The sequence below is a fragment of the Halalkalibacter oceani genome (assembly GCF_023715705.1).
Classification (GTDB): domain Bacteria; phylum Bacillota; class Bacilli; order Bacillales; family Bacillaceae_D; genus Halalkalibacter; species Halalkalibacter oceani_A.
Genome location: NZ_JAMBOS010000016.1, coordinates 1 through 87,507 on the forward strand (window position 1 = coordinate 1; position 87,507 = coordinate 87,507).

Genomic DNA, 87,507 nt, shown 5'->3' on the forward strand with positions numbered 1-87,507 from the left:
CCTTTGAGGTCTGGCCAGTAGAAGAAGTACAAATGGCGAACCGTTCAGTGGCCCTTTAGGGTCTGGTCAGCAACAAAGGCTTCCAGCCGTAGAACAAACCACCCGTTCTCACGGGTGGTTTTGATTTCCCCCAATTCAGGAGCTGGTTTTGCGGTCTTTAAGACTTTAAGAAGAAGAGCAGGGACTTTTTATCAACTGGAGCAATTGTTTTTCGGTAGAAATAAGGTGAACATGGTTTCTTCTTGTGGCTGACTCGTTATACGTACATACCCGTTATGAGCATTTGCCACTTCTTGAACGATCGCCAAGCCCAGTCCGAATCCTTCCCCGCCACGTCCTTTCGCGCCCCGATAAAACCGTTCAAAAATCAGCTTCTGCTTTTCCGCGTCAATTCCGGGACCATGATCAGCCACTGTGATGGTGACATGTTCTTCCTCCTGCCTGAGAAAGATGCCCAAATACCGGCCATCACCGCCGTATTGAATCGCGTTTTCGATCAGGTTGCGCGCCGCTCTTTCCAGCAAGGAGGCGTCATATGCCAGGTAGAGGGGTTCCTCCGGAATGTGAATATCCACCTCGATCCCTTTTGCTTCGACGATCGGGATGTATGAGGCGGCAATCAGCCTGATCGTCTCTCCTAAATCCTGCCGTACAAACCGGATATGCTGTTTGTACTTGTCGATCTGGGCGATTTCAAGCAATTTCTGTAGTAAGTCGTCCATGTATTGCGCCCGTCGGAGCAGGTTAGTCATATACTTTTGCTGTTCTGCCGGATTTTTCAGAAGGTGCTTGTCCAGACTCTCAGCATAGCCGATGATCATCGTCAGCGGTGTGCGCAAATCGTGAGAGATGTCAGCAATGAGCGACTTGCGCTTGGCGTCCAGCTCGTTGATCCGGGCGACGTTGGCGCGAATGCGGTTGGCCATTTCATTGAAGCTGCGGGTCAGCTGTCCGATTTCATCGCTGGACTCAGTTTCAATGAGCAGGGAGGTGTCATTTGCATCGAATGTTTTCATAGCATGGTTCAGTGCTGTCAGCCGCCGGTTCAACCTGAGGAAGAAGATCAGGGCGAATACATAAGGTGTCAAAATGAAGAGAGCCAGGGGCAAAAGCAGTTGACCGAACTGGGCGTAATCTTGGATGTATACGAAAATCTGACTGCCCTGCATGGCGTCATTGGGCAAGGACATTATCAGAAACTGTTGCTCTTCTCCTGTCTGCCAATCAAAGAGCAAAGTGATCTGCTCTCCTTCCTCCCACAAATATTGCGGCATATTCAAAAAGAGGTTCATCACTTCATTTATGTCGTAGTCGAAGGTGCGACCGTTCGTGGCGTAGCGCAATTGTCCATCTGCTCCGAGCCAGGCCAGTTCAATCACCGGGTGGTCGCGCTGGAAGTCCTCAAGCAGGTCTGCTGTCTGTCCGGATTCAGCCTCACTCTGCTGTGCTTGACGGGCCAGTTCCTGACCAAGCGTATTCAGGTTTTGGTGGGTATAGCCCTGGTTGAAAAGCCAGCCAATCACAGCAGCAATACCAATTAGCAGCAGGAGAGAGGTCAATGAACTGGAAAGAAGCAGCAGCCATAGTTTGCCCCTGAGGTTCATGATGACCCTTCCATGAAGCGGTAGCCGAGACCGCGAACGGTTTGAATGTACTTCGGTTCTGATGGATTATCTTCTACCTTTTTTCTTAAATAATTCACATAGACTTTGACCGGGTTGTTGTCCCCATGGTCGAGCTTCCAGACCTGGCGGAGAATTTCCCGGTGTGTGAAGACCTTGCCCGGATTTTGCAGAAAAAGTTCCAGGAGTGCTCCTTCTATCGGAGAAAGATAGATTTTCTCCTCGCGCTTCTGAATGAACGAACCTTCCACATCAAAGACCGCTTCCCCAAGCTTGAACCGCTTGATTCGTAAGGCCGGGTTGCTTCTGCGCAAAATAGCCTGGATACGTGCGATCAATTCGCCAGGACTAAACGGCTTCGTGACGTAATCATCCGCACCGAGACCGAGGGTTTCGATCTTATCCTCCTCCAGCTGCCTGGCACTTAGCACGATCACCGGCGTTTTCAGACCGTTCTGCGTCAGATGGTTAAGGACCTCCCAGCCATCCATATGTTCCATCATCAGATCCAACACGATCAGGTCCATGGATGAGCGCTCCAGAACGGACAGGGCCTGTTGACCTGATTCTGCCTCAACGACCTGCATACCGGCATTCTCCAGATGAAGCTTTAGAATATCCCTGATTTCCTCTTCGTTATCGACTACCAATATGTTTTGAGATGTCACGGGCGTCCCTCCATTCTGCTATCCTTTTTTTCATTATACTTATTTCAGAACGTTTGCTACATGCGTGCTTCATCCTTTAACCAAGCTTTAACCATTGAGCACCGGCAGGAGTGGAATGAAAAAGGGCAAATCAGGGAAGAACCATCTGTGTGAAAGCGAGGAAGAGGAGCAGTATTGTATTCCTGATGGGTCGCATGAATAAAAGGCGACCGCTGCCGAAGAAACTTTACAGGGTGAGAAAGGGAGTGTTCGAACGGTATACGGACCGCATAAATTGTGATTTTCCTCATTATGCGGTCTTTTTTCAATGATAGGCACCCTTGAACATCGAATTAGCGCCGGGCCGACTCTCTGTATGCTTGCAGCCATTCAGGGTGTCCGGGTATTAATTTCGTGAAGGAATGCAGCAATGCAAAGCCTTCCTTGATCCTGTTTTGAGCGAAATGATCTTTCATCTTTTCATAGTCTTCCGGTTTAAACATTTTCATCATTTCATTGATGTCGTCCTTCGGGGTTGAGGGAATCGAGACTTTCACCGCATCCCGCATGATCACATCAAGCTGTCGTCCCACGGGGCTAATTTCCAGCAGATCGTGGGACACTCTCGAAACGGCTAATGTTTTCCCGGTGTGCAAGGCCGTCTGCTTCTGTTGTCCGCGGTGATCAAATAGAGTCGGGTAAGGTGTAGGCTGGCTGCTCACTTTCATTTCTGTGACCTCCTTGTGATTTGGTTACTAACTGCGTTTTGCCTGTACTTTTCCAGGCAGAGGGGTTTCTGCGTGTCATTTCAAAGAAAAGCTGCTTTTGTCGTTTTTCTTAATATCGGCATTTGAAACCGTTTGCTTTAAAGGTATTTTCTTGGTCAGAAAAGGATCACAGCTTGATTAAAAATGTGAGTAGCCGGCAATGAACAATTATATCCACTGTGGCTATAAACGAGTAGTGAGAGCATCTGCTCTTTCCTTCGTTGCTTCTACTCAGCGCCTATCACTGGTTTCAGGAGCGGGATGTATTGTAAACTGGACGAAAAAGCATGATGTCTTGTCCTAAAGGAGTACTTGTCATGTCGCGTATGATTTATGTCCTGATTGTTGTTGTCTTTATTGATACATTTATTCAGCTTCCGATCATCTCCCCTTATGCCGTCAGCCTGGGAGCAGGAGATGTGCTTGTTGGAGCGGTTGTTGCTGTGTATTCATTGGCGAATATGGTTGGCAATGTGATCGGCGGTCACTGGATTGACCGGCTCGGCTATAAGAAAATGCTGGTCTTCGGGATGGTCAGTGTCGCTCTTGTGCTGCTGCTCTATCCTTTGGCGCAAAACGGTGAGCAGCTGTTTGTCATCCGCTTTGTCCATGGGCTGGCCGGCGGTGTCCTGATTCCTGCGGCATTCGCATTGATTGGGGAGCGCTCTGATAAGCGGAGAAAAGGGAAGGCGATGGCGTTTGCCGGCGCGGCGATCGGCATTGCGGCGATTACCGGACCGGCGATTGGCGGTGGGCTCGCCTCCCGTGGAGAATATAGCGCAGTTTTCCTTTTTACAGCGGCTTTGTTTCTTGTTGCATTGCTTGTCAGTTACTCACATATTCCGCGACAAAGAGCGATGTCTGTCCGAAGCATGGTGCAGTGGCAGGATGTCTGGCTGCTGATGAGACAGCTTCCTTTGCTGCAGGCGTCTTTAGCGGCGTTCGCCCTGATGGTCAGCAATGGGACGCTGGCCTATGCACTGCCATTAAAAGTCGGGGATATCGATTTTACGACGGCGACAACCGGAATGCTGCTCAGTCTTTATGGAATTACGGCGCTCATTGTTTTTGTTACGCCGCTTAACAGGATCTATGAGCGATTTCGCTCCTGGAAGCTTGTGGTGACAGGTCTGATTCTGATTGCGCTCTCACTGGTCATCATTCATTACGTGCTGGAGATCGAGTGGCTCGTGCTCGCCATGCTTATTTATGGGACGGGCTTTGCGCTCATCTTTCCATCAATGAATCAAATGGTGGCTGACGCTTCGACAACGGTTAATCGCGGGAAAGCATACGGGATCTTTTATGCCTTCTTTTCGCTCGGTGTCGTTGCCGGTTCGTTTCTTTCCGGTTTTGCGCGGGAACAGTTCGGTGCGCCATTTTTATTCAGCGCGCTGCTGATGCTTTCCTGCACGGCGCTACTCGTTCTGTTTTCGTATCATGAAAAGTCCGGGCATTAAAGGGAAAGAAGAGCGATCCCGTTCCAAGGAGGGAAGGCCCGTTTGTTGATGGGGCTGATGCAGCCGGCTAGTTGTCTCTTTGCCGATACAAGGCAATCGACTTGTATTTCTGTGAGAGAATCGTAATCATTTCCTGCTGGCGCTTGTCCCTCGTTTTTTGCTGTCTAGCGGAAAAGATATGACGTGCCCAGTCTTTTTGGTAGCCCGGAGTTAAACTTTGATAAAAGGCAAGCTCCTCTGGATGTTCGGCTAATAAGATCTCCACATTTTTCACATACTGCTCATAATCGGCGACTTGCTGGCTGGGCGCCGCTGTTTTCTTAGCCTTCTTTTTCTCGCGCTTTAAGCCGATGACGGTGAAGGTCTGGTCCATGCTGACCATCCGCGAAAACTTCAAGTCGCTCCCGGCGACATACCCGTCTTGATTAACGTTCATCGCCGGGAAAATCTCATCCCGGTGGATCGAAGTATCGTAGCGCTTGTTTCCCTTTTTCGGATAAGCGAAAAACAGATAGCCTTTTTCAACTAACGCTTGACTGGCAATAACTTGCTTCGTAAAAGAAATCATTTCATTCAGCGTTTCGATAAAAATGAAAATCGCATCATGATTTTCAGTTAATGTGGTCGGCTGATCGTGAAACAGCTCGTAATCCTCTGGCTCGTTGATCACAACTAAATGTTTATATTTATGTAAGCTCTGCTTTTCTATAATGGACATTTTCACAGCCTCCTTCAGGCAATGGATACGCTCTTTGCCTCATTATAGCGGGAAGAAAAGGGGCTGTCATCTCAGCTTTATTTCGAATGGATGCTTGCACCTGCCGTTACGTGAGCCTTTAAGATTAAAGGAGTCAGGATGAAAGGATGAAGAAAATGAACGATGAGACATATACGATCAGCGAATTTGCCCGGCGGACGGGGTTGACGGTCAGGACGCTGCGCTTTTACGAGGAAATGGAACTGTTGGTGCCGAATAAGTACAATCAGGCCGGCTATCGGCTTTACGGTATGGATGATCTAACAACGCTTCAGCATATTCAGACGTTAAAGTTCATTGGCTATTCGCTCCAGGAGATTCAGCAGCTCCTGAAGGCAGAGGCTCCGGTGCCGAAGTCCTTTGAAAGCTCGTTGTCACTCCAGCACCGGCTGTTAACGGAAAAGCGGATAGAACTGGAGAGGGCGATTGAGGCGATCGAAAGGGTGCAGCATTTAGTAAAGCAGGGCTATAAGCTGGATTGGTCGATGATCAGCTCTTTTTTGCTCAGTATTAAGCATGAGGAAGAGCATAAGGCATGGATAAAGGAGCACTTTTCCGAGGAAATGGCCGCTCAGATGTACGATTTGACAAAGGAGGAATGGCTTCAGCTCGACAAAGAATGGATGAAGCTATTATCGAAAATTAAAGCGCTTGTTCAGCAAAAGGTCTCACCGGAGTCGAAAGAAGCGAAAGCAGTGCTGACCGAGATAATGGAGCTCGCCTTCAAGTATGTTGATGAGGAAGAGTTTTCCAAGCAGTTGCTTGAGCAGCAGGACAGTATTCTTAAGAACATGGATGATTTCCGCTTTCCGAATGTCTTTACAAAAGAGGAGGAGGCCTTTTTGAAAGAGACTGTAAAGGCGATCGAGGAAGAATAGGAGAGTGATGACAGGCTGGACGGACTGCTTGCTGTCTGCTCCACCTGGTTATGCTATAGTAAGAGTAAAAAGAAGGACAGGAAGGCGATAGATGATGAAGAGGACATGCTCGTGGCCGAACGGTCATCCGTTGATGGAGGCTTACCATGACGAGGAGTGGTGCGTCCCTTCCTTCGACGACCGCTATATTTTTGAGCTTTTGACCCTTGAAGGGGCGCAGGCCGGATTGTCGTGGCAGATTGTGCTTTCAAAGCGTGCTGGCTATCAGGAAGCCTTTCAGCACTTTGATCTTAATTATTGTGCGGAGCTGACGGACGCCGATTTGCAGACGATTAAAGAGCAATATCAGGTGATTAAGCATCCGACCAAACTCGAGTCGGTCCGAACGAATGCCCAGGCCATTTTGAACATACAGGCGGAGTTTGGGAGCTTTTCTGATTTTTTATGGCGTTATGTTGACGGGAAGCCGATCATCAATCAGTGGGAGAGCGAAGGTGAGATCCCTGCCCAAACCGCTTTATCAAAGCAGATTAGCAAGGACTTAAAAAAGCGGAATTTCAAATTCGTCGGCCCTGTTACGATTTACTCGTTTATGCAGGCGATTGGCCTCGTCGATGATCATATTCGGACTTGTGCGTTTCATACGGCTCACCGACATAAGGTGACATGACTTTCTCAAGAGCTGGAGACAATACCGGCTTTTCCCTGCTGCAATCGTATTACGCTCACTTGCAACGGGCCTTGGCGTGGATAAAAGGATGTTTTTTTACCTTTTATCCACGTCTTTTTAAATCGAAGATAACATTTTCGGGTACCGGCTTCGTAAGTTAAAGAGGGCTGAAGAAAGCCTGTGATTGTAACGGCTCTGTATACCTGTGCGGTTTTCTTAGTTTGTCTTCTTCTGTAAGGCGTCTCTGATTTCACGCAGGAGGACGACCTGCTCATCTTCTTTTTCAATCACTTCCTCGGCGGCTTTTTTCACAAAGCGGTCTCTTGTGATTTTGTTAAAAGCTTTAACGAAAATAAATAAGGCCGCTGCGATAATGAGGAAATCGATAATAGCTTGAATGAAAACGCCGTAAGTAATCCCGTTATAAGCCCATTCTGAAGTGAAATCCGTATTGCCGAAAATCAGGGCGATCGATGGCATAATGATGTTTTCCACCAGGGCGTTGACGATGCTTGTAAACGCTCCTGCTATTACGACCGCGACTGCCAGATCCAGCACATTTCCCCTCATGATGAATTCCTTAAATTCTTTCCACATAGGTCTTCTCCTTTACTGCTGCTCATTTAGATTTTTCATTGTAAAAAAACTTCTTAACTTAAAAATGATTTCTTTTTCCCAGATTGTCAACTCTGTTTGTCGAAAACAGATCTTTATTACGAAGTTTTGGTCGACTGATATAGAATCTTTTGTTGCGAGCATTGCTGAGCAGACGAATTTACTCGCCTTGAATGCTTCGATTGAAGCGGCCCGGGCCGGAGAAAATGGCAAAGGATTTCGGTCGTCGCGGATGAAATCAGAAAGCTGGCGGAACAGTCCAGCCGCTTTAACAGTGAGATAGCGGAGGTCATTACCGCTTTAACGAAGCAGGCTTCTGAAGCCGTCAGCGCAGTGGAGCGTGTCCAAACGGTAACGGCTGAGCAGCAAGGCAGCTTGGCCGAAACGAAACACCAGTTTGAAACGTTATTCCAATCGCTCGTTGTGATTGAGGACGTCATTTCGCAAGTGGTCGAGACAGGTGAGCAAATGAAGCATAAGGCAGATGAACTTTATGCAGTCGCTCTCGGCAATTTCAGAAGAAAATGCCACGACGACAGAGGAGGTTATGGGTTCCCATCGAGCAGCAAACCGCAGCGATTGAAAAAATGTCAGATGAAATTAACAGCATTACTGAAGTCGCACAGCAATAGAGCGCGCCGTCCGTTAAGAATACAAGATTAAGGAGCTTGCTGGAGAAGAATAATGAAGGAATGAAAAAACTGGTGTGGCTACTCAGCACCAGTTTTTTTGGTAGAAAAGGAGAAAGCAAACGATAGATTCGTGAGTTTTTAAAATAATTAATGAATGTAGGTTGACGGCACCTGCCAACTAAAAATAAGAACTTGCGCCTGATGGCAAGTTCTTGTTTTTTTTGATATATGAGTTGATCTAAAAAATAGTCGGTACCATTCCGCCATCCATACGGATAGGAGAGCCTTTAAATGCGGAGGCATAAGGGCTGCATAGAAAGGTAGCCAGTCGACCGATTTCAACTGGTCTAATAAAACGCTGTATCTCAGATTGAGGAAGGTTTGCCAGCATAAATGCTTCCTCCTTTTCTGAGAACGTCATCTTATTTGGATACAAGCTCTCAATGATCTGTTGTACGTTTTCCGAGAGGGTTGGTCCCGGCATAATCGTATTGACTGTAACTTCTGTCCCTTTTGTTAATTTAGACAGGCTCTTGGCTAAGGATAATAGCATTGATTTGGTCATACAATACTGAGGCATTTGCCCTGATGGCATTACTGCCTCCTCACTTGCAATAAAGAGGATGCGACCATAACCGCGCTGCGCCATGGTAGGTAAATAAAATTTGGATAATCCATTTGCGGCCAGGACATTGGTGCGAAAGTATGTTTCCCATATTTGATCGTCAATGTCCTCATATTGCATGATTTCGTAAATTCCCATATTGTTAACGAGAATATCAATATTCGGATACTTTTCAAATAAGGCTTCTCTCTGTTTAGGATTGACCAGATCAGCTGCAGCATTTTGCGGAGAGGTCTGAGGGAATTCTGCCTTTATTTGATTGACTGTTCGTTCCACTTCGTCCTCCTTTCGGCCATTGATCAATACATTCACACCTTCTTTGGCAAGTTCAAAAGCAATTGCTTTCCCGATCCCTTTTGTTGACCCTGTAACTAAAGCTGTTTTAGTGTGTAGGTTCATTTCCATTTATATCCCTCTTTCCTTGTTTTACTTATCACGCTTCAGAAAGCGCTCTTTTGCATGGATATTTAAATGCTGTATGCGCCATTGGGAAGGTGTGTCGCCTTCCCAATGGCGGAAAGCCCGGTAGAATGAACTCTCGTCTTCATAGCCAATTAAAAAAGCTATTTCCTTAATGTCGAGTGTAGGGTTTGCCAGGTATTCTCTTGCCTGTTCATGCCGGGTTTGTATCAACAGTTGTTTGAAACTTGTTCCCTCAGCTATAAGCCGGCGTTGCAATGTGCGGTCGCTTATCCCTAATTCGCCCGCAACAGAATGAATAGAAGGACGCCCCCTTGTCAGGCTGCGTTTCATAATCCACTTGACCTTCCTGGTAATTGGAAAGCTGTCGTATGGCTCGTCAAACGACTGGTCCAAAATCGGAGTAAGAATTTCCAGTAATTCTGCGTTGTAGGAGACAAAAGGGAGGTCTAACTCGCTTCGCTCCAAGGTCAGACGGTTGCAGGCTGCATTGGTCTGGATCTGACAGCCAAAGTATGCTTCAAGTGTTTCACTGTCTCCCATTGGATGGGAAAATTCAACTGCCCTCGCTTTCAATGGTTGTCCCGTACCACGGCGGCCTAGTTCGAGAAGAAAGGCCAGGGTGATCCCAATAAGCATTGGCGGTCCAGCTTGCGCAGGGCAGAGCCATTTCAGTTCGATCGTACAGTGTCCATCTTCCTCAGTAATGTGTAAAGATTCGGGGGGACACAGCTGCTTGTAGCGGGCCATTCGATATAAGGCGTCCCGATAGTCGCGCGCATGGTAAGTCGCTAAGACCGGCGGTGGGTATTTCGATGTTTCAAAGGAGGTCGCCAGCTGGATGATTCCTTTAGCTATATCGCCGATGAGATCTGAATAACTTTGCCAAATCGCAAAATATTGAGCTGTGTTGACAGCCGGTTCTGAAATAATCGTAAGGGGCAGTTGCGCTTTTCGAATGATGTCCTGAGGAGCAATTCCCAATTGTTGTAGTCCCACCCAAAATCCTTCTGGGATTTTAATACGTGTATGAGAAGTCATCCATATCGTTCCTCCTTTGTATAGAAAGAAAAGCCGCTGTGTGGTTGTCTTAATCTGCACAGTCCTTTATTATTCTACCGATCCCTTGTTACTCTGTAACTAACAAATAACGACATTCCAATTGCCGATGACGCCAAATTAATTCGAGAGACAAATAATAGAAAGAAGGGGTATCGCCGTATACAAGCCTATTAAGAGGGTTAGTTAATGAAACGTTTGTTTAAGCCATATTCTTTGTATAGAGAAAGCACCTTCGCTTATAATAAGCTGGTAAATATTCACACTCTTAGAAAAAGAGGTGGGGAGTTTTACAGGTGGGTACTAATTGAGGTAGAAAACAAGGAGGAAGAAGCAGTGGCAACAGAGAAGCTGAATATCGGGATTATTCTTGGTAGTACACGTGATGGTCGAGTGAGTCCGCAGGTCGGGGAATGGGTCAAAGGTATCGCCGAGCAGCGTGGTGATGCCAACTACGAAATTGTTGATATTGCGGAGTTTCAATTGCCGTTCTTAGGAACGACGGATGGAACTGAGCCGGGGATTGCAGCGTGGAACGAAAAGCTTGCCGGTTTAGATGGATTTGTCTTCATCGTTCAGGAGTACAATCATAGTATTACGGGTGCATTGAAAAATGCGGTTGATTTTGCCCGTGAAGCATGGTTTAACAAGGCGGCCGGGATTGTCAGCTACGGGTCAACAGGTGGAGCTCGTGCGGCGGAGCATTTACGCGGGATTTTGGGCGAGCTGCTCGTTGCTGATGTGAGAACTCATCCAACGTTGTCGCTGTTTACTGATTTTGAGAACTTTACAACACTTAAGCCTGCTGAATTGCATCAAAAAAATGTGAATGAAATGCTTGATCAAGTCATTGCCTGGAGCGGGGCGTTAAAGACGTTGCGTCCCTCATAAATAAAACGAAAATCACCTATTGGAGATATCGATCTTCTGTAGGTGATTTTTGCTCTGCTTAAAAAAACAAAAATTACTTTGTACGTCCGATAGACAAACTAAGTTAATGGTGATATAATGCAATTGCTGAAAGCGTTTTCTAAAATGGATAAGGGGAGATGGGAAGATGAGCTACTTTGGCAATGTGAAGCAAATTAAGTTTGAAGGGGCAAGTTCAGACAATCCATTTGCGTATAAATATTATAATCCGGATGAGCAGATTAACGGGCAATCGATGGAGGAGTTTCTCCGCTTTGCTGTGTCCTATTGGCATACGTTTACAGGGGAAGGAAATGACCCGTTCGGGGCGGGGACCGCTGTACGTCCATACGATCATTTGTCAGGAATGGAGTTGGCGAAAGCGCGCGTTGAGGCATCATTTGAGTTTTTTGAAAAGCTTGGCGTGCCGTATTTCTGCTTCCATGACTTTGATATTGCGCCGGAAGCGGATTCTTTGAGCGAAACTTTGAAAAATATCGATGTGATCGTGGACAGAATCGAAGAATACTTGAAAACGAGCAAAGTGAAATTGCTTTGGAACACTGCGAATATGTTTACTCATCCGCGCTGGTTACATGGAGCGGCCACATCGCCGAATGCGGATGTATTTGCTTATGCCGCCGCGAAAGTAAAGAAGGGACTGGAAATCGGCAAGCGTTTAGGAGCTGAAAATTTTGTGTTCTGGGGTGGGCGTGAAGGCTATGAAACACTGCTTAACACCGATATGGGGCTGGAGCTTGATAATCTGGCGCGCTTCTTCCATATGGCGAAAGACTATGCAAAGGAAATTGGCTTTGACGGCCAGTTTTTAATTGAGCCGAAGCCGAAGGAGCCGACAAAGCATCAATATGATTTTGATGTTGCGACGGGTCTCGCCTTTTTGCAAAAATACGACCTGCAGGATATTTTTAAATTCAATGTGGAAGCGAACCATGCGACATTGGCGGGGCATACGTTTGAGCATGAGCTGCGGACGGCGCGTATTAACGGGATGCTCGGCTCAGTCGATGCGAATCAGGGAGATCCGTTGCTCGGCTGGGACACAGATGAATTTCCGACGGATTTGTATTCAACGACATTAGGAATGTATGAAATTATTAAAAACGGCGGCCTTGGGTCGGGCGGACTGAACTTTGATGCGAAGGTCAGACGCGGCTCGTTTGATGTCGACGATCTGTTTCATTCTCATATTGCCGGAATGGACGCTTTTGCGATCGGGGCCAAGGTAGCGCAACGATTAATTGATGACCGTGTACTGGACGATTTCATCTCGGAACGTTACCGCAGCTACACGACGGGAATCGGCCGTGAGATCGTCGAAGGGAAAACAGACTTTCATAAGCTGGAGCAGCATGCGTTACGGATCGAAAGCATCGACAATAATCAGTCCGGCAGACAGGAGCAGCTGAAGGCAACTGTAAACAAGTACTTATTAGAAACATTTGCGAGTGTTCATTCATCATAGTTTCACAGATAAAATGTACTGGCGCTTACTGGCGCTCAGTACATTTTTACATAAGCGGGGGAAGGGGAGGTAAGAATGAAAGTTAGTGAACGCACATTCGGCACAATCAACGGGCAGACAGTCAAAGCTTTTATGCTGAAAAACAACAATGGAATGGAAGTCGGCTGTATCAGCTATGGCTGTACGATAACAAAGATCGTCGTTCCAGATAAGCACGGCAGGCTCGAGAATGTCGTCTTAGGCTATGAAACGCTGGAGGAATATCTCGATCAGGCTGCTTTTTTGGGCTGCGTCATCGGCCGGGTGGCAGGTCGAATTGGCAATGCCGAGTTTGAATTGGACGGCAAGGTGCACCGCCTGGCGAAAAATGAAGGGGATCACCATCTTCATGGCGGGAAGTACGGCTTTGATAAAGTCGTGTGGGAGACCGAGACGGAAGAAAGCGCTGATGAACTGAAAGTGATCTTTACCCATGAAAGCCATAATCAGACAGAAGGCTACCCGGGTCATTTGCGCGTAAAGGTGAGCTATCAGTTAAACAATAATAACGAGCTGACGATCTCTTATCGGGCGGTGACGGATCAGAAGACGATTGTTAATTTGACGAACCATTCTTATTTTAACTTGAGCGGCAATGGACAAAGGGATGTGCTTCAACATAAGCTTACGTTAAAAAGCGACCGCTTTTTGCCACTGAATGAGAGTTTGCTGCCGACAGGGGAAAAGCTTGACGTGGCGAATACCCCATTTGATCTCCGGAGAGGAAGACGTCTGGAGGACGGGGTCACGTCGCATCATCCGCAGAATCAGTTGGCCGGGGACGGCTACGATCATCCATTCATTTTAAGCGCGAACCATCAGGAAGAAATCCGTTTAGTTGATGAGGAAAGTGGGAGGGAGCTAATCGTCGAAACGGATGAACCTTGCGTTGTCGTTTATACAGCCAATACGATTGGCGAAGACCGTTGGAAAAAGCATATGGGAGTTTGCCTGGAGACACAGCATCATCCTGACGCTGTCCATCACGCTGATTTTCCGTCTATTGTTTTGGAAAAAGATGAGGAGTATCGGACGGCGACGACGTACCGCTTTGCGTTTAAATAAAAATGGCCCTGCCGGGAGACTGATTCCTGGCAGGGCGTCGGCTTCGCGCGTTACGCGGATGGCTGAAAAAAGCCCGTTTTCAGCCATCCTTAAACGATTGTAACGGCTCCGCACGCCGCTTCTAAGAAAAGCCGCTACGCGGTTTTCTTAATGATGCCGCTCTTTATAGATAAAGTAATCGAAATCGGCGTGTAAACGTTGGCCGGACGTGTCCTGACATTGCATCCCGACAAAGGCACCGGTGAAGAAACCGCCTCCCTGGATATAGTCATCCGACAGTTTATAGGAGTGAAAGTCGATCGGGATTTCTGTCCACTCCTTGCCGGTAAAGGAGTAGGAATAACGATAAAGACCGGTGTTTACGTCAACGCGCAAATAAACGTAGTTGATATTCTCAGGGATGACAATCGGGCGGTCCTGTAACGGCTGATCAAATGTAAAATTATCGCATGTCGTCAGTTCAAGCACTCTGCCTTTTTCTTCATTCCATGTTAACTGGAGCGCAGTCCAGTTTTGCGTATTGTAATAGTTTACTAGTCCGGCCGCCTGCTGGAATGTCTCAGGGTGGAAGGCAACCTTTGTTTCGGCGGTGAAGGTGAAATGCTGCCAGCGCCTTGCCACATAGGCCTGGGTAAACTTCGATGTCAGTGACTCCCTTCCGTAGAGCCGCAGATGGCCTGGGCGGTCCTTAAGTGAAGCAATGCTCTCATCAAGCGGAATCCGTAGCGTCTGGAAATGGAGGCTCAATGTATCCTGGTCAAAATCATCCTTTTCGGCAACGTCGTCCCATTTTACTTCGTCGATGGCCGGTCCTTCGATTTCGAGTGCCGGCTCGTTGCCACCGACGACATAGGGCCAGTCGTCTTTCCATTCAAGCCGCTGAATCGCCGTTTCTCTTCCGAGCGGGCAGAAGCCACGCGGGTCGAGCAATGGCTGATTTTCTCTTGGCAACGGTCTGCCTGTTAAATGAACGAGAAACCATTCATCGGTATGCGTCTGGACGATTGAAGCGTGGCCGGCCTTTTGCAGCGGGTTTCTTGGATAAGGAAACGATGTAATAAGCGGGTTTTCCGGATGAACTTCATAAGGTCCCCATATATTTTTCGAACGTGCGATGGTCGCCTGATGGTCATATTTTGTACCGCCTTCAGCCGTCAGCAAATAATAATAGCCATTTGCCTTATATACATGCGGGGCCTCAGTCAGCTTAATATCAGTTCCTTTAAAAATGATTTCTTTTTTGCCGACCAGCTTTTTCTGTTCGGCGTCAAACTCTTGTAGAACGATACCGTAAAAATTATGATGAGAGACGCGGTGATCCCAAACCATGTTTACGAAATACTTTCTCCCGTCATTATTATGAAATAAGGAAGGGTCGAAGCCTGAGCTGTTGATATGAATCGGCTCTGACCATTCACCGTCAATCGTCTCACATGTGACGAGATAGTTGTGACAGTCCTTCCATTGTCCCTCGGTCACTTTTACGTCCGTATAGATGAGCCAGAACAGCCCGTCATGATAGGAGAGGGCCGGCGCCCATACTCCACCGGAGTCCGGATTTCCGATCATCTGCAGCTGACTGAGACGGTTTAACGGCCTGGAAACGAGCCGCCAGTTTTTTAAGTCCTTTGAATGGTAGATGCCTACACCAGGAAACCATTCGAAGGTCGAAACGGCAATGTAATAATCTTCACCGGCTCGGCAAATGGACGGGTCCGGGTTAAAGCCTGGCAAGATCGGGTTTCGAATGATCGACATGTTTATCACCTCTACATGAATTTAGTAAAGCGCTTACAGATTACTGTGGCAAAAGGCTGGACTTTCAGCCTTTTTAGTTTTCTTCTAAATTAATTGCCAGGAAATGCTCGGCAGAGGAGGCGGCAACCCCCAGGGCGGCTGAACGCTTTTCCAATTTAGAAAAATCGATTTGCAGGTTCTTCTGGTGCGTGGCTAAGGCATGCTTTTTCAAGTTGTCCTTCAGCGCCTCTTCAAGCCATGCTTGCAGGGCGGCGAGCCGGTTGCCGATAATAATTTGTTCAGGATTAAACGTATTAATAATGTTGTTAATTCCGATGGCCAGGTTTTCACCGAGTTCCCGGATTAGCTGCAAAGTCTTTTCATCCCCGGAGCTTGCCAGCTGAACAACGGCTTCCAAGGTTGCTTCTTCATTACTTGAAAAAATTCCCTGACGTTCGGCCATTTGCAGCAGCGCTTTTTCAGAGGCGTAGAGCTCCCAGCAGCCTTTGTTGCCGCAATTGCAGAGCGGTCCATCAAGCTTGATCGTCATATGACCGAGCTCACCGGATAAGCCATTATGCCCTTTATAAAGCTCGCCGTTCAAAATAAGCCCGACCCCAATTCCGATTCCGCCACTAATATAAATGATGTCATTGCATTTCTGGCCGATGCCGAATTTCTTTTCCCCGTAAGCCCCGGCATTTGCTTCGTTTTCCACCTTGACCGGCACGCGATATTTTTCTTCGAGGAGGCTTTTCAGATCGACATTTCTCCAGTTCAGGTTAGGGGCGAGCAAAATTTCTTCGGCTGTGCTTACTGTACCTGGAACACCAATCCCGATTCCGACGGCCCCGTACGGGCTGTCAGGCATATTGGCCATTAATTCGTCGATTACCTCATAAAGAATGTCTCTAATCTCGATGAAGGTCGGGCGGTTTACTTTAATCTGTTTTTCATAGCAAATCACACCCTGAAGGTCGGTAAGAACGGCGAGAACATAGTTGACGCCAAGATCAATCCCGATTGAATAGCCGGCCGCTTGATTAAACAGCAGCATGACCGGCCTTCTTCCGCCGCTTGAGACGCCCGGTCCGGATTCAAGAATTAGTTTTTCCTCCAGCAGCTCATTAACGAGCGAGGAGACGGTTCCTTTATTGAGACCGGTTTTGTTGGCAAGGGCTGCTCTGGAAACGGGAGAAAATTGTTTAATCGCATGAAGGATCAAGGACTTATTTCTTTTTTTGACGACATGCTGGTTGAACGTTTGAGTCATTTTCATGATTGATCCACGCTTTCTTGATTTTTTTTAGAATCAGGCTAAGTTCTCATTAAAGTGCGTTGGTCGTCAGATGTAATGCAACCGCTTCCCTGGGGTTTATTATAACATGATTTATTCAATTTATCACTTAGTTTATCCACTAGACAAACGATGTTTTTCATGCTATTCTAGCGTTGAGTTAGAGAATACTAACTTCTTCCAACAATAATTAAGGGGGGTTCCGCAATGTTGAAAAGGAAAGCGGTTACATCGTTTTTTATGTTACTGGCAGCGGTGCTTATTGTTTCAGGATGTTCAAACACAAATGAGGATGCGGCAGGAGACGATAGTGGCGCAGAGGGAGGAGCGACGGTAGAGTTCATGCATTTATGGCCACAGGGCAGCTCGGCAGAACATTACCGGATTGTCAATGAGATCATTGCCGATTTTGAGGAGGAGCACGGGATTTCGATTGACCTTCAAGTGTTAAGCAATGAGCAGTATAAGGATCAAATTACGGTTTTATCCGCGGCGAACGAGCTACCGGATGTCGGGATGACATGGGCGGCCGGTTACTTGGATCCTTTCGTTGACGGGAACAAGTTCAGTCCGTTGGATGATATGCTGGAGGGCGGACTGCGTGATAACTTTGTAGCGGGAACGCTCGAAGCGTATGAAAAAGATGGGCAGACGTATGGATTGCCTTTAGAATTAAATACGGTCTATGTCTACTATAATAAAGCGATCTTTAACGAGTATAATCTGGAAGCGCCAACGACGTATGAGGAATTTGAGCAGGTGATCGCCACCTTGAATGAAAATAATGTGCAGCCGATCGCACTCGGCAACAGAGACCGTTGGACAGGTTCAATGTGGTTCATGTACTTTGCTGACCGGATTGGCGGAACCGATGTGCTGACAAATGCGATTAACCGCTCAGGTTCATTTGAGGATCCGGCTTTAGTCGAAGCGGCGGCAAAGGTACAGGAGATGGTCGATAACGACTCGTTTGTAAGCGGATTCAACGGACTGGCCGATGAAGAAGCAAAAAGCATGTTTATGAATGAGCAGGCGGCGATGTACATGATCGCGACATGGGATTTGCCAAACTATACAACGAATGAGGATGTTCCGCAGGAATTCAGGGACAACGTAGGCTACTTCAAGTTCCCGACCGTGAACGGAGCAGGTGATGTTAACAGCTTTGTCGGTGGACCGGGAGTCGGATTGTTCGTCGCTGAAGATTCTGATGTGAAAGAGGAAGCGAAGCAGTTTGCCGCTTATTTTGTGGAGGAATGGGGCTCAAGAGCCGTAGCAGAAGCGGGCGTGATTCCGGCAACGATTGTCGACGGAGAGGGTCTTGATTTACCTGAGATGTATGTCGAGGTATTGGAAGATTTGAATGATGCTACGAATCTGACTCTTTATGCTGATGTTCAAATGACGGCTGCCGTAGCGCAAACACATTTAGATTTAATTCAATCTTTATTTGGCGGGGGAATCACCCCTGAGGATTTTGCCAGACAGCATGAAGAGGCTCTTTCAGCGCAGTAATCTGGTAAATAAATGATGGCATTATGAAAAACAGCGGCGTGCCCCGCTGCCCCGCTTTGCCGTTCGTGAAGAAAGCTGCTTCCGTAACGGACGTGTAAAACCAGGCGCAGACGTCGCGCGCTGCTTTAAGCCTGGAAAAGGTGAAAACAACCTTTTGATCCAGGCTCTTTTCTATTTCGTAAATAAGGGGGTATCGATATGAACAGAGTGATGTCCAATAAATGGTTTATCTCTTTATATATTCTCCCTGCATTGTTACTCGTAGGTCTATTAATCTTCATTCCTTTACTATTAACTGGTTATTATGGGTTGATGAATTGGGACGGAATTGGCGCAATGCAGTTTATTGGTCTGGAAAACTATTTAAACGTCCTCCAGGATGCAAACTTCTGGCAAAGTGCTGGACACTCGTTTTTATTAGCTCTTTTTTCGACTGTCAGCCTTGTTATTTATTTAGCTGTGTCCATGATCCTGGCTTCTAAAATCAAAGGGGCCGACCTTTTGAGAAAGATTTACTTAATTCCGATGCTGCTGTCGTCAGTCGCCATCGCCCAGCTGTGGATTAAAATCTATAATCCTTCAAATGGCATGCTGAATACGATACTCATGGCAATCGGCGTGCAAAATCCGCCGCTGTGGCTCGCTGATCCAAATATTGTCCTCTATTCGATCTTCATTCCGATTTTGTGGCAATATGCCGGCTTTTATATTCTGATTTATTATGCGGCGCTGAAAAGTATCCCTGAATCAATCATTGAAGCGGCGAAGATTGATGGCGCGACGCCATTTCAGATAGCGACCCGGATTAAGCTGCCTTTAATCATGGGCGTGATCAAAGTAACGATTGTGCTGGCGATTGTCGGCTCACTGAAATACTTTGATTTGATTTATGTTATGACCGGTGGCGGTCCGAATGGCGCGAGTGAAGTAATGGCCTCTTATATGTACAAACTTGCTTTCGGCAACTATAACTTCGGTTATGGAAGCGCCGTCGGGTTTATGCTGCTTCTGATCACCCTGATCGTGACGATCATTATCCGCAAGCTGACCGCTGACAAAGAAGAGATCCAATATTAAGGGAGGTTTAGGCGATGGGGCGTATTGGTTATTTTTTTCTGTATCTCTGTTTAACTGCTGTAGCTGTTTTTCAAATCTTTCCGATTATCTGGCTGTTTCTCTTTTCCTTAAAGAGCAATCGTGAAATTTTCGCTGGTTCACCATTTGCACTTCCGCAGGAAATCAGATGGGAAAACTATTTAGCTGTCTGGGAAGGCGGGATCGGCACTTACTTTTGGAACAGCATTTGGATTACCGGAGTTTCGATTATTTTGACGCTGTTAATTGCGAGTATGGCTGTGTTTGTGATTACAAGAATGAGATGGAAGCTGAGTAAGCTCGTATTAGGGCTGTTTATGGTAGGGTTGATGATTCCGATTCATTCTGCGTTAATTCCGCTTTTTAGTATGTTTTTAAGTGTGAATTTAATTAATAATCCGCTGTCGATTGTGTTAACCTACACGGCTTACAACTTGCCGATTACGATCATGATTTTGCTTAGCTTTTATTATACGATTCCTAAAGAAATTGAAGAAGCGGCAATCATTGACGGAGCGTCCCTGCACCGCCTGTTCTTTACGATTATTTTACCGATTTCCAGTCCGGTATTGGCGACGACGGCGATTATTAATATGATTTATAACTGGAATGAGTTTGTTTTTGTAAATACGTTTATCAGTTCAGACGCCTACAAAACATTGACCGTCGGCATTCAAAACTTCGTCGGCCAATATATGACAGACTGGGGCGCGATCGGAGCGACGCTTGTTATTAGCGTGCTGCCGATTTTGATTGCCTTTTTGTTCTTCAGCAACAAAATCGTCGAAGGGATTTCATCGAGCGCGGTAAAAGGGTAGTGATAAAAAAAGCCCCTACGCGCTTTTCTTAAAAAGAATAAAAATTTTGGAGGGCGGGGCGCCGGCTTCGCGCGTTACGAGGATGACTATAAAAAGCTCGTTTTCAGCCATCCTTAAAGAGTATAACGGCTCCACACTGCTTCTAAGAAAGGTCGCTACGCGTTTTTCTTATGTATTCGGTGAAATGCGTCAAGGGAGACCCACATCGTAATGAAGCTGTAGAAGCTGGCACCGAATACGACAGCCAATGCCGGAATGACGGTGGCGAGCAAATAAAAGCCGCCGAGGCCGAGGATGATACACAATGTATGAAGAGGGCTGACGAGCATCGTTAAGAAGGCATGCCTGAACAGCTGAAAAACAGGTAGGTCGAAATGCGCATAGGTCGGGAAAAGATAAAATAGTATAAGAACAAAGAACAGCATCCCGCCAAGCAACGGAGCGGATGTCCAGAGCAGCAGCTCACCGATATTAGCCTGAAGAAAAAAGAGATTGAAGATGAAGATAAATGAAATGAGATAGATGATGAGACCCAGCCGGTTGCTCTTCCAAAATTCCTGCTTGTAAAGCCGCCAAAATGCAGGAAAGACAGGCTGGTCGCTCTTCCCTTTCAGCCATTGGCGCATAACGGAAAACATCACTACGGTCGCTGGGAATAATCCTAGTACGATCCCGCCCGTTATTGTAAAGAAAATCCATAGCCCATTTAAATAGGCAAAACGTGTGATCCATTCAAGGATACTGTATAATGCACGCCCCATAATTGGCCTCCCTGCAATAAAGATACAGGATCTATTATATAATGCTTTATTCGTTTAATAAACAAACAAAGAGGGAGGGAATGCGATGAACTTTGTAATCGGAATTGATTTAGGAACGAGCGCCGTCAAGCTGCTGCTTGTCAATCAGCACGGGGAAGTAGCGGCAGAGGTTTCCAAAGCCTATCCTTTAATCCAGCAGAAAGCAGGCTTCAGTGAACAGGAGCCGGACATATGGGTGAAGCAGACGATTGCCGGATTGAGCGAGCTGCTGGAACAGTTTGCCGGAGACCGCTCACAGATTGAGGGGCTCAGCTTCTCCGGTCAGATGCACGGCCTCGTGCTTTTGGATGAGAAGCAGAAGCCTGTTCGCAATGCGATTCTCTGGAATGATACGCGGACTACAGCAGAATGCCGAGAAATTTACGAGACGGCCGGCAAGGAACGGCTTCTTCAGGTGACGAAGAATCCGGCGTTAGAAGGGTTTACTTTGCCGAAAATTTTATGGGTGAAAAAGCATGAGCCTGCGCTTTTTCAAAGAGCACGCACATTTGTATTGCCAAAGGATTATGTCCGGCTGAAGCTGACCGGGCAGCTTCATATCGATTATTCGGATGCGGCCGGGACGCTATTGCTCGATATCGCTAGAAAAGAATGGAGTGCAGAGCTATGTCGCCTATTCGGACTGGAGCCTGATTTTTGTCCGCCGCTGATCGGTTCGCATGAAGAGGTGGGCACCGTTTTGCCAGAGATTGCTGAACGTACCGGATTGCCTGGACAAACGCGTGTATTTGCCGGAGGGGCCGATAATGCGTGCGGAGCGATTGGTTCAGGCATTCTTGAGGAGGGGAGGACGCTGGCGAGCATCGGAACGTCCGGCGTTGTGCTTTCCTATGAATCAAGCGGGGATAAAGATTTTCAGGGAACCGTTCACTATTTTAATCATGGCGCCCCTGACTGCTTTTATACGATGGGTGTGACGCTGGCTGCCGGGTTCAGCCTCAGCTGGTTTAAAGAGGAATTTGCGAAGGGTGAAAGCTATGCCGAACTGCTCGAAGGAGTCGACACGGTTCCGCCTGGCGCCAATGGATTGCTGTTTACCCCGTATTTGGCCGGGGAGCGAACGCCGCATGCCGATTCGGTGATCCGGGGCAGCTTTATCGGCATTGACAGCTCGCATAAACGGAAAGATTTTGTTCGCGCCATCCTGGAGGGAATTACATGTTCTTTGCATGAGTCGGTGCAAATTTTCCGTGAGCAGGGCAAGAAGATTGAAACGGTTGTCTCCATCGGCGGGGGCGCGCAGAACGAAACATGGCTGCAAATGCAGGCCGATATTTTTGAAGCGACCATCGTTAAGCTCTCAAGCGAGCAAGGACCGGGAATGGGGGCGGCAATGCTGGCCGCTGTCGGCTGCGGCTGGTTTACGAGCCTGCGCCAATGTGCAGATGCATTTTTGAAGGTCGAAAAGGAATTTCAGCCGATAAAAGACAACGTTGCACAGTACAAGGAGCTATTCCGGCTTTATCAGGCTGTCTATTTGAATACGAAGGAATTGAACAAGAGCTTAGTCAAATTCCGGAAATAGGATGCTTATTTGAGGAAGACTGAAACAAAACCGGTTAGCCATACTAGGGGCTGTGCAAGAGGCTGTTTTCACCTTTTGCATGGCCCTTTTCATATGCCTTCTACATGAATCAATAGGCAGAGATAATAAGTTGTTTTCAGAATTCTTATAGCATGAATGGCGTGGAATAATTGAGGAAAAATGTTACTTTTATGTTAAAGTTAATGGTATGAATTTATAGAGTATAAAATGGAAGTAGAGGGTTTACTAAGGGGTCCTTTACAATAATCGAAGGGGCTATTATGAAAACACATCATGTATTGATTATTATGTTAATGTTGTTAGTTGGATGCAGTCAAAGCCAGGCTCAGTATAATAAGGAATTAGAGCAAACAATATACTCTCTTGTAGAAGAAATATTGCTTGAATTATCAAGTAAACTAGAATAACTCCTTGCTGTCCTAACGTTGTGAAAGAATGTACTTAAGGTAATGGGTAGCTTTAGTTTAGGAGTTGGCAGACCTACTATTAGTGACGAAAGAGGTACTTCATCAATGTTTTCTAAAGAACAATTACAAGCCTTAATCGAGGGGGAAATTCTTGGAGAAACGTACCCTTATGATACAAAGAATGAACAAGAAATTGAAGCACATATTAGAGGGCTATTTTATAGAATTAACCGTATACCTCATTTAGTATGTGAGGCAGAGTGGAATCATTTTGGCAGTGGATACGCCTCTTTTGTTGAATTTTTTTGCTATCGAAAAGAAGATAGTACAGTCGTTGAAGAGAAATACGGGGTTCAAGAGGTTAAGACAAATGGAATGATTATAGATATTTGCCGCTTAGCACCTGTAGCAATCATCGGTGAAGATGACAGGTATAAAAAAATTAAGGTTGAAACAAATGAAGAAGTGGGTGGAGCATATGGCACGTTACTTGACGGGACTAATAGATTCGTTTGTAGTGAGAAATTTCAAAGAACTGAAGAACAATTGAAACAATCATTAAAAGAGTTTCAGTATGAATTATTAGAGACTGAAGAATTGACTCAACCTCTGTCCGTTCAAACGAAAATACCAACAATCTATCGAAAACCTAATCAATATTTAGTGATGGACGCCATTTTTTATTGGGAGGATTAGGACTGTACTGATTAAATAAATCTAGAAAATAGGACCTGTTTTTTTCAACAAAAGGGTGGAAGTAAAGGTAAGCTGTGACAACGGCTGTTGGTTTTGTATGCACTAAAAAAGAAAGGCTGATTTAATGAAGGCAATCAAACAAGGAGGATTCCTTTTATTTGCGATAGGTTCCTTCTATCTCATGTTGATGTTGGTTTCAGGTTGTAGCCCTATCGTTGAGGAGGATACAAACACTCAATTTAAAACGGTACAGGAAGCGGCATTAGAAAGTGAGCTTGCAGCAGCTGATGTTTTTCATACTGAAGAATTAAGTGAAACGGCATTTGCTTTTTACCAGTCTCAGGAGAGATATGGAATACTGCACTTTTCATTAAAAGAAGATGGTTGGGATTATCAAGGGAGTTCAGGTCACGCTACGGAGGGGGATAGAAAGCCTTTTTCTTTTAGTCAATCAACGTGGCATAAAGGGGATGCTTCTACGGATCACGAAGGCTCCTATACAACTGTATTTTTCGGAGAAATGAGTGACCCTGAAATTAAAAAAATGACGATTGATTATCGCGATGGCAAACGTGATGCAAATCTAATACGAACTAACGGGAGAGCCTATTGGTATCTTGTTTCAGAACAAGATGACGGTACTGAGGGAGTCGACACGGTTTCTGCTTATTCCGCTGAGGGAGAATTGCTTTATCGGAGAGGGGAGTAACCGATATACCGCTTCGTAATTAGACTTCACTACGTTGGTGCTGTATGTAGTCCTGCTTTTAAGCTTGAGGGAAAGGAAACGAGCCTTTTTTGCCCCAGGCTTATTTTTTGTGGCAGCAGCTGAAACATCTTCTTCTAAAAGGAAGGATAGTTATTCCACTATAAGGAGACACTTATAACTTGAGAAACGATAGTCTTGTCATAAACAGGGCGACAAAGTTAGTTTTCATTGTCATTGAATCCCGCTTTAAGGCTGCTCTATGATTGAGTTAGCAGTTATGATTATTTTTTGAAAGGAAGAATGAAATGGCACAATCAAATATGAAAGTGAAAGTGCAGAAGTTTGGTAACTTCCTCAGTTCAATGGTATTGCCGAATATTGGTGCTTTTATTGCATGGGGTTTGATTACAGCTTTATTTATACCAACTGGCTTCTTTCCAAATGAAAGCCTTTCCAGTTTGGTAGATCCAATGGTTTCCTACCTGCTGCCGCTTTTAATCGGTTACACGGGAGGAAAGCTGATTCACGATCATCGAGGAGGGGTTGTCGGGGCGGTTGCGACGATGGGTGTGATCGTCGGCGCGCCGGATACACCGATGTTCTTAGGAGCCATGGTGATGGGACCGCTCGCCAGTTATGTCATTAAGAAATTTGATCAGGCGATTGATGGAAAGGTCCGGGCAGGCTTTGAAATGCTCGTCAATAATTTCTCTGCCGGTATTCTCGGTGGGATTTTGGCGATTCTCGCCTTCCTTGGGGTAGGTCCTGCCGTAAACGGCTTTACGCAAATTCTGGTGGCTGGTGTTGACTGGCTGATCGATGCCGGGCTCTTGCCATTAACAAGTATTCTGATTGAACCGGCGAAAATTTTATTCTTAAACAACGCGATCAACCACGGTGTGCTGTCTCCGATCGGGCTGGAGCAGGTGCGGGAAGCGGGCCGCTCGGTGATGTTCCTTCTCGAAGCGAACCCAGGACCTGGTTTAGGGGTGCTGCTCGCGTTCATGCTGTTTGGCAAAGGGATGGCAAGACAATCTGCACCGGGTGCGGCGCTGATTCACTTTGTCGGCGGGATTCATGAAATTTACTTCCCTTATGTATTAATGAAGCCAATGTTATTAGTATCGGTCATTCTTGGTGGTATGAGTGGGGTTTTCACCCTCGTCCTATTAGGTGGGGGACTTGTTTCACCGGCTTCTCCTGGTAGTATTATTGCGATTACTCTTGTAACGGCTCCGGAAGGGATGGTTTATATCGCAAACTATGCCGCCATCCTCGTTTCAACTGTTGTGTCGTTCGTCATTTCGGCGATCGTACTGAAGTCAGGCAAGCAGACAGAAGAGGATCTGGACGAAGCAACAAAGAAAATGGAGCAAATGAAGGGTAAGAAGAGCTCGGTTGCCGAACAGGTGACAGGTGGAGCAGGAAATAACAAAACTTTGCCGAAAGAGGTCAGTAAGATTGTTTTTGCCTGCGATGCCGGAATGGGATCAAGCGCGATGGGCGCCTCGCTGCTCAAGAAGAAAGTAAAAGAAGCAGAGCTTGATGTGACGGTTACGAATACAGCGATCAGCAATATTCCGGCTGACGCCGAGGTCGTGATCACGCAGGAAGAGCTGACGCCGCGTGCGCGTAATAAGGCACCTGACGCTTACCACATTTCAGTCGATAACTTCTTATCAAGTCCGGAGTACGATAAGCTGATTGCCGGCCTGCAAAATGGCATTACCGGAGAACAGGCAGAGCTAATCGAACAGGCTGAGAAAGACGCTGCGGACGTCGAGCCGAATCTCGATCAAGATGATGATCTGTTGCTTGAAGAGAACATTTTCATCGGCCAGAAGTTCGCGACGAAGGAAGAAGCGATTCGCTTTGCTGGTGAAGCGCTGGTGAAGGCCGGATATGTGGAAGACAACTATGTAGAAGCGATGTTGGAACGAGAGGAGATTACCTCGACGTACATGGGTAACAATGTCGCGATCCCGCACGGAACGGAAGAGGCAAAGAAGGCGGTCATTAAATCCGGTTTCACAGTTGTCCAAGTGCCGGACGGCGTTGATTTTAATGGTGAGCAGGCCAAGCTGATTTTCGGGATTGCCGGAAAAGACGGGACGCATTTAGAAATCCTTTCAGGCATTGCTGTTATTTGTTCGGAGCAGGGAAATGTCGATCAAATGGTTGAAGCGAAATCAGCTAAAGAATTAATGGAGATTATTAACCGCAAATAAATGCGCTTGTGCGCCGGGGCCGGCCGGAAGGAGGGAGGCAACGGCGCGCTTAAGCACGCAAATTCCACTTCTCTGTTGCTTTTTTCTCTTGGAAGAAACACCTAATAAGTGAAATGAGTGAGAAGAATGTTTATAACCTCAAGGGAAAAATCTATTATTGATCTCATCGTCAAAACATCTGGAAAGCATACCGTTCATTCTCTGGCGACCTATTTAAATGTCAGTGTCCGAACGATTCAAAGGGATCTGAAATCGATCGAGAAAATGTTGCAGCAATTTGAATTAGGAGTAGACCGCACCGGAAATGAAGGGTTGTTTATTAAGGGGAAAAATGAACAGATTTACAGATTGATCCAGCATTTGGCGAGCGTTGATCCAACTGATGAGACACCTGAGGAACGCAAGCTGAAACTGCTCGTGACACTGCTGCATGAAGGCCCCTCTTTTAAAAAGCAGGTTCTCGCCCAACAGCTTGGGGTCAGCGGGGCGACATTAACCTCCTACCTCGATGATATAGCAGACTGGTTAAGTAAATTTTCAATTACGTTAACGAGAAAAAGAGGGGTTGGAATTGAACTGGTGGCGCATGAAGAGAACAAGCGCCATGCTTTAGCCAGCTATGTGCTCATTTATTTTTATGAGGATTTGCTGGAAAGTTTATATTTGCTGCAGCAAGGGAAGAAAACAGATCACATTCTCGGCTATTTTGTGCCTGAGTATTTTGGCGCGATTGACGAACTGCTCCAGCGGGAAGCTAAGAAAGCGCAAATCAGTCTGGCAGACAGTGATTATATCGGTTTAATTGTTCATATTTGCCTGTCAATGCAACGGACGGAGCATCATTTTCTGTTGGAGCTGGATTATCCAATTGAAAATGATCAGACAGCCGAGTTTCAATGGATGGCAAAAATTTGCCGGGAGCTGAAGGAGAGTCTCTCGATTCCGATTACGGAGAACGACATTTACTTTTTAACAGTCATTTTAAGAGGCTCGAAAGTTCAGACGGATGAGTCCGTCTATTATGACAGCATCGTGCTGGGAAAGCTGTTAAAGGACGTCATTAACGAGGTTTCGGCCAAGCTGCATGTTAATTTGGCCGATGACTTCTCCCTTTACCGCGGCTTGCTTGCCCACATGGCTCCTGCGATCTACCGGCTGAAGCAGCAGTTCGACTTATTTAATCCGCTGACGGAGGATATCAAAAGAAAATACCCCGTTCTCTTTATCGTTGTAAAACAAAGCCTTGAGAGACACTTTAAAGATATCACCTTTCCTGAAGATGAAGTTGCTTTTATCGTCCTCCACTTTGGCTCGGCGTTATTGATGAGAGAAGAAAAGGTTAGCATCAAAGCGGTCGTTGTCTGTCCGACAGGGATCGGTACATCGAAAATGCTGGCAAGCCGGATCAAAAACGAAGTAGCTGAAATTAAGACGGTCGATATAGTGTCGATTAAGGATTTTCAAACGGAAGATCTTGAGGAATATGACCTTGTTATTTCCACAGTGCGGCTCCCTTTTACGAATATAGATTACATTTTGGTGGGTCCGCTGCTTGATGATCACGATATTGAAATCATTCAGCAGCATTTGCAGCGAAATGTAGAGCGGGTAACTAGAAACAAGCACTATTTAGCCCCTGACAATCAGCCTGCCCGTCTTCCTGCGATCCGGATTCTTTTGCAGGAGATCAAGGATGTCTATTCCAGTATGGAGGCGATTCTCGATCATTTTAATGTATTTCATCATTCCGGCGATGATTATTGGCATGTGTTAGAGGAGATGGTGGAACAGGCGGAGCATGGCGGACTTCTCGCGAATCCAGCTGAAGTTATCGAGCGACTGAAGGAGCGGGAGCACACGGGAGGTCTTGGTATCCCGCAGACGACGATGGCTCTTTACCATTGCCGGGCAGAAGGGGTGCATGAGCTGATTTTTCAGGTAGCTCATTTTGAGCAGCCGTGCCGGGTGAAAGGAATGGATGGGGAAGTGATGCCGGTCAAAAACCTGTTGTTAATGCTTGCCCCAGAGAATATGAGCAACAGGGAGCAGGAAATACTGAGTATGATTAGTACAAGCTTAATCGAGAGTGATCGGGCGATGATGGTCTTCTCATCGGCGAATGAAACGATGATCCGCCAAAAGCTGGAGGAATTATTTTTAGATTATTTACAAAATCAATTGATAAAGGACTGATTTAGTTTGAAGCAAGCTGTCCATTTTGGAGCAGGGAACATCGGTAGAGGGTTTATCGGGTCCTTATTTTCCCAGTCCGGCTACCATGTCACCTTTGTCGATATTGCGGAGCAAATTATTAACCAGCTAAATGAAAAACAGCGTTACGACGTCATACTGGCGACAGAGCAGAAAGAAGCGGTAACGATAGACAATGTGTCCGGGTTAAATAACTTAAGCCAGGAGAACGAAGTCATCGAAGCGATTGGGAACGCCACCTATTTGACTACCGCGATCGGTCCGGCTATTTTACCAAGGATCGCGCCGTTAATCGCCCGCGGAATTGCTAAGAGAATCGCTGACACAGATGAAAAGTTATATGTAATCGCCTGCGAAAACCAAATCGGGGCGACAGATATGTTAAAGCAGCATATTATCGATCAGCTTGATGGGAAAGAAAAGAGCAGGCTCGAAGGAAGGGTGTTTTTCTTCAATTCCGCTGTTGACCGGATCGTCCCGATTCAGGTGCAGGATTCTCTCAATGTGCTCGTTGAACCTTACTTTGAATGGGTCGTCGAAACGAACGAGCAAATTCCTGAAGTTGATGGAATGAAAATCGTCGAAGCGCTTGCCCCTTTTATTGAGCGCAAGTTATTTACGGTTAACACGGGTCATGCGGTGATCGCCTATTTCGGCTATCTCGAAGGAAAAGCGACGATTGATCAGACATTGGCAGATGAGAAGATTGCAACTCAGGTTGAGGAGACATTGAAGGAGACGGGGGCTTATCTTGTCAAAGAGTATGGTCTGGATGAAACCGATCATTTGTCTTATATTCAAAAAATTATTAACCGGTTTAAAAACCCGTATTTGAACGATGGCGTGACGCGGGTGGGAAGAGCGCCAATCCGCAAGCTGGGTCCTGAAGATAGACTGATTCGCCCGGCAACACAGGCGCAAAAAGCCGGCTTGCCTTATCACAATCTTGCTAAGGCGATCGCCGCCGCGTTGCTGTTTGATGATCCGGCCGATCAGGAAGCGCAGGATCTTCAGAAAATGATTCAGGAGAACGGACCCGCCTATGTGTTGAAAACAGTCAGCGGGCTGGAGGAAAACAGTGAAGTGGCGCAAGAGGTGCTTCGCCAGTATCATATACTGAAAAGCAGATAACTGCTTCCTTTGTTAATCGGCTTCGTGTTATGGCAAAGAATATCAATATCCCCGGAGAGGCAAATCCAGCCTTTTCGGGGATATTCACGCTATTGCTGTTTTTCCAGTGCTAATTTAATTCCGAACCCGATTAAAATGCCCCCTGTTGCCTTATCCATCATCCGCTGAACGTTGGCCGACATCAGCCAATTGCGTAAATAGTTGATAAAACAGACATAGAGTAGAAACCACGTGATCGATAAGACGGTGTGGATGATCCCCATCATCATGAGCTGGGCAGTTACCGGAATCGCACTGCTGCTGCTGACAAACTGCGGGAGGAAAGTAAGATAAAACAGGGCGACTTTCGGATTGAGAACATTGGACATCAACCCTTGTTTATACGCTGATGTGCGGCGCCTCGTTTGATCATCCTGCTTTGTCATGTGAGCCATCTTCCCCTGCTTGTTTGCCTGAAAAAATGAAGAAGCCCCGAGATAAATTAAATAAATCGCCCCGATGTATTTCACAATTTCAAAGGCCAGTGCTGACTGCATTAAAACAACAGAAAGGCCAAAAGCCGCGGCACACGTATGAACTAAAGTGCCTGTCGTTATTCCTAACGCCATTTTGTAGCCATGTTGCCGGCCGTCGGCAATGGTCCTTTTCGTGATAAGCGCGGTATCAATGCCGGGGCTCAAGACGATAAATAAGGTCAGCAGTAAAAACGGAAAGAAATCATTCATATTCTCACTCCTCGGCAGTGTTGGTGGAAAGTGTAATTTACCATTTGTTAAATATAAGTTAACAAAAATGACTAAAAAAAGGAAATGATTTTTTATCAATGCTATCTTCTTTTTGTTTCTGCCGCTATAATGTGTTTTCAGAAAATAACCATGAAATGAACAATATGAATAGTAAGAAAGTTTTCTATTCTACTCCACTCATTTTTTCACGAAGCTGTAAAATTTATCGTACTTGCTGTCCGGTGCGCGGTTTCCTCACCGAGCAGTTTTTTGACAACGTGCAAAGCCATATTGATTCCCGCTGAGACGCCAGCTGAGGTGACCACCGTCCCTTCGTCAACGAATTTTCCTTCTCTGACGACGTCGATGTCCGGATGACGTGTTTCCAGTAATCTTAATGCCGAGTGGTGAGTTGTTGCGCGCTTCCCTGCCAGCGCACCGGATTGCGCCACGAACAGTGCGCCGGTACAGACGGAGGCGATCAGTTTATCATGATAGGAGGCAATCCAGTCAATGATTGCTTTGTTTTGCGAAACAGCGGTAATCGCTTTTAGCGGTCCGCCGGGTACAATGATGACATCAAAGCTCGGACAATTCGCCAAACTATAGTCGGGAGAGACGATTAATCCGTGATTGACGTGAACGTCCTGGCCGTTCTCCGAAACTGTATGAACGAGAAAAGGCTTCTTTTCTCGCGGTAAGTCACCTTTAAGCAGGTGGTTTACATCTTCCCTCTCATACGTCGTCATATTAAAAACTTCATACGGCCCAGCGAAGTCGAGCGCATCAACATGATCAAACAGCAAAATTCCAACGTTATACTGGTTAGGCATTAAATTCCCCCTTTTTGTCATAATACCCTATATGGGTATATGGAGCAAGTGGAGAGAAAGTGAAATTTTTTTAGGATTCGCTCTTTACATTGACGCTGCGTAAACGTTTATAGTGAAGGAGTCAGGAGGTGAAGTGATGGAATATACGGTGCAAAAACTGGCGCAAATGGCGGGAGTGACGAGCCGAACAATTCGTTATTATGATGAAATCGGGATTCTGAAGCCGGCAAGAATCAATTCATCCGGGTATCGGATCTATGGACAGGCGGAGGTCGATAAGCTGCAGCAAATTTTGTTTTACCGCGAGCTGGAAGTAGATCTTGAACGGATCAAGGAGATCGTCACCTCTCCGACCTTCAATGAAGTAAAGACATTGAAAGAGCATCGCGATAAGCTTCTGACAAAGCAAAAGCAGCTGGATGCGTTGATTGCCACTGTGGAAAAGACGTTGGCTGCAAAGGAAGGGAGAATAACGATGAGTGACAGCGAAAAGTTTGAAGCGTTTAAACAGACGTTAGTAGATGAGAACGAGCGAAAGTATGGCGCGGAAATAAGAGAGAAATACGGGGAGAAGACTGTTGAGCATTCAAATGCTGCATTGAAAAGCATGACGAAGGAGCAGTATGCCGAGATGGAAAGGCTCGGCGAGGAAGTTCTGGATGTGTTGCATGAGGCGTTTTTAACAGGCGATCCGGCGGGGGAGCTGGCGCAAAAGGCGGCCGATCTGCATCGCCAATGGCTCGGCTTTACGTGGGCGAGCTATTCCAAGGAGGCGCACGCCGGTCTGGCGCAAATGTATGTCGATGATGAACGGTTCACGGCATTTTATGATAAGAAGCAGCCCGGGATGGCCGCTTTTCTGCGCGATGCGATTCATATTTATACCGGATTGGAAAACGGTAATTAATCGAGAAAGGCGGCGGATTTTCCGTCCGGCCGCCTTTCTATATGAGGACCCCCTCATCCGTGCTTTTGACATTGGGTGGACGAGAAACTATAATAAATAATATAGCAGGTTATGGAGGATTATTAAAAAATGGTACATTATATTAGACTGCGTTTCCCAGCTTTGAACCGGTAATTAAATACGTTCAAAGGCTCTGTTTTGTGTTTGCAGAGTAAACGGGATCAGTCTGCCCTTTTTTAATAATCTTCATTTCATATTGGAAAGGCCGCTTAAGGATAATCCTTTAAGCCGGTCTTTCTGCGATGAATATGTCATGAAAGAAAGGTGGATCGTGCTGCCTTTCTTTCTTTATGTCCATTATTCCTTCTTTTGCGAAACGGGAGAAGGTGTATGTGAGACGGCTTCCTCACTCTTAACCTGACTTGGGTGTGGACGTTTCCCTTTACTCTCAATCACAGGCAGTCTGCCTGTGATTTTTTTCGTTCAGGCAGCCGCTGGCTCCTGATAAAGCAGAAGGGAAGAGTGAGCAGGAATGAATAAACAAAAAAAGATGGAGAGCGTTCAACAGCATATTGCGGCGATTTGCTGCCCATATTGCCGGCGCTCCTTACAAGTGAAGAATGGCAGCTTGATTTGCGCGGACGGCCACACGTTTGACCTGGCGAGACAAGGCTACGTCAACATGCTGAACCGCCCGGGAAATCAGCAATATGATAAAAGATTGTTCATGGCAAGACAGGAGATTATTACGGCCAGCGGACTATATGACGTGTTACATCAGAAGATCGCCAAAGTGGTTAAGGAATACTTCGCCGCCGGGCGTTCCTCTCTTTTCATGTTAGATGCCGGGTGTGGCGAAGGGTCGCATTTGCAACGGATAATCGAGCGGAGCCAACAGCCGGTTATAACCGGGGTTGGTCTTGATCTTTCAAAGGAAGGCATTAAGCTGGCTGCCCAGTCCTATAAGGAGCCGCTTTGGTTCGTCGGGGATTTAGCAAAATCACCATTCACTGACGGGGTGTTCGATGCGATTTTGAATATCCTGTCACCAGCCAATTACAAGGAGTTTCAGCGGCTGCTCGCTCCAGACGGGATCGTGATAAAGGTCGTTCCGCGCCAGAACTATTTAAAAGAGCTGCGAGAGGCGTTATTTATGGAGACGGAGAAAAAGGTTTACCGAAAACAGAGTCCGGCCCACCGGTTTAAAGAGCACTTTGAGCTCGTTGACGTGATGGATGTCAGCCATGTAACAAGCTTGAATCAAGCTCACCTGTCCCAGCTCGCGTTAATGTCTCCGCTGTCCTGGACCGCGGAAAGGGAGAGGATTGTGCGTTTTTCGGAGCGGGTAACAGCCGGAATTACAATTGATTTAGAAATTATAGTCGGACGGCTGAAAGGATAGTCGGCACATTTTTGCTTTTCACCGTGGCGGGTATTAAGATAAGGGGGATAAGGAGCGTGAAGAGATGAAAACGGAACAGCAGTACTTTGAAGAAGGAAAATCAATTCAGACGTACATGGAAGAAATGAGCAAGCTGAAAGAAGAAAGCACCGGCGTGTATAAAGCATTTGAACTGCCTGAGGACGGCTTTGTGGACACGTTGAAGCGGCATCGTCTTCACTTCCTGATAATCACCGAAGACTGGTGCGGGGATGCGATGATGATTAATCCGGTCATTCGTAAAGTAGCAGAGGCCGCTGGTGTCGAAATGCGTGTCGCGTTGCGTGATGCAGATACTGATTTGATCGACCGTCACTTAACAAATGGCGGGCGGGCGATTCCGATTGTTTTGATTTTAGATGAACAAGGGCAGCTTGTTGGGAAATGGGGCCCGCGTTCTCCTGAAGGACAGAAATTGGTTGACGGGCTGCGGGCTGGCTTACCACCGAAGGAGGACCCCGGCTTTGAGGAAAAGCAAAAAGCGATGTACGCCGCGCTGAAATCAACATATGCAGAGGATTCCCAGCTCTGGCTTTCTGTCTATGAAAGCTTTAAAAAGACCGTGCGGAGTCTGATAGGGTAAAAAAGTGCGGGGCTGGTTCAAAAAAGGTTGTTTTGGACCGGTCCCGGTTTTTAAAGACTATTATTGACAATAAGGAAGTACTCCATTTACAATTATGACTGACAGTCAGTCATAATTTGTCTTGAAGAAGGGAGCCAGAAAGATGCCAGCAAAAACGATGCCGACCGGACCGAAGGGAAATCCTGTTTTAGGAAATACGGTTGAGTTTGGGAGAGATCCGCTCCGCTTTATTACAAAATGCAGTCAGCAGTATGGAGAGATTGTCCGCTTGAAATTTGAGAAGGACAGGGAGTCATTTCTCCTTAACGATCCCGAGCATATTCAATACGTTTTCATGAACAAAGGCGGCGAGTTTTCGAAAGGGTATCAGCAGGACCCAATTATGGGGCTCGTATTCGGCAATGGTTTACTGACAAGTGAAGGATCGTTCTGGCTCAGACAACGCCGTTTATCCCAGCCTGCCTTTCATCCGGGGCGGATTGCTGATTATGCCGGGACGATGGTGCGTTACAGCGAGCGGATGGTAGCGCAGTGGAACGATGGGGACAAACGGGATATCAATGACGAAATGATGCAGCTGACGATGGCGATCGCGACGAAGACTCTGTTTGACCTCGACCTTCATCAAGGCGACTCCCGTGATGCGAGCCGCGCGCTCGATACGGTGATGACCGCCTTCAACACGCAAATGACAAATGTATTCCGCCATATTTTGCATCTAATCGGACTTGGTAAGCTCGTCCCGCCAGTTAATCGTCAGCTAAAGGAGGCGGTGGCTGACTTGGATAACATGATCTATGCCATCATAGAAGAAAGACGGAATCACCCTGGTGACCGGGGCGACCTTCTTTCCATGCTGATTTCCACTTATGATGAAGACGATGGCAGCACGATGACCGATCAGCAGCTGCGCGACGAGGTCATTGCCCTATTTTTAGCAGGGCATGAAACAACGGCCAATACGCTCAGCTGGGCCTTTTACTTGCTTTCCCAGCACCCGGATATCGAGGAGAAATTGTATCAGGAAGTGTCTCGGGTAGTAGGTGATCGTCCCGCCACGCTGGCTGACTTATCGAAGCTGTCTTATACCGAGAATGTAATTAAAGAAACGCTGCGCATTCAGCCGACAGTATGGTTGATTTCAAGATACGCAGAGCAGGACGTCACACTCGGAGGCTACGAGATTCCGGCCGGCTCGGAGGTGATGATCAGTCAGTGGGCGATGCACCGGAATCTGCGCTATTTCAATGATCCTTTGACTTTTTCTCCGGAAAGGTGGGATAATATCGATAACAAGCCTTCTAAATATGTTTATTTCCCTTTCGGCGGCGGCCCTCGAATTTGTATCGGGGAACGGTTTGCGATGATGGAGGCGATGCTTCTACTCGCAACGATTGTCAGAGAGTTCCGCTTTGAACTCGTCGATCAGCTGCCAATTAAAATGGAGCCGTCGATTACACTGCGGCCGAAGCACGGGATCAACATGAGGCTGCATAAACGATAAGAATAGATGCTCCAAAAGGGTCTGGAACGATCTTTTTGGAGCCATTTTAACGAGCGGGTGATTGGTGATGAAACAGCAGAATGCAGAGCGGCGGGCGGAGATTCTTTCTGTGGCGCGCGAGGTGCTCGCGGAAAAAGGACTGGAAGCGACAAAGGTATCGGAGATTGTCAAACGGGCAGGGATAGCCCAAGGGACGTTTTATTTATATTTTGATTCGAAGAACGCGCTGATTCAAGCATTGACGAAGGAAATGATGGACAAGGTATTTGACGTGGTGAGTGAAAGTCTCAACGAAAGTGCTACGTTTGAGCAGGGACTCCGCGAAGGGCTCCGGGTGGCCTTTCACAGCATGAGTGACTATTTGGACATTTTTAATATCCTGATGAATGGCTGTGCCGTGCTTTCCTCAGACCCGCAGGAATGGAGAGAGCTGTTTGCGCCATTTTATGAGCTGCTGGAAGCGTATATTAGAAAGTGGCAGGAAGAGGGAAGCGTCGATTCTCAGTTCGATCCGAAGGTGATCTCAAGGCTGATCGTGTCATTGACCGATCAGGCGGTTGATGATTATTACGTGCACCGTTCGTCTGCCTCTGTCGAGTTGTATATCGAAAACCTGACGAGATTTGTGCAAAAAGCGTTGCAGGCATAGCTTCACGAAGCGAGCGCCTACGGTTTTAGAGATATGGAAAAAGGATGAACTCCCTTTCCCGTATCTTTTTTGTTTTTTCTGAACAGCGGTTACAGACAGAATCCCTTTAAAATCAGTTGCATCAGAAAGGTAACAAAAATATACTATGGACAAGAGTCAGAGCCAGAATGTACGGCTTTCAAAAAGCAGGTGAAGTATGGATGAGAAGAGAAATGGTGCAGGAGCTGTGCTTGAATTATACGAATTTAAGCGCAGAAGATATAGAGGTTATTCAAGGAGTCGCCGCCAATTTACAGCTTATTGCTGATCTGAATAAAGCGAATATTTTTATTGACTGTCTGACGAAGGAGGGCCAGCATGCGATTGTGGTGGCGGAAGCCTCACCTGCGACAGCCTTACCGGTGTACGAGAACCCGGTAGTTGGAAAGTTTGCGTATGAAGCGTTCGAGCCGGCGGTATTTAATACGTTACGGACAGGCAAGCCGATGTTTCAAAATCGCGCGTTAACGCAGGAGGGCAGGACAGTGGAGCAAAGTGTTGTTCCACTCTTGGGGCCGCGGGGGCGGGTTATCGGCACGGTCATTATGGAGAAAGCAAGTGAAGAGCTGCATTATCAGCAAAAGGTGAAGGCTTTGTCGGAGGCGAATGAGACATTGAGCGAAATGCTGATCGGGATCACGGAGCAACAGCCGATATTGCCTGAAGTGATGGAGGATTCGATCTTCTTTATTAATGATCAGGGCGAGTTGTTCTATACGAATCGCCCGGCGATTAATTTGATTCACGAAATAGGCGGGGAAGGAAAGGTAGGGAATCGGCTTACCGATTATTTCCCGGAGGTCGCTGCGATTTTGGAGGATGAGGAGGAGGTGCTTGTAAGCGAAATTCCTATTCTTGACCAGATATTTCAAGTGAAGAAAATCCCGCTCACACAGCTCGATCATGACAAAAGCGCAATTGTCATTTTGAAAAACATCACAGAATTGCGCGAGAAGGAACGGGAGCTGCTCGTCAAAACTGTTACGCTGCGCGAGGTTCACCATCGGGTGAAAAACAATTTGCAGACGGTGGCCAGCCTGCTGCGTCTGCAAATGAAAAGAGGATTACCGGAAGAAAGCAAGGTTTACTTTGCTGAAAGCTTGAACCGGATTACGAGCATCGCCGCTGTGTATGAAATCATCCTTGCCAATTCAAATGTTGATGTCGTCGATCTCTATCAGCTCGTTGAGAAAATCGGCAACGCTCTTGTCGGTGAAGCAGAGCGCGAGGAAAAGAAAATTGAGCTCTCCTATTCAGGAATACCGGTTCAGATTGAGTCAAGCAAGGCTGTGACGATTGCGTTAATTATCAATGAATTAATCCAAAATTGTGTGAAGCATGCATTTGACGGGATGGATAAAGGTCAGGTCGACGTTACGTTTACGCGGGAAGGGGATCGTTTTTTGATTCGTGTCACGGACGATGGAAAAGGATTTGCCCCGGAGGCGAGGTCTTCGTTAGGGCTCGATATCGTGACGATGCTGATTGAGCATGATTTGGCGGGTGAGTTTTCGATCAGGCAAATGGAAGCAGGGACTGTCGCTACGGTTGATATCCCGCTGAACAGGGAGTTGGTGTTGCGGTGAAAAAACGGATCTTGCTCGTTGAAGATGAATCGATTGTCCGGCTTGATGTTTCCATGATGCTTGAGGAAGCGGGCTATGAGGTCATCGCTCAGGCGGGGGATGGAGAGAAAGCGATTGAGCACGCGTTTCAATTGAAGCCGGACTTAATTATCATGGATATTAAAATGCCGAAATTAAACGGACTGAAGGCAAGCGAAATCATCTCGAAAAGACTGGATCTGCCGATTTTGCTGTTGACCGCCTACAGCCAGCGGGAATACATCGATAAAGCGAAGAGGGCGAATATCGTCGGTTATTTAGTTAAGCCGGTTTCCGAAGCGAGCCTTATTCCAGCGGTGGAAATTGCCTTGCAGCAGGCGGAAAATGCCCGGCTCTACCGGCGGCAGGTCGAGGAAATGGATCAGAAGCTGAAGGATCGAAAGCTGATTGAGAAGGCGAAGGGAATGCTAATGAACAAATATAGCCTGTCCGAGGAGGAAGCGTATCGGAAGCTGAGACGAATGAGCATGGATAAACAGGTCGGCATGGAGGCAATCGCCCGTGAGATCGTAAAGAGGGAGTCGTAAGCTGTGCCTTAAAAAACACAACCTTTCTACAGCGGAGTTGGGGGCTTGTGGCAATGTCCCTACGCTCATTACGAAAAAGCTGTTGAAAAAGTGGGCATCGTACTTTTCAGCAGCTTCCGTACAAGGAGCTTTAATCGATCATGGCGATGCCGCTCTTTGCTTAAAAGAGGATTGTAAGATAATCTGACAGAATTTTTTGAATGAAGCGGTGTACAACAAGAATCAGTTCGTCTATAATACGTTCTATAGCAAATGAATCTAATCGGCAAAGGCGCCTTATACAAACTTTCATCGCAGTGGATGAGGTTTTTGTAAGGCGCCTTTTTGATTGCGTCAAAATGAGGAGGTGACTTCGTTATTCACTCATTTGTCCCTGGAAGCGAGGAGATCTACAGTGCCGGAATTGATATTGGAACGAGCACGACGAAGCTCGTTTTAAGCAAATTTTTCATTCGAAACATGGCGGGTGGGATGCATATGCCGCGCATCGAAATTGTCAACAAAGAGATCATTCATCGGAGTCCGATTTATCGAACACCGCTAAAGTCCGCGACGGCAATTGACATGAAAAAGGTAAAAGACCTCGTTATGCTGGAATATGCAAAGGCAGGGATAGCGCCGGCTGATATTAAAACGGGCGCCGTGATGATTACAGGGGAGACGGCAACAAAGCACAATGCTAGAGAGGTCGTCGATCATTTATCTGACTATGCCGGCGATTTTCTAGTGGCGACAGCCGGGCCGGATTTAGAAGGAATCATTGCCGCAAAAGGATCGGGAGCTTACGAATATTCCAAAAAGACGGGAAAGGTGGTCGCCAATATCGACATCGGCGGAGGGACGGCAAATGTAGCTGTTTATCAGGCCGGGAAGCTTTGTGGAACATGTACGTTGCACATAGGTGGACGACTGATTGAATTGTCCGATGGCCATATTCAGCGCTTGTCGCCGCCAATCAAACAGCTGCTGCCGCAGCTTGGAGTAACGCTTGTAGAAGGTCGCGGCTATACGCGGCCGGAGCTGAAACAAATAACCGATTATATGGCCGCGGTTATTGAACGAATGCTTCGGTGCAGGCTTATCGGCGAAGATGATGTGCTGCTTCTTGGGCATCCTCCCGACTGGGAGGAAGAAATAGAAGCGATCATGTTTTCAGGAGGAGTCAGTGAATGTCTGTACCGTTATGAAAGAGCGACCGAAGAGACGGTATACGAAGATATCGGCGAGCTTTTGGCGACCTCACTTCAAGAGAACAGCGGCTTAGCATCGTGGAGGTGGATTCCTCCGAGTGAAACGGTGCGCGCTACGGTGCTGGGGGCAGGCATGCAAACGACGGACATTAGCGGCGCGACGATTCAGGTTGATCCGGCTGATTTGCCGATCAAAAATTTGCCCGTCTTTCGCGTCAGCCTCAATCATGATCTCAAAACCGGGAAAGCGGTTATTCATCAGGCGGTGAAGCAGGCAATTGAGCTCTATGATCCGCAGCGTGAAGGGCAAAATTTTGCTCTGTATGTGAGTGACATCCCTTATTTAAGCTTTAAGGATGTGCAGTTTTTAGCGGGAGTACTGCTGGAGGCAATTCAGGCAAAGCCGTTCAGCGCTCAGCCTTTGGTCATTGTGCTTGAAGCGGATTATGCGAAAGTGCTTGGACAGACGCTGACGTTTCAGGCCAGGCAGCAAAGCGTCATCTCGATTGACCAGATTCATGTCGGCCATGGTGACTATATTGATATCGGTCACCTTCTCAAGACAGGTGTCGTGCCATTCGTCGTCAAAACGTTGACATTTCAACATTAAGAGAGAGGAGGGCTTATGTATGAAGCTGCAAACAACCTATCTTGGAACCGTGTATCAATTTTCCTCATTAAAGGAGTTGTTCGCGAAAGCAAATGAAGAGAAATCAGGGGATCGTCTGGCGGGGATTGCGGCGGAAACCGTCCAAGAGCGAATTGCCGCCAAGGAAGTAGTCAGTCAGCTGACGCTCGGTGAAATACGGGAGAATCCATTGTTGACGCCGGAAGAGGATGAGGTGTCAAGAATTATTGAAGAACAGATCAATGAACCGATTTATCAATCAATGAAAAACTGGTCGGTCGCCGAGCTGCGTGAATATATTTTAAGCGATGAGGTGACAGGGGAGGAGCTGCTGCGGGTCAGCCGGGGGTTAAACAGTGAGATGATCGCCGCTGTCGCCAAGTTGATGTCGAACCTTGACCTTGTTTATGGAGCGAATAAAATCGAGGTTATTACGAAATGCAACAGCGCGATTGGTCATAAAGGAACGCTGGCCTCACGTCTCCAGCCGAACCATCCGACCGATCATGTGGAAGGGATGCTCGCCTCGTTAAAGGAAGGGCTCTCCTATGGCGTCGGCGATGCGGTCATCGGCATTAATCCGGTTGATGATTCTGTTGAGAGCGTGAAGCGCCTGCTGCATGCGACTCATCAATTCATACAGGAGTGGGAAATTCCAACGCAAAATTGTGTGCTTGCGCATGTGACGACACAAATGAAGGCCGTCGAGCAGGGAGCGCCAGCCGATATGATTTTTCAAAGCATCGCCGGTACCGAGGCAGCCAATAAATCATTTGGCATTTCCGCTGCGCTGCTGGAGGAAGCGAATCAGCTCGTGAAAACATACGGTACGGGAACAGGTCCGCAGCGGCTCTATTTTGAGACGGGGCAAGGCTCGGAACTGTCGTCCGAAGCACATTACGGAATCGATCAAATGACGCTTGAATCACGTAATTATGGCTTTGCCCGCCATTATGATCCATATATCGTCAACACGGTTGTCGGCTTCATTGGACCAGAATATTTATATAACAGCAAGCAGGTGATCAGAGCGGGGCTTGAGGATCATTTTATGGCTAAGCTTCACGGCATCCCGATGGGGGTCGACATTTGCTATACCAATCATATTAAGGCCGACCAGAATGATATTGAAGACTTGGGCGTCTTGCTGACAGCTGCCGGAGTGAATTTTATTATCGCGACACCGATGGGTGATGATTGCATGTTGAACTATCAATCCATGAGCTATCACGATATTGCCACGCTGCGGCAAACATTAGGACGACCGCCTTCACCACGCTTCGCGGAGTGGTTGGAACAAATGGGGATATTCGAAAATGGAAAGCTAAGCAAGCTCGCTGGAGATCCGACGATCTTTTCATGATAGGAGTTGAGGATAGTGAATTCAGAGTTTATTGAAAGGCGGCAAGATGAGAAGAACAGCAGCCAAAATAAAGTCACGAATATTCGGGAGAGATCAACTGAGACGAGTACGAGCAAGACACAATCCCTTTTCATAGAATCGCCGACGGAGGAGGCTTCTCCCGCTGTCCGGATCAAGCACGCCGCGTTGAGGGAACCGGAGCATAAAGCCGAGAAGCTGCGGGAGCTGATGAACAAGACGCCTGCCCGGATTGGAGTTGGCAGAGCCGGAGTACGGCCGAAAACGAAGGAGTGGCTCAAATTCCGCTATGACCATGCCGCGGCGGTGGATGCTGTCTATGGCCAGGTCAGTGATGCACTGCTGGAGGAGCTGAATTTGTTTAAGGTGAACACGCAGGTAGCGGACAAAGAAACGTATATGATCCGCCCCGATTATGGCAGGAAGCTGGCCGAAGAGGCGAAGCAGGTCATTCGCAGGAACTGTGAAGCGTCCCCGACTGTGCAAATAATCCTATCAAATGGACTGAGCGCCAGTGCTGTCGAGGAAAATGCCGCAGATGTCTATTTATCGTTGCAGCAGGCGTTAATCAGTGCCGGCCACAAGCTCGGAACGCCCTTTTACATTGAAAATGGAAGAGTAGCCGTAATGGATGATGTCGGCGAGATTTTACGTCCCGAGGTGATCGTTCTCCTCATTGGCGAGCGTCCGGGCCTGGGAAGCGCGGAATCGTTAAGCGCCTATCTTTGCTATCGCCCGAGAAGCGGTACAATCGAAGCGGAACGAATGGTTGTTTCCAATATTCATAAAGGCGGAATTCCACCGGTTGAAGCAGGAGCGTATATTAGCACCGTCGTTGAAAAAGTAGTAACGCACCGGGCAAGCGGGGTGTCGTTGGCCAGGATGGAGAGCTGACAGTGGCCGATCTTCATTGTTAAATAGGAAACTGGAAGGTGCCGGAGAAAGCCGGCTTTTTATAGCTCGTGCGGTGCGGTCCGCTTATTCGGAAGAGGCTGGGCAAAAGGTAAAACACAACCTTTTGACCCGGCCTCTTCCTTTTCCCTGCTCCAAAGGAAAAAGCGCGTTCCCTATTTATAAAGAAACGATAAAATAGACAGAGATGAAAAATGCGCATGATACATTGTAGTCAGGAGGAATAAGCATGGATGCACGATTATTGTTAGTAGAGGATGATCCGGAAATTGCCCGTGTCATTCGAGATGCGTTTTCCCGGGAAGGGTATGAGGTGACATGGGCTACGACTGGACTGGAAGGCTGGGAGGATTTTTTGCGTGACACGTTTGATCTTGTGCTGGTTGATTTAATGCTGCCTGAAATGGATGGCTTTACTCTTTGCCGGAATATCCGCTGGAAAAGCGATATTCCGTTATTGATTATTAGTGCTCGGACGGAAGATGAGGATAAGGTGAAAGGGCTCGTTGATATTGGCGCGGACGATTATGTGCAAAAGCCGTTTAGCATTACCGAACTGAAAGCGCGGGTAGAATCGGCAATCAAACGCTGGCACCGCTATAAAGGGACCGCAGATTTCAGCGACACGACCGCCTATGATAACGGGTTAATGATTGACTGGGACCAGCAAAAGGTGTTCATCGATGGAAAAGAAAAAGAGTTGACAGTGAAGGAGTTTGAACTGCTGAAGCTTCTGACTCAGCATCCAAACCGGATCTTTTCCAAAAGCGAACTCTATCAGCATGTATGGCTGCAGGTCGATGCAAATGGGCTGCATACCGTCACTGTTCATGTGAAGTCACTTAGGGAAAAACTTGGCGATCCAGTGAAAAGTCCCCGCTTTGTTCAGACCGTATGGGGCAAAGGCTACTGCTTTATCGGGGAGCCAACATGAAGCTGAAGACATGGCTGCTGCTCTCCTACTTTATCGTGATGGTTCTTCCGCTGGCGGGGGCTTATTTCCTTGTCGCTTCAATTCAGGCCTATCATCATGAGCAAAATGTTGAGGAGTATTTTCAAACATGGTCTGAACTCCAGACGATTATTGCTGTACTCGATGATCCGGCGCTGTACCAGCCGTCCTCCGACTGGACGAGGGTGGAAGATTTGACCGATTCTCAACTGTTCATTTTGCTCTATAATCGTGACGGCTTTACTTTATACAGTTCCGCTCCATGGAACACCTCCTCCTTTGCTACTCCGCTTGACAGATTGTACCAGGATTTATACAAGCTGGAGCAGGGACATCGGGCATACAGTTACAGACAACCCGTTTTGGAAAGCAATGAAGTGATTGGTTTTTTTGAAGTACAAGTTGGTCGAAGTGAATGGCTTGCTGCTGTCGAAGAAAGAAGCTGGCTGACGTTTGTCGGATTGGCGCTCCTGTTTCTGATCATCTATATTAGCGTTATTTTTCTGCTTAATCGGAAATTAAACCGGCGGTTAAAGCTGCTGATGGAACAGATGACGGCATTTGCCAAGCGTCAAGAGATCGAGGAAGTCAGAACCAACGACGATGAAATCGGTCTGCTGACAGAGCATTTTTACCGGATGAAAAGGCAAATCGAAGACGCGCAGAAAGCGGTCGAGAAAGAGCAAAAGGAAAAGGAATATATGATTGCCACGCTTTCACATGACTTGAAAACGCCTTTAACGTCGATTCGCGCCTATACCGAAGAAATTCTCCATTCAGGGGACAGGCTGGCGGAGGAGGAACGGAAGGAATACCATATGATCGTGCTTGATAAAGCCAATTATATGAAACAGATGCTCGATGACCTGCTGATGTTCACGCTGATGCAATCATCCAATTATGAGATGACGTTCGTCAAGGTCGAAGGTCAGGAGTTCTTCGAAATGCTCGTTGCCGATTATGAGCCGCTCTGCCGCGAAAAAGGGATCACCATTCATGTGAGCTGTGAAGTGAGCGGAGCGTACTTCGTTAATCCGCAACAGCTGATGCGGGTGGCGGACAATTTGATGAGCAATGCTATCCAGCATACCGCGCCGGGGAAAACCATTTGGCTGGCGGCGTTTTCGGACACATGCAGGCAGCCGGAGTGGATTTTTCCGTTTGCAGCAGAACAGCTGCGGTTTGCAGAGGAAGCGCTCTATCTGGTCGTGCAAAATGAAGGAAAGGGCGTCCAGAAGGAACACGGACCGTATGTGTTTGATCCGCTTTATCAGGCCGATCAGGCGAGAACGAAAAAGGAATCTCGCGGTACGGGACTTGGGTTGAGCATTACAAAGCAAATTATTGAAAAGCATGGCGGCGAGGTTTGGTTTTTCTCAGAAGAGGAGGCCGGTACATGTGTCGTTTGCCAATTGCCAAAATATGAAGGGGAAGGTGAAGAAGATGAACAAAAGGAATCTCGGTAAAGCAACTGGTCTCGCAGGATTCTCCCTGCTGTTATTTGGATGTGCTGCTGGCGGTAGTCAGTATTCACCAGAGCAGGTGCTGAGTCAGGCGTTAGAGGAGCAGGAAGGTGTTCAGGCTTACTATGGTGAGGCGCAAATGACGACCAGCGAGGGTGATCAGGTGATTGATCAGTATCGTTTGAAGGAGTGGGTTAGCGCGGATGGAAAGCGGCGGGTCGACATTGTGAACAGTGAGGGCGATTCAACAGAAATCTCTGTCAATACAGGAACGGCATTGATCAGCTACCAGCCGTTGGCGAACAAGGCCATGCACTTTGCCAGCTCGGAGGATGAGCTTTCCACGCTTACGCCGATGTCTCCTAAGCAGCAGGCTGAGCAAATATTAAGCCTCATTCGAGATACGCACACGATTTCAGCCGGACAGGAAGCGGAAATTGCCGGCCGGGCGGCTCATCATTTGATTGCGACGGCGAATGAAGAAGGCAAACTGGTCGGCGATCAGGAGATTTGGGTCGACAAAGAGAATTGGATGATCTTAAAAAATGTCTCCAGCTCAGGCAACTTGACGATCGATTGGACATACACGGTGGTTGATTTTGAGGCTGAGATCACGGATGATCTTTTTGAACTGGAGCTTCCTGAGGACGTGGAATGGCAGGATCTGAGCTATATGGAACCGAAGGAGTTGACATTGGATGAAGCGATTGAATATGTCGGCAAGCCGTTTTCCTACATTCCTGAAACCGAAGAGCTTACGATTGGACGAATTGAAGTGATGGAGCTGCAAGGGGAGTGGGACCGCGCGGAAGTGACAATCGAATATGTGAAAGAAGGAGTCACGCATTTTTCTGTAACGGTATTTGAAGCATCGGAGCAGGCAGAAGAGGAGCTTGCTTCCCTGGGTGAAGAAAAAATAACAATTCGCGGGCAAGAAGGATCTTACTTAGAGGTAAATGAATTCCGCTCGCTAGTATGGCAGGAAGAGGGACTTTCCTATTCGGTTATTCTGGCTCATTCAGAGCTAACTGTCGACGAGTTTATCGACTTGAGCGAGCAGATGATCGTTGCTGAATAACGAAAAGGGAGCGGGACAATGATTTCGTTAGCAGTCGGCATCGCAGCTGCCGGTTATTTTATCGGCGAAGGGTTGAGGAACTTTCATCATCCTCAGGCGGAGGGCTTGCTCGACTCGGCTGAAGATGAACACGAGTTGATCCGGGATAAAAATGTTCACGATTTCCTGAATATCTCCAAAGAGGATGCCAAAAGCTTAACGGCAGAGCACCCAGATATTCCCCATCTCGTCTTAAACGGCACGATCTATTATCCGAAGCACAAGCTCCGCGAATGGGTGATGAAGCTTGGTGAGTCGTAATCCGGAGGCTTAGCGGAAGAGGTCTCGAAGCTCGCTTGACGCTTTTATAAAAATAGAAGATGGAGGCTGGGATAAAAGGAGTCAACCTTTTGCCTGGCCTCTTAGCCATGAGCGGAACAATTGCTACTGTCTCCCCTCGCTTTACCCGGGTATTAATTGGAGGAATATGTTAATCTATTCATAATGTAAGAGAGCTTACCGAGTCTGAAAGGAGTTATGTGAAATGGAATATGTCGTTCCAGAAGTTACTCTTCATGATGGCGTGACACTTCCCGTGATTGGATTGGGGACGTACCGGTTGAAAGGGGCACAAGGTGTCGAAGCGATCCGGGGGGCGATTGATGAAAGAGGCTATCGCCTGATTGATTCGGCTTATAATTATGAAAATGAGGGAACGGTAGGGGAAGCGATTAGGCAAAGCTCGGTTCCGAGGGAAGAAATACTCGTTACCTCTAAGCTTCCGGGGCGTTATCAGGAATATGAAAAAGCTCAAACTGCGCTTCAGGAATCGTTATTTCGGGCGAATCTGGACTATTATGACCTGTATCTCATTCATTGGCCGAACCCTAAACAGGATCACTATGTGGAAGCGTGGCAGGCCTTACTTGATGCGAAAAAGCAAGGGCTGATTCGTTCGATCGGGGTTTGCAATTTTTTACCGGAGCATCTTGAGCGTCTGGAGCGGGAGACGGGGATCAAGCCAAGCATCAATCAAATTGAGCTGCATCCTTTCTTTAATCAGGCCGAACAAAGAGCGTGGCATGAAAGCAATCAGATCAAGACCCAATCATGGAGCCCGCTGGCGAGAGCAAATCAGCTCTTTCAAAACAAGACACTTCAGCAGCTTGCCGACAACTATCATAAATCGGTTTCACAGATAGTGTTAAGGTGGCATTATCAGCTCGGCGCGATCTCTATTCCGAAATCTGCTTCTCCAGAAAGGCAGGTCGAGAATATTTCCATATTTGATTTTTCATTAGACGAAGCAGATATGAAGGCCATTTCGGAATTAACGCGTCCTGATGGAAGGTTGAAGAACCAGGATCCGGCGATCTATGAGGAATTTTAAAAATAGAAGGTGAGAAAACAGGTTGGTTCTAAGTGAATGGCCGGACGGAGCGAGGTTCCGTGTTCCATTTGCTTAGAGCCTTTTTCAGGTTGACGAACATTCGGATTATCAGTATGATGAATATAAAATACAAACGAATTTATATTTTGTTTGCATTTTAACAAACTTAAAATGGATGTGTTTGATATGGATGTATCTGAGCAGTTTTGGGAGGCATCGCTTGATCAACTAAAACAAGGCTTTGTCGAAGAGCAGCATTCGTACAGCTGTCTGCTATGCGGGGAAAAAGTCGAAAAGGGAGTAATTTATCCCTATGAGAATGTCTCATATGAGGCAGAGAGGTTTATGCGGATTCATATTGAAAAAACGCACAACTCGGTGTTTGACTATCTTTTAGGAATGGATAAGAAGCTGACCGGGTTAACCAATCATCAGAAAAAGCTGCTTCGCCTTTTTTATCAAGGGAAGAGTGATAAGGAGATTCAAGCGGAGCTTGAGATTGGCAGTCCGTCGACAATCCGGCATCACCGGTTTGCGTTGAAGGAAAAAGAAAGACAGGCGAAAACCTTTTTAGCGATGATGGAATTGCTGAAGGAAAAGGATCAGCACGCTCCGTCTTTTATTCCGGTTCACAAGACGGCGACAATGGTCGATGACCGGTACAATATTACAGAAGAAGAGGAGAAGGCGATCATCGACAAGTATTTTCCGGACGGAGCCGATAAGTCGCTAAAGAAATTTCCGCCAAAGGAAAAGCAGCGCCTTGTCGTCTTGAGAGAGATCGTCAAGCAGCTCGACCCTGCTTACGTTTATGACGAAAAAGAACTAAATCAAGTGCTGAAGTGGATTTACGACGATTATGTGATGATCAGAAGATATTTAATCGAATACGGCTTTCTCGATCGAAAGGCGGATGGCAGCGCCTATTGGTTGAGAGGTTAAGAAAGCAGGAGATAGAGATGGAACGAAAAAAAGAATTGAAACACCTTTATAAAGAGCAGCCGATTGAAGCAGGCGTCTATCAAATTAAAAATAACATCAATCAAAAAATATTAATCGGTAGCACAAAGAACATTAAAACAATAAATGGAATCCGGTTCATGCTTGAGACTGGAGCATATACGCCGAATAAAGAGCTGCAAAATGAATGGAATGAATATGGAAAAGATGCGTTTCGCTTTGACATTATAGAAATTTTGAAAAAGAAGGATGAGCCGTTTTTTAATGAGAAGCAAGCTTTAGAAGAGATGGAAAAGAAATGGTTGGACCGGCTGCGACCTTTTGGAGAGCGGGGCTATAACCAATTTGTCGAACAGGGAAATTGAAGAATGCCTGGAGGGTTGCAGGAATAGAAGGATAGAGCGCTCGAACGGGAAGGCCCTGGAGCACACTATTTAATGAAACGTTTGTTTAAATTAAGGCATTGAGAATTCCTCTTTTCATCAGGTTGCTTCAGCTCTAGGTTACTACGTCACTTCCACAAAAAATTATGCTAAAATGGAACATAATCATTCCCGGAAGCGATGAGTCGGATTGAAGGCGGGCGGGAGCAGGTTTTCCTGTCTGCCATCAGTCTTAAAGGAGGGCAAGTGATGGAGCAGCAGCTACATGAGTTTGCGTTTAGGACAGCTGAACCAGATGCCTGCGGGTACTGGGCAGAGCCGGTAACATTTGTTGTTTATCGTCAGCAGTCGCTTCAAGAATGGGCGCGGCTAATTCGCAAAGCGGTTCATCCTCTTATTGTGATTGATGAGCAGAACGATGTGCGGGGGACGATCGAAGCGAATACGATGCTGCGGTTAATGACAGAGGTTGATTCCCTGGAAAGTGTTCTTCCACTGGAGGCGCTTGAAGAGGTAACCTTTGTCGACAGCGGCTCCTCGATCCATGACCTTCGCTTTAACGATTTGCCGCTTGTCCTGGTCAAGCATGAAAGCGGACTGGAGGGGGCAATTACAAAGGAGCGGTGGCGTCAAGCGAATGAGCATTTTTTTCGGGCGGATCATCAGCAGAAGGCAATTTTGGAAACGATTCTTGAAAGCGCTTACGAGGGGATTGTCATTGTAGATAGGCAAGGGAAAATAGTCAACATGAACAAAGCTTATTTAAGCTTTCTCGGGAAACAGACGGAGCAGGAAGTGATTGGTAAGTTTGTTGGTGACGTGATTGATAATACCGAGCTTCATCATGTGGTGAAATCCGGTATGCCGCAAAGAGGCAAGGTTCAGATGATTCAAGGTCAGAAAATGGTAGTCCACCGCATCCCGATTTGGCAGAAGCAGCATGTTATTGGCGCGATTGGCATGCTGATCTTTGAAGGAGTATCAGAGCTGTATCAGATTTTGCAGCAGGCGGGTCCGGCAATTATCAGGGAGGACCGCACAGAAGTACGGGCAGACAGCGTCTATTCATTTGAGCAGATGATCGGAAAAAGCAGGGCATTACAAACCTGTAAAAGCTTTGCGAGGAAAGCGGCACGAACGAAGGCGACCGTTTTAATAACGGGGGAGAGCGGAACGGGGAAGGAGTTATTTGCCCGCTCGATCCACCATCTCAGTTCTCAGCGGGAGGGACCGTTTGTGGCGGTCAATTGTGCGGCCGTTCCTGAATCATTGCTGGAAGCTGAACTGTTCGGCTACGAGGAAGGAGCTTTTACCGGAGCGAAGCGCGGCGGAGCCAGCGGCAAGTTCGAGCAGGCGTCCGGCGGGACATTGTTTTTAGATGAAGTTGCTGATATGTCGCCGGCGATGCAGGCAAAGCTCCTCAGAGTGCTGGAGACGAAAGAGATTACGAGAGTCGGCGGCAGCCGTTCGATGCTCGTAAATGTCCGGCTGATTGCCGCAACGAATACCGGTTTGGAAGGTTTAGTAGAGACAGGGGCATTTCGCCAGGATCTCTATTACCGTTTGAATGTGATTCCGCTTCAGCTGCCGCCGCTACGGGAGAGAGTAGAAGACATTCCCCTTCTACTTAGTCATTATATGGAAAGATGTGCCGCCGACTATCAAATGAAGAAAAAGCAGTTTGGGGAAGAGGCTTTACGCCTGCTGCTCTCTTATGATTGGCCCGGGAATGTGCGTGAACTGGTGAATACGGTTAATTATGTGATGACCATGACTGACGGGACCGAGGTCAGCCAGGCAGATCTACCGCACGTATTTCAAAATCCGGTCATCCCCGCAGCGTCATTAAAGGAAGCGGCGGACGCCGGTGAAAAACATAAAATTAGAGAGGTGCTGCTAGAGGTCGGAGGAAATAAGACGGAAGCGGCAAAGCGTCTAGGTATTCACCGCGCAACGTTATATCGTAAGTTAAAGGAGTTTCAGTTAGAGGAGTAAAAGGATCACTCCTCTTTTTTTATTGGCCAATCAACGCTTGATCATTTTTTATTGTTGAATTTATGTGACGTTGATCGCTCCGTTTGTCGCATTTAAGCAACAAATAAAACGAAAGCGCTTGCGAATCCTGATCTTGTAAGTTGGCACGTTAGTTGCAATGTAAGAGGCTGGGAGGGATCGAGCATGCAACTAATAACGAACCAATTGCCGAAAACAATCGTGTATGGAATAGGCAGTTTTCAGCAGGTGGGAGTTGAAGCAAGGAAGGTTGGCACCAAGGCTTTACTGATTAGTGATCAGATAATGAAAAGCCTTGGCAATGTTGACAGGGCGGGCGAGCTGCTGGAGGAGAGCAGCGTGTATTGGCATGAGTATTTGGGCGTGGAAACGGAGCCAAAAGACATCTATGTGGATCAGGCATTAACGTTATTGCAGCAAAATGGCTGCGATCACATTATTGCCCTTGGGGGAGGGAGCTGCATTGATACGGCTAAAGCCGTGGCGGTATTGGCAACGAATGGTGGGACGATCAGTGACTATATGAACGGCGGGAGGATCGCGGAGAAACATCCGCTCCCGCTAATAGCGATCCCGACAACAGGGGGAACCGGTTCGGAGGCGACGGATGTGACAGTCGTTACAAATACAGCAAACGCCGTCAAAATGATGATCAAGCAGGAAGCTTTTATCCCGCAAAAGGCCATCGTCGACCCGGTATTGACGGTTTCATCACCGCCTCATATTACCGCGGCGACGGGAATCGACGCCTTGACGCATGCCCTTGAGGCATATATCAGCAAAAAGGCGCATCCGTTTACGGATATGCTGGCATTATCAGCGTTGGAACGTATCTATCATCATATCGAGATCGCCTATCATGATGGGGAAAACCTTCAGGCGCGGCATGAATTGATTTATGGTTCAATGCTGGCTGGAATGGCCTTTTCAAATGCTTCTGTTTGCCTTGTTCATGGCATGTCGCGGCCAATCGGTGCGCTTTTTGACGTGCCGCACGGTGTATCCAACGCGATGCTGCTACCGGTTGTGCTTGAGTATACGAAGGAGAGCTGCCGCGATCGACTCGCTGAAATCGCACGGGTCCTGATGCCGGAACGTCGCGAGGACAGCGAGATGGAGCTGTCGGATGCCTTAGTCGAAAGCTTTATCTCTCTTTGTGCGAGGCTGGACATTCCCACACTCCGGCAATGGGGGATCGACGAGGAGCTGTATGCGAGTCAGCTGGAAAAGATGGCCGTCGACGCGCTTGAAAGCGGGAGTCCGCAGAACAATCCGAGGGTGCCTGCAAAAGCAGAAATCATGCACCTGTACGAAGAACTGTTCAGCTATGAACAGCGACCTGTCTCAAAAGGAAAATAAAAAGAAGTGGAGGAAGCAACATGACAAAAAAATTAAAAAATTATATCGGCGGCGAATGGGTTGACGCTGACACCTCTCATTACGAGGCTGTTCCGAATCCGGCCACGGGAGAAGAAATTGCGCAAGTCCCACTGTCAACGAAAGAAGATGTTGATAAAGCAGTGGAGGTGGCAAAGGAAGCCTTTCATTCATGGAAGAAGGTACCTGTGCCAAAGAGGGCCCGTCATTTGTTTAAGTACCAGCAGCTCTTGGTCGAGCAGCATAGTGAGCTGGCGAAACTGATTACGCAGGAAAATGGAAAAACCTATGACGACGCCTATGGCGAAGTGCAACGCGGAATTGAATGCGTGGAGTTTGCGGCGGGAGCCCCGTCGCTGTTGATGGGAGATGTGCTTCCGGATATCGCGACCGGTATTGAATCAGGGATGTACCGTTATCCGGTCGGTGTCGTTGGCGGCATTACGCCATTCAACTTTCCGATGATGGTCCCTTGCTGGATGTTCCCGCTTGCTTTAGCATGCGGCAATACATTTGTCCTGAAGCCGTCCGAGCGCACACCGCTTTTAGCGGAGCGGCTTGTCAGTCTGGCGAGCGAAGCGGGCTTTCCAAAGGGGGTAGTAAACCTCGTCCATGGAGCTCATGATGTCGTAAACCGCCTGCTTGAGCATCCGGACGTTCCGGCGATTTCATTTGTCGGCTCACAGCCGGTTGCCGAATATGTGTATAAGACCGGCACGAGCCACGGCAAGCGGGTTCAGGCTCTTGCCGGTGCCAAAAACCATTCGATCGTTCTCGGGGATTGTGATCTTGATAAGACGGTGCAGGGAATTATGAGCGGAGCCTTTGGCAGTGCAGGTCAGCGTTGTATGGCGACCGCCGTTGTCGTCGTTACTGAGGATATCGCGGACGAACTCGTTGACCGTTTGACGAAGGCGGCTGACGCGCTTGTGCTCGGAGACGGAGCCGATGCGAAAGTGAGCCTCGGTCCCGTGATTCGCCGTTCGCATCTTGATAAGGTGAAAGGACAAATGGAGGAGGCCGTCGGCGAGGGAGCTGTTCTTGTCCGCGATGGGCGAGATGTGCCGGCAGAACTGGCTTCTGGTTACTTTTTAGGTGCGACCATCTTCGACCATGTCACAACGGAGATGGCTATTTGGAAACAGGAAGTGTTTGCGCCTGTTCTCTCGATCATGAGAGTCAAGGATTTGACCGAAGCGATTGAATTGACCAACCGCTCCAAATTTGGCAATGGTTCGGTTTTATATACAAAGAGTGGAGAAGCGGTCCGTCAATACCGTGAAGACATCGAAGTCGGCATGCTTGGCGTCAATGTCAATGTCCCGGCCCCGATGGCCTTCTTCCCCTTCTCCGGCTGGAAGGAGTCCTTCTATGGCGATTTGCATGCGAACGGAAAGGACGGCGTCAACTTCTATACACAGCGGAAAATGCTAACAGCGCGGTGGTATTAAATGGAGTGAGGCTGGGACAGTAATAGAAGTTGAGAAGAAAGAACATGACAATGGCTCTGTTCTGCGCAAATCGCCTACCGAAGTGGTTTTTTCGGTAGGCGATTTTAATATATAAGACATCCACATGCTCTGCAATCATGAGAAAACTCATCATCAACTTCTTCCACGGTTGCAAAATGGGCGTACTTGTTAAGTAATACATTGGTAGAAATTTTTTCTTTGTTCTACCTATTGTATAATAGGCTGCATGTACATATATGTCTGTCTACAGGAAGAAAACAAAAAAATAAGGGAGCTGAGTTGCAGTGACAAACTCGTTAGTTGTTCAGGGTCAAATTTTTATTGAAAGGATCAATAACAGTGGTATGGAATGTTGAGACTTTGCCGAATTGTATTTTAGTTTGGGGGGGTGGCGGAGGAATACACGTAGGAGCCAGAAGGTCTTCGAACGCAAAACAGTCGATTACAACCGTAGTGAAGGAGGCCATGAAAGTGAACAGGCTGATCCACTTACACGGAATGATCTGAGAGATGAAGCCTTAGATTAACATCCTGCAGAGAAGCGAAAGAAATGGTCAAGAGGCTTTTTAGAAGAGTTGAAAATGGATTGAATCAAGTTAAACGTAGCATGGGAAAGTGGGAAGTGAATTCAAATTATCTTTCTTTAGCCTTCTCTAGAGAATGTTAGAAGAAGGCTTAATAATGACATTCGTAGTAAGATGTAATAAAATAGTACAGCAAATGGAATCTAAGGAAAGGGAGTAGTATAAATATGCAAGAATTAAACGTCAACACAAAACCAGGCTTTTTTACACGAATAGAAGCTTCTTTACCTAAATTAAGAGGAGCCGAAAAAAAAGTAGTCAACTTCATTGAAAAGAACCATGAAGAAATTATTCACCTTTCTATTACTGAAGTAGCTGAGAGAAGTCAAACTAGCGAATCATCAGTAGTACGCCTTTGTAAACGATTAGGCTATAAAGGCTTTCAGGATATGAAAATTCACTTAGCAAAAGAAGTGATTTCACCGGAAAAACAAATTCATGAAGTTATTGAAAAGAATGATGATGTTATTACTATTAAGAAAAAGGTTTTTCAGTCCAATATTCAAGCTCTTTACGATTCATTAGAGGTCTGTAATGATAGTCAACTTGAACATGCTGTCAATGCTATTTCAAAGGCCAATCGGATAGAATTTTACGGTACGGGCGGTTCTGGGGTAGTGGCAAGTGACGCTCAACATAAACTTTTAAAATTAGGAATTAAAACTTTTGCCTATAGTGATGCTGTATTACAATGGATGTCAGCTAGTGTTCTAACCGAAAAAGACGTAGTTATTGGCATCTCACATACTGGATCTAATACAGATGTCCTCCATGCGATGAGGTTGGCAAAGGAGGCTGGTGCTACTTTGATTTGTATCACCAATTCATCAAAATCCCCTATAACCCAAATTTCCGATATTATATTACAGACATCATCTAAGGAAACATTATTTAGAACGGATGCAATTTCTTCTAGGATTGCTCAACTTACTATTATTGATATATTAGTAGCGGCATTAGCAAATAATAATTATGAATATTATTATCAACAACTTCAAAAGACAAGGAAATCAACGATAGAGAAAAAATTGTAAATTCAATGTGAAAATTATATTCATTTTTTTCGTAAAAACATTGAAGGAAATTACCACCTTGTGATAGTATATATTTATCGAGTTAATTTTCCGAAAATTAAATTATAAACTTTCTTGTATGGAGGTGTTTTCCTCTTTCTTATATAGGAAAGCGCTGTCATTTTCGGGAATGTCGATAATTAATCAATACAAGGGGCGAAAGAAATGAAGAGAACAATTATACTTTTAATTACTGTATTATTGGTAGTTTCCATCTTGGCAGCATGCGGGGGTAGTTCGAGCAGCGGACAAGGTCAAGAAGAGAATAACGGTGGTGGAGAGAGGGAAGTCGTTACGCTTAAACTGGCGACTCCGGATCCAGACTCCTCAAACGTTACCCTGGCAGCAAAAGAATTTGCAAACAGCGTTGAAGAGAGGACGGATGGTTTGGTTAAAGTTGAAGTGCATGCAAATGGAACTCTCTATGGGGGTGATCCCTCGGCTGGTGTTAAGCAACTTGGAGCTGGAAGTCTTGATCTGTTAGTGCTTTCTACTTCTTTATATGCCAATTTCCAACCTGAATTCAGTGCGATTAGTATCCCCTACCTGTTCGATGATAGAGAACAGTTTATATCTTTTTTAAATGGAGAACTTGGTGAACATTTGTTAATGTCTGTAGAAGATATGGGGATAAAGGGCCTTGGTTATTGGACACGTGATTTTAGACAAATTACTAATTCAAAGCGTCCAATTACTAAGCCGTCAGATTTAGAAGGAATTAAACTAAGGGTGCCCAACAATCCTTTATGGGTTGAGTTTTTTAAGGGTGCTGGAACAGTAACGACGCCGATGGATTTTGCTGAAGTGTATAATGCGCTTCAATTAGGGACGATTGACGGTCAGGAGAATCCCTTAGGTGTGATCAGGTCATCGAATTTTCAAGAAGTCCAACAATACTTAACAATTTCAAACCATATGGCTGACGGGTGGTTGGTAGGAGTGAATCAAGAAAAATTTGAGGGGTTGTCAGAAGATCATAGGCAAGCTATTCAAGAAGCCGTTGAAGAGGTTCAGGCTTGGAAGTCGCAACAAGACCAAAAGGGTTCAGAAGAAATTATTGAATTCTTGCAAAGTGAAGGTATGGAAGTAAATGAACTTAGTTCTGAACAGCAACAGCAATTCGTGGAGGTATCACAAGCGGCTTATCCAACATTTAAAGAGTTGGTAGCTAACGACGAATTTTTTGAGGAAGTTCTTTCATTTGTTGGTAAGAGTCAATAGTTAATTAAAAATGTTAGAGAGAAGCAGTTTTCATTAATGAAAGCGTTTTTATATGGAGGCTGCTTCTCATGTTTAAGGAAAGGAGAATACTATGGGACAGAAATTATCCAAAGAGGTTGCCCCTATATTCCGTTATGTCAATAGAGCCTCAGACTTTCTTGCGACATTAACCGCTATGACCATTTTCGTTGTTGTGATGATCCAAATAATTGGTAGGTTAATATCCCATTCTGCTCCATGGACAGAAGAGGCAACTCGTTTAATATTCATTTGGATGATCTTTTTGGGAATTGGCATTGGGTTTAGAAGGGCAGAATCGCCTAGGGTTACCGTTCTTTTAGATAAATTACCTCTTAGTATAAAGAAATTTTCAAGAGGGGTTTACATAATTGGAACGACAGGTTTTTTTGTTTTTATGTTTGTATACGGAATTGATTTAATGCGCCAACAAATTCATACAAATGAAATGAGTACAGTTTTAATGATGCCTATGTGGATTATTGGTTTAAGCATTCCCGTTTCAGCTTTTCTAGGAATCATTAATACAGTTCAAACCATTATTTATGATCGGAATTTAATATAGGAGGGGGAACAATTGTCTGTTTTTTTATTAATTATCTTTTTTCTGCTTATATTTTTCGGTATTCCAATAGCTGCATCTTTAGGAATTTCAGTGGTTTTAACCATATTGCTATTCACCGATATTCCCCTCAGTATTGTTATCCAGTCAATGTATAGCTCAATGAACAGCTTTATTATGGTCGCCGTGCCGCTCTTTATTCTTGCTGGAATAATCATGGACGAAGGAGGAGTAGCAGAAAGAATCTTTGATTTTGCGAAAAGTGTAGTAGGTTGGATTACTGGTGGATTAGGCCATGTTAATATTTTGGCCAGTTTGATATTTGCTGGTATGGCGGGATCCTCAGTAGCTGATATTGCTAGCACAGGAAGAATTACAATTAACGCTATGACTCGTAATAACTATCCTTTGCAATATGCAACTGCATTGACTCTTATTTCCTCCATGCTTGCAACGATTATTCCACCTAGTATTTTGATGGTGATAGCCGCTTCCACGGCTGGAGTTTCAATTGGAAAAGCATTAATAGGTGGTTTAATTCCGGGGCTATTCATTGCTGCTGTTTTTATGATTGTAAATTATGTTTATTGTAAAAGAAACAAGATTGGAGAACATGTAACATTTAACCTTGGTCGGTTAAGGAAGGATTTTGTTAGAGCATTTCCTGCGTTACTTGCACCAGTGATTCTACTTGGCGGAATATTAAGTGGTTATTTTACTCCAACCGAAGCAGCGGCCATTGCTGTGTTTTATACATTAATAATTGCATTGTTTGTTTATAAGGATATAAAACTTAAGCATTTACCGAATATTTTTTTTAGAACGGCAAAGTTAACAGGAACAATTCTTTTTATTGCTGTGACAGCAAAGCCAGCTAGCTGGGTTTTTGAATATGATGGTTTGCCTACAAGAATGGCGACATTAATAAGTAATATTAGTGAAAATGCTTTCGTGATCATGTTGTTCTTATTTATTTTTTTAATTGTAGTTGGCATGTTTATGGATGCTACAGCAGCTATCTTCATCCTTGTGCCAATTCTAATGCCTACCATTCATGTAGTAGGGATTGATCCAGCATTTTTTGTCATCTTTTTAGTGATTTTATTATCTTTCGGCCTCATTACACCACCTATTGGTGTATGTCTATATGCTGTCTGTAACATAACCGGGCTGAAATTAGAGGAAGTAACAAAAGGAACACTACCTTGGATTTTAATTACCTTTGCTATTCTTTTACTATTTGTTTTGTTCCCTGGTATGATAACTGAACCTCTAAAATGGTTTGATTTGTAAGATTGAAAATTTGTTTCTGTATTTTTAAAAATATGTTGAAGGAAATTACCACCAATATTATAATGAATACCATCCAATGTTTTGTAGTGATTTTATTTTACTCTTGAGGAGTGTGTTTAATGAGAGCAGCTGTTTTTTATGGGCCAAATAATATGAAAGTAGAGGAGGTGAAGATACCAAAAATTAGCGCAGACGAGATATTAGTAAAAGTTAAGGTAAGTGCAGTATGTGGAACGGATGTGCGGATTTATGAAGGAAAAAAAACGAAGGATGTCCGCATTCCGGCAACGATCGGTCATGAACTGGTCGGAGTTATTGATAAAGTAGGAGAGAATGTAGAGGGGTATCAGGTAGGAGAGCGAATCGGGGTGATGCCTGTTATTCCATGTGGACATTGTCATTATTGCTTAAATGGCAAAGAAAACGTCTGCGCCAATAGAACGGCGATTGGATATGAATATGATGGAGGTTTTGCAGAGTATGTTCGTATTCCAACAACCGCCATTAAAGCTGGTAATTTAGTGAAAATCCCAGACCACATTACATTTGAGCAAGCTGTCATCATTGAGCCTTTAGCTTGTTGCCTGAATGGTAATAAAAAGGCAAATGTGAAAATGAATGATACAGTGGTCGTTATTGGAGGTGGACCAATTGGATTAATGCATGTACAGTTAGCGAAAATTGCCGGAGCTAGGAAAGTGATCCTTAGTGAGATCATTGGGCACAGAAGGGAGAAGGGCAAACGATCTGGAGCAGATATTGTGGTGAATCCTGAAGAGGAGTCCTTACAGGAAATTGTAGAAGAAGTAACAGGCGGGTTAGGAGCAGATGTTGTTATTATGGCTATTGGTGTACCGCAGCTTATTAACGGGGCTATTTACTTATTGAAAAAGGGCGGTACGCTTAACTTATTTGCTGGATTTACAAAAGGAATTTTATCAGAAATTGATCCTAATGAAATCCATTACAGAGAGCTGAATGTTAATGGAACCTCCGCATTGACTCGTGCTGACTACCATCAATCATTAGCTCTAGTTGCGGCTGGAAAAATCAATACTGAAGTAATTATTTCCGAAGGTTATACATTGGAAGATATACAAAAGGCAATAGAGGATGTTCGCGATGGAGTTGGGATGAAAGCCATTATAAATATAGACTGATCGATAAAAAAATGATCGTTAGGAGTGAAGAGCAATGTCATTATTAGGTAAAGAAGTTCGAATGAATCGTTTATTACATGAGGATGGCCGGTTATTAGCTGTTGCAGTTGACCAAGCTACGGCAAGGGGAATATTTAATGAATTGATGCCGATAGCAAGAAAAATAAGTGAAATTGCAGAAGCGAAACCGGATGCGATGACGATGCATAAAGGAATTGCAGACACTTGTTTTCATGAGCATGTGGGAAAGACTAGCTTGATCTTCAAGGCGTCGACATTTTCACCGTGGCAGCCGAATTCTGATGTTCAAGTAGCAACAGTTGAAGAGGCGCTTCGATATGGGGCGGATGCTATTTCAATGGGCTGTATTGTTGGAGGAGAGGATAACCAAGAGCAATTACATAATCTTGCAGCGCTTGCGGGAGAAGCTCATGCTTATGGGCTTCCGGTTGTTGCGCATATTTATCCTCGAGGTAGTCTGATTCCAGCGGAGGAAAAGTCTGATTGGAGGCATACCGCTTACGCTGTTCGAGCAGGTGCAGAAGTTGGGGTGGATATAGTGAAAACAAAATATACTGGGGATCCAGAAACTTTTCACAAGGTTGTAGCTTCTACACCAGCAAAGGTTGTCGTAGCAGGAGGCGATATTGGAAGCAAAATAGATGACTATTTTCAAATGGTTTATGATGTAATTGATGCCGGAGGTACTGGCATTACCTTTGGTCGGATTGTCTGGAATCGCGAAAATCCAACGGCAGTCGTGAAGGCTTTTAAACATATTATTCACGAGGGCGGTACTGTCAAAGAAGCGATTGAGCTTCATGAGCAACTTTTAAACGAAAAATAACTTGAAAAGGTGATGCTCTTATGTCACATGTCATTGGAGTCGATATTGGAACAAGCGGAATTAAAATAGGAGCGATGGATGGGAATACCGGTCTTGACCATATAACGAAACAGCCTTATTCATTATACTATCCCAAAAAAGACTGGGTCGAAATTAATCCACAGGATATATGGATTAAAACAGAACAATTACTGATGGCGACTATACGGAAGGTGAGTGAAAATGGCGGAACAATTGACGCCATTTCACTCTCTTGTTTTTGCAACTCTTCTATTTTTATGAATGAGAAAGGAGAGGCCTTATTAAATGGCATTATGTATTTAGATCAAAGAAGTAAAGAGCAAGCAGACAGCATAAAGGAATGGTTTGGAGAAGAGGATTTATATAAGGTTACACGGAACCGCATCGAGCCTGGGATGTATACGGTTACAACGCTGCTTTGGGTGAAGGAGACCTTACCCCATCTCTATGAGCAGACATATAAGTGGGGCAATTTATCAACCTTTATTTTAAATAAACTTACAGGTCAATTTGTGATGGATTGGACTCAGGCTTCCTTTTCTGGTTTATATGATGTCATTCATTATCGGTGGTCCGCACAACTTTGTCAAAAGGCTGGTATCGACCAGAGTATTTTACCACAAACAATTAGTCCCTATGAACAGGTTGGGTATTTTAATGGTATACCGGTTATTGCTGGGGCAGCTGATACAGCGTGTTCCAGCTTAGCTCTTGGAATAAAACCAGGCGATATGTTTGAATCTGTAGGAACGTCAAATGTGTTAACTGTCTGTACAGATAATCCAGACCAACTAGATATAAGGTTCTTAAACCGATGTTACATTGTTCCGAATCAGTGGCTTTCCCATGGAGCAATGTCAACGCCTGGAGCTACCATTCAATGGTTTTTAAAAACGTTTTTGGAAGGGGATGGGGAACCATTAGAGTTACTAGAGAGACTTCCAAATAATTCAAATGTAGGTGCAAATGGTCTGTTTTTTTTACCTTATATGCAAGGAGAAAGGAGTCCAATCTGGGATCCAGCAGCAAGAGGTGTTTTTGTTGGATTACATTTGAATTCGACAAAAGCAGATATGCTACGTTCAATTCTGGAAGGCACTTCATTTGGTTTGCGGCAAATTAATGAAATTATTGAAAATAAATATCAAATCCGTTGTGAACGTTTTAAATCAATTGGTGGAGGTTCTAAAAATAAAGCATGGGCTCAAATTAAGGCCAATGTATTAAAGAAGGAAATTGCTATTCAGGAAATATCAGAAACGGGGGTGTACGGTTGTTGCTTAATTGCTGGTACGGCTGCTGGATATTTTAAGGACATATCGGAGGTGGAAGGGTGCCTTAAGAATCGGACAAGCTATATCGTAAAACCAGAGACGTCAACCCTCATAGAGTATGACGAGTTGTATGGCAAATTTAGCGAGCTGTATCCAGCTATGAAAAAATTTTTTAAGTTAAATAATTGAGGAGGTATTCGTGCGTGGGAGAGAATTTGAAAATTTTTACTCTGAATTCTAATCCGAAACTGGCGCAGGAAATTGCTGAACTGTTAAATAGCCCTTTAGGAAAAAGTTCGGTTACACGATTTAGTGATGGTGAAGTTCAAATTAATATTGAAGAAAGTATAAGAGGGTGTGATATTTATTTAATTCAATCGACATCTGAACCAGCAAATGAATATTTAATGGAACTACTTATAATGATTGACGCTATGAAAAGAGCCTCTGCAAAAACAATTAATATTTTAATCCCTTATTACGGTTATGCACGTCAAGACCGGAAAGCTCGCTCTCGTGAGCCAATAACAGCCAAATTAATTGCCAACTTACTTGAAACTGCCGGAGCGACAAGAGTTATAACAGTTGATTTACATGCTCCGCAAATCCAAGGATTTTTTGATATTCCTGTAGATCAATTACTTGGAGTGCCTATTCTTGCCGATTATTTTCAAGAAAAAGACTTGGATGACATTGTCGTAGTAGCTCCTGATAACGGTGGTTTAGTTAGAGCTAGAAAGATGGCCAGCTTTCTGAATACGTCGATTGCATTTATAGACAAAAGACGTCCTAAACCGAATGTGGTTGAGATGATGGATATCGTTGGTGAGATAAAAGGGAAAAGAGCTATTATCGTTGATGACTTGATTGATACAGCAGGAACCATTACACTGGCGGCAAATGCGCTTATTGAAAAAGGGGCAAAAGATGTCTTTGCTTGCTGTACTCACGCAGTACTTTCCGGACCAGCGATTAGTCGGATTGAAGGTTCCGTCATTAAAGAGTTGGTAATTACAAATTCAATCTATCTGCCTGAAGAGAAACAGATTAAAAAGATGACCACCCTGTCAATTGCTCCCCTTCTTGCAGATGCTCTAGAAAGAATACATAATCAACGTTCCATAAGTGAATTATTTAGTTAATCTTAATGTTAAGAAATGAGGTGGACGAGGGTGAAGCCTAAAGTTCTGATTACTCGAAAGATTCCGCAGCAAATAGTAAAAGAGATAGAGTCTATTTGTGATGTGGATATGTGGCAAGAGGAGGATATTCCTATTCCACGGGAAGAATTGAAAAAGAGGGTTAAGAAGGTGGATGGGTTATATTGTCTACTTACGGAAACAATTGATGACGAGATCTTTAATGAAGCAACACAGTTAAAAATAATAAGTAATATGGCAGTCGGCTATAACAATATTAATATCGAAACAGCGAAAAAAAAGGGAATTATGGTCACTAACACACCTGGGGTATTAACAGAAACAACAGCCGATTTAACGTTTGCCTTGTTAATGGCGACGTCAAGAAGGTTAATTGAAGCTTCTCAATATATTAGCCAGGGAGAATGGACGACATGGTCGCCTATGCAACTAACAGGACAGGATGTTTTTGGAGCTACGCTCGGTATTATCGGAATGGGAAGAATTGGTGAAGCGGTTGCAAAAAGGGCAAAGGGGTTTGATATGCGAGTTCTATATTATAATCGCTCGCAAAAAACAGAATTAGAACATAAACTAGACATTCGGTATACTGAGATGGATGAACTGTTGCGATTGTCTGATTTTGTAGTCGTGATGGTACCATATAAGCCGGAGACAAAGGACTTGATTTCGACACGTGAATTAGAATTGATGAAGAAAGATAGTATTTTAATAAACACCTCCCGTGGAGGAATTGTAAATGAGAAGGCATTATATCACGCCTTGAAAAATAAAGACATTTGGGCCGCCGGGATGGATGTGTTTGAACAAGAGCCTGTTTCACACCAAAATCCACTATTAACTTTACCGAATGTTGTGGCATTGCCTCATATCGGAAGCGCAAGTGTGAAGACAAGACTGAAAATGTCTCAACTTGCCGCAGAGAACTTAATACTAGGTTTAATGAATAAAAAACCTGCTCATATTGTTGTCTAATTAAAAAGTACCTATTTTAAGGTGCTTTTTTATGTAAAGATTACTTTAAATTAATCTTTCCCTAGCCGGCTCGTGAGGAGTCCCTTTAAAATGAAAGACAGCAAGGAGGGCTAACAATGGAACCATTTATTCATGTTCACCAATATCAATTTATTAGGAAGCAGGCGCAAATAGTCGTTAACAGCCATGCCAATGTCAATGACAGCAGGGTACTTCAGGCTGTTCAAGCCTCGGTTGATGATAAAGTAACAGCAGTCTTTGAACAGCTGAATGAAGAACAATCACGTTTGTTGAAAGAGATTCGTACCGTTGAGGACAGGGAGGGGAGCGAGGCTTTTTTGCTGACATTGAAGTCGTATGTCATTCCCTTTCCAGTGATGACAGCAAATCTGTTAAAGAAGATCTTTCCTAAGGTGAAAAAGTTTAAGCTGCCTGCTGTGGTTGAGGATGAGCGCAAGGAGCTTTCCTATCTCGGATGGGAGGATACAGGCACGAAGCGGAAGTTTCTGCTTGCCTGTGAGGAAGGGCATTGGCAAGGCGTGTACGGTATGTTTACCCCCGTTCGGGATAAGGGGATTTGCATGCTCTGTCACCAGCATACAAGGGTTGGTCTCTTTATGGCGGAAACGAAGGCAACTGCCGACGGGGCGTATGTAAAGCGAGGAAATTATATTTGTCAGGACAGTTTGAGCTGCAATCAGCATCTGACCGACATCGGAAGGTTGCGGGATTTTATTGAGCATTTGAACGGAAACAAGGTGAGGTGGAAAGAATGAATGAAAATTGGTTATCAAGAAGCTTTCGGTCTGCTCAATAATAATAAAGAGCCCCCCACTTGCAATGTAAAGAGACAAAGCAAGTGTGGAGGGCTTTTTTTAAAATAAAAATTTCCAGAAAAAGCTGCCTAGTGGCGTCTTTCTTAATGATTCTGGTCGCCGTTGAAGATGGAATTTTTGACGACGACATAATCGACGTTGCGGATGGCGAGCAGTTTATTGCCCCCTGCATAGGAAATAGAAGATTGCAGGTCCTGTTCCATTTCGATTAATGTGTCCTTTAAGGAACCTTTGTGCTCCATTAAGATTTTCTTTCCTTCGACGTTTTTCTTTTCGCCTTTTTGGAATTCTGATGCGGAACCGAAATACTCCTTGTAAAGCTTGCCATCGATTTCAATCGTTTGACCCGGGGACTCCTCATGTCCGGCAAAAAGCGACCCGATCATCACCATTGAAGCGCCGAAACGGATTGATTTGGCAATGTCTCCGTGTGTGCGAATTCCGCCATCAGCAATAATTGGCTTGCTGGCCGCTTTGGCGCACCAGCGTAATGCGGCCAATTGCCAGCCGCCCGTGCCGAAGCCTGTTTTGACTTTAGTGATACATACTTTTCCTGGTCCAATGCCAACCTTTGTTGCATCGGCACCGGCGTTTTCTAATTCTCTGACCGCTTCCGGCGTGCCGACATTTCCGGCAATGACAAAGCTTTCAGGTAGATGCTTTTTAATATGCTGAATCATTTGGATCACAGCATTTGAATGCCCGTGAGCGATGTCGATTGTAATGTACTCAGGCACCAACTCGGCTGCGGCTAATTCCTCAATAAATGTATATTCCTCATCCTTCACCCCAACGCTGATCGAAGCAATCAGACCTCTGCTTTTCATGTCTTGTACAAATGCCTGGCGCTTTTCAGGTTCGAAGCGGTGCATAATATAAAAGTAACCGTTTTCGGCCAAGTACAGCGCGATGCTTTCGTCAATGATCGTCTGCATGTTCGCGGGGACGACCGGCATTTTAAATGTATAGTTACCTAACGTGATCGATGTATCGCATTCAGAACGGCTCGATACCACACATTTTGCTGGAATTAATTGAATATCTTCGTAATCAAACACATTTTCCATGCTATTCACTCCTAAATACGAATATTGAAGATCGACTCGCTAATAAATGTTCGACCATTTGGTAATGTATATCATTTTGCGGCAAATGTCAAAGCTTTTCTATTTTCACTTAATATAACCTTTAAAAAAACTTTAATAACATTAAAAAAGTCACTGAATTTTGAATAATAAAATAAAATAATTGATATTATAATCTATTTGTCATACAATAGGATTAATCAAATATAAAAGGAGGAATTAACCTATTTATGAGTCAGCAATTGTTAAATAATGTTCAACGCGAAACAATGTCCAAGGAAGTGGCTAATAAAATTGTTGAACTACTAAATTCAGGAAAGTTGAATCCGGGGGACAAGCTTCCTACCGAGAAAGAACTGATGGAGATGCTATCTGTGAGCAGAGCGGTGCTTCGCGAAGCATTAAGTTCAATAGAGTCGTTAGGACTGATCACGCGAAAGACAAATAGGGGAACGTATTTCTCAACAGAAATTGGCAGCAAGCCTTTTATGAAAATGCTCTCATTGTCTCAGCGTGATATTACAAAGATTATGGAGACAAGACTTTCTCTTGAGTTGGGGATGGTAACACTTGCCGCTGAAAAAATTAATGAAGCCGAGCTAAAGCAGCTTTATGAAACAATAGTAGAAATTAAGGAGAGTAAAGGAAATTACGCCGATATCGATAAAAGATTTCACCATATTATTGCGTTGAGCGCCAAAAATTCAATTTTAGAGGGAATGATTGATTCGATTCTTGAGAGCTTTGATGAAGTGAGCAGGCATTTGCCTATCAGAGAAAAGGAAGTAGCGGTAGAACATCATACCGCAATATACGAAGCTTTAAAAAATCATTCTCCTAAAGATGCATTTGACGCAATGTACTACCATCTGGATTTCAATAGAAAAAAAATAGAAAAGTCAATCAATAGTGCGGGAAATGGAGAATAAAGCCAGCTTAATGGGAGGGAGGAACAACTTCATGAGTGCGATGGTTAACGGGAGAGATGAGATTTGCTTGCCAAAGTTCTTCCCGGTGAGACAAAGTTTTGTTGCTCCAGAGGTTGAGGATATACCCGACACGATTAAAATGGAACTTTCCGGTAAAGAGATTAAAGGAGCCATCAAACCTGGAGATAAGGTGGCTGTGGCTGTGGGCAGCCGGGGAATTTCCAATATAACTTTAATCACCCGATCAGTAATTAATGAATTAAAAAGTTGGGGCGCAGAGCCTTTTATCATCCCTTCCATGGGGAGCCACGGAGGAGGGACCGGTCAAGGACAGAAGAATGTGCTGGCTGGACTGGGAATTACTGAGGAAAGTATGGGGGTTCCAATAATCTCTGAAATGGAGGTCGAGGAAATTGGGCGCACGAAAAGCGATATACCGGTTTTTTTGGATCGAGAAGCATTACAGGCTGATAAAATTGTCGTGATTAATCGCGTAAAGCCTCATACAAGTTTCAAAGGTGAATATGAAAGCGGTTTATTGAAGATGCTAGCGATCGGTCTCGGTAGACATAAAGGGGCGACTACGGTTCATGAATATCCATTAGCGAATATGCCGGTTCTACTTCCAGAATTTGCTCAAGTTTATCTTAAATTGAACAAGGTTGCTTTTGGAGTGGCCATTTTAGAAAACGCTTACGATAGAACGGCAAAAATTGAAGCTGTGCCATCTGGAAGCTTTTTGACCAGGGATCGGGAACTGCTGCTTTTGGCAAAAAAATACATGCCGAAAATCTTGCCAGAAAAAATAGATGTTCTGGTTGTTTCAGAAATTGGTAAGAACATAAGCGGATCTGGTATGGATCCTAATATAACCGGCAGGTCTGCTTCGAAAGCTCCTCAGAAATTCAATGCTCCTTCAATCGAGAGGATTATCGTGCTAGGGCTAACGAAAGAAACGAAAGGAAACGCTACAGGGATAGGAATGGCTGATATTACAACTGAACAAGTGTACAAAGAAATGAATTTAGATCACATGTATATCAATGTTATCACTTCGAAAGTTCTCGGTTCTGCCAAGATACCCGTCATTATGAAAAATGAAAGGGCCGCAATCGAAGTCGCTTTAAAGACCTGCTATGAAGCAGACTTGAAGAATCCCCGAATTGTTTTTATTAAGAATACGCTGGAGCTAGAAAAGATTTGGGTATCAGAAGCGCTGAAACCTGAAGTGGAAAAAAGCAAAACAATGACGCAAATAGGAGAACTGTTTTCACTTGAGTTCGATAAAGAGGATAACTTGCTCAATGAATTCAGATAAGGAGAGAAAAGGAATGACCATCAAAAAAACAGATTTATCCGGGATTTTAGGCTTTCCAGTAGCCCCATTTAACAGCGATGGGAGCTTGAATGAGAAAGCATTTTCCGAGAATGTCGAGTTTTTAGTGAAGGCAGAGGTTTCAGCTGTTTTCATCGCCGGAGGGGCGGGGGAATATCAGTCACTTACTGAAAAGGAATATGAGCAAATGCTAGAGGTGGCCTTATCGATTACGAATCAAAAAGTTCCTCTTTTTACAGGAGTAGGTGGCAATATTTCGACCTCTATTGAATTGGCTCAGCTTTCAGAACGGAAAGGAGCCGACGGTTATTTAATTCTGCCGCCTTATTTGATTCACGGGGAGCAGGAAGGGCTTTACCATTACTATAAATCGATAATAGAAAGTACAAGTTTAAATGCAGTTATCTATCAAAGAGACAATGCTGTTTTAAAGTTGAAAACACTTGAGCAGCTTATTTCTAATCATCCTCAACTGGTAGGGTTTAAGGATGGAATAGGTAATATGGAATTTAACATAGAGGCCATTCATTCAATAGGTAACCGGGTGCAATGGATTAATGGAATGCCGTTTGCTGAGATTACGATGCCAGCTTATTTTCATTTAGGGTATCAAGTTTATTCATCGGCGATTTCTAATTATATTCCCCACATTTCAAAATTTTTTTACGAAGCCCTTAAAGAGAATAATCAAGAGTTAATACATGATTTATATATAGACGTATTGTTGCCAATTAATCAAATCCGAAAAGAGAAAAAGGGATACGCTGTATCATTGATCAAGGCCGGGATGGAAATTATAGGGTTGCCGGTTGGTGAACTTGTAAGACCCCCTTTGGTCGCGGTGGAAAAAGAACACTATCGTCAATTAGAGAAAGTTATCGCTAAGGCTCATTCTTTATATCCTGAAAAATGATGATAAGGTGGAGGGAACGGATGAAACGCTCAACAGACAGAAAAATCGTTATTCCTTACAAGGAGTTAATAGAATTTTCAAATAATATACTTTTGAATTTTGGAGTGCCAGAAAAGGAAACGGAGATTATTTCAAATTCCATCGTCCATGCCAATTTAATGGGGCATCACTCTCACGGTATAGCAAGATTAACTGATTATATTGTTCGAATTGAAAAAGGTCTCGCTAAAAAACATACAGAGCTGACTTATATAAAAAACGCACCCTCGGTAGCTCTGATCGATGCAAATAACGGATGGGGTCAAGTGGCAAGTGAGACGGCCGTGGAAGTGGCAGTTGAAAAAGCAAAAGAAGCGGGTTCGTCATGGGTGGGAGTGTATAACTCTAACCATTATGGGACCTCAGGTTATTGGACCTCTAAAATCAGTTCAAACGGGATGATAGGAATCTCGATGACTAACACCTCCCCGGTGATGGCCCCATTTGGTTCAAGGGAGGCCTCGTTGGGGACCAACCCGATTTCAATAGCGATCCCTACAAAGTCAGGGAAGCCAGTGCTTTTAGATATGGCAACGAGTAACCAAGCAAGAGGGAAAATAACATTGGCAGCCAAGACAGGTCAAATAATTCCTGATGACTGGGCGATAACGAAGGATGGTAAAAGAACAACAGACCCACGGGAAGCTTTGGAAGGTAGCCTGTTACCTTTTGGTGGAGCCAAAGGCTCCGGTTTAGCTCTAATGGTGGATATTTTATCCGGGGTTTTAACCAATTCAGCGTTTGGAAGCGATATTTCACAATTTTATAATGGAGACAGCCCACAGAATCTCGGACATATTTTTGGGGCGATTAATATTGACGCGATGCTGTCATTGCCGGATTTCCTGGAGAGAATGGAAGAAAGGGAAAATCAAACTAGAAACAGCGCGCCGGCTTTAGGGTTTGAAAAAGTCTTCATGCCTGGGGACATCGAACATTCTAACTTCCAGCGGCAGGAAAGAGACGGAATTGAATTGGATGACAAGATTTTTGAAGAGCTGTTGGAAACAGCGCGCCGCCATGGCGTGAAGGAAAGTTTTTTTGACGAGGTTTGGCTCAGTAGAGATAAACACTAGTCAGTTACAAAAGAGAGCATAAAATGAAAACGCTTTACTATAAGAAAATTGGAGGAAAGAACATGCTAAAAAGACTAATACGGACTCTTTTTGTTGCAGGTGCAGCTTTTTCCCTAGCAGCCTGTGGTTCAGATGAAGCAACGAATGGAGGAGACAATTATCCACAAGAGAACATCGAGATCTATGTACCGTTTAATCCCGGCGGACCAACTGACAACTCTGCAAGAATTATGGCAGAGGAGATAAGTGAAATCTTGGGTGTGAATGTAACAATCATTAATCAAACTGGAGGAGGAGGCAGTACAGCAATGAACAGCGTTATCAGCTCCAACTCTCCTGGTTATCAACTGTTTTACGGCCACCAGGCTGTTTTTACCGGGATGGCAACAGGGCAGATAGAATATGAACTTTCTGATTTAACGCCTCTTACGACGTTTTCTTCTTCGACCCAGGCATTGGTCGTCAGCAGCGACAGTGGATGGGAAGATTTAAACGATCTTGTGGAAGATGCTAAGGCAAACCCAGGAGAGTATACGTTGGCGGCTGATTTTGGTGGAGCTACTCATTTTATGGGAGGAATGTTACTTCAAGCCGCGGACATCGATATTCAAATGCTTGAAGCTGGTTCAGAGGCCGAAAGAATGAGCGCCATTTTGGGTGGCCAGATAGATATGACATTTACGAGTGGAAGCAATGCGGCGGAATATCAGGCATCTGGCGACTTTACTGTTTTAGCCGTTTTCGCAGATGGGGGAGAGGAATTGTTACCAGATGTACCTTCGGCATCGGAACAAGGATTTGATATCGATTTCCCAATTACTCATGTATTGTACGGACCAGCAGGTTTAGATGAAAATATTGTTTCAGTGTGGGAAGAAGCTACTGAACAATTGACTCAAAAAGAAGAATATATTCAGTCCTTGGGTAACATTGGTCACCAACATGATTTTCGGACACAAGAAGAAACAATGGAATTTATTGATGAAAATTATCAATATATCGATAGTTTAAAGAGTGAACTAGGCTATTAATCTTGTGATAATAGGAGAGAATTATGTCAAAAAATGATCGCTATATTGGGTTAGGTATTATGGTTGTCGGTTTGTACATGCTATTACAGACGTTTTGGGTTAACTATACTCAGTTTCCGAATGAGCCAGGACCGGTGCTAATGCCAAGAGTAATAGGAGGAGGACTTATTTTATGTGGATTTGGCCTTCTCCTTTGGCCTTCTAAAAGAGGTCAGGAAACAGGGCCAGAAAATGAACAAGAAGAGCCGGAGTATATCCAAAAAGGCAGTAAAAAAAGAATGCTGTCCATTGTTGGAGCTTTTGTCGGCTATATTGCGCTATTAAATATTGTCGGCTTCGTTGTAAGTACATTAATTTTTCTAACATTTAGTATTTGGTTTTTAAATCCGGTTAAAAGCAGGAAATCATTCATAATAGCTGCCACAACATCAATAATCGTCACGCTTACGGTAAATTTCTCTTTCTCTATGCTATTAAATATCAGATTGCCAAACGGAATGTTCTAATCAATATTGAGAAAATAGGGACTTTAAGCTTGTTTTATAAGGAGGTGCTTTTAGGTTGGATCTTTTCTTATCAACTTTAATGGAAAGCATGTTATCCGGTGCGATTTTCTTTCTCTTAGTTGGAGTGTTCATTGGGATTATTGTCGGCTCAATACCTGGGTTAAATGCAACGATGGCAGTTGCGATTTTAGTTCCAGTTACATTTGGATTTGATTCCGTTTCGGCGATACTTTTACTTGTTGGTGTATATGTCGGTGGTATATCTGGTGGCCTAGTAGCATCAACGCTATTAGGCATTCCCGGTACCCCTTCATCTGTGGCCACCACTTTCGATGCGTATCCAATGACAAAAAATGGTGAACCTGTACGTGCATTAGGCATCGGAATCATCGCAACCTTAGTTGGAGGATTAATTGGGGGAGTGTTTTTAATTACATCCTCGGTAACGATTTCCCAATTTGCTGTTCGATTAGGGCCGCCACAATTTTTTTCCTTAGTCTTTTTTGCGATCCTGTTAATCTCTGTACTATCCCGCGGAAATATGATTAAGGGGTTTACTTCGGGATTGCTTGGAGTTGCCATAGCCTTAGTAGGTTTTTCTCCTATTGATGGTTCCGCTAGATTAACCTTTGGGATTAGCCAATTAAATTCGGGTGTTAGCTTAGTCGCTGTAATTATGGGGCTGTTTGCCATCTCCCAAATTCTATCTGATATTGAAAAAGGTGATCTTAAAACAAAGACCTCGCTCAAAATCAAAGGGATAGGGATCTCGATATCAGAAACTTTCGCAAATATGTGGAATATGATTAGATCATCACTAATAGGAGTGGGTTTCGGCGTTTTGCCGGGATTAGGAGCCGGAGCTTCGAACCTTGTAGCTTACGCTCAAGCAAAACAGACATCTAAAAACAAAAAGAATTTTGGTAAAGGGGCACCAGAAGGAATATACGCCTCTGAATCATCCAATAATGCCGCATTAGGAGGGGCCTTGATACCACTACTATCCTTGGGAATACCCGGAGATACAGTCACCGCTATTCTATTAGGAGGGTTTATGATTCATGGAATTCAGCCGGGACCGATGCTTTTTACGTCAAACCCAGATATTGTATATGTGGTGTTTATCGGTTTCTTTTTGTCGATCATTGCCGTATTTGCTCTGCAGTTACTTGGAATGAGGCTATTCCCCAAAATTCTAATGATTCCTAATCATTATTTGTTTAGTATTATTTTAATGCTTACAGTTGTAGGTGTATACGCAGATAATTATCTCATTTTTGATGTATGGTTGATGGTTTTGTTAGGAGTGGTAGGGCTCATTCTTATGAAAAACAACTTTCCTTTCGCTCCATTAATACTAGGCTTCGTTTTGGGACCTATTGGAGAGGATTACTTGAGAAGAGGATTGATGCAGTACGGAAACATATTTACGATGCTAAATGATCCAATTTCTATTATTTTGGTTTCTACTGCACTAATTGTCTTCTTTTATAGTTTATATTCGGAAGTAAAAAACATGAGAAGTGCAACAAACTAATGACCACATGTATAATAAAACAGACGACACAAAGCAGAGGAGGGGTTCGGGTGGCAAATTCTTTTTTGCCTACGTCTTCAGCTACTCATGCAAAGCCTTTGATGAATGGGCGATCCTTTGCATGGGGCGAAATGATTCGAAAGTAGATCGCCGCTTCTGACAGAGGCTTTGCACCTTATTTATTTTGCAAATATGAATAAGGAGCTGGCTCTATATGAAGTATGTGAAAGCAAGTCATGTTTTACCAGAAAAACTGATAAGGGAAATTCAAAAATACGTCCAGGGTGATATCATTTACATTCCGAAGCCCGCAGCGAGCCGCGAGCGGTGGGGCAGTCAGTCCGGGGAAAGAAAGCGGATTGATCGCCGAAACGCAGCAATCAGACAAAGCTATGCTGACGGGAGAAGCGTCGCTGAATTGGCGGCGCAATACTGTCTGTCAGTCGATACAATTAAGAAAATAATTTACTCAAAGCGGCTGCGGTGAAAAATAAGGACATCACTTTGCTCAGAGCTTAAGACAGGGGGAAAAGCTTCCCTTCCGTCTTAAGCTTTTTTTACTATTGTGTAAAAGTGATAAGAAGATGTGTTAGCAAGTAAAAGAAGAGTTGGAAAAGTAAGCGCTTTATTATTATCGGATAATGAAAAATTGTCGAAATGATTGAAAAATAGTGGTAGAATGTTCCTAATTCATTTTATTGATAGCATATATTTTGAGGAGGAGACAATGACAGATGGTAAAAGGAAAATCAATAAAGTTCAAACTAAACTTTTTTATGATTGTTTTACTCGTTATTCCATTGGTTTTTGTTGCGCTGTTTTTATATCAGAAAACGGCTATTTTGGAAAAAGCAATTATCCAAAAAGAAGACTTGGAAAGTATGTCGTCGGCAATTGAGGCGACTTTTCTTGAATACGAAGAGGAACTGAAGTACATAGCAGAATTGCCGGAAATACAATATGAAGCAGTTGAGGCGTCGGGTAGCGCCGATTATCAGAACATGCCGGCAGCGAACGAACCGGCGCTGACGGCTTTTTATGAGGCGTACTTGCAGGAGCTTTCCCGGGATGACGACTATTTAATCAACCTCTACCTCGGAACGAATACAGGGGCGCTCTATTTGGATCAGATTCCGCCGGAAGAGGTTGATCTTACCAGCTATGATCCGCGAACGACGGCCTGGTATACCCAGGCTGAAGCGGCCGGGGGCGAGGTGATTTGGACTGACCCGTATTTCGATACTGCAACAGGGAAGTCGACCATTACGCTGGCGACGACGGTCGAAAGCGAGCAGGGTGCCGTGATCGGAGTAGTTGGCATGGATTTTGAAATGTCGAAGCTGGCAACGGAATTGCGCAACGAGATACTTGGAGCAACGATTCTGACGGCTGTAATTTCCGTGATCATCGGCCTCGTCTGTGTGGTGCTGTTCGTCAAAGGACTCGTTAAAAACGTACAGATCATGAATGAGGAAATGAACAGGGTCGCTCAGGGAGACCTGTCAACTGAACCGATCGTTTTAAAAACGAACGATGAATTCAGCGGACTGGCACGGTCTGTCAACGTGATGAAAGACAGCCTCCATCATATTGTCCATGAGATGTCAGGCGCTTCCAGACATGTGACAGAGCAAAGTCATGAGTTAACCGAGTCAGCGAACGAGGTGAAGGAAGGCAGTGAGCAGATCGCAGCAACGATGCAGCAATTGTCATCAGGTACCGAAACACAGGCGAATCGCGCCGCTGATTTGGCTGAATTTATGGAGCGGTTTACAAATGAGATTGAACACGCCTATCAAAATGGGGAAGAGATCGCTGCTGTGTCAAAAGGAATGCTGAAGGTGACGGAGGAAGGCAGCCAACTCATGACTGCATCGGTCACGCAAATGAACAATATAAATCAAATCGTGCACAAGGCGGTTGAGAAAGTACGGGGACTGGATCAACAGTCACAGGAAATTTCGGCATTGGTTGAAGTGATCCGGGAAGTGGCAGAGCGAACAAATTTACTGGCTTTGAATGCGGCGATTGAAGCGGCACGGGCCGGCGAGCACGGTAAGGGATTCGCTGTTGTCGCAGACGAGGTTCGCAAGCTGTCAGAGCAGGTGAATGACTCAGTCGGGGATATTACGGATATTGTAACAAAGATTCAGAGTGAATCGAATGATGTTGCCGTTTCGCTGGAGGACGGTTATAAAGTGGTTGATGAGGGCTCCCATCAAATCGCGGTCACGGGTGAGACATTTAAACAGATCAATCAGTCGGTGAGCGATATCGTCAGCAAAATAAAGTTGATTTCCAACAATCTTAAAGATATTTCACGGGACAGCGAGGAAATGGTCGGTGCGGTCGATGATATCGCCTCGGTGTCTGAAGAACTGGCTGCCGGGGTAGAGCAGGCGGCCGCATCAGCAGAGCAATCGAGCCATTCCATCGAAGAGGTCTCAAATCGCGCGGGTGAATTGGCACAGCTCGCCGAACAGTTAAAAGAAAGAATTGACCACTTTAAGCTATAATTTTTCTGGAGGGTCAAAACGGCCTAGCTTTGGACTTATTGGCAATGGCTTCACACGCCACAAGTCCGTTTTAAGGAGGCCACTGAAAAACTTCCTAATTCGTAACTCGGAGAAGAGTAACGGATCACTTATTTGAGGAGACGCAACCTCTCTTTTTCCCCCTAGAAAAGCGGACGGGAAGGGCAGGTTGAAATCCACCGGCGCACGGTTCGTTCAACGCCCGCCTACGGAAAGCGTGCCCCCCATCCCGGTAACGAGGTCGAAGAGCAAAACACTGACTACTAAACAAAAAAACCTATCGACTTTGTCGACAGACTGTGTAGGGTATAATGAATGATACCCTACTATTTTTTTTGGAGGAGAGAAGATGACGATTTTACTTGTGGAGGATGATAAAACGATCGCGGCCGGGCTGGAGTATTCGTTGCAGCAGGATCAGTTTACGACGATTTTATGCTATGATGCCGAGTCGGCGAAACATGTGCTCGCCAACGAGCTTCATCATATTCAATTATGCTTGTTCGATTTATCCCTTCCCGATGGCAGCGGATATGAATTATGTCAGCTTGTGAAAGAGCAGAGCGATATCCCGGTCATTTTTTTGACGGCGATGGACGAGGAAGTGAATGTCGTGATGGGTCTTGATATGGGCGCCGATGATTATATTACGAAGCCGTTCCGCGTACGCGAGCTTTTATCGCGGATTAAATCGGTGCTTCGGCGCTATCAAAAGCAGGCCCCTCAGGCAAAGCCGATGATTGAGCTTGGTGAGATCCGGATTCACACGCTTGAAGGAAAAGTATACAAGCGGGGTACGGAATTGCTGCTGACGGCGCTGGAGTATCGCCTGCTGATGATCTTTGCCAATCATATAGGTCACGTTCTTTCCCGCCAGCAGCTGCTGGAGCAGATTTGGGACGTAGCCGGTGATTTCGTTAATGATAATACATTGACAGTCTATATAAAGCGTCTGCGCGAAAAGCTGGAAGATGATCCGCAGCAGCCGCGCCTAATTAAAACGGTTCGTGGGCTCGGCTATAAGGTCGGTGAGTAGGATGTTCAGAAATCGCGAGTTCCGCTATTTTGTTTTACTTCAAGTCGTCTTCAGCGCGGTCGCAGTGGGTGTGACGAGCTTTTTATCTCTAATTGCGGCAATGGTGATTGCTGTCGCCACTTTTTTGCTGATCACCAGCAATCTTCTGTATACACGCTGGCGTTATCGGGAAATTGAAAAGCTTTCACGCTATTTGCGGCAGATCACAGCGGGAGATTATACGCTCGACGTCCGGGACAATGAAGAGGGCGAGCTGAGCCTGCTGAAAAATGAAATTTATAAAGTGACGCAAATGCTGTCAGAGCAAGGCAACAGTCTGGCCCGTGATAAAGGCAAGCTGACTGATGCGATCTCGGATATTTCCCATCAATTAAAAACACCGTTAACTTCCATGATGGTAATGGCCGACCTGCTCAGCAACTCCGATCTTTCAGTTGAAAAGCGAAAGGAATTTACACATAACATCCGAGTACAGCTTGAACGGATTGAGTGGCTCGTCTCGTCCTTATTAAAACTGTCGAAAATCGATGCCGGGACGATTCATTTTAAAAAAGAGCCGATTGCCGTACGGGAGTTAATCAGGAGGTCGACCGAACCTTTGTTAATTCCGATGGATATTAAAGACCAACGGTTGAAGCTGGATAGTGGGGCAGAAGTTTCACTGGTCGTCGATGCAAATTGGACGGTTGAAGCGTTGATTAATATCTTGAAAAATGGTGTGGAGCATACAGGAGAGGGAGGCGAGATTGCCGTTTCCTATTCCGACAATGCGCTCTACAGTGAAATCATCATCGCCGATAATGGGAAAGGGATTGCCAAGGACGATCTCCCCTATATTTTCAAGCGGTTTTACAAAGGGAAAAATGCCAGTGACGGCAGTATCGGCATTGGGCTGGCGATGGCACACAGCATAATTACAAGTCAAAACGGCGATATTGAAGTGACGAGCGAACCCGGAAAAGGGACAACCTTTATGCTGAAGTTTTATAAAACATCCTATTAGAAAACAGGCGTGCAACGGTTTTAAGCTGTCGGAAAGTGATTTTCCCGAGCGATATGAATGAGGATACGGAGCAAGTAGAGTGTTGCTCCGGTAGCAAGGTGACGAAATTGTCACTTTCCTAGTCACCCCAGAGTCATATGCGACCGCTATACTTAGAGCCATCTAAGAAACAGGTGGAGGTCTAATAATGGAAATTTTAAAAATCGAAAATCTCTCGAAAGTGTATGGAAAAGGGGAAACGGCTGTTAAGGCGCTTGATAATGTTTCATTTTCCGTTCAAAAAGGTGAGTTTGTGGCGATTATCGGTCCGTCAGGATCGGGGAAATCAACGCTTCTGCACTTGCTCGGCGGCGTCGACCGCCCAACAAGCGGGAAGGTGCTTGTTGATAACACGGATATGTACCAATTGAATGAAACGCAGCTGGCGATTTTCAGACGGCGGCAAATTGGCCTGATTTATCAGTTTTACAATTTGATCCCGATCTTAACGGTGGAAGAGAATATTACGCTCCCGCTCCTGCTTGATGATCACAAGGTTGATCAGAAGCAGTTCGATGATATCGTTGGCATTTTGAAGCTGAAGGAGCGCTTGCAGCACTTGCCGAACCAGCTGTCGGGCGGGCAGCAGCAGCGTGTGTCAATCGGACGGGCATTAATCAGCAACCCGGCGATTATGCTCGCTGATGAGCCGACGGGAAATTTAGACAGCAAGAACAGCCGTGAAATCATCGACCTGTTAAAAATGTTTAACAAAACATTTAACCAGACGCTTGTCGTCATCACGCATGATGACCGGATTGCTCTCCAGGCTGACCGGATCATTTCAATCGAGGACGGGAAGGTCGCCAAGGATGAGGTGATCCGTCCATGAACATCGTCAATAAGGTGACCTTTCGTCATTTAAAGCAAAATAAAAGGCGGACTCTTGTCACGATCATCGGAACGATTATTTCAGTCGCGATGGTGACCGCGGTCGCCACTCTCGGCATGTCCTTTATGGACCTGTTTCAACGCGAGACGATGGACAGGAACGGTGAATGGCATGTTGCTTATCATGGAGTGGACAAAGCGCAGCTGGAAGTGATTAAAGCCGAGGAAAACACGGAAGCTGTTTCTCTTTCAAGAGATAGGGGTTATGCCTTGCTTGAAGAGAATCAAGCAAATCGCTATAAACCGTATTTGTTCGTTAAGGATTTCAATGAAGAAGGCTTTGAACGATTCTCGGTCAATGTGAAGGAGGGCCGTCTCCCACAGGCTGAGAATGAAATTGTCATCTCAGAGGAAATCGCCAAAAACGCGCAAGTATCGTATCAAATTGGAGATGAGCTGACGCTTGAGATCGGTGAGCGTTTTGCGGAAGGGCAGGCAAGTGAGCAGCTGCTTAGCCAAAACAATTCTCTTGTCATGGATGAAGAAGGAGAAAGCCTGGAAAGGTTAATTAATCAGGAGGAAAGGAGCTATACGATCGTCGGCGTGATTGAAAGCCCGAGCTGGGAACCGTCATGGTCTCCGGGCTATACGGTGATTTCCTACGTCGATCCGGCAAGCGTAACGGAAGCTGATCCGGTTGATGCGTCGGTCTATCTTGCTAATGTGAGCAATGCTTTATTTGCTGAGGCGGAGGCGTTGGGACAGGCGCATAACATTAGCAAGGTCAGCTATCATAGCGAGCTATTGCGCTATTATGGGGTCACGGATCAAGACAACTTGCATCGCACCCTTTATTCGTTGCTCGGAATCATCATTGCCGTTATTGTCATTGGCTCGGTCGCGTTAATTTTTAATGCGTTTGCGATTTCTGTTTCCGAGCGTTCCCGCCACTTAGGAATGCTCTCGAGTGTCGGAGCGACAAAGCGGCAAAAGCGGAACTCAGTTTTCTTTGAAGGATTTTTAATTGGTCTTGTCAGCATCCCGCTCGGGCTTCTGGCCGGTGTCGCGGGAATTGGCATCACATTCTTCTTTATTAACGGGGTTTTGCAGGAGGCGCTTTATCTTGGCAACGGCTTGCGCCTTGTCGTCACGCCGGGCTCTTTGTTGACAGCGGCGGGGATTTCGGTGGCGACGATTTTTATTTCGACGTATATACCGGCACTGAGAGCTTCCCGCATTTCGGCAATTGATGCGATTCGTCAAAGCCAGGACGTCAAGCTGAGCGGCAAAGCGGTTAAAACGTCACGGCTTGTCCGCAAGCTCTTCGGAGTAGAGGCGGATATCGGCCTGAAAAATTTAAAGCGACATAAACGCAGGTACCAGGTAACGGTGTTTTCTCTCGTGATCAGTATTATTTTGTTTCTGACGGTGGCATTCTTTACCGACAGTTTAGTGAAGTCGATGGAAATGTCCCAGGACGGGATTGATTTCGATATTCGTGTTCAGCAAAGTCAGGAGACCGAGGAAGCTCGTCAGCTATTGGAGGAGATCCCTTCTCTTCCGGAGGTGACGAACTACAGTCTTGAAAAACAAGTGTATCTGTCGGCGATGATTGATGAAACGAAGATCGCGGAGGAGCTAAAAGAAAACACCGGTGAGCTTGAGGAAGGAGCGTATTATTACTCGATCAATATTATTGCCCTGGATGAACCGAGCCTGGCAGCCTATGCCGAGCGGGTCGGAATTGATGCCGAACAACTGATGGAAGAAGGCGATCTGAAAGGGATCGTTGTCGATACGATCTCCTATACCGATTACGATGAGGGAAAGATTGTCGAGACGAAAGCGATTCAGACCACAGTTGGCGAGACGTTTGATTTATTCTATGAAGAATGGGTTGGCGACAATCCTGAAAGAATCAATGTCGGTTCTGTAGAAGTGGCGGTGCTGACTGACCAGCAGCCGATGGGGATAATGAACGGGGATCTCGGCAGCTTGAACATCGTCGTATCCGAGCAAATGTTTGACGAGGTGATCGGGGAGGGTGACAACCTGATGATGACGACAACGCTGCACCTGCAAACAAGCGATCCAATGGCGACCCAGGAGGAGATTGATGAGCTTGGGGGATCTTCGTTCTATGTGTACAACGTCTACCAGGCGAGGCAGCAGGAGGAGCAGATGGTGCTGATCGTGAGAGTGTTCACCTACGGCTTCATCACGCTGATTACCCTGATTTCTGTCGCCAATATTTTTAACACGATTTCGACGAGCATAGCTTTGCGAAAGCGGGAATTCGCGATGCTGAAATCAATTGGCATGACGCCGAAGTCATTTAATAAAATGATCAATTATGAAAGTATTTTCTATGGAGTGAAGGCATTGCTATACGGATTGCCGCTCAGTGTGATTGTGATGTATCTGATTCACCGCTCGGTCAATCATACATTCGCCTATGACTTCAGCCTGCCATGGCTGAATATCCTCTATGTCGTGATTGCGGTCTTTGTGATCGTTGGGGTGGCAATGCTTTATTCCATTGCAAAAATCAGGAAAGAAAACATTATTGATGCCTTGAAGCAGGAAAATATATAAACATATGAGGCTGGCCGATCAGGGTACATTATCCGTATCGGCCAGCCTTCTTTTGATTTTGTCCACTGTTTGTATCACCCATGGTATAATAAGTCTGGGTGTCGAAAAGGGACAATTATGTGCGGCAAGAAGTGGCTATGGAAGGTAGGGAGCAACAATGGAGTTATTTATGATGATGGTGGGGATCATTCTTTTTATTATCAATTTACTTTTTGCGGTGATCGTCATCTTTATTGAACGAAAGGATGCGGGGGCGACGTGGGCCTGGCTGATGATCCTGATGTTCATCCCGTTTCTCGGCTTTGTTGTTTATCTTTTTTTGGGCCAAAACTTAACGAGGAGAAGAATGTTTGACTGGGAGGATATCCAAAAAATCGGGATTGAAGATGCGATTTCCAAACAGATGCAGGAAATGCGCGATTCGACGATTTCTTTTGATGAGCCGGAAATAGAACGTTACCGTGACCTGATATATATGCATTTAATTAATAATGATGCTCTGTTAACCGAAAAGAACGAAGTCGACATTCTGGTCGATGGGGAGGAAAAGTTTCAGACGCTGTTAGCGGACATAGAAAATGCACAGCACTTTATTCATTTACAATATTATATTTTCAGAAATGATCAGTTAGGGAAACGGATTATCCGCGCTCTTGAAAAAAAAGCGAAGGAAGGGGTTAAAGTCCGGGTGCTGTATGACGACCTGGGCTCGAGGAAGCTAAGAAGAAAGAATTTCTCAGAACTGGTTGCTCATGGCGGGGAAGTTGGAGTGTTTTTTCCTTCGCGTCTGGCATTGATCAACTTCCGGATGAATTATCGCAATCACCGCAAGCTGGTCAATATCGACGGGCAGATCGGCTATATTGGCGGATTCAATGTCGGAAATGAATACCTTGGTTTGAAAAAGAAGTTCGGTTACTGGCGCGATACGCATCTGCGGATTAAAGGGCCGGCCGTCGATGCGATTCAAACGAGATTTATCCTCGACTGGAATCAGGCATCAAAGCAGCATCTGATTCATTATGACCCGGGCTACTTCCCGGAGAAGCAGACAGATGGCAAGGCGATGATTCAAATTGTGTCAAGTGGACCGGATGCCGAATGGGAACAGGTCAAAAACGGGTATATTAAAATGATCATGTCAGCGAAGCGCTCGATTTATATTCAAACGCCATATTTCATTCCTGATCAAAGCTTACTGGATGCGTTGCGGATTGCCTGTTTATCAGGGAAAGAGGTTCATCTGATGATTCCAAACCGTCCTGATCACCCTTTTGTTTACTGGGCGACACTTTCCCATGTCGGTGAGTTATTGAAGGTCGGAGCGAAGGTCTATATTTATGAAAAAGGCTTCATCCACGCGAAAATGATTGTCATCGACAGCGAGGTCAGCTCGGTCGGGACAGCTAATATCGATATGCGGAGCTTCAAGCTGAACTTTGAAGTAAATGCGTTTATTTACGATATCGAAGTCGCCCAGAAGCTCGTCAGCTATTTTAAGAAGGATGTCAGCGTTTCAACTGAACTGACTCAGCTTAAATATAATGAGCGCTCCAAGGTGATCCGCTTTAAGGAATCAATTTCCCGGCTGCTTTCGCCGATTTTGTAAGTGCTGCTACAAAAGATACGGAGTTTTGATTCGCGAAAGGGCAGGCTTCAGCCCGGGGCAAGAGGTGAAAAACAGCCTTTTCCCGAAGCTGCTGAAAAAGTACGATTTTCACTTTTTCAGCAGCTTTTTCGTAATGAGCGCAGCCGTTGCCTGATTTTGAAAGCCTTGCTACGAGTCGGTTTCTCGAAGAAGGGCGTGCAACGTGCGGAGCCGTTACTCTTCTTCGAGTTACGAAAAAGGTAGTTTTTCCGTGGCCTCCTTTTCCCCGGGTTCTTCTTTTGTTCACTGAGCGAAATAATGCACGAAATAGTCAGACAGGATCGCGATCGTCGCCTCTTTTTCCGCGGCCGTATTCTCAGCTCCGCCGACAGCGATATAAATAACCTCATCGCTTAGGTCCGTTTCCTTACTAGTCATCAGGCCGCGGGACACTCCCGGGTAACGTTCTTCAATTTCGACTGCCATTTGTTCAAGTAAAGGGTAAAAGTCACTGTTTGGAGTAACCTTAAACAGAACCCTGGCCATTTCTTGATTAGTTAGCTCCGTAGTCGTTCGCTCTCTGTCCAGCTCGTCATCGAAAAAAGAAAAGACGATACTGTTTTCAGCTATTTCTTCCATACTTTTGGCATATGTGACCCCGATCTTATGCTTTTCCAACATTTGTTCGAGAGCTTTTCCTTCACCGGTGTCTGTCTCATGATGCAAAATCGTGATCGCAGGTGAGAAAAGCAAATCGTTCTCCTCCGGGTTAGCACTTTGGCAGCCTGTCAAAGCAACGAAAGCAAGCATCATTAAGAGACAAAAGCAATAAAGTTTACGCGTCATGTTCTTCCCCCCTGAATGATAAGATGATCAACCCTTGTCCTAAAGTAGAGTATCTTCATGTTTTATAACAAAAAAGAGATAGTGTAACTTATGTTATTTAATAGGGAATTATTCTATTTTCTCTCATGATTCGTAGCTCTGAGGAATTAAGTTTTTACAATGATTATCATAATGAGGTTGAGAGGATAGTTTTTCTATTCCAATGTAGAAGCAACTTGAAATGATACTATATGGAAGGATGTAATATCTCTTACTGCTGTAAAAAGGGAATAACATTATATAACTGAATTTTCTGTTAAATGAAGATAAAAGCCCCTTATTAATTTAAAGAAGAGAAAGGAAACGATATGTTGATAGAATCATTTACTTTCGTGAAATGTACATTTCGTCCAAATTAATGATGAATTTACCTGGAACTAAAATATCCAGTCCGATAATTCCGTTGATCCCAAACCCCTCATCAAGATGACCGAAATCAATGGATGCATTACTAATAGAAAATGTTCCAAACGATAAACCGTCGACTATTTTTCTGAAGGCGAAACTATCCCCGCCGATGCCACTCATGATTGTTAATTCATCGACTGGAGTTGCAAATATTCCGATATCAAAAACAGCATCAGCAGATATGAGTGTTCTTGCAGCACCTGTATCTACAATGATATTAGTGATCACAGCTTTCTTATCTTGGTAGCGCAACTCAAATTCTGTGTGTAAAAGACCATTTAAATAGTGCAACTTCATAATGACTTGATGCCCCTATACGAAGGTTTTCGCACAATATTTAATTCAATACGAGGTTTGGATGTGTGAAACACAAAAGTATCTCCACTGCTATTTAATAGGGATGTGGTCGCTTCCTGATCAGTTTTGATTGGCTTAATCAATGCAACTTCATCAATGATTTTCTTATCTTCTATTACATGCGCTTTTAAAGCTTCGAGTTGAACCCACTGATTTGGGTACAATTGACGAACTTCTTTCCATTGCATGTTAAATCCCTCCCTTGCCTTCATTATAGCATAATCGTTCACCGACAGACGCTTGAGATAAAAGCAGCTTTGGCTAACAATTGGCCATGAATTTGCGCGCCACAAGCCCATTATGAGTGGATCACTCACAATGGGCGTTAAACGAAAGTGGCGGGTACGAACATGGTTAGAGGATGGACTTTTGGAGAAGCTGATAAGCCTCCCAGAGTGTAAGCCTACTCCATCTTCCTGAAGTGGAACAGACCGAGGGCGAGCCAGCCGGCCATGATGACGGCGGCGAAGCAGAGGAAGGCGACAGGTCCAAAGGCGACGATTAACGGCACGGACGCAGCGGTGACGATTCCACCGCCGACAAAAATATCAAGCAGAAGCTGTTTGTAGCTGAACCCTTCCTTTGCTGGCGTTTCGTCATGGGCGTCGGCCAGCTTGATCAGCAAGAGGCCGGCCGCGCTCATTCCCATCGCCTGGCCGAGATCGCCAATCGCCCGTTCAAACCAGTAATCCGGCATGATGCGCGGCGCAATAAACAGAAAGGCGACGACGTTCCAGGCGATTGCCGCTACGGACATGATGAGAAACGGCAGGAAGTAATCGCCTAATACAGAGAGGGACAACGTCGCGATCGCCGCGACAATTAACAGATCAAGCGCCAGTCCCTGAATGCGGTTGATCAGACCGCGGTCGAGAATGCTCCTCTTTACGAACTTGCTTACGATCAGCTGGACAATGACCGCCCCGACCATAGCCAGTGGAAAGAGAGGGAGATGAACAAGCAGTTCAATCGTGTCTCCCCAGAGCATCTCTTCGACGAAAATCAGTCCTTGTAGAATGACATAACCGACCGCGATCGCAATGCCGATGTAGGCGAAGTGAACGGTAAATGATTCAATGACTTCCGGACGGGTAGTTTGATGGCCGGCAGGAGCGTCCTCTTGGTTCTCCTGCTTGATCAGACCCTTTCTCTGTTCGGTTGAAATGTCATCAGGACTTTGCAGGACATCTGTTTTGCCGTTACGCGCCCCCCAATTCAGCAAAATCATCCCAAGGACGACTCCGGACAGCACCCCGATTGTCGCTAAGCCAACAGCGAGGTCCCTGCCCTCCTCAAAGCCGACCGCAGAAAATGTGCCGGATAAGCCGGCGGCGGTTCCGTGGCCGCCGACAAAGCTGATCTCCAGCAGCGCGCCGACAGCTGGGTTCATCCCGAGCAAAGGAATGAAAAGCAGCAGGGCAAGCAGTGAGCCGACGACATACTGCCCCCATGAGAGAATGTGGGCGAACGTCACTTGCGGGCCGGAAATCCGCCATATTTTTTTTAGCGAAGGAATCGTTTTGCCGAGAAACAAGGAAGCAAAAATAACGCTGATCAAAAGCTCGGGCAGCGTTTCCCAAACGGCAATCATCGCTTCCGGAAACAGGCCGCCTTCGTCAAACAGATGAAAGAAGCGGCCGAGCACTTCCGGACCGAGGAGTAAGCCGAGCAGACCGGCGATGATCGAGCTCGGGATAAAGATTGTCTGCAAAAACGGCGTGAACACACGTATCCATTTGCCGATGATTAACAAGATACCTAGAATAATAAAGCTGAATCCGACGACTTCTGGTGACATAGGGGCATTTGTCCTCCTCTTTGGTTATTACTACACTGATAACCATGAAACTATCATTTAAAACCTCGACGGGAAATGATCAGCAGGCGAAAAGAGGCGAAGTCAGCTTCGGGGAGCGGCGCTGTGCACATTGGTAAGAGCACCGGATAAATGTGAACCTCGCCCTTTGTGTTGGGATCTGTTGCATTTTCCGCCTGCTTATGGTCTAATTTAGGTAGCTACTTTTTATACCTTTTTGTTTAGAAAGTAAATGCAGGAGGTGCATCACGATGGACGTATTGGAAGCAATTCGCTCCCGCAGAAGTATTGGACTTGTGAAAGAGGACCCGCTCGATAAAGAAACGATCGCGAAAATTATTGAAGCTGGGACGTGGGCTCCGAGCCATTACCGGACCGAGCCGTGGCATTTTTTCGTTATGGAAGGGAAAGCAAGAAAAGCGCTTGGGAAAGCTCTCGTTAAGATCGCTTTGGAAGAAATGGACGATCCAATGACTGAAGCAAATCAGAAGAAAGTAGAGAAGGTCGCCGAAAAACCATTTCGTGCGCCTGTGATCATCGCCGTTGCGGTCCGTCCAAGCGACAATCCGAGAGCGCTGAAGCTGGAGGAGGCAGGTGCGGTCTACGCGGCCATTCAAAATATGCTTCTTGCTGCGCATGGACTCGGCGTTGCCGGATATTGGCGGACCGGCGCGCCAGCGTATCATCCGACGATGAAAAAGCTGTTCGGCCTAGCCGATCATGAATACATTGCCGGCTTTCTCTATTTTGGCTATCCAAAACGTGAGCCGCATGAAGGGAAACGCCGCCCGATCAATGAAGTAACGACCTGGCTGGCGGAAGAAGATGAGTTTGAAGCATTGATATAGAAGCTTTTCATAAATCGGCGGGGTGTGCCAAATTGGCGCACCTCGTTTTGCTGTTTTCAGCTAAAATGAACACATTACATAAATTTTTTTGAAAAAAAACTTAGACGGCACAACTAACACAATGGTTTAGTTGTGCCTTAACCATTTGGTTTCAAGATTGTTTAAATATTCATTTGGTGCCTTCTTGAACCTTCTTTGTTTTGTATGTGTGTAAATAC

The 87,507-nt window shown here is 45.5% G+C and carries 77 protein-coding genes and 1 pseudogene; 61 read left to right on the forward strand and 17 right to left on the reverse strand.

Features of this window, described 5'->3' with window-relative positions; all coding sequences use genetic code 11:
• Nucleotides 1–191: 191 nt before the first annotated feature.
• From M3212_RS14220 to M3212_RS14230, 3 genes are all read right to left on the reverse strand, one after another.
• Nucleotides 192–1,604, reverse strand: a complete 1,413-nt coding sequence (locus tag M3212_RS14220) for a HAMP domain-containing sensor histidine kinase (protein ID WP_251194640.1) — start codon at nucleotides 1,602–1,604, stop codon at nucleotides 192–194.
• On the reverse strand, nucleotides 1,601–2,290 hold the full coding sequence (locus M3212_RS14225) for a response regulator transcription factor (protein WP_251194641.1): 690 nt from the start codon (nucleotides 2,288–2,290) through the stop codon (nucleotides 1,601–1,603). The genes M3212_RS14220 and M3212_RS14225 overlap by 4 nt, the downstream gene beginning before the upstream one ends.
• Nucleotides 2,291–2,622: 332 nt before the next feature.
• Entirely contained in the window at nucleotides 2,623–2,997 is a 375-nt protein-coding gene (locus tag M3212_RS14230) for a hypothetical protein (protein WP_251194642.1), read from the reverse strand.
• Nucleotides 2,998–3,353: 356 nt separating this feature from the next.
• On the opposite strand from M3212_RS14230, the gene M3212_RS14235 reads away from it, so the two are divergent.
• Entirely contained in the window at nucleotides 3,354–4,496 is a 1,143-nt protein-coding gene (locus tag M3212_RS14235; protein ID WP_251194643.1) for an MFS transporter, read from the forward strand.
• A gap of 67 nt (nucleotides 4,497–4,563) precedes the next feature.
• On the opposite strand, the gene M3212_RS14240 is transcribed toward M3212_RS14235, so the two are convergent.
• Nucleotides 4,564–5,214 (reverse strand): YdeI/OmpD-associated family protein, encoded by a 651-nt coding sequence (locus tag M3212_RS14240; protein ID WP_251194644.1) that lies wholly within the window; start codon nucleotides 5,212–5,214, stop codon nucleotides 4,564–4,566.
• Between the two features lie 146 nt (nucleotides 5,215–5,360).
• Here M3212_RS14240 and M3212_RS14245 point away from each other — a divergent pair, with 146 nt between their 5' ends.
• Both M3212_RS14245 and M3212_RS14250 read left to right on the forward strand, forming a co-directional pair.
• A complete protein-coding gene (locus tag M3212_RS14245) occupies nucleotides 5,361–6,131 on the forward strand; it encodes a MerR family transcriptional regulator (RefSeq protein WP_251194645.1) in 771 nt (256 codons plus the stop codon).
• A gap of 94 nt (nucleotides 6,132–6,225) precedes the next feature.
• Nucleotides 6,226–6,801, forward strand: a complete 576-nt coding sequence (locus tag M3212_RS14250) for a DNA-3-methyladenine glycosylase I (protein WP_251194715.1) — start codon at nucleotides 6,226–6,228, stop codon at nucleotides 6,799–6,801.
• Between the two features lie 216 nt (nucleotides 6,802–7,017).
• Here the strand turns inward: M3212_RS14250 and mscL are convergent, their stop codons facing one another.
• The gene (gene mscL / locus M3212_RS14255) at nucleotides 7,018–7,398 is read right to left on the reverse strand and encodes a large conductance mechanosensitive channel protein MscL (protein WP_251194646.1); all 381 of its coding nucleotides are present in this window, start codon (nucleotides 7,396–7,398) and stop codon (nucleotides 7,018–7,020) included.
• 154 nt (nucleotides 7,399–7,552) lie between these two features.
• Between mscL and M3212_RS14260 the strand changes: the two are divergent.
• Nucleotides 7,553–8,079 (forward strand): annotated as a pseudogene (locus M3212_RS14260) (methyl-accepting chemotaxis protein); the annotation flags it as partial.
• A 207-nt stretch (nucleotides 8,080–8,286) separates the two neighbouring features.
• Here the strand turns inward: M3212_RS14260 and M3212_RS14265 are convergent.
• Complete coding sequence (locus tag M3212_RS14265; protein WP_251194647.1) at nucleotides 8,287–9,078, reverse strand: SDR family NAD(P)-dependent oxidoreductase; 792 nt, start codon at nucleotides 9,076–9,078, stop codon at nucleotides 8,287–8,289.
• A gap of 21 nt (nucleotides 9,079–9,099) precedes the next feature.
• Entirely contained in the window at nucleotides 9,100–10,134 is a 1,035-nt protein-coding gene (locus tag M3212_RS14270) for an AraC family transcriptional regulator (protein WP_251194648.1), read from the reverse strand.
• Between the two features lie 354 nt (nucleotides 10,135–10,488).
• On the opposite strand from M3212_RS14270, the gene M3212_RS14275 reads away from it, so the two are divergent.
• The 3 genes from M3212_RS14275 (at nucleotide 10,489) to M3212_RS14285 (ending at nucleotide 13,651) form a co-directional block, all read left to right on the forward strand.
• A complete protein-coding gene (locus M3212_RS14275; protein WP_251194649.1) occupies nucleotides 10,489–11,043 on the forward strand; it encodes an NADPH-dependent FMN reductase in 555 nt (184 codons plus the stop codon).
• Nucleotides 11,044–11,209: 166 nt separating this feature from the next.
• Nucleotides 11,210–12,547 (forward strand): xylose isomerase, encoded by a 1,338-nt coding sequence (xylA, locus tag M3212_RS14280; RefSeq protein ID WP_251194650.1) that lies wholly within the window; start codon nucleotides 11,210–11,212, stop codon nucleotides 12,545–12,547.
• Between the two features lie 75 nt (nucleotides 12,548–12,622).
• Nucleotides 12,623–13,651 carry an aldose epimerase family protein gene (locus M3212_RS14285; RefSeq protein WP_251194651.1) on the forward strand — a complete coding sequence of 343 codons (1,029 nt, stop codon included), beginning with the start codon at nucleotides 12,623–12,625 and terminating at the stop codon, nucleotides 13,649–13,651.
• Between the two features lie 147 nt (nucleotides 13,652–13,798).
• On the opposite strand, the gene M3212_RS14290 is transcribed toward M3212_RS14285, so the two are convergent.
• A complete protein-coding gene (locus M3212_RS14290) occupies nucleotides 13,799–15,409 on the reverse strand; it encodes a glycoside hydrolase family 43 protein (protein ID WP_251194652.1) in 1,611 nt (536 codons plus the stop codon).
• A gap of 73 nt (nucleotides 15,410–15,482) precedes the next feature.
• Nucleotides 15,483–16,667 carry an ROK family protein gene (locus M3212_RS14295; RefSeq protein ID WP_251194653.1) on the reverse strand — a complete coding sequence of 395 codons (1,185 nt, stop codon included), beginning with the start codon at nucleotides 16,665–16,667 and terminating at the stop codon, nucleotides 15,483–15,485.
• A gap of 225 nt (nucleotides 16,668–16,892) precedes the next feature.
• On the opposite strand from M3212_RS14295, the gene M3212_RS14300 reads away from it, so the two are divergent.
• From M3212_RS14300 to M3212_RS14310, 3 genes are all read left to right on the forward strand, one after another.
• Complete coding sequence (locus M3212_RS14300) at nucleotides 16,893–18,200, forward strand: extracellular solute-binding protein (RefSeq protein ID WP_251194654.1); 1,308 nt, start codon at nucleotides 16,893–16,895, stop codon at nucleotides 18,198–18,200.
• A 198-nt stretch (nucleotides 18,201–18,398) separates the two neighbouring features.
• A complete protein-coding gene (locus M3212_RS14305; protein WP_251194655.1) occupies nucleotides 18,399–19,277 on the forward strand; it encodes a carbohydrate ABC transporter permease in 879 nt (292 codons plus the stop codon).
• A 14-nt stretch (nucleotides 19,278–19,291) separates the two neighbouring features.
• Nucleotides 19,292–20,113: a carbohydrate ABC transporter permease gene (locus M3212_RS14310; protein WP_251194656.1), complete on the forward strand. Its 822-nt coding sequence runs from the start codon at nucleotides 19,292–19,294 to the stop codon at nucleotides 20,111–20,113.
• A 155-nt stretch (nucleotides 20,114–20,268) separates the two neighbouring features.
• Here the strand turns inward: M3212_RS14310 and M3212_RS14315 are convergent, their stop codons facing one another.
• Nucleotides 20,269–20,874, reverse strand: a complete 606-nt coding sequence (locus tag M3212_RS14315) for a YesL family protein (protein ID WP_251194657.1) — start codon at nucleotides 20,872–20,874, stop codon at nucleotides 20,269–20,271.
• Between the two features lie 85 nt (nucleotides 20,875–20,959).
• Between M3212_RS14315 and xylB the strand changes: the two genes are divergently transcribed.
• The 6 genes from xylB to M3212_RS14345 all read left to right on the forward strand — a co-directional run bounded on the left by xylB (nucleotide 20,960) and on the right by M3212_RS14345 (nucleotide 29,862).
• Nucleotides 20,960–22,459: a xylulokinase gene (gene xylB / locus M3212_RS14320; protein WP_251194658.1), complete on the forward strand. Its 1,500-nt coding sequence runs from the start codon at nucleotides 20,960–20,962 to the stop codon at nucleotides 22,457–22,459.
• A 533-nt stretch (nucleotides 22,460–22,992) separates the two neighbouring features.
• Entirely contained in the window at nucleotides 22,993–23,583 is a 591-nt protein-coding gene (locus M3212_RS14325; RefSeq protein WP_251194659.1) for a hypothetical protein, read from the forward strand.
• Nucleotides 23,584–23,707: 124 nt separating this feature from the next.
• Entirely contained in the window at nucleotides 23,708–24,292 is a 585-nt protein-coding gene (locus M3212_RS14330) for a hypothetical protein (protein WP_251194660.1), read from the forward strand.
• 305 nt (nucleotides 24,293–24,597) lie between these two features.
• Nucleotides 24,598–26,520, forward strand: coding sequence for a PTS mannitol transporter subunit IICBA (locus M3212_RS14335; protein ID WP_251194661.1), 1,923 nt, complete (start codon nucleotides 24,598–24,600; stop codon nucleotides 26,518–26,520).
• A gap of 126 nt (nucleotides 26,521–26,646) precedes the next feature.
• Nucleotides 26,647–28,713: a BglG family transcription antiterminator gene (locus M3212_RS14340; protein ID WP_251194662.1), complete on the forward strand. Its 2,067-nt coding sequence runs from the start codon at nucleotides 26,647–26,649 to the stop codon at nucleotides 28,711–28,713.
• 6 nt (nucleotides 28,714–28,719) lie between these two features.
• The gene (locus tag M3212_RS14345) at nucleotides 28,720–29,862 is read left to right on the forward strand and encodes a mannitol-1-phosphate 5-dehydrogenase (RefSeq protein ID WP_251194663.1); all 1,143 of its coding nucleotides are present in this window, start codon (nucleotides 28,720–28,722) and stop codon (nucleotides 29,860–29,862) included.
• Between the two features lie 89 nt (nucleotides 29,863–29,951).
• Here the strand turns inward: M3212_RS14345 and M3212_RS14350 are convergent, their stop codons facing one another.
• A complete protein-coding gene (locus M3212_RS14350; RefSeq protein ID WP_251194664.1) occupies nucleotides 29,952–30,587 on the reverse strand; it encodes a LysE family translocator in 636 nt (211 codons plus the stop codon).
• A gap of 206 nt (nucleotides 30,588–30,793) precedes the next feature.
• A complete protein-coding gene (locus M3212_RS14355) occupies nucleotides 30,794–31,420 on the reverse strand; it encodes a DJ-1/PfpI family protein (RefSeq protein ID WP_251194665.1) in 627 nt (208 codons plus the stop codon).
• Between the two features lie 136 nt (nucleotides 31,421–31,556).
• Between M3212_RS14355 and M3212_RS14360 the strand changes: the two genes are divergently transcribed.
• The 30 genes from M3212_RS14360 (at nucleotide 31,557) to M3212_RS14505 (ending at nucleotide 64,837) form a co-directional block, all read left to right on the forward strand.
• Nucleotides 31,557–32,327 carry a MerR family transcriptional regulator gene (locus tag M3212_RS14360; RefSeq protein ID WP_251194666.1) on the forward strand — a complete coding sequence of 257 codons (771 nt, stop codon included), beginning with the start codon at nucleotides 31,557–31,559 and terminating at the stop codon, nucleotides 32,325–32,327.
• 532 nt (nucleotides 32,328–32,859) lie between these two features.
• Nucleotides 32,860–33,729, forward strand: a complete 870-nt coding sequence (locus M3212_RS14365; protein ID WP_251194667.1) for a putative RNA methyltransferase — start codon at nucleotides 32,860–32,862, stop codon at nucleotides 33,727–33,729.
• 64 nt (nucleotides 33,730–33,793) lie between these two features.
• The gene (locus M3212_RS14370) at nucleotides 33,794–34,351 is read left to right on the forward strand and encodes a thioredoxin family protein (protein ID WP_251194668.1); all 558 of its coding nucleotides are present in this window, start codon (nucleotides 33,794–33,796) and stop codon (nucleotides 34,349–34,351) included.
• A gap of 142 nt (nucleotides 34,352–34,493) precedes the next feature.
• Entirely contained in the window at nucleotides 34,494–35,855 is a 1,362-nt protein-coding gene (locus M3212_RS14375; RefSeq protein WP_251194669.1) for a cytochrome P450, read from the forward strand.
• A 67-nt stretch (nucleotides 35,856–35,922) separates the two neighbouring features.
• A complete protein-coding gene (locus tag M3212_RS14380) occupies nucleotides 35,923–36,504 on the forward strand; it encodes a TetR/AcrR family transcriptional regulator (protein ID WP_251194670.1) in 582 nt (193 codons plus the stop codon).
• 200 nt (nucleotides 36,505–36,704) lie between these two features.
• Nucleotides 36,705–38,129, forward strand: coding sequence for a sensor histidine kinase (locus M3212_RS14385; RefSeq protein WP_251194671.1), 1,425 nt, complete (start codon nucleotides 36,705–36,707; stop codon nucleotides 38,127–38,129).
• Nucleotides 38,126–38,695, forward strand: coding sequence for an ANTAR domain-containing response regulator (locus tag M3212_RS14390; protein WP_251194672.1), 570 nt, complete (start codon nucleotides 38,126–38,128; stop codon nucleotides 38,693–38,695). The genes M3212_RS14385 and M3212_RS14390 overlap by 4 nt, the downstream gene beginning before the upstream one ends.
• A gap of 357 nt (nucleotides 38,696–39,052) precedes the next feature.
• Nucleotides 39,053–40,495: an ethanolamine ammonia-lyase reactivating factor EutA gene (locus tag M3212_RS14395; RefSeq protein ID WP_251194716.1), complete on the forward strand. Its 1,443-nt coding sequence runs from the start codon at nucleotides 39,053–39,055 to the stop codon at nucleotides 40,493–40,495.
• 19 nt (nucleotides 40,496–40,514) lie between these two features.
• Entirely contained in the window at nucleotides 40,515–41,876 is a 1,362-nt protein-coding gene (locus M3212_RS14400; protein WP_251194673.1) for an ethanolamine ammonia-lyase subunit EutB, read from the forward strand.
• 15 nt (nucleotides 41,877–41,891) lie between these two features.
• Entirely contained in the window at nucleotides 41,892–42,788 is an 897-nt protein-coding gene (gene eutC / locus M3212_RS14405) for an ethanolamine ammonia-lyase subunit EutC (protein WP_251194674.1), read from the forward strand.
• A gap of 247 nt (nucleotides 42,789–43,035) precedes the next feature.
• Entirely contained in the window at nucleotides 43,036–43,740 is a 705-nt protein-coding gene (locus tag M3212_RS14410; protein ID WP_251194675.1) for a response regulator transcription factor, read from the forward strand.
• The gene (locus tag M3212_RS14415) at nucleotides 43,737–45,224 is read left to right on the forward strand and encodes a sensor histidine kinase (RefSeq protein WP_251194676.1); all 1,488 of its coding nucleotides are present in this window, start codon (nucleotides 43,737–43,739) and stop codon (nucleotides 45,222–45,224) included. Before M3212_RS14410 ends, M3212_RS14415 begins: the two co-directional genes overlap by 4 nt.
• The gene (locus M3212_RS14420; RefSeq protein WP_251194677.1) at nucleotides 45,202–46,299 is read left to right on the forward strand and encodes a LolA family protein; all 1,098 of its coding nucleotides are present in this window, start codon (nucleotides 45,202–45,204) and stop codon (nucleotides 46,297–46,299) included. The genes M3212_RS14415 and M3212_RS14420 overlap by 23 nt, the downstream gene beginning before the upstream one ends.
• Before the next feature lie 18 nt (nucleotides 46,300–46,317).
• A complete protein-coding gene (locus tag M3212_RS14425) occupies nucleotides 46,318–46,599 on the forward strand; it encodes a DNA-binding protein (protein ID WP_251194678.1) in 282 nt (93 codons plus the stop codon).
• A gap of 223 nt (nucleotides 46,600–46,822) precedes the next feature.
• Nucleotides 46,823–47,668, forward strand: a complete 846-nt coding sequence (locus M3212_RS14430; RefSeq protein ID WP_251194679.1) for an aldo/keto reductase — start codon at nucleotides 46,823–46,825, stop codon at nucleotides 47,666–47,668.
• A 186-nt stretch (nucleotides 47,669–47,854) separates the two neighbouring features.
• Nucleotides 47,855–48,610 carry a DUF2087 domain-containing protein gene (locus M3212_RS14435; protein ID WP_251194680.1) on the forward strand — a complete coding sequence of 252 codons (756 nt, stop codon included), beginning with the start codon at nucleotides 47,855–47,857 and terminating at the stop codon, nucleotides 48,608–48,610.
• Between the two features lie 17 nt (nucleotides 48,611–48,627).
• Nucleotides 48,628–48,993, forward strand: coding sequence for a GIY-YIG nuclease family protein (locus M3212_RS14440; RefSeq protein WP_251194681.1), 366 nt, complete (start codon nucleotides 48,628–48,630; stop codon nucleotides 48,991–48,993).
• A gap of 267 nt (nucleotides 48,994–49,260) precedes the next feature.
• The gene (locus M3212_RS14445) at nucleotides 49,261–51,006 is read left to right on the forward strand and encodes a sigma-54 interaction domain-containing protein (protein ID WP_251194682.1); all 1,746 of its coding nucleotides are present in this window, start codon (nucleotides 49,261–49,263) and stop codon (nucleotides 51,004–51,006) included.
• 183 nt (nucleotides 51,007–51,189) lie between these two features.
• Nucleotides 51,190–52,383, forward strand: a complete 1,194-nt coding sequence (locus M3212_RS14450) for an iron-containing alcohol dehydrogenase (RefSeq protein ID WP_251194683.1) — start codon at nucleotides 51,190–51,192, stop codon at nucleotides 52,381–52,383.
• 20 nt (nucleotides 52,384–52,403) lie between these two features.
• Nucleotides 52,404–53,852 carry a CoA-acylating methylmalonate-semialdehyde dehydrogenase gene (locus M3212_RS14455; RefSeq protein ID WP_251194684.1) on the forward strand — a complete coding sequence of 483 codons (1,449 nt, stop codon included), beginning with the start codon at nucleotides 52,404–52,406 and terminating at the stop codon, nucleotides 53,850–53,852.
• A 772-nt stretch (nucleotides 53,853–54,624) separates the two neighbouring features.
• Nucleotides 54,625–55,491, forward strand: coding sequence for a MurR/RpiR family transcriptional regulator (locus M3212_RS14460; RefSeq protein ID WP_251194685.1), 867 nt, complete (start codon nucleotides 54,625–54,627; stop codon nucleotides 55,489–55,491).
• A gap of 204 nt (nucleotides 55,492–55,695) precedes the next feature.
• Nucleotides 55,696–56,751, forward strand: coding sequence for a DctP family TRAP transporter solute-binding subunit (locus tag M3212_RS14465; RefSeq protein WP_251194686.1), 1,056 nt, complete (start codon nucleotides 55,696–55,698; stop codon nucleotides 56,749–56,751).
• 91 nt (nucleotides 56,752–56,842) lie between these two features.
• Nucleotides 56,843–57,334, forward strand: a complete 492-nt coding sequence (locus M3212_RS14470; RefSeq protein WP_251194687.1) for a TRAP transporter small permease — start codon at nucleotides 56,843–56,845, stop codon at nucleotides 57,332–57,334.
• A gap of 12 nt (nucleotides 57,335–57,346) precedes the next feature.
• Entirely contained in the window at nucleotides 57,347–58,624 is a 1,278-nt protein-coding gene (locus M3212_RS14475; RefSeq protein WP_251194688.1) for a TRAP transporter large permease, read from the forward strand.
• 119 nt (nucleotides 58,625–58,743) lie between these two features.
• The gene (locus M3212_RS14480; protein ID WP_251194689.1) at nucleotides 58,744–59,784 is read left to right on the forward strand and encodes a zinc-dependent dehydrogenase; all 1,041 of its coding nucleotides are present in this window, start codon (nucleotides 58,744–58,746) and stop codon (nucleotides 59,782–59,784) included.
• A gap of 34 nt (nucleotides 59,785–59,818) precedes the next feature.
• On the forward strand, nucleotides 59,819–60,631 hold the full coding sequence (locus M3212_RS14485; RefSeq protein WP_251194690.1) for a class I fructose-bisphosphate aldolase: 813 nt from the start codon (nucleotides 59,819–59,821) through the stop codon (nucleotides 60,629–60,631).
• A 20-nt stretch (nucleotides 60,632–60,651) separates the two neighbouring features.
• Nucleotides 60,652–62,115, forward strand: a complete 1,464-nt coding sequence (locus M3212_RS14490) for a xylulokinase (protein ID WP_251194691.1) — start codon at nucleotides 60,652–60,654, stop codon at nucleotides 62,113–62,115.
• 14 nt (nucleotides 62,116–62,129) lie between these two features.
• Nucleotides 62,130–63,068, forward strand: a complete 939-nt coding sequence (locus M3212_RS14495; RefSeq protein WP_251194692.1) for a ribose-phosphate diphosphokinase — start codon at nucleotides 62,130–62,132, stop codon at nucleotides 63,066–63,068.
• Between the two features lie 30 nt (nucleotides 63,069–63,098).
• Nucleotides 63,099–64,061: a 2-hydroxyacid dehydrogenase gene (locus M3212_RS14500; RefSeq protein ID WP_251194693.1), complete on the forward strand. Its 963-nt coding sequence runs from the start codon at nucleotides 63,099–63,101 to the stop codon at nucleotides 64,059–64,061.
• 116 nt (nucleotides 64,062–64,177) lie between these two features.
• Nucleotides 64,178–64,837: a FusB/FusC family EF-G-binding protein gene (locus tag M3212_RS14505; RefSeq protein ID WP_251194694.1), complete on the forward strand. Its 660-nt coding sequence runs from the start codon at nucleotides 64,178–64,180 to the stop codon at nucleotides 64,835–64,837.
• A gap of 143 nt (nucleotides 64,838–64,980) precedes the next feature.
• Here the strand turns inward: M3212_RS14505 and guaC are convergent, their stop codons facing one another.
• The gene (guaC, locus tag M3212_RS14510) at nucleotides 64,981–65,964 is read right to left on the reverse strand and encodes a GMP reductase (RefSeq protein ID WP_251194695.1); all 984 of its coding nucleotides are present in this window, start codon (nucleotides 65,962–65,964) and stop codon (nucleotides 64,981–64,983) included.
• Nucleotides 65,965–66,212: 248 nt separating this feature from the next.
• On the opposite strand from guaC, the gene M3212_RS14515 reads away from it, so the two are divergent.
• The 14 genes from M3212_RS14515 to cls all read left to right on the forward strand — a co-directional run bounded on the left by M3212_RS14515 (nucleotide 66,213) and on the right by cls (nucleotide 82,996).
• Nucleotides 66,213–66,911, forward strand: coding sequence for a FadR/GntR family transcriptional regulator (locus M3212_RS14515; protein WP_251194696.1), 699 nt, complete (start codon nucleotides 66,213–66,215; stop codon nucleotides 66,909–66,911).
• A 31-nt stretch (nucleotides 66,912–66,942) separates the two neighbouring features.
• Nucleotides 66,943–68,229: a lactate racemase domain-containing protein gene (locus tag M3212_RS14520; protein WP_251194697.1), complete on the forward strand. Its 1,287-nt coding sequence runs from the start codon at nucleotides 66,943–66,945 to the stop codon at nucleotides 68,227–68,229.
• A gap of 13 nt (nucleotides 68,230–68,242) precedes the next feature.
• Nucleotides 68,243–69,160: a 5-dehydro-4-deoxyglucarate dehydratase gene (gene kdgD / locus M3212_RS14525; RefSeq protein WP_251194698.1), complete on the forward strand. Its 918-nt coding sequence runs from the start codon at nucleotides 68,243–68,245 to the stop codon at nucleotides 69,158–69,160.
• Nucleotides 69,161–69,180: 20 nt separating this feature from the next.
• Nucleotides 69,181–70,275, forward strand: coding sequence for an Ldh family oxidoreductase (locus M3212_RS14530; protein ID WP_251194699.1), 1,095 nt, complete (start codon nucleotides 69,181–69,183; stop codon nucleotides 70,273–70,275).
• Nucleotides 70,276–70,298: 23 nt separating this feature from the next.
• Entirely contained in the window at nucleotides 70,299–71,306 is a 1,008-nt protein-coding gene (locus M3212_RS14535; RefSeq protein ID WP_251194700.1) for a Bug family tripartite tricarboxylate transporter substrate binding protein, read from the forward strand.
• Between the two features lie 23 nt (nucleotides 71,307–71,329).
• Nucleotides 71,330–71,812, forward strand: a complete 483-nt coding sequence (locus M3212_RS14540; RefSeq protein WP_251194701.1) for a tripartite tricarboxylate transporter TctB family protein — start codon at nucleotides 71,330–71,332, stop codon at nucleotides 71,810–71,812.
• A 55-nt stretch (nucleotides 71,813–71,867) separates the two neighbouring features.
• Nucleotides 71,868–73,349, forward strand: coding sequence for a tripartite tricarboxylate transporter permease (locus M3212_RS14545; protein ID WP_251194702.1), 1,482 nt, complete (start codon nucleotides 71,868–71,870; stop codon nucleotides 73,347–73,349).
• 214 nt (nucleotides 73,350–73,563) lie between these two features.
• Nucleotides 73,564–73,836: a CD3324 family protein gene (locus M3212_RS14550; RefSeq protein ID WP_251194703.1), complete on the forward strand. Its 273-nt coding sequence runs from the start codon at nucleotides 73,564–73,566 to the stop codon at nucleotides 73,834–73,836.
• A 247-nt stretch (nucleotides 73,837–74,083) separates the two neighbouring features.
• Entirely contained in the window at nucleotides 74,084–75,865 is a 1,782-nt protein-coding gene (locus M3212_RS14555) for a methyl-accepting chemotaxis protein (RefSeq protein ID WP_251194704.1), read from the forward strand.
• Between the two features lie 367 nt (nucleotides 75,866–76,232).
• Nucleotides 76,233–76,919: a response regulator transcription factor gene (locus tag M3212_RS14560; RefSeq protein WP_251194705.1), complete on the forward strand. Its 687-nt coding sequence runs from the start codon at nucleotides 76,233–76,235 to the stop codon at nucleotides 76,917–76,919.
• 1 nt (nucleotide 76,920) lies between these two features.
• Nucleotides 76,921–77,922 (forward strand): sensor histidine kinase, encoded by a 1,002-nt coding sequence (locus M3212_RS14565; protein ID WP_251194706.1) that lies wholly within the window; start codon nucleotides 76,921–76,923, stop codon nucleotides 77,920–77,922.
• 187 nt (nucleotides 77,923–78,109) lie between these two features.
• Nucleotides 78,110–78,793 (forward strand): ABC transporter ATP-binding protein, encoded by a 684-nt coding sequence (locus tag M3212_RS14570; protein ID WP_251194707.1) that lies wholly within the window; start codon nucleotides 78,110–78,112, stop codon nucleotides 78,791–78,793.
• A complete protein-coding gene (locus M3212_RS14575; protein WP_251194708.1) occupies nucleotides 78,790–81,387 on the forward strand; it encodes an ABC transporter permease in 2,598 nt (865 codons plus the stop codon). The genes M3212_RS14570 and M3212_RS14575 overlap by 4 nt, the downstream gene beginning before the upstream one ends.
• A gap of 157 nt (nucleotides 81,388–81,544) precedes the next feature.
• On the forward strand, nucleotides 81,545–82,996 hold the full coding sequence (cls, locus tag M3212_RS14580; protein WP_251194709.1) for a cardiolipin synthase: 1,452 nt from the start codon (nucleotides 81,545–81,547) through the stop codon (nucleotides 82,994–82,996).
• 282 nt (nucleotides 82,997–83,278) lie between these two features.
• Here cls and M3212_RS14585 read toward each other — a convergent pair whose 3' ends face one another.
• The 4 genes from M3212_RS14585 to M3212_RS14600 all read right to left on the reverse strand — a co-directional run bounded on the left by M3212_RS14585 (nucleotide 83,279) and on the right by M3212_RS14600 (nucleotide 86,423).
• On the reverse strand, nucleotides 83,279–83,821 hold the full coding sequence (locus M3212_RS14585; protein ID WP_251194710.1) for a stage II sporulation protein P: 543 nt from the start codon (nucleotides 83,819–83,821) through the stop codon (nucleotides 83,279–83,281).
• 363 nt (nucleotides 83,822–84,184) lie between these two features.
• Nucleotides 84,185–84,565: a retropepsin-like aspartic protease gene (locus M3212_RS14590; protein WP_251194711.1), complete on the reverse strand. Its 381-nt coding sequence runs from the start codon at nucleotides 84,563–84,565 to the stop codon at nucleotides 84,185–84,187.
• Entirely contained in the window at nucleotides 84,562–84,813 is a 252-nt protein-coding gene (locus M3212_RS14595) for a hypothetical protein (RefSeq protein ID WP_251194712.1), read from the reverse strand. Before M3212_RS14595 ends, M3212_RS14590 begins: the two co-directional genes overlap by 4 nt.
• A gap of 215 nt (nucleotides 84,814–85,028) precedes the next feature.
• On the reverse strand, nucleotides 85,029–86,423 hold the full coding sequence (locus M3212_RS14600; protein WP_251194713.1) for a sodium/glutamate symporter: 1,395 nt from the start codon (nucleotides 86,421–86,423) through the stop codon (nucleotides 85,029–85,031).
• Nucleotides 86,424–86,692: 269 nt separating this feature from the next.
• Here M3212_RS14600 and M3212_RS14605 point away from each other — a divergent pair, with 269 nt between their 5' ends.
• Nucleotides 86,693–87,289 carry a nitroreductase family protein gene (locus M3212_RS14605; protein WP_251194714.1) on the forward strand — a complete coding sequence of 199 codons (597 nt, stop codon included), beginning with the start codon at nucleotides 86,693–86,695 and terminating at the stop codon, nucleotides 87,287–87,289.
• Nucleotides 87,290–87,507 lie beyond the last annotated feature (218 nt).

Excerpts from the sequence above, each read along its gene's own strand:
- M3212_RS14360 (WP_251194666.1), top strand. The coding sequence starts at position 31,557 with ATGGAATATACGGTGCAAAAACTGGCGCAAATGGCGGGAGTGACGAGC.
- M3212_RS14370 (WP_251194668.1), top strand. The coding sequence starts at position 33,794 with ATGAAAACGGAACAGCAGTACTTTGAAGAAGGAAAATCAATTCAGACG.
- M3212_RS14585 (WP_251194710.1), bottom strand. The coding sequence starts at position 83,821 with ATGACGCGTAAACTTTATTGCTTTTGTCTCTTAATGATGCTTGCTTTC.
- M3212_RS14385 (WP_251194671.1), top strand. The coding sequence starts at position 36,705 with ATGAGAAGAGAAATGGTGCAGGAGCTGTGCTTGAATTATACGAATTTA.
- M3212_RS14550 (WP_251194703.1), top strand. The coding sequence starts at position 73,564 with ATGAAGTATGTGAAAGCAAGTCATGTTTTACCAGAAAAACTGATAAGG.
- M3212_RS14445 (WP_251194682.1), top strand. The coding sequence starts at position 49,261 with ATGGAGCAGCAGCTACATGAGTTTGCGTTTAGGACAGCTGAACCAGAT.
- kdgD (WP_251194698.1), top strand. The coding sequence starts at position 68,243 with ATGACCATCAAAAAAACAGATTTATCCGGGATTTTAGGCTTTCCAGTA.
- M3212_RS14540 (WP_251194701.1), top strand. The coding sequence starts at position 71,330 with ATGTCAAAAAATGATCGCTATATTGGGTTAGGTATTATGGTTGTCGGT.
- M3212_RS14505 (WP_251194694.1), top strand. The coding sequence starts at position 64,178 with ATGGAACCATTTATTCATGTTCACCAATATCAATTTATTAGGAAGCAG.
- mscL (WP_251194646.1), bottom strand. The coding sequence starts at position 7,398 with ATGTGGAAAGAATTTAAGGAATTCATCATGAGGGGAAATGTGCTGGAT.
- M3212_RS14570 (WP_251194707.1), top strand. The coding sequence starts at position 78,110 with ATGGAAATTTTAAAAATCGAAAATCTCTCGAAAGTGTATGGAAAAGGG.
- M3212_RS14490 (WP_251194691.1), top strand. The coding sequence starts at position 60,652 with ATGTCACATGTCATTGGAGTCGATATTGGAACAAGCGGAATTAAAATA.
- M3212_RS14605 (WP_251194714.1), top strand. The coding sequence starts at position 86,693 with ATGGACGTATTGGAAGCAATTCGCTCCCGCAGAAGTATTGGACTTGTG.
- M3212_RS14455 (WP_251194684.1), top strand. The coding sequence starts at position 52,404 with ATGACAAAAAAATTAAAAAATTATATCGGCGGCGAATGGGTTGACGCT.
- M3212_RS14290 (WP_251194652.1), bottom strand. The coding sequence starts at position 15,409 with ATGTCGATCATTCGAAACCCGATCTTGCCAGGCTTTAACCCGGACCCG.
- M3212_RS14240 (WP_251194644.1), bottom strand. The coding sequence starts at position 5,214 with ATGTCCATTATAGAAAAGCAGAGCTTACATAAATATAAACATTTAGTT.
- M3212_RS14560 (WP_251194705.1), top strand. The coding sequence starts at position 76,233 with ATGACGATTTTACTTGTGGAGGATGATAAAACGATCGCGGCCGGGCTG.
- M3212_RS14285 (WP_251194651.1), top strand. The coding sequence starts at position 12,623 with ATGAAAGTTAGTGAACGCACATTCGGCACAATCAACGGGCAGACAGTC.
- M3212_RS14420 (WP_251194677.1), top strand. The coding sequence starts at position 45,202 with ATGAACAAAAGGAATCTCGGTAAAGCAACTGGTCTCGCAGGATTCTCC.
- M3212_RS14440 (WP_251194681.1), top strand. The coding sequence starts at position 48,628 with ATGGAACGAAAAAAAGAATTGAAACACCTTTATAAAGAGCAGCCGATT.
- M3212_RS14305 (WP_251194655.1), top strand. The coding sequence starts at position 18,399 with ATGAACAGAGTGATGTCCAATAAATGGTTTATCTCTTTATATATTCTC.
- xylB (WP_251194658.1), top strand. The coding sequence starts at position 20,960 with ATGAACTTTGTAATCGGAATTGATTTAGGAACGAGCGCCGTCAAGCTG.
- M3212_RS14465 (WP_251194686.1), top strand. The coding sequence starts at position 55,696 with ATGAAGAGAACAATTATACTTTTAATTACTGTATTATTGGTAGTTTCC.
- M3212_RS14530 (WP_251194699.1), top strand. The coding sequence starts at position 69,181 with ATGAAACGCTCAACAGACAGAAAAATCGTTATTCCTTACAAGGAGTTA.
- M3212_RS14400 (WP_251194673.1), top strand. The coding sequence starts at position 40,515 with ATGAAGCTGCAAACAACCTATCTTGGAACCGTGTATCAATTTTCCTCA.
- M3212_RS14295 (WP_251194653.1), bottom strand. The coding sequence starts at position 16,667 with ATGAAAATGACTCAAACGTTCAACCAGCATGTCGTCAAAAAAAGAAAT.
- M3212_RS14565 (WP_251194706.1), top strand. The coding sequence starts at position 76,921 with ATGTTCAGAAATCGCGAGTTCCGCTATTTTGTTTTACTTCAAGTCGTC.
- M3212_RS14575 (WP_251194708.1), top strand. The coding sequence starts at position 78,790 with ATGAACATCGTCAATAAGGTGACCTTTCGTCATTTAAAGCAAAATAAA.
- M3212_RS14600 (WP_251194713.1), bottom strand. The coding sequence starts at position 86,423 with ATGTCACCAGAAGTCGTCGGATTCAGCTTTATTATTCTAGGTATCTTG.
- M3212_RS14480 (WP_251194689.1), top strand. The coding sequence starts at position 58,744 with ATGAGAGCAGCTGTTTTTTATGGGCCAAATAATATGAAAGTAGAGGAG.
- M3212_RS14590 (WP_251194711.1), bottom strand. The coding sequence starts at position 84,565 with ATGAAGTTGCACTATTTAAATGGTCTTTTACACACAGAATTTGAGTTG.
- M3212_RS14335 (WP_251194661.1), top strand. The coding sequence starts at position 24,598 with ATGGCACAATCAAATATGAAAGTGAAAGTGCAGAAGTTTGGTAACTTC.
- M3212_RS14350 (WP_251194664.1), bottom strand. The coding sequence starts at position 30,587 with ATGAATGATTTCTTTCCGTTTTTACTGCTGACCTTATTTATCGTCTTG.
- M3212_RS14555 (WP_251194704.1), top strand. The coding sequence starts at position 74,084 with ATGGTAAAAGGAAAATCAATAAAGTTCAAACTAAACTTTTTTATGATT.
- xylA (WP_251194650.1), top strand. The coding sequence starts at position 11,210 with ATGAGCTACTTTGGCAATGTGAAGCAAATTAAGTTTGAAGGGGCAAGT.
- M3212_RS14520 (WP_251194697.1), top strand. The coding sequence starts at position 66,943 with ATGAGTGCGATGGTTAACGGGAGAGATGAGATTTGCTTGCCAAAGTTC.
- M3212_RS14435 (WP_251194680.1), top strand. The coding sequence starts at position 47,855 with ATGGATGTATCTGAGCAGTTTTGGGAGGCATCGCTTGATCAACTAAAA.
- M3212_RS14220 (WP_251194640.1), bottom strand. The coding sequence starts at position 1,604 with ATGAACCTCAGGGGCAAACTATGGCTGCTGCTTCTTTCCAGTTCATTG.
- M3212_RS14330 (WP_251194660.1), top strand. The coding sequence starts at position 23,708 with ATGAAGGCAATCAAACAAGGAGGATTCCTTTTATTTGCGATAGGTTCC.
- M3212_RS14230 (WP_251194642.1), bottom strand. The coding sequence starts at position 2,997 with ATGAAAGTGAGCAGCCAGCCTACACCTTACCCGACTCTATTTGATCAC.
- M3212_RS14250 (WP_251194715.1), top strand. The coding sequence starts at position 6,226 with ATGAAGAGGACATGCTCGTGGCCGAACGGTCATCCGTTGATGGAGGCT.
- M3212_RS14535 (WP_251194700.1), top strand. The coding sequence starts at position 70,299 with ATGAAAACGCTTTACTATAAGAAAATTGGAGGAAAGAACATGCTAAAA.
- M3212_RS14515 (WP_251194696.1), top strand. The coding sequence starts at position 66,213 with ATGAGTCAGCAATTGTTAAATAATGTTCAACGCGAAACAATGTCCAAG.
- M3212_RS14595 (WP_251194712.1), bottom strand. The coding sequence starts at position 84,813 with ATGCAATGGAAAGAAGTTCGTCAATTGTACCCAAATCAGTGGGTTCAA.
- M3212_RS14380 (WP_251194670.1), top strand. The coding sequence starts at position 35,923 with ATGAAACAGCAGAATGCAGAGCGGCGGGCGGAGATTCTTTCTGTGGCG.
- M3212_RS14340 (WP_251194662.1), top strand. The coding sequence starts at position 26,647 with ATGTTTATAACCTCAAGGGAAAAATCTATTATTGATCTCATCGTCAAA.
- M3212_RS14415 (WP_251194676.1), top strand. The coding sequence starts at position 43,737 with ATGAAGCTGAAGACATGGCTGCTGCTCTCCTACTTTATCGTGATGGTT.
- M3212_RS14265 (WP_251194647.1), bottom strand. The coding sequence starts at position 9,078 with ATGGAAATGAACCTACACACTAAAACAGCTTTAGTTACAGGGTCAACA.
- M3212_RS14235 (WP_251194643.1), top strand. The coding sequence starts at position 3,354 with ATGTCGCGTATGATTTATGTCCTGATTGTTGTTGTCTTTATTGATACA.
- M3212_RS14310 (WP_251194656.1), top strand. The coding sequence starts at position 19,292 with ATGGGGCGTATTGGTTATTTTTTTCTGTATCTCTGTTTAACTGCTGTA.
- M3212_RS14470 (WP_251194687.1), top strand. The coding sequence starts at position 56,843 with ATGGGACAGAAATTATCCAAAGAGGTTGCCCCTATATTCCGTTATGTC.
- M3212_RS14315 (WP_251194657.1), bottom strand. The coding sequence starts at position 20,874 with ATGGGGCGTGCATTATACAGTATCCTTGAATGGATCACACGTTTTGCC.
- M3212_RS14365 (WP_251194667.1), top strand. The coding sequence starts at position 32,860 with ATGAATAAACAAAAAAAGATGGAGAGCGTTCAACAGCATATTGCGGCG.
- M3212_RS14325 (WP_251194659.1), top strand. The coding sequence starts at position 22,993 with ATGTTTTCTAAAGAACAATTACAAGCCTTAATCGAGGGGGAAATTCTT.
- M3212_RS14355 (WP_251194665.1), bottom strand. The coding sequence starts at position 31,420 with ATGCCTAACCAGTATAACGTTGGAATTTTGCTGTTTGATCATGTTGAT.
- M3212_RS14375 (WP_251194669.1), top strand. The coding sequence starts at position 34,494 with ATGCCAGCAAAAACGATGCCGACCGGACCGAAGGGAAATCCTGTTTTA.
- M3212_RS14245 (WP_251194645.1), top strand. The coding sequence starts at position 5,361 with ATGAAGAAAATGAACGATGAGACATATACGATCAGCGAATTTGCCCGG.
- M3212_RS14485 (WP_251194690.1), top strand. The coding sequence starts at position 59,819 with ATGTCATTATTAGGTAAAGAAGTTCGAATGAATCGTTTATTACATGAG.
- M3212_RS14270 (WP_251194648.1), bottom strand. The coding sequence starts at position 10,134 with ATGACTTCTCATACACGTATTAAAATCCCAGAAGGATTTTGGGTGGGA.
- M3212_RS14460 (WP_251194685.1), top strand. The coding sequence starts at position 54,625 with ATGCAAGAATTAAACGTCAACACAAAACCAGGCTTTTTTACACGAATA.
- M3212_RS14425 (WP_251194678.1), top strand. The coding sequence starts at position 46,318 with ATGATTTCGTTAGCAGTCGGCATCGCAGCTGCCGGTTATTTTATCGGC.
- M3212_RS14410 (WP_251194675.1), top strand. The coding sequence starts at position 43,036 with ATGGATGCACGATTATTGTTAGTAGAGGATGATCCGGAAATTGCCCGT.
- M3212_RS14430 (WP_251194679.1), top strand. The coding sequence starts at position 46,823 with ATGGAATATGTCGTTCCAGAAGTTACTCTTCATGATGGCGTGACACTT.
- M3212_RS14300 (WP_251194654.1), top strand. The coding sequence starts at position 16,893 with ATGTTGAAAAGGAAAGCGGTTACATCGTTTTTTATGTTACTGGCAGCG.
- M3212_RS14450 (WP_251194683.1), top strand. The coding sequence starts at position 51,190 with ATGCAACTAATAACGAACCAATTGCCGAAAACAATCGTGTATGGAATA.
- cls (WP_251194709.1), top strand. The coding sequence starts at position 81,545 with ATGGAGTTATTTATGATGATGGTGGGGATCATTCTTTTTATTATCAAT.
- guaC (WP_251194695.1), bottom strand. The coding sequence starts at position 65,964 with ATGGAAAATGTGTTTGATTACGAAGATATTCAATTAATTCCAGCAAAA.